At 71.4% G+C, this 114311-nt stretch carries 104 protein-coding genes, 1 tRNA gene and 1 pseudogene (2 of these 106 cut by a window edge); 42 read left to right on the top strand and 64 right to left on the bottom strand.

The window, feature by feature from the left end:
* The 12 genes from FR742_RS05295 to FR742_RS05240 form a co-directional block, all read right to left on the bottom strand.
* Positions 1-107, bottom strand: partial view of a VOC family protein gene (locus FR742_RS05295; protein WP_148029886.1) — the beginning only. The gene continues 403 nt to the left of window position 1, outside the view; only the first 107 of its 510 coding nucleotides appear in the window; the start codon lies at positions 105-107; its stop codon lies off the left edge, out of view.
* Positions 108-227: 120 nt separating this feature from the next.
* Positions 228-1892 (bottom strand): energy-dependent translational throttle protein EttA, encoded by a 1665-nt coding sequence (gene ettA, locus FR742_RS05290; RefSeq protein ID WP_148029885.1) that lies wholly within the window; start codon positions 1890-1892, stop codon positions 228-230.
* 86 nt (positions 1893-1978) lie between these two features.
* Complete coding sequence (locus FR742_RS05285) at positions 1979-3172, bottom strand: GGDEF domain-containing protein (protein WP_246640523.1); 1194 nt, start codon at positions 3170-3172, stop codon at positions 1979-1981.
* Between the two features lie 889 nt (positions 3173-4061).
* The gene (locus tag FR742_RS05280; RefSeq protein ID WP_148029883.1) at positions 4062-4631 is read right to left on the bottom strand and encodes a single-stranded DNA-binding protein; all 570 of its coding nucleotides are present in this window, start codon (positions 4629-4631) and stop codon (positions 4062-4064) included.
* A 129-nt stretch (positions 4632-4760) separates the two neighbouring features.
* Complete coding sequence (locus FR742_RS05275) at positions 4761-6386, bottom strand: GTP-binding protein (protein WP_148029882.1); 1626 nt, start codon at positions 6384-6386, stop codon at positions 4761-4763.
* Positions 6383-8725: a dynamin family protein gene (locus tag FR742_RS05270; RefSeq protein WP_261808362.1), complete on the bottom strand. Its 2343-nt coding sequence runs from the start codon at positions 8723-8725 to the stop codon at positions 6383-6385. Before FR742_RS05270 ends, FR742_RS05275 begins: the two co-directional genes overlap by 4 nt.
* A gap of 203 nt (positions 8726-8928) precedes the next feature.
* Positions 8929-10161 (bottom strand): uroporphyrinogen-III C-methyltransferase, encoded by a 1233-nt coding sequence (gene cobA / locus FR742_RS05265; protein WP_148029881.1) that lies wholly within the window; start codon positions 10159-10161, stop codon positions 8929-8931.
* 84 nt (positions 10162-10245) lie between these two features.
* Complete coding sequence (gene speB / locus FR742_RS05260; RefSeq protein WP_148029880.1) at positions 10246-11259, bottom strand: agmatinase; 1014 nt, start codon at positions 11257-11259, stop codon at positions 10246-10248.
* A 37-nt stretch (positions 11260-11296) separates the two neighbouring features.
* Positions 11297-12385, bottom strand: coding sequence for a nicotinate-nucleotide--dimethylbenzimidazole phosphoribosyltransferase (gene cobT / locus FR742_RS05255; RefSeq protein ID WP_148029879.1), 1089 nt, complete (start codon positions 12383-12385; stop codon positions 11297-11299).
* 15 nt (positions 12386-12400) lie between these two features.
* On the bottom strand, positions 12401-13249 hold the full coding sequence (locus FR742_RS05250) for a sirohydrochlorin chelatase (RefSeq protein WP_148029878.1): 849 nt from the start codon (positions 13247-13249) through the stop codon (positions 12401-12403).
* A 68-nt stretch (positions 13250-13317) separates the two neighbouring features.
* Positions 13318-14505 (bottom strand): bifunctional cobalt-precorrin-7 (C(5))-methyltransferase CbiE/decarboxylating cobalt-precorrin-6B (C(15))-methyltransferase CbiT, encoded by a 1188-nt coding sequence (locus FR742_RS05245; protein WP_148029877.1) that lies wholly within the window; start codon positions 14503-14505, stop codon positions 13318-13320.
* Between the two features lie 63 nt (positions 14506-14568).
* A complete protein-coding gene (locus tag FR742_RS05240) occupies positions 14569-15648 on the bottom strand; it encodes a GNAT family N-acetyltransferase (RefSeq protein ID WP_187281007.1) in 1080 nt (359 codons plus the stop codon).
* Positions 15649-15742: 94 nt separating this feature from the next.
* Between FR742_RS05240 and FR742_RS05235 the strand changes: the two genes are divergently transcribed.
* Positions 15743-16096, top strand: coding sequence for a DUF2795 domain-containing protein (locus FR742_RS05235; RefSeq protein WP_187281006.1), 354 nt, complete (start codon positions 15743-15745; stop codon positions 16094-16096).
* A gap of 6 nt (positions 16097-16102) precedes the next feature.
* The gene (locus tag FR742_RS05230; protein WP_148029874.1) at positions 16103-17113 is read left to right on the top strand and encodes a Vms1/Ankzf1 family peptidyl-tRNA hydrolase; all 1011 of its coding nucleotides are present in this window, start codon (positions 16103-16105) and stop codon (positions 17111-17113) included.
* Here FR742_RS05230 and FR742_RS05225 read toward each other — a convergent pair.
* The 3 genes from FR742_RS05225 to FR742_RS05215 are packed head-to-tail and all read right to left on the bottom strand — an operon-like array spanning position 17103 to position 19802.
* Positions 17103-17687 (bottom strand): LUD domain-containing protein, encoded by a 585-nt coding sequence (locus FR742_RS05225; RefSeq protein WP_148029873.1) that lies wholly within the window; start codon positions 17685-17687, stop codon positions 17103-17105. The two genes, FR742_RS05230 and FR742_RS05225, sit on opposite strands and share 11 nt — an antisense overlap.
* Positions 17674-19074, bottom strand: coding sequence for a lactate utilization protein B (locus tag FR742_RS05220; RefSeq protein WP_148029872.1), 1401 nt, complete (start codon positions 19072-19074; stop codon positions 17674-17676). Before FR742_RS05220 ends, FR742_RS05225 begins: the two co-directional genes overlap by 14 nt.
* Positions 19071-19802 (bottom strand): (Fe-S)-binding protein, encoded by a 732-nt coding sequence (locus FR742_RS05215; protein ID WP_148029871.1) that lies wholly within the window; start codon positions 19800-19802, stop codon positions 19071-19073. Before FR742_RS05215 ends, FR742_RS05220 begins: the two co-directional genes overlap by 4 nt.
* A gap of 75 nt (positions 19803-19877) precedes the next feature.
* Here FR742_RS05215 and FR742_RS05210 point away from each other — a divergent pair, with 75 nt between their 5' ends.
* A complete protein-coding gene (locus FR742_RS05210; RefSeq protein WP_148029870.1) occupies positions 19878-20564 on the top strand; it encodes a FadR/GntR family transcriptional regulator in 687 nt (228 codons plus the stop codon).
* Between the two features lie 3 nt (positions 20565-20567).
* On the opposite strand, the gene FR742_RS05205 is transcribed toward FR742_RS05210, so the two are convergent.
* A complete protein-coding gene (locus FR742_RS05205) occupies positions 20568-21992 on the bottom strand; it encodes a sulfatase (protein ID WP_261808361.1) in 1425 nt (474 codons plus the stop codon).
* A gap of 81 nt (positions 21993-22073) precedes the next feature.
* Between FR742_RS05205 and FR742_RS05200 the strand changes: the two genes are divergently transcribed.
* A complete protein-coding gene (locus tag FR742_RS05200) occupies positions 22074-23075 on the top strand; it encodes an LLM class F420-dependent oxidoreductase (RefSeq protein ID WP_148034354.1) in 1002 nt (333 codons plus the stop codon).
* 179 nt (positions 23076-23254) lie between these two features.
* Positions 23255-24739: an ATP-binding protein gene (locus tag FR742_RS05195; protein WP_222708842.1), complete on the top strand. Its 1485-nt coding sequence runs from the start codon at positions 23255-23257 to the stop codon at positions 24737-24739.
* 149 nt (positions 24740-24888) lie between these two features.
* Here the strand turns inward: FR742_RS05195 and FR742_RS05190 are convergent, their stop codons facing one another.
* Together FR742_RS05190 and FR742_RS05185 are read right to left on the bottom strand one after the other, a co-directional pair.
* Positions 24889-26901, bottom strand: coding sequence for an FtsX-like permease family protein (locus FR742_RS05190; RefSeq protein WP_148029867.1), 2013 nt, complete (start codon positions 26899-26901; stop codon positions 24889-24891).
* Entirely contained in the window at positions 26898-27575 is a 678-nt protein-coding gene (locus tag FR742_RS05185) for an ABC transporter ATP-binding protein (protein ID WP_148029866.1), read from the bottom strand. Before FR742_RS05185 ends, FR742_RS05190 begins: the two co-directional genes overlap by 4 nt.
* A gap of 89 nt (positions 27576-27664) precedes the next feature.
* On the opposite strand from FR742_RS05185, the gene FR742_RS05180 reads away from it, so the two are divergent.
* Together FR742_RS05180 and FR742_RS05175 are read left to right on the top strand one after the other, a co-directional pair.
* Complete coding sequence (locus tag FR742_RS05180) at positions 27665-28312, top strand: response regulator transcription factor (RefSeq protein ID WP_148029865.1); 648 nt, start codon at positions 27665-27667, stop codon at positions 28310-28312.
* A 65-nt stretch (positions 28313-28377) separates the two neighbouring features.
* Positions 28378-29091: a DUF4328 domain-containing protein gene (locus tag FR742_RS05175; protein ID WP_148029864.1), complete on the top strand. Its 714-nt coding sequence runs from the start codon at positions 28378-28380 to the stop codon at positions 29089-29091.
* A gap of 6 nt (positions 29092-29097) precedes the next feature.
* On the opposite strand, the gene FR742_RS05170 is transcribed toward FR742_RS05175, so the two are convergent.
* The 3 genes from FR742_RS05170 to FR742_RS05160 all read right to left on the bottom strand — a co-directional run bounded on the left by FR742_RS05170 (position 29098) and on the right by FR742_RS05160 (position 33833).
* Positions 29098-32742, bottom strand: a complete 3645-nt coding sequence (locus FR742_RS05170; RefSeq protein ID WP_148034353.1) for a DNA polymerase III subunit alpha — start codon at positions 32740-32742, stop codon at positions 29098-29100.
* Positions 32742-33008 carry a DUF6504 family protein gene (locus FR742_RS05165; RefSeq protein WP_148029863.1) on the bottom strand — a complete coding sequence of 89 codons (267 nt, stop codon included), beginning with the start codon at positions 33006-33008 and terminating at the stop codon, positions 32742-32744. Before FR742_RS05165 ends, FR742_RS05170 begins: the two co-directional genes overlap by 1 nt.
* A gap of 78 nt (positions 33009-33086) precedes the next feature.
* Positions 33087-33833, bottom strand: a complete 747-nt coding sequence (locus FR742_RS05160; RefSeq protein ID WP_148029862.1) for a GntR family transcriptional regulator — start codon at positions 33831-33833, stop codon at positions 33087-33089.
* A gap of 109 nt (positions 33834-33942) precedes the next feature.
* Between FR742_RS05160 and FR742_RS05155 the strand changes: the two genes are divergently transcribed.
* The 5 genes from FR742_RS05155 to FR742_RS05135 are packed head-to-tail and all read left to right on the top strand — an operon-like array spanning position 33943 to position 38431.
* Positions 33943-35094, top strand: coding sequence for an ABC transporter substrate-binding protein (locus FR742_RS05155; protein ID WP_148029861.1), 1152 nt, complete (start codon positions 33943-33945; stop codon positions 35092-35094).
* Entirely contained in the window at positions 35091-35912 is an 822-nt protein-coding gene (locus FR742_RS05150) for an ABC transporter permease subunit (protein ID WP_148029860.1), read from the top strand. The genes FR742_RS05155 and FR742_RS05150 overlap by 4 nt, the downstream gene beginning before the upstream one ends.
* Positions 35900-36751, top strand: a complete 852-nt coding sequence (locus FR742_RS05145; protein ID WP_148029859.1) for an ABC transporter permease — start codon at positions 35900-35902, stop codon at positions 36749-36751. The genes FR742_RS05150 and FR742_RS05145 overlap by 13 nt, the downstream gene beginning before the upstream one ends.
* A complete protein-coding gene (locus tag FR742_RS05140) occupies positions 36748-37836 on the top strand; it encodes an ABC transporter ATP-binding protein (protein ID WP_222708841.1) in 1089 nt (362 codons plus the stop codon). The genes FR742_RS05145 and FR742_RS05140 overlap by 4 nt, the downstream gene beginning before the upstream one ends.
* 1 nt (position 37837) lies before the next feature.
* Complete coding sequence (locus FR742_RS05135; RefSeq protein WP_222708840.1) at positions 37838-38431, top strand: HAD family phosphatase; 594 nt, start codon at positions 37838-37840, stop codon at positions 38429-38431.
* A gap of 3 nt (positions 38432-38434) precedes the next feature.
* Here FR742_RS05135 and FR742_RS05130 read toward each other — a convergent pair whose 3' ends face one another.
* From FR742_RS05130 to FR742_RS05120, 3 genes are read right to left on the bottom strand one after another with little or no spacing between them, the layout of a single operon-like run.
* A complete protein-coding gene (locus FR742_RS05130) occupies positions 38435-39052 on the bottom strand; it encodes a LysE family translocator (RefSeq protein WP_148029857.1) in 618 nt (205 codons plus the stop codon).
* Positions 39053-39069: 17 nt separating this feature from the next.
* A complete protein-coding gene (locus FR742_RS05125) occupies positions 39070-40017 on the bottom strand; it encodes a quinone oxidoreductase (RefSeq protein WP_148029856.1) in 948 nt (315 codons plus the stop codon).
* 4 nt (positions 40018-40021) lie between these two features.
* Positions 40022-40897 carry a virginiamycin B lyase gene (locus tag FR742_RS05120; protein ID WP_148029855.1) on the bottom strand — a complete coding sequence of 292 codons (876 nt, stop codon included), beginning with the start codon at positions 40895-40897 and terminating at the stop codon, positions 40022-40024.
* A 110-nt stretch (positions 40898-41007) separates the two neighbouring features.
* Here FR742_RS05120 and FR742_RS05115 point away from each other — a divergent pair, with 110 nt between their 5' ends.
* Positions 41008-41595: a TetR/AcrR family transcriptional regulator gene (locus FR742_RS05115; protein WP_148029854.1), complete on the top strand. Its 588-nt coding sequence runs from the start codon at positions 41008-41010 to the stop codon at positions 41593-41595.
* Positions 41596-41606: 11 nt separating this feature from the next.
* Here FR742_RS05115 and FR742_RS05110 read toward each other — a convergent pair whose 3' ends face one another.
* Complete coding sequence (locus FR742_RS05110; RefSeq protein ID WP_148029853.1) at positions 41607-42467, bottom strand: NAD(P)H-binding protein; 861 nt, start codon at positions 42465-42467, stop codon at positions 41607-41609.
* A 68-nt stretch (positions 42468-42535) separates the two neighbouring features.
* Here FR742_RS05110 and FR742_RS05105 point away from each other — a divergent pair, with 68 nt between their 5' ends.
* Positions 42536-43156: a TetR/AcrR family transcriptional regulator gene (locus tag FR742_RS05105; protein ID WP_261808360.1), complete on the top strand. Its 621-nt coding sequence runs from the start codon at positions 42536-42538 to the stop codon at positions 43154-43156.
* A gap of 76 nt (positions 43157-43232) precedes the next feature.
* Positions 43233-45323: a tetratricopeptide repeat protein gene (locus FR742_RS05100; protein ID WP_148029852.1), complete on the top strand. Its 2091-nt coding sequence runs from the start codon at positions 43233-43235 to the stop codon at positions 45321-45323.
* A 4-nt stretch (positions 45324-45327) separates the two neighbouring features.
* Here FR742_RS05100 and FR742_RS05095 read toward each other — a convergent pair whose 3' ends face one another.
* On the bottom strand, positions 45328-46719 hold the full coding sequence (locus FR742_RS05095) for an MFS transporter (protein ID WP_148029851.1): 1392 nt from the start codon (positions 46717-46719) through the stop codon (positions 45328-45330).
* An 80-nt stretch (positions 46720-46799) separates the two neighbouring features.
* Between FR742_RS05095 and FR742_RS05090 the strand changes: the two genes are divergently transcribed.
* Positions 46800-47657, top strand: a complete 858-nt coding sequence (locus FR742_RS05090) for a helix-turn-helix domain-containing protein (protein ID WP_148029850.1) — start codon at positions 46800-46802, stop codon at positions 47655-47657.
* A gap of 15 nt (positions 47658-47672) precedes the next feature.
* On the opposite strand, the gene FR742_RS05085 is transcribed toward FR742_RS05090, so the two are convergent.
* From FR742_RS05085 to FR742_RS05070, 4 genes are read right to left on the bottom strand one after another with little or no spacing between them, the layout of a single operon-like run.
* Positions 47673-49298, bottom strand: coding sequence for a serine/threonine-protein kinase (locus FR742_RS05085; protein WP_261808359.1), 1626 nt, complete (start codon positions 49296-49298; stop codon positions 47673-47675).
* 39 nt (positions 49299-49337) lie between these two features.
* A complete protein-coding gene (locus FR742_RS05080; RefSeq protein ID WP_148029849.1) occupies positions 49338-50366 on the bottom strand; it encodes a CdaR family transcriptional regulator in 1029 nt (342 codons plus the stop codon).
* A complete protein-coding gene (locus FR742_RS05075; RefSeq protein WP_148029848.1) occupies positions 50366-51157 on the bottom strand; it encodes an ABC transporter permease subunit in 792 nt (263 codons plus the stop codon). Before FR742_RS05075 ends, FR742_RS05080 begins: the two co-directional genes overlap by 1 nt.
* The gene (locus tag FR742_RS05070) at positions 51135-52046 is read right to left on the bottom strand and encodes an ABC transporter ATP-binding protein (RefSeq protein WP_148029847.1); all 912 of its coding nucleotides are present in this window, start codon (positions 52044-52046) and stop codon (positions 51135-51137) included. Before FR742_RS05070 ends, FR742_RS05075 begins: the two co-directional genes overlap by 23 nt.
* A gap of 129 nt (positions 52047-52175) precedes the next feature.
* Here FR742_RS05070 and FR742_RS05065 point away from each other — a divergent pair, with 129 nt between their 5' ends.
* Positions 52176-52637, top strand: coding sequence for a helix-turn-helix transcriptional regulator (locus tag FR742_RS05065; protein ID WP_148029846.1), 462 nt, complete (start codon positions 52176-52178; stop codon positions 52635-52637).
* Positions 52638-52640: 3 nt separating this feature from the next.
* Here the strand turns inward: FR742_RS05065 and FR742_RS05060 are convergent, their stop codons facing one another.
* The gene (locus tag FR742_RS05060; protein WP_148029845.1) at positions 52641-54158 is read right to left on the bottom strand and encodes a cobyric acid synthase; all 1518 of its coding nucleotides are present in this window, start codon (positions 54156-54158) and stop codon (positions 52641-52643) included.
* Positions 54159-54228: 70 nt separating this feature from the next.
* Here FR742_RS05060 and FR742_RS05055 point away from each other — a divergent pair, with 70 nt between their 5' ends.
* From FR742_RS05055 to FR742_RS05040, 4 genes are all read left to right on the top strand, one after another.
* Complete coding sequence (locus tag FR742_RS05055) at positions 54229-55593, top strand: MFS transporter (protein ID WP_148029844.1); 1365 nt, start codon at positions 54229-54231, stop codon at positions 55591-55593.
* Positions 55594-55693: 100 nt separating this feature from the next.
* Entirely contained in the window at positions 55694-56275 is a 582-nt protein-coding gene (locus tag FR742_RS05050) for a helix-turn-helix domain-containing protein (protein WP_148029843.1), read from the top strand.
* 17 nt (positions 56276-56292) lie between these two features.
* Positions 56293-56475 carry a hypothetical protein gene (locus FR742_RS05045; RefSeq protein WP_148029842.1) on the top strand — a complete coding sequence of 61 codons (183 nt, stop codon included), beginning with the start codon at positions 56293-56295 and terminating at the stop codon, positions 56473-56475.
* A 63-nt stretch (positions 56476-56538) separates the two neighbouring features.
* Positions 56539-56772 (top strand): hypothetical protein, encoded by a 234-nt coding sequence (locus FR742_RS05040; RefSeq protein WP_148029841.1) that lies wholly within the window; start codon positions 56539-56541, stop codon positions 56770-56772.
* Here the strand turns inward: FR742_RS05040 and FR742_RS05035 are convergent.
* Both FR742_RS05035 and FR742_RS05030 read right to left on the bottom strand, forming a co-directional pair.
* On the bottom strand, positions 56756-57694 hold the full coding sequence (locus FR742_RS05035) for a cobalamin biosynthesis protein (RefSeq protein ID WP_148029840.1): 939 nt from the start codon (positions 57692-57694) through the stop codon (positions 56756-56758). The genes FR742_RS05040 and FR742_RS05035 overlap by 17 nt on opposite strands.
* Before the next feature lie 131 nt (positions 57695-57825).
* Positions 57826-58608: a phosphotransferase gene (locus FR742_RS05030; protein WP_148029839.1), complete on the bottom strand. Its 783-nt coding sequence runs from the start codon at positions 58606-58608 to the stop codon at positions 57826-57828.
* Between the two features lie 187 nt (positions 58609-58795).
* On the opposite strand from FR742_RS05030, the gene FR742_RS05025 reads away from it, so the two are divergent.
* Positions 58796-58869: transfer RNA gene (locus FR742_RS05025), tRNA-Arg, on the top strand.
* Between the two features lie 12 nt (positions 58870-58881).
* Here FR742_RS05025 and FR742_RS05020 read toward each other — a convergent pair.
* Both FR742_RS05020 and FR742_RS05015 read right to left on the bottom strand, forming a co-directional pair.
* The gene (locus FR742_RS05020; RefSeq protein WP_187281005.1) at positions 58882-59364 is read right to left on the bottom strand and encodes a tyrosine-type recombinase/integrase; all 483 of its coding nucleotides are present in this window, start codon (positions 59362-59364) and stop codon (positions 58882-58884) included.
* A gap of 122 nt (positions 59365-59486) precedes the next feature.
* Positions 59487-60023: a hypothetical protein gene (locus FR742_RS05015; RefSeq protein WP_148029837.1), complete on the bottom strand. Its 537-nt coding sequence runs from the start codon at positions 60021-60023 to the stop codon at positions 59487-59489.
* Positions 60024-60217: 194 nt separating this feature from the next.
* Here FR742_RS05015 and FR742_RS05010 point away from each other — a divergent pair.
* Both FR742_RS05010 and FR742_RS05005 read left to right on the top strand, forming a co-directional pair.
* Positions 60218-60586 (top strand): annotated as a pseudogene (locus FR742_RS05010) (IS256 family transposase); the annotation flags it as partial.
* Between the two features lie 152 nt (positions 60587-60738).
* Positions 60739-62085 carry a hypothetical protein gene (locus FR742_RS05005; RefSeq protein WP_148029836.1) on the top strand — a complete coding sequence of 449 codons (1347 nt, stop codon included), beginning with the start codon at positions 60739-60741 and terminating at the stop codon, positions 62083-62085.
* Between the two features lie 358 nt (positions 62086-62443).
* Here FR742_RS05005 and FR742_RS05000 read toward each other — a convergent pair whose 3' ends face one another.
* Together FR742_RS05000 and FR742_RS04995 are read right to left on the bottom strand one after the other, a co-directional pair.
* Positions 62444-62926, bottom strand: a complete 483-nt coding sequence (locus FR742_RS05000) for a protein-tyrosine phosphatase family protein (protein ID WP_261808358.1) — start codon at positions 62924-62926, stop codon at positions 62444-62446.
* A 19-nt stretch (positions 62927-62945) separates the two neighbouring features.
* Complete coding sequence (locus FR742_RS04995; protein ID WP_148029835.1) at positions 62946-63536, bottom strand: CGNR zinc finger domain-containing protein; 591 nt, start codon at positions 63534-63536, stop codon at positions 62946-62948.
* Between the two features lie 137 nt (positions 63537-63673).
* On the opposite strand from FR742_RS04995, the gene FR742_RS04990 reads away from it, so the two are divergent.
* Entirely contained in the window at positions 63674-66016 is a 2343-nt protein-coding gene (locus FR742_RS04990) for a M28 family peptidase (RefSeq protein WP_148029834.1), read from the top strand.
* 163 nt (positions 66017-66179) lie between these two features.
* Here the strand turns inward: FR742_RS04990 and FR742_RS04985 are convergent, their stop codons facing one another.
* The 7 genes from FR742_RS04985 to FR742_RS44325 are packed head-to-tail and all read right to left on the bottom strand — an operon-like array spanning position 66180 to position 74190.
* Positions 66180-66845 (bottom strand): hypothetical protein, encoded by a 666-nt coding sequence (locus tag FR742_RS04985; RefSeq protein WP_148029833.1) that lies wholly within the window; start codon positions 66843-66845, stop codon positions 66180-66182.
* Between the two features lie 16 nt (positions 66846-66861).
* Positions 66862-68472 (bottom strand): FAD-dependent oxidoreductase, encoded by a 1611-nt coding sequence (locus FR742_RS04980; protein ID WP_148029832.1) that lies wholly within the window; start codon positions 68470-68472, stop codon positions 66862-66864.
* Complete coding sequence (locus FR742_RS04975) at positions 68473-69528, bottom strand: LacI family DNA-binding transcriptional regulator (protein ID WP_148029831.1); 1056 nt, start codon at positions 69526-69528, stop codon at positions 68473-68475.
* Complete coding sequence (locus tag FR742_RS04970; RefSeq protein ID WP_148029830.1) at positions 69525-71018, bottom strand: DUF4127 family protein; 1494 nt, start codon at positions 71016-71018, stop codon at positions 69525-69527. The genes FR742_RS04975 and FR742_RS04970 overlap by 4 nt, the downstream gene beginning before the upstream one ends.
* Complete coding sequence (locus tag FR742_RS04965; protein ID WP_148029829.1) at positions 71015-71890, bottom strand: carbohydrate ABC transporter permease; 876 nt, start codon at positions 71888-71890, stop codon at positions 71015-71017. Before FR742_RS04965 ends, FR742_RS04970 begins: the two co-directional genes overlap by 4 nt.
* Complete coding sequence (locus FR742_RS04960) at positions 71887-72834, bottom strand: carbohydrate ABC transporter permease (RefSeq protein WP_148029828.1); 948 nt, start codon at positions 72832-72834, stop codon at positions 71887-71889. Before FR742_RS04960 ends, FR742_RS04965 begins: the two co-directional genes overlap by 4 nt.
* Positions 72835-72876: 42 nt before the next feature.
* Positions 72877-74190 carry an ABC transporter substrate-binding protein gene (locus tag FR742_RS44325; RefSeq protein ID WP_187281003.1) on the bottom strand — a complete coding sequence of 438 codons (1314 nt, stop codon included), beginning with the start codon at positions 74188-74190 and terminating at the stop codon, positions 72877-72879.
* A 258-nt stretch (positions 74191-74448) separates the two neighbouring features.
* Between FR742_RS44325 and FR742_RS44320 the strand changes: the two genes are divergently transcribed.
* Entirely contained in the window at positions 74449-75819 is a 1371-nt protein-coding gene (locus FR742_RS44320) for a hypothetical protein (protein WP_187281002.1), read from the top strand.
* A gap of 70 nt (positions 75820-75889) precedes the next feature.
* On the top strand, positions 75890-78835 hold the full coding sequence (locus FR742_RS04945) for a DUF6351 family protein (protein ID WP_148029825.1): 2946 nt from the start codon (positions 75890-75892) through the stop codon (positions 78833-78835).
* A gap of 97 nt (positions 78836-78932) precedes the next feature.
* On the opposite strand, the gene FR742_RS04940 is transcribed toward FR742_RS04945, so the two are convergent.
* Positions 78933-79313, bottom strand: a complete 381-nt coding sequence (locus FR742_RS04940; RefSeq protein ID WP_148029824.1) for a helix-turn-helix domain-containing protein — start codon at positions 79311-79313, stop codon at positions 78933-78935.
* A gap of 79 nt (positions 79314-79392) precedes the next feature.
* Between FR742_RS04940 and FR742_RS04935 the strand changes: the two genes are divergently transcribed.
* Positions 79393-79803, top strand: a complete 411-nt coding sequence (locus FR742_RS04935) for a RidA family protein (protein ID WP_148029823.1) — start codon at positions 79393-79395, stop codon at positions 79801-79803.
* Here FR742_RS04935 and FR742_RS04930 read toward each other — a convergent pair.
* Positions 79746-81368 (bottom strand): MFS transporter, encoded by a 1623-nt coding sequence (locus tag FR742_RS04930; RefSeq protein ID WP_148029822.1) that lies wholly within the window; start codon positions 81366-81368, stop codon positions 79746-79748. The two genes, FR742_RS04935 and FR742_RS04930, sit on opposite strands and share 58 nt — an antisense overlap.
* Before the next feature lie 79 nt (positions 81369-81447).
* On the opposite strand from FR742_RS04930, the gene FR742_RS04925 reads away from it, so the two are divergent.
* A complete protein-coding gene (locus FR742_RS04925; RefSeq protein WP_222708839.1) occupies positions 81448-82041 on the top strand; it encodes a helix-turn-helix domain-containing protein in 594 nt (197 codons plus the stop codon).
* A gap of 46 nt (positions 82042-82087) precedes the next feature.
* Here the strand turns inward: FR742_RS04925 and FR742_RS04920 are convergent, their stop codons facing one another.
* Positions 82088-83047: an NAD(P)-dependent oxidoreductase gene (locus FR742_RS04920; RefSeq protein WP_148029820.1), complete on the bottom strand. Its 960-nt coding sequence runs from the start codon at positions 83045-83047 to the stop codon at positions 82088-82090.
* A 148-nt stretch (positions 83048-83195) separates the two neighbouring features.
* Here FR742_RS04920 and FR742_RS04915 point away from each other — a divergent pair, with 148 nt between their 5' ends.
* Together FR742_RS04915 and FR742_RS04910 are read left to right on the top strand one after the other, a co-directional pair.
* Positions 83196-83870, top strand: a complete 675-nt coding sequence (locus FR742_RS04915; protein WP_148029819.1) for a PIG-L deacetylase family protein — start codon at positions 83196-83198, stop codon at positions 83868-83870.
* A gap of 244 nt (positions 83871-84114) precedes the next feature.
* Positions 84115-84996 carry a glycosyl transferase family 90 gene (locus FR742_RS04910; protein ID WP_187281001.1) on the top strand — a complete coding sequence of 294 codons (882 nt, stop codon included), beginning with the start codon at positions 84115-84117 and terminating at the stop codon, positions 84994-84996.
* Here the strand turns inward: FR742_RS04910 and FR742_RS04905 are convergent.
* Genes FR742_RS04905 through FR742_RS04865 form a run of 9 tightly spaced genes read right to left on the bottom strand, consistent with a single transcriptional unit; the run spans position 84968 to position 93248 of the window.
* Positions 84968-86059, bottom strand: coding sequence for an alpha-hydroxy acid oxidase (locus FR742_RS04905; protein WP_148029817.1), 1092 nt, complete (start codon positions 86057-86059; stop codon positions 84968-84970). The genes FR742_RS04910 and FR742_RS04905 overlap by 29 nt on opposite strands.
* The gene (locus FR742_RS04900) at positions 86056-86481 is read right to left on the bottom strand and encodes a nuclear transport factor 2 family protein (protein ID WP_148029816.1); all 426 of its coding nucleotides are present in this window, start codon (positions 86479-86481) and stop codon (positions 86056-86058) included. Before FR742_RS04900 ends, FR742_RS04905 begins: the two co-directional genes overlap by 4 nt.
* The gene (locus FR742_RS04895; RefSeq protein ID WP_148029815.1) at positions 86474-87172 is read right to left on the bottom strand and encodes a GNAT family N-acetyltransferase; all 699 of its coding nucleotides are present in this window, start codon (positions 87170-87172) and stop codon (positions 86474-86476) included. Before FR742_RS04895 ends, FR742_RS04900 begins: the two co-directional genes overlap by 8 nt.
* Complete coding sequence (locus tag FR742_RS04890) at positions 87169-88230, bottom strand: HAD family hydrolase (protein ID WP_148029814.1); 1062 nt, start codon at positions 88228-88230, stop codon at positions 87169-87171. Before FR742_RS04890 ends, FR742_RS04895 begins: the two co-directional genes overlap by 4 nt.
* Positions 88231-88248: 18 nt before the next feature.
* Entirely contained in the window at positions 88249-89385 is a 1137-nt protein-coding gene (locus tag FR742_RS04885) for an acyl-CoA dehydrogenase family protein (protein WP_148029813.1), read from the bottom strand.
* Entirely contained in the window at positions 89372-89632 is a 261-nt protein-coding gene (locus tag FR742_RS04880; RefSeq protein WP_148029812.1) for an acyl carrier protein, read from the bottom strand. Before FR742_RS04880 ends, FR742_RS04885 begins: the two co-directional genes overlap by 14 nt.
* Positions 89623-90501 carry a 3-hydroxyacyl-CoA dehydrogenase family protein gene (locus FR742_RS04875; protein ID WP_148029811.1) on the bottom strand — a complete coding sequence of 293 codons (879 nt, stop codon included), beginning with the start codon at positions 90499-90501 and terminating at the stop codon, positions 89623-89625. The genes FR742_RS04880 and FR742_RS04875 overlap by 10 nt, the downstream gene beginning before the upstream one ends.
* A gap of 31 nt (positions 90502-90532) precedes the next feature.
* The gene (locus FR742_RS04870; protein ID WP_148029810.1) at positions 90533-91711 is read right to left on the bottom strand and encodes a glycosyltransferase; all 1179 of its coding nucleotides are present in this window, start codon (positions 91709-91711) and stop codon (positions 90533-90535) included.
* A gap of 1 nt (position 91712) precedes the next feature.
* On the bottom strand, positions 91713-93248 hold the full coding sequence (locus FR742_RS04865; RefSeq protein WP_187281000.1) for an L-tyrosine/L-tryptophan isonitrile synthase family protein: 1536 nt from the start codon (positions 93246-93248) through the stop codon (positions 91713-91715).
* 282 nt (positions 93249-93530) lie between these two features.
* On the opposite strand from FR742_RS04865, the gene FR742_RS04860 reads away from it, so the two are divergent.
* Positions 93531-94481, top strand: coding sequence for a hypothetical protein (locus tag FR742_RS04860; protein WP_148029808.1), 951 nt, complete (start codon positions 93531-93533; stop codon positions 94479-94481).
* Entirely contained in the window at positions 94471-95370 is a 900-nt protein-coding gene (locus FR742_RS04855) for a pyridoxal-phosphate dependent enzyme (RefSeq protein WP_148029807.1), read from the top strand. The genes FR742_RS04860 and FR742_RS04855 overlap by 11 nt, the downstream gene beginning before the upstream one ends.
* A 2-nt stretch (positions 95371-95372) precedes the next feature.
* Here the strand turns inward: FR742_RS04855 and FR742_RS04850 are convergent, their stop codons facing one another.
* Together FR742_RS04850 and FR742_RS44315 are read right to left on the bottom strand one after the other, a co-directional pair.
* Positions 95373-96662 carry a hypothetical protein gene (locus FR742_RS04850; protein WP_148029806.1) on the bottom strand — a complete coding sequence of 430 codons (1290 nt, stop codon included), beginning with the start codon at positions 96660-96662 and terminating at the stop codon, positions 95373-95375.
* A 5-nt stretch (positions 96663-96667) separates the two neighbouring features.
* Entirely contained in the window at positions 96668-96841 is a 174-nt protein-coding gene (locus tag FR742_RS44315; RefSeq protein ID WP_187280999.1) for a hypothetical protein, read from the bottom strand.
* 141 nt (positions 96842-96982) lie between these two features.
* On the opposite strand from FR742_RS44315, the gene FR742_RS04845 reads away from it, so the two are divergent.
* Entirely contained in the window at positions 96983-97453 is a 471-nt protein-coding gene (locus FR742_RS04845; protein WP_148029805.1) for a S26 family signal peptidase, read from the top strand.
* Here FR742_RS04845 and FR742_RS04840 read toward each other — a convergent pair.
* Positions 97375-99261: an ABC transporter ATP-binding protein gene (locus FR742_RS04840; RefSeq protein WP_148029804.1), complete on the bottom strand. Its 1887-nt coding sequence runs from the start codon at positions 99259-99261 to the stop codon at positions 97375-97377. The genes FR742_RS04845 and FR742_RS04840 overlap by 79 nt on opposite strands.
* Before the next feature lie 111 nt (positions 99262-99372).
* On the bottom strand, positions 99373-99540 hold the full coding sequence (locus FR742_RS44310) for a hypothetical protein (RefSeq protein WP_187280998.1): 168 nt from the start codon (positions 99538-99540) through the stop codon (positions 99373-99375).
* A 356-nt stretch (positions 99541-99896) separates the two neighbouring features.
* On the opposite strand from FR742_RS44310, the gene FR742_RS04835 reads away from it, so the two are divergent.
* The 5 genes from FR742_RS04835 to FR742_RS04805 all read left to right on the top strand — a co-directional run bounded on the left by FR742_RS04835 (position 99897) and on the right by FR742_RS04805 (position 108754).
* Complete coding sequence (locus FR742_RS04835; RefSeq protein ID WP_148029803.1) at positions 99897-102908, top strand: BTAD domain-containing putative transcriptional regulator; 3012 nt, start codon at positions 99897-99899, stop codon at positions 102906-102908.
* A gap of 99 nt (positions 102909-103007) precedes the next feature.
* Positions 103008-103661 (top strand): M15 family metallopeptidase, encoded by a 654-nt coding sequence (locus tag FR742_RS04830; protein ID WP_148029802.1) that lies wholly within the window; start codon positions 103008-103010, stop codon positions 103659-103661.
* Positions 103662-103806: 145 nt separating this feature from the next.
* Complete coding sequence (locus FR742_RS04825; RefSeq protein WP_148029801.1) at positions 103807-105363, top strand: M23 family metallopeptidase; 1557 nt, start codon at positions 103807-103809, stop codon at positions 105361-105363.
* Between the two features lie 45 nt (positions 105364-105408).
* Complete coding sequence (locus FR742_RS45040) at positions 105409-107043, top strand: FG-GAP-like repeat-containing protein (protein WP_222708838.1); 1635 nt, start codon at positions 105409-105411, stop codon at positions 107041-107043.
* 118 nt (positions 107044-107161) lie between these two features.
* Entirely contained in the window at positions 107162-108754 is a 1593-nt protein-coding gene (locus FR742_RS04805; protein WP_148029800.1) for an FG-GAP-like repeat-containing protein, read from the top strand.
* Positions 108755-108767: 13 nt separating this feature from the next.
* Here the strand turns inward: FR742_RS04805 and FR742_RS04800 are convergent, their stop codons facing one another.
* Positions 108768-109664, bottom strand: coding sequence for a CAP domain-containing protein (locus FR742_RS04800; protein ID WP_148029799.1), 897 nt, complete (start codon positions 109662-109664; stop codon positions 108768-108770).
* 214 nt (positions 109665-109878) lie between these two features.
* Between FR742_RS04800 and FR742_RS04795 the strand changes: the two genes are divergently transcribed.
* The 3 genes from FR742_RS04795 (at position 109879) to FR742_RS04785 (ending at position 112832) form a co-directional block, all read left to right on the top strand.
* Positions 109879-111069 (top strand): NAD(P)/FAD-dependent oxidoreductase, encoded by a 1191-nt coding sequence (locus FR742_RS04795; RefSeq protein WP_148029798.1) that lies wholly within the window; start codon positions 109879-109881, stop codon positions 111067-111069.
* A gap of 10 nt (positions 111070-111079) precedes the next feature.
* On the top strand, positions 111080-112018 hold the full coding sequence (locus FR742_RS04790) for a sigma-70 family RNA polymerase sigma factor (protein ID WP_148029797.1): 939 nt from the start codon (positions 111080-111082) through the stop codon (positions 112016-112018).
* 178 nt (positions 112019-112196) lie between these two features.
* Positions 112197-112832, top strand: a complete 636-nt coding sequence (locus FR742_RS04785; RefSeq protein ID WP_261808357.1) for a DedA family protein — start codon at positions 112197-112199, stop codon at positions 112830-112832.
* A gap of 60 nt (positions 112833-112892) precedes the next feature.
* Here the strand turns inward: FR742_RS04785 and FR742_RS04780 are convergent, their stop codons facing one another.
* The 3 genes from FR742_RS04780 to FR742_RS04770 form a co-directional block, all read right to left on the bottom strand.
* A complete protein-coding gene (locus FR742_RS04780; protein WP_148029795.1) occupies positions 112893-113252 on the bottom strand; it encodes a hypothetical protein in 360 nt (119 codons plus the stop codon).
* 209 nt (positions 113253-113461) lie between these two features.
* The gene (locus FR742_RS04775; protein WP_148029794.1) at positions 113462-114124 is read right to left on the bottom strand and encodes a TetR/AcrR family transcriptional regulator; all 663 of its coding nucleotides are present in this window, start codon (positions 114122-114124) and stop codon (positions 113462-113464) included.
* Between the two features lie 91 nt (positions 114125-114215).
* Positions 114216-114311 carry the final stretch of a class I adenylate-forming enzyme family protein gene (locus FR742_RS04770; RefSeq protein WP_261808839.1) on the bottom strand. Its footprint extends 1434 nt past the window's final position, so only the last 96 of its 1530 coding nucleotides appear in the window; its start codon lies beyond the right edge, outside the window; its stop codon occupies positions 114216-114218.

The following is a 114311-nucleotide window of genomic DNA, read 5'->3' as shown; positions in this document are numbered from 1 at the left end:
CGCCCACCGAGCAGGTCGCGGTAGATGGGCAGCAGGTCCCTGATGCGCGGCGCGGCCACGGCCGTGTGGTCGAAGGCCACCTCGACGCCGTCCAGTTCGAGCTCCACCCGGACTCCTTCCCCTCAGCGAATCTAGAATCTGATTCTAGACATCCCTCGCGCACCCCGGAAACGCGAGATCCCGCACGGAGACGGTCTCCGTGCGGGATCTCGGGTGGAACCACGCGATCAGTCGCGGTGCAGCTTGCGGTAGGTCACCCGGTGCGGGCGGGCCGCGTCGGCGCCCAGCCGATCGATCTTGTTCTTCTCGTAGTCGGCGAAGTTGCCCTCGAACCAGAACCAGTTGGACCCTTCCTCCCACGCCAGGATGTGCGTGGCGATCCGGTCGAGGAACCACCGGTCGTGGGAGGTGATGACGGCGCAGCCCGGGAACTCCAGCAGCGCGTTCTCCAGCGAGGACAGCGTCTCGGTGTCGAGGTCGTTGGTGGGCTCGTCGAGCAGCAGCACGTTGCCGCCCTGCTTCAGAGTCAGCGCCAGGTTGAGCCGGTTGCGCTCGCCGCCGGACAGCACGCCCGCCTTCTTCTGCTGGTCGGGCCCTCTGAACCCGAACGCGGCGATGTAGGCGCGCGACGGCATCTCGACGTTGCCGACCTTGATGTGGTCGAGCCCGTCGGAGACGACCTCCCACACGTTCTTGTTGGGGTCGATGCCGCCCCGGCTCTGGTCGGCGTACGAGATCTTGACGGTGTCGCCGACGGTGATGGCGCCGCCGTCGGGCTGCTCGTCACCCGTGATCATGCGGAAGAGCGTGGTCTTGCCGACGCCGTTGGGGCCGATGATGCCGACGATGCCGTTACGCGGCAGGTCGAAGGTGAGCTTCTCCATCAGCAGGCGGTCGTCGAAGCCCTTGGTGAGATCCTCCGCCCTGATCACCGTGGTGCCGAGGCGCGGGCCCGGCGGGATCTGGATCTCGTCGAAGTCGAGCTTGCGGTGCTTGTCGGCCTCGGCCGCCATCTCCTCGTAGCGCTGGAGCCGGGCCTTGCTCTTGGTCTGGCGGGCCTTCGGGTTGGACCGGACCCACTCCAGCTCGTCTTCGAGGCGCTTCTTGCGCTTGACGTCCTTCTGGCCCTCGACCCTGAGCCGGGCCGCCTTGGCCTCGAGGTAGGTCGAGTAGTTGCCCTCGTAGGCGAAGGCACGGCCGCGGTCGAGCTCGAGGATCCAGGTCGCGACGTTGTCGAGGAAGTAGCGGTCGTGGGTGACGGCCAGGACGGTGCCGGCGTACTTCTCCAGGTGCTGCTCCAGCCACTGGACGCTCTCGGCGTCGAGGTGGTTGGTCGGCTCGTCGAGCAGCAGCAGGTCGGGCGCCTCCAGCAGCAGCTTGCAGAGGGCCACGCGGCGGCGCTCGCCACCGGACAGCGTCGTCACGTCGGCGTCGGGCGGCGGGCAGCGCAGGGCGTCCATCGCCTGCTCCAGCTGGCTGTCGAGATCCCAGGCGTTGCGATGCTCAAGCTGCTCCTGCAGCTTGCCCATCTCGTCGAGCAGCTCGTCGCTGTAGTCGGTGGCCATCTGCTCGGCGATCTCGTTGTAGCGCTCGAGCATCCTCATCGTCTCGGCGACGCCCTCCTGGACGTTGCCGAGCACGGTCTTCTCCTCGTTGAGAGGCGGCTCCTGCTGGAGCATGCCCACGGTGAAGCCCGGCATCAGCCGCGCCTCGCCGTTGGACGGCTGCTCCAGACCGGCCATCATCCGGAGCAGCGTCGACTTGCCCGTGCCGTTGGGCCCCAGGACACCGATCTTGGCCCCTGGCAGGAACGACAGGGTGACGTCGTCAAGGACAACCTTGTCGCCATGCGCCTTGCGCACGCGCTGAAGCGTATAGATGTACTCCGGCATGGTATCTAGCTTAGGGGCTCCCGCCCGAGCTTCCGAACGCGACGGCGAAGGGCCTTCCTGGCCGGGCCTGCCGGGGAGCCGCGAGGTCAGCCGGCCGGGTCGCCCTGGAGACGGGGCGGGACGGCGGGGACGCAGACGCGGTTTCTGCCCAGCTCCTTGGCCCGGTAGAGGGCCAGGTCGGCGGCCGCCAGGAGCTCGATGAGGTCGTCGCCGTGCTCGGACATCAGGGCGACGCCCGCCGAGACCGTGACCGAGATGACCGCCTCGTCGGCGGGGACGGACATGCGGCCGATCCGGGCACGCAGACGCTCGGCGACCCGGCGGGCCTCGTGCAGGTCGGCCCCCGGCAGCAGCACGACGAACTCCTCGCCGCCGAAGCGCCCCACCAGGTCGTAGTCGCGCAACTGGCCGCGGAGCACGTCCGCCACGTTGACCAGCACCAGGTCTCCGGCCAGATGCCCGTGGGCGTCGTTGACCCGTTTGAAGTGGTCGATGTCGATGATCAGGAGCGCGAGCGTCTCTCCCGTACGGCGCGCGCGGACGATCTCGGTGTCGGCCTCCCGCTGCCAGGCGGCGGCGTTGAGCAGGCCGGTCTTCGCGTCGGTGCGGGCCGCCGCCTGCAGCTGGGCGTGCAGGAGGCTGCGCTGGAGCAGCACGACCGGGGGGAGGGCGAGCAGCAGCAGGATGGGGTGCAGGCCGCACCCGACGGTCACCGTGACGCCGAGGCACAGCTCCACCACGTCCAGCGTGAAGCTCTCCCGGTCCCAGAGCACCGCGCGCCAGCCGAGGTCGGGGTTGGCGGTGTGGGCGGCGATCGCGATCAGGGCGGTGTTGATGAGCGCGAACACCACGGCGGCCAGGATAGCCAGCATGATGGTGGCGCTGTCGCTCCCCGAGAGCGGCCAGGCTTCCGGGGCCAGCCCGTGGAACAGCAGGGACGCCGCGCACCCGGCCAGGCCGATCGCGGCCGCGCTGAACACCCGCCGGTGCAGCACCGCCGCCCGGACCCGCAGCTGCAGCAGCGTCTGCAGCACGATCGGCGCGAGCAGCGCGTACACCGGCGGCAGCAGCAGCGCGACGGGCAGCCACCAGGCCGACAGCAGGTCACGCGACACCCCCGCCGGCATGCCGAGCCGTCGGGTGGCCTCGATGCAGACCGCGCCGCAGCCCATCAGCGCCGCGAAGACCATCAGGCTGCGCCAGTGGAAGGGGGTGGTGAGGGCCGTCGCGGCGATCGCGGCCAGGTCGGCGACGACGATCACGCTGATGTAGGCGACCAAGGCCCGGCGTTGGCCGAGAAATGGCCATCGGGAGACCAATGCGGACAGACCGTCACGTCGCTTTATCGAGGTGTGACTGGCCGCCGCCATGTGGTCTCCCCTCCCACTAACGATGTGTAACACAATAGTTGCGGAGTGTGCGGTGCGCGATGGGAAACGATAGCTTTGCCAGAGAAACCGCAGAGGTTATGTGGTTGGCTAGATGTGGACACGGTTCGCTTCCGCGAACAAGCCACTGCGAAGGGAGCACATCATGATGCGGGGCGTCATCTGGACTTGACGACCGCCCTTGCCCTCCACGCGGGCGACCCATCGGCCCCGGCGCTCACCACTCAGCGCGCCACCGATGCCCCCTCCCCCCACCTTCCCGGGGCCCGCCGGCACCTGTTCGTCTTCCCGCATCCCTCGTGTTCCAGCACCACCCGCGCGACCTCTCGCCAACGCCGAGGTCATCTCATCGACCTCTTCGGGAAACCCCCGGGCTAGGCACCGTGAGACATGCCCCCGGCCCGCTCATCCCGCCGTAACCCCGGGGGCGCATGCGGAGAGCCGGTGAGATCCCGGCCGGACGCCGCCACCGACTACGCGACATCGGCGCGCCGTTTCGGCACCGGACCTCCTGGTCGGACGCCGGGATCGGCGCGCACTTCCGGCACCGGACCATCTGACCGGACACCAGGATCGGCGCGCCACCACCAACACCGGACCACCTGACCGGACACCAGGATCGACGCGCCGTTCCGGCACGGGCCCTCCTGGCGGGACGCCGGAGGCAGCGCGCCACTTCCAGCGCCAGACCACCCGGCCGAACGCCAGGATCGGCGCGCCACCACCAGCACCGGACCACCTGGCCGGACGCCGGAAATGGCGCGCCGCCATGGACGGGGCATCAGGCTGCGGCTCGCTCCTCCTGTGGCCACTCGGCGTCTTCGGACTCCTTCTCGTTGTCGTCGGCGCCGATGATGCGCACCGCGGCCTCGTCCGCCGGGATCTCCCTGACCACCATGCCGGGCCCCTTGCGGGCGGCGCCCATCGCCCAGTCCTGGGTCTCCTCGTCGAGGCGGTCGCGCATCTCCCTGCTCACTGGGCCGCCGCCCGCCCGCTCGGGCTTGACGAAGGTGCCGGTGCCCCAGCGCAGGTCGTGGCCCACGGCCGAGGCCTCGACCTCGGGCATGAAACGCCGGTCGCCCTCAGGGCCGAACTCGCGGATGCGGAGCTTGCCCGACACCACCACCGGCTGCCCGACCCGTACGGACTGGGCGACGTTGTCGCCCAGCGCGCGCCAGCAGCGCACCGCGAAGCAGACCTTCTCGCCGTCGGCCCACTGGCCCGACTTCCTGTCGAAGTAGCGATGGGCGGTGAGCACCCGGAGCGAGGTGACCTTGGAACCGTCGTCGAAGGTGTATTGACGCGGCTCCGCCGCGACGTTGCCGGTGAGCGTGACGTAGATGTCGTTCATCCGTTGCCTCCCCTGTGGCGGGCCGGACGCCCGCGACCTGGGACCACGGTGCCGACCACGGCCCGCCCGCGAAGCCGCCGAGCGGTGTTCTGGGGATGGCCGCCCGGCGGGAACGGAGGCTGTGGAAGGTCAGCTCGACAGGCCGCGCATGGCGGTGTAGAAGGCGTGGTGGCGGGCGAGTTCGCGCTCCACCGGCTCCACCACCATCTTCTCCGCGATCGCCGCCACCCGCCGCCGCATCTCCCGCTCCAGCCGCTCCCGCTCGCGCGAGGCGCCCAGCTCGACGAAGTTGCGTGAGGCGATGCCCGACAGGGCGCCCAGCCCGAGCACCGACACCGTCATCAGCGCCGCCCACGGCAGCGCCGCGGTGTCGCCCATCAGCTCCAGCGCCGGCGGCAGCGCGCCCGGTATGAGCAGCCCCAGCAGGAGCCAGAGCACGCCGCACCCGAACGCCGCCACCAGGGCGTACTGCCACGCCTTGAGCAGCCGCCACCAGGCGGGCACCCGGTCGAGCTGGGGCGCGACCTGGGTGAGGTCCTCGGTGAGCGCCGACGGCACCTTGCCCAGCCGGGAGCGGGCCGCGTGGTGGAGCGACGACCGCCACACCGGGTGCATGGTGCCCGACAGCCCTTCGGCCAGCGCCTGGACGGCGTTGGTGACCTCGGCCGCCTGCGCGGTCACGGTGCCGGCGGCGATGCCCTTGATCTCGTCGCTGACGTCCTCCAGGCGGAGGCTCTTGATCGGGTCGGGGCGGAACCGGTCGGCCCAGCGCGGGAACGGCCAGCCCACCCACCGGTTGGAGCGCTCGACGTAGATGTTCTCCATGGCCTCGCCCACGGCCGGCACGCCGACGGCGTCGCAGAGCGCGTCCACCAGGCCCATCTTGCGGGCCTCGTCCACCGCGGCGGGGATGGCCAGCGCCTCCCCGACCGGCATGGCGGCCGTCATCCGCTGCTCCAGCTTGCGGAGGTCGGCCTCCAGCCTCTGGATCGCGGCCCGGCGGCGGGAGACGGCCGCCGCGACGACGCTCTTGAGGCTCTCGACGCCGCGGCCGGTGACGGCCGAGGTCGGCACGACCGTCGGGTGCTCGACGCCTTCGCGGCGGAGCAGGTCGTTGAGGTCGATGACCAGCTCGGCCAGTTCCTCGGTGGAGAGCCGGTCGGCCTGGTTGAGCGCGAACACGGTCACCGCCTCGTGGCCCGCCAGCTCGGTGACGTAGCGGCGGTGGGTGGAGGCGTCGGCGTACTTCTGCGGGTCGAGCACCCACACCACCAGGTCGGCCAGCCCGATGAGCCGGTCGGCCTCATTGTCGTTGAGCGCCCTGATCGAGTCGTGGTCGGGCAGGTCGAGCAGGATGAGCCCGTGCAGCTGGCTCTCGCCCTTGTCCAGCGCGCTGGCCCGGGCGAACCGGTGGCGCCACTGGATCTGCAGCCAGTCGAGCAGCGGCGCCGCGCCTTCGAGCCCCCACACGCAGGCGTGGGTGCGGGCGGTGGTGGGCCGCCGCACGCCGGTCGGCGACAGCTCCAGCCCCGAGACGGCGTTGAACAGCGACGACTTGCCGCTGCCCGTGCCGCCCGCGAGGGCGACCACGGTGTGCTCCGACGACAGCTTGAGCCGGTCACCGGCGCGCAGCAGCAGCGACTCGGCCTCCGACATCAGCTTGGGGTCGAGCCGTCCGGGGCCGAGCTCCACGACCTTGGACAGCGCGGACAGCCGGGACGAGAGCCCCGGCCTGGGCGTGGTGACGGTGGTCATCGTGCGACCTCAAGGTTGTACGTGGCCTGGTAGAGCCGCGTCGCGGCGGACTCGTCGGGGATGCCGGCCGAGTCGAGCGCTTGCACGTATCGCATGGACTCCTCGTCGAACAGCATGCTGATCCTGGCCCGCAGGTCGCTCAGCGCCTTGGCGCCGATGCCGCGCAGCGACTCGGCGCCCAGCAGCGCCTTGACCAGCCGGTGCGGCACCCCCTCGACATGGCCGCCGCTGAACATGGCGACCATGAAGATCAGCGACAGCGAGTCGGCGTCGAACGACACCAGCTTCGACACCGTCCGCTTGGCCACGCCCTCGGTGCGGACCAGCTCGGTGACGTGTTCCTGCCAGGCCGCGACAGCCCGGCCGGCGTGCCGTACGAGATCGTCGGAAGGCCGCTCCAGGCCGTCGGCGAGCGCCGCCCCGACCTCGGCGCGGTGCCGCCAGCGGGCGGTCACCTCCTCAGCCGCGCGGGTGGCGGCGGCCACGATCACGGACTCCAGGCCGGCCCGCAGCGCCGCCCTGAACGCGATGATCCGCTCGGGCGTCTGCCTGCCGCTCCTGGCGCGCTTGCGCAGCTGGAGCGAGCGCATCAGGTCGCCGGAGCCGGCGAAGTCCTGCCAGCGGGCGAGCACCTCGCCGTGGATCAGCGCGCCGCTCCTGAACGCCTTGTCGAGGTCCGTGAGGGCGCCGAGGTAGGCGGCCTCCACGTCGCCGCGCAGCTCACCGCGGAAGGCGACCTGCGCCTCCAGGTGCTTGGCCAGCGCCGGCACGCGGGTGCGGAAGCTGTCGAGCACGCCGTTGAGCGTCTCCCTGACCGCCTGGGCGCGGCGGGCCCCGTCGACGGACAGCTCGGCGAGCCACAGCCGCAGCTCGGTCACCTCGCTGTCGGGCAGCCGACCGTCGGCGACCTTCGACTCGCTGATGACGAACCGGTCGATCTCGCCCAGGCCGTACTCGGTGAGCATCCGGACGAAGTGCTTGAGCACCACCTCGCGGGCCCTGTCCTGGACGCGGGAGAGCACGATGGCCAGCCTGGCGCCGCGCTCCTTGGCCAGGCGGAGCAGGTTCCAGGCGGGGGCGTCGGCGTAGCGGGCGGCGGTGGTGACGAAGATCCACAGGTCGGCGGCGTCGAGCATGCGGTGGGCGATCTCGTGGTGCTCCTCGACGACCGAGTCGATGTCGGGGGTGTCGAGCAGCGCCACGCCCTGGGGCAGCTTCTCCGTGGCGCTGATCACGATGCCGCGCTGGCCCGCCTCGGGCCTGGCCTGGTCGAACCGTCGCAGGCCGCCCAGCAGCTCGCCCTCGGCGAACCACTGGCGGTCGTCGGGATGGCAGACCAGGACGGGCACGCCGGTGGTCGGCCGCCGCACGCCGGTGCGCGAAACGTTCTTCTCGGCGAGGGAGTTGACCAGCGTGGACTTGCCCGCGCCGGTCGAGCCCGCGACCACGATCAGGGCGGGCGCGGTGTTCATCCGCACCCTCGGCAGCACGTAGTCCTCAAGCTGGGCGAGCAGCTCGCCGCTCGCCTTGCGCGCCTCGCCGGCGCCCGGCAGGTCGAGCCCGAACCGCAGCGACGCCACGCTCTCGCGCAGCGCCCCGAGCGCCGCCGCCATCGCCTTCACGGTCTCAGGCGGCAACTCCTCCTCACGTACGCCCTCCGCCTCGGGCCCCACAGGTACGGAGTCCGCCTCGGCCCCGGGCTTGTCATCGGGCCCCTCAGATACGGAGTCCGCCTCGTCCTCAGCCTCCTCCGCTACGGATTCCGCCCCGGCCCCGGGCTCCTCCGGCACGGATTCCGCCCCGGCCCCGGGCTCCTCCGGCACGGATTCCGCCTCGGTCTCGGGACTCTCCCGTACGGAGTCCGGCTCGTCGCCGAAGTCCTCCGGTACGGACTTCGCCTCGGGCTCCTCCGGTACGGAGTCCGCCTCGTCTTCGTCGGCGACGGCCTTCTCGTCAGCGCCGTCCCCGGGTGCTTCGGCCGGAAGGCCGGGCTCGGCGGCCTCGGACTCGGCGGGTGCCTCCGGCTCGGAGTCCTCGACGGCGACCGGTTCGCGCTTGGCCGCAGGAGTTTCCTCCGGAGCCTGGTCCGTCTCCTCCCCGGTCGCGGGCTCCGGCTCGGCAGCCGCGGCCCCTGATCCCCTGACGACCGGGCCGAAGGCGTCGAACTGCGGCTCAGCGGGCGCCTCGGGACCCGGCTTCGAGTCCCCGGAGACGAACGGCGCGAAGGCATCGAACTCGGGCTCGGAGCGCTCGCCGGCCCGCCTCCCGGCGGGAGACTCCCTCTCGGGTCGGGCGGCGGAGCCCTCCGGAGGGCGCGAGGCCTCGCGTTCCGGCTTCACGCCTGACGGGCGGTGGCCATCCGGCTGTCCCGCAGCCGTCCCCGAGGCCTCGCGTTCCGGCTTCGCGCCTGGCGGGCGGCCCGCAGCCCGCTTTTGCTCGGCGGGTAGGTCCGCCGGGGGGCCCGGGGGCGCGTCGGTAATGGCGGGGAGGCTCAGGGTCTGCTCCCCTGGCCGCTCTCCGCGCCCGTCATCCATGGCGGTGTTCAAGGCAGGCGCTCCGCTCGAACCATCTCGACCTCCTGGCCGACCTCGACGACATCGCCGACGACGATGATCGCCGGTGGCCGTATCCCAGCCGCGGACACGCGTTCGGCCACGGTGGAAAGCGAAGCGGTGACCGCCCGCTGGGTCGGAAGGGTACCGTCCTGCACCACCATTACGGGAGTCTCCGGTGGACGTCCGTCTCGGATGAGGGCCTCGGCGACCGCGGGCAGCCGCTCGACGGCCATCATGAGCACCAGGGTGCCACGGGAACGCGCCAGGCCGGGCCAGTCGACGGTGGACCGGGGGTCGTCCGGCGCGACATGCACCGAAATGACGTGGAACTCCTGGCTCACCCCGCGGTGCGTGACGGGGACACCGGCCGCGGCGGGCACCGCGACGGCGCTGCTGATGCCGGGCACGACCAGCACGGGGATGCCGGCCCGGGCGCAGGCGATCATCTCCTCGCCGCCGCGCCCGAACACGAACGGGTCGCCGCCCTTGAGCCGGACCACGAACTTGCCCTCTCTGGCGCGCTCCACCAGCAGCTCGTTGATCTTCTCCTGGGAGAGGGACCGGCCGTAGGGCACCTTGGCGGCGTCGACCAGCTCGACATCGGGGGCCAGCTCGTCGAGCAGGGCGCGGGGCGCCAGCCGGTCGGCGACGACCACGTCGGCCTGCGCGAGGAGCTGGCGCCCGCGTACGGTGATCAGCCCGGGGTCGCCGGGCCCGCCGCCGACGAGCGCCACGCCCACCGGCTTGGTGCGGTTGCGCCGGGCGTCGACGGTGCCGTCGCGCAGCGCGCCCACCACGGCGTCACGGATGCCGGCCGCCCTGCGCGGGTCGCCGCCCGCGGTGACGGCCACGCTGATCTCGTCGACCCGGCCGGAGGCCGGGGTCCAGGCGGCGGAGGCGTCCTTGTCGTCGGCGCGCACGCACCAGATGCGCTTGGCCTCGGCCTCGGCGGCCACCGCGGTGTTGACCGGCCGGTCGTCGGTGCACGCCTGGACGAGCCAGGCGCCGTCGCAGTCGCCCACCTGGTAGGGCCGGGCGTGCCAGGTGACCCGGCCCGCGGCGATGAGGTCGTCCAGAGCGGGGGTGACGGACGGCGAGACCACGGTCACTTCCGCGCCGGCGTCGAGCAGCGCGGGCACCCGCCGCTGGGCGACTCTCCCGCCACCCACGACGAGGACCCGGCGACCGGAAAGCCGCAGGCCGAGGAGGTAGGGGCCCATGGTGGGTGAATCTCCCGTTCGCGAACGTTGTGTGCTAGGTGGATAAACCTACCGGCTCTCAACGCGTCATTTGTTGCGCAGGGGTCAACGGCCGTCAAGCAGAGGCCGGCGGGGGTCCCAGCGCTCTCCGCCCGCTTCGTCGGCGCGCCGTCTGGCCATCGCCGAGAGCGCCTCCAGGACGACCCTGTTGCCGAGGAGCGCCGTGATGTCGGCGTGGTCGTACGGGGGCGCGACCTCGACGATCTCCATGCCCGCGACGGGCAGCTCGTAGCAGATGCGCCGCACCGCGTCGAGCAGTTGCCGGGCCGTGAGCCCGCCCGGCTCGGGGGTGCCGGTGCCGGGCGCGTGGCCGGGGTCGCACACGTCGATGTCGATGGACAGGAAGATCTGGTCGCACTCGTCCAGGGCGATGCGGAACGCCTCCGTGAGGCACTCCTCCAGGCCGCGGGCGACGATCTCGGTCATCTCGTAGGAGCGCATGTCCTGCCGGGCCATCCACTCCAGCGTCTCCGGCTCCGGCCAGTAGCCGCGCAGCCCGATCTGCAGGAACCGGTCACCGCGGATCGCGCCGGACTCGATCAGCCGGCGCATCGGCTGACCGTGCCCGTACAGGTGGCCGAAGGAGATGTTCCCGGTGTCGGCGTGCGCGTCGAAGTGGATCATCGAGGTGCGGCCGGGGGCGTGCGCGCGGGCGGTGCCGCGGGCGTCCGGCAGCGCCACCGTGTGGTCGCCGCCGAGCACCACCGGGACGGCGCCGGAGGCGGCGATCCGGTGCACCGCCGACTCGATGGCCTCCAGTGAGCCCTCCACGTCGCCCGAGTAGCACTCGACGTCGCCGGCGTCGAGCACCCGCAGGTCGCGCAGGGCGTCCACGCGCAGCGCGAGGCTGGGCCTGGAGCCGTCCTGCGGCAGGTAGCAGGCCTGGCGCAGGGCCATCGGGCCGAATCTGGCGCCGGGGCGGTGGGAGGTCCCGCCGTCGAAGGGGGCGCCGAGGATGACGACGTCCGCGTCCGCGTAGCTCGCGGGGTCGTCGACGTCGCAGCGTTCGACGCCGAGGAAGGTGAGGTCCGGGCCGTACATCGGTCCGTATCTGGGCACTGGTCACCTCATCGGGTGGTTCCTGTCCCTTTCATCATCACATGTGCTTCTCGGTGACTCCGGCCGAGTCGAACGTGGCGACCTCGTGCATGACGCGGACGGCGGCGCAGACGAGCGGGTGGGCCAGCAGCCCGCCGGTGCCCTCGCCGAGCCGCAGCTCCAGGTCCACCAGAGGGCGCAGGCCGAGGTGCTCCAGCGCGGCGGAATGACCGGGCTCGGCGGAGCGGTGGCCCGCGACGCAGTGGTCGACGGCGGCGGGTGAGAGCGCGGCGGCGGCCAGCGCGGCGGCCCCGGCGATCACGCCGTCGAGGATCACCGGCACCCGCGCCGCCGCCCCGCCCAGGATGAAGCCGGCGATGGCGGCGTGCTCGAACCCGCCGACGGCGGCCAGCACCCGCGACGCCTCCTGCAGCTTGAGCCCGTGCGGATCCGGCCGGCCCTCCATGAGGATGCCGTTGACCTGGAGCGCCTCGCGGACGACGGCGATCTTGCGGGCGTGGGTCTCCTCCGTGACGCCGGTGCCGAGGCCGGTCACCGCGGCGGGGTCGCGGCCGGTGAAGGCCGCGATCAGCGCCGCCGAGGCCGTCGTGTTGGCGATGCCCATGTCTCCCGTGATCAGGCACCGGGCGCCGGACGCCACCAGGTCGCGGGCCACGCCGATGCCCGCCTCCAGCGCGCGTACGGCCTCCTCGCCGGTCATCGCGGGGCCCCGCGACAGATCGGCGGTGCCGTACGCGATCTTCCGCTTGACCAGGCGGGCGTCGTCGGGCAGGTCGGCGGCGACGCCGACGTCCACCACGGTGACCGACGCCCCGATCTGGGCGGCGAAGGCGTTGGCCACCGCCCCTTCCGCCAGGAAGTTGTGCACCATCTGCACCGTGACCTCCTGCGGCCACGGGGTGACGCCGCGGGCGTGCACGCCGTGGTCGGCGGCGAAGATGGCCAGCGCGGCCGGCTCCGGCATGGGCGGCGGGCTGACCCCGGCCGCCCCGGCGAGCCGCACGGCGACCTCCTCCAGCGCGCCGAGGGACCCGCGCGGCTTGGTGAGCCGGTCCTGGTGGGCACGCGCGTCGGCGATCGCGCGGGGGTCGGCGGGGCGGAGCGCGGCGAGTGTCTCGGCGAGCACGGAACCTCCGGGGGTTCAGGGGACCAGCTGCTGGAGGGCTTCCTCGTAGCGGTCGATGACCACGTCGGCCAGCGTCTCACAGTCGCCGATCACCTCGGCGCAGCGGATGTCGAGCTCGGGGTGGCCGGCGCCGTACGCGAGCGCCTGCGCCCACACGCGCTCCAGCGTGCCGCCCGCGAACAGCAGGTAGGGCACGACGATGACGCGCTTGGCGCCGAGGCGGCGGCAGCGCTCCAGCCCGCCGGGCACACCGGGCGGGGTGAGGGAGACGAACGCGGTCTCCACGGTCATGAAGTCGTACGCGTGAGTCTCCCAGAACAGCCGGGACACGCGGTGCACGTCGGCGTTGGCGGCCGGGTCGGTGGAGCCGTCACCGACCAGCACGACGGCGGTCTCACCCGGCTCGACGTGCGGCGGGACGCCGTCGGACGCGACGCCGTCGACGGCGCGCAGCCGAGGGCGGGCGCCGACCAGCTCCAGCGGGCGCGGCCTGGGCATCTCGGTGGCGGCGTCGTTGAGCCGCTCGGCGAGCAGCGCGAGCACGCGCGGGTCGGGGCCGACCGGCCGGCCGTGGTCGTACACGAGGGTGGGGTGCCGCTGCTGCTCCAGGGCCAGGGCGGCGGGGAGTTCGCCGTTGGTCCGGCTCAGGGTCAGCGGCAGCGCCACCAGGCGGTGGTGACCGCGGGCGACCAGAGAGGCGACGGACTCGCTCAGCAGGGGCGTGGCCCGCTCGAGGTAGCCGCCCGACACGTCGGCGGCGGTCTGGTCGAGCCGGCAGCGGAGCCGGTGCACGAACCTGCCGAACTCGGCGGAATCGGCGTCGTCGTTGGAGCCCTGCCCGACAAGCAGGAGCGGCGGCTTCATGGGGAAGGTTCTCCGGTGCGTAGAAGAGGACACGCGAGGATAACCGATGTGCGGCGCTGAGCGACAGGTCAGGAAGTGCCCGCGGGTGTCGCGTGCACGACGAAGACCGGGTCGGCGGAGCTCAGGCTGTGCGCGCCGTCGGGGCCGATGACGAGCCCGGAGGCCAGGATCTGGGTGCCTTCGGCGCGGTAGCCGTGCTCGCGCAGCAGGTCGAGCACGGCGGACACGCGTTCGACGGTCTTCAGCGCGCACACCAGCGAGCGGGGCCGGCGGGCGGCGCAGGCGACGATCACGTCGGGGCCGCCGCCGCCGACGAAGACGGCGTCGGGGTCGGGCAGCGGTTCGAGCGCGGGCGGCGCCTGCCCCCGGGTGAGCGCCACCTTGACGCCGTGGCTCAGGACGTTCTCGCGCAGCCGGGCGCAGGCGTCGGCGTCGCGCTCGACGGCCATCACCGCGGCGCCGAACCTGGCGCACTCCACCGCGATCTCGCCGTTGCCCGCGCCCACGTCCCAGACCAGGTCGCCGAGCCGGGGCCCGAGCTTGGCGAGCACGTACGCGCGCACCTCGGCGGGCAGCCTGGACTCCAGCGGCAGCGCCCATCCGGCCGGTCCCGGCTGGGCGCCCGCCACCCAGCCGGGCTCCTTCCGGCGGTGCAGCGGGTCGATCACGAGCACCACGTCCGGGTCCTTCCACGGCCGGGTGGTGGCCTCGCCCATGCGGCTGTGGGTGACGCGCTCGTCGGGCCCGCCGAGGTCCTCGCAGACGACGAGCGCGCGCGGGGTGGTGGGGGCGAGCTCCCTGGCGATCTCGCCGGGGCCGACGCCGGGGGTGACGAGCAGCGCGACCTTGGGGTGCGCCCGGCAGGCGTTGACCACGCGGGCGAGCTGGTGGGGGCCGGCCGGGGCGACCACGAGGGCGTCGTCCCAGTCGAGCCCGGCGCAGGCGAAGGCACGGGTGACGATCGAGGTGGCGGGCAGCACGTCGGGCTCCAGCCCGTGGCCGCGCAGCGTGCGCACCACGCCGAAGAAGCCGGGGTCGCCCTCGGCGATCACGACGGCCGGGCCCTCGCCCCGCTCCATGTGGGCGTCGAGGGCGTCGAGCAGGCCGCCGGGAGAGGCCGTGACGGCGGACGGGGCGGCGGACGGGGCCAGCCGCCGGGTCAGGTGGTCGGGGCCGATGACCAGCCTGGCGGCCTTCAGCCGGTCGACCGCCTTGGCCGACAGTCCCGAACCGTCCCACCCGACAACCGTGATCATGGGCCTCACCGTCCTCACCCACCAGATTGACGGTTGCACCACCGTTTCACCAAGAGTTCTCGCTCAGGAAAGGTCGGACGGGATCAGGCTGAAGACGACGAGGTCCTCGCCGCGCAGCGCGTTGCGTTCGACGCCCTCGCGGACGAAGCCCGCCTTCTCCGCGACCCGCTGGGAGGCGGGGTTGGACACCGCGGCCCGCAGCTTGAGCCGCTGGAAGCGCTGCTCGCGCAGCAGCCAGCGGGCGATGGCGGCGACGGCCTCGGTGGTGTAGCCCCGGCCGCGCGCCCACGGCGCGGCCATGTAGCCGATCTCGCACGACCGGTTGGCCCAGTCCACGTCCCTGAGGTCGACGTTGGCCGCGAACCGGCCGCCGGCCAGCTCTTCCACGGCCCAGGCGATGCCGTCGCCGCGCAGCCGCATCCGCTCGGAGGTCGCGACGAAGGCGCGGGCGTGGGCCTGGCCGTAGCGGCGCGGCACGCCGGTCATGGCCTGGGTGAGCGGGTCGGCGCCGGTGACGGCCAGGTCCGGCACGTCCTTCTCGGCGGGCGGGCGGATGAGCAGCCGTTCGGTGCGCAGCTCGGCCCTGGGCAGGTTCTCGCCAGGGGTCCGGCCGTCGTCGCGGAGCATCCCGAAGATCACCAGATCGTGCGGCCCGTCGTCTTCGAGCACCGCGGCGCGCAGCACGCCTTCCCAGGTGAAGCCAGCTTTCCTGGCCACATGCAGGGACGGCAGGTTGTCCAGGTTGGCCGTCAGGTCGACGCGGCGCAGCGTGGTCTCGGCGAAGACGTACGCGACCAGCCCGCGCAACGCCTCGGTGGCGAACCCGCGCCCCCGGTGGAGCGGGTGCACGCCGTAGCCGACCTCGGTGGTGCCGGCGCCCCACGCGGTCTTGAACAGGCTGATGGCGCCGACGATCAGCCCGTTCCCGTCCGTCATCGCCAGGTGGATGCCCTGGCCCGAGCGCTGGAGCTCGTGCACGCCGTTGGCGAGCCACTGGGAGACGGACGCCAGGTGACCCGGGGCGCCGGGAGGCAGGAACCGGACGCCCGACTCGACGACGGATCTGATCCGGTCCACGTCCGAGAGGCCGAACGGGCGCAGAACGAGCCGCTCGGTGGTGATGGTCAGCCGGGGATCGAACACGTCGGCAGCGTACACAATCAGCCATGTTTGCCCACGAAAGCGGGGGTAGGGGGGCGCAACGGGAGGAGCGATGATGAAAGAGCACAGCCCTCGCATGGACGAGCAGCGAAGGCACGAGCCGGACGGGTTCGACGGTCCCGACGGCAACCCACGCGGCGTCGGGACGGTACCCGCCGAGGAGTGGCGGGAGCCCGAGCCGGGCCAGCTGGAGCGCGTGCACCGCTACACGCCCGGGCAGGGAGGCCCCGCAGGCGTCCGCGGCGACCTGGCCGCGTGGCTGAGCGACGCCGACTTCCCCGCCACCCCTTACGACCTGATGCGGCACGCCGAGCGGATGGGCGCCCCCGACGAGGTGGTCACGTTGCTGCGCGCGCTGCCGGCCCGCCGCTACATGACCGTGCCCGAGGTGTGCCGGGCCGTGGGACCCGGCGCGGCAAGGCGGAGGTGATGACACGTGCGACTCGACTTCATCCGGCCGCTCTACGAGCGCCCGGGGCCGTACGCGTCGGTGTACGTGGGCGGGCTCACCGCGCGGGACCGGTCCGCCCTGTGGACGAGCCTGTGTGACGAGCTGGAGCGGGCCGGCGGCACCGAGTCCGAGGCGCTGCGTGAGGAGGTGCTGAGCCCGGGACCGGGACGGGCGGTGTTCGCCGTGCACGGCGACGTGGTGCTGTCGGAGCCGCTGCCGGAGGCGCCCCGCCCGCTGGCGGCGTTCTCGCCGCTGCCGCTCGTCACTCCGATGCTGATGCAGCGGGGCGAGAGCGTGCCGCACCTGCGGGTGATCATCGACCACGCCGGCGCGGACGTCTCGGTGCACGGGAACGGCTCGCCGCGCAAGACGACCGTCGAGGCCGAGGAGTGGCCGCTGCAGAAGACCGCGCAGGGCGGCTTCTCCCAGCGGCACTACGAGAAGGCGGTGGAGGAGACCTGGGAGAAGAACGCCGTGGCCGTCGCCCAGGAGGTCGACGAGCAGGTGCGGCGCACCGACGCCCAGCTCGTGCTGGTGGCGGGCGAGCCGCATTCGCGCTCGCTGCTCTGCGACCATCTCGGCCCCCGGTCCACCGGCCGCATCCAGATGCTGGAGCGCGGCCACCGCAACGCGACCGGCGGGTTCGAGCAGGACGTGGAGACCGCGCTCGGCGGCTGGCTGGACGACCGCAGGGCCGAGCTGCTGAACCGCCACGGCGAGCAGGACGGCCCGACCGGGGTGGCCCGGGTGGCGCAGGCGCTGCGCGAGGGCCGGGTGCACGCGCTGCTGATGCCCGGCGAGCTGCCGCGCACCGTCTGGATCGGCGAGGGGGCGACGCAGGTGTCGCGCGACGCCGGGGAGCTCCGCACGTGGGGGGTGGAGCACCCGGTGCAGGAGCGCGCCGACTCGGCCCTCGTCAGGGCGGCGGCGATGACCGACGCCGAGATCTGGTTCACCGACCAGGTGGAGGACGTCGCGGCGGTGCTCAGGTACTGACGACCACTTCCAGGGTCCTGGGGCCGTGCACGCCTTCGACCCGGTTCAGCTCGATGTCGCTGGTGGCGGACGGGCCGCTGATCCAGGTGAGCGGGCGTGACGGGTCGAGCCGGGCCACCGCCTCGGGGACGCCCGCCACGATCTGGCCGGCCAGCACCACGCACAGGTGGTAGTCGGGCACCAGCGTCTGCGCGCGGGTGCCCTGGCCGGGGCCGGTGTCGAGGACGATGGTGCCGGTCTCGGCGATGGCGACCGCGCAGCCGGTCACCACGCCGTCGGCGGCGTCCAGTTCGGCCAGCGACCCGCCGGCGGGCTCGGCGCCTTCCGACCACTCGGGCGGGAGTCCGTCGGGGATCACCATGCGGCGCCCCCGTACCAGCTCGGTGATCGCGGCGGGCACCTCGGCGGCGGGCAGCACGTGCACGATGGCGCGGTAGTCGCGCACCCGCTCGGCGAACAGGCCGGCCAGGTCGTCCACCGGCGGCGCGGTACGGTAGCCGCGCGGGATCTCCACCTCGGGCGCGCCGCGCACGGCCTGCCGGATCCGGCCGAGTATCTCCTCACGGGCGCCCATGCCGCTCCTCCCTTTCCCACCAGTCCCTGAACGGTTCTTCCGGGATGTCCGGCAGGTCGCGGGTGTCGGTCCAGGCCGACAGCGGGCCGGGCAGCCTCTTCGGCACCAGCTTGCGCAGCCGCGAGGCCAGGCGCTGGACCCCGGCCAGGCGGGCCCGGTCGCCGAACACCCAGCCGGCCAGCCGCATGCCCGCGCGCTCCGCGGCCCCGTGCGGGGCCTCGGCACGCAGGTGGACGAGCACCTCGGGGATGTCGATCGCCACCGGGCAGGCCTCGAAGCAGGCGCCGCACAGGCTGGACGCGTACGGGAGCGAGGCGTCCAGGTCGGAGCCCATGCCGCGCAGCTGCGGGGTGAGGATGGCGCCGATCGGGCCCGGGTAGACCGAGCCGTAGGCGTGACCGCCCGCCCGCTCGTACACGGGACACACGTTCAGGCAGGCCGAGCAGCGGATGCAGCGCAGCGCCTGGCGGCCCACCTCGTCGGCGAGCACGCCGGTGCGGCCGTTGTCGAGCAGCACCAGGTGGAACTCCTGGCCCTCGGCCGAGCCCGTCCAGGTGCTGGTGTAGGGGTTCATCCGCTCGCCGGTGGAGCTGCGCGGCAGCAGTTGCAGGAACACCTCGAGGTCGCGCCAGGACGGCACCAGCTTCTCGATGCCCACGACGCTGATGAGCGTCTCGGGCAGGCTCAGGCACATGCGGCCGTTGCCCTCGGACTCCAGCACCACGAGCGTGCCGGTCTCGGCGACCATGAAGTTGGCGCCGGAGACGGCGACCTTGCTCCTGAGGAACCGTTCGCGCAGGTGGAGGCGGGCGGCCTCGGTCAGCGCGGCGGGCTCGTCGGTGAGCCCTTCGGGGGCGTCGCCCATCCGGTCCAGGAAGATCTCGCGGATCTCGGCCCGGTTGCGGTGGATCGCCGGCACCAGGATGTGGCTGGGGAAGTCGTCGCCGAGCTGGACGATCAGCTCGGCCAGGTCGGTCTCGTAGGCGGCGATGCCGTGCTCGGCCAGCGCCTCGTTCAGGCCGATCTCCTGGGTGGCCATCGACTTGACCTTGACGACCTCGGTCTCGCCGGTGGCCTTGACCAGATCGGTGACGATGCGGTTGGCCTCGGCGGCGTCGCGCGCCCAGTGCACGTGGCCGCCCGCGTCCGTGACGGCCTCCTCCAGTTGGAGGAGGTAGCGGTCGAGGTGGCGCAGCGTCTCGTCCTTGATGGCCTTGCCGGCCGCGCGCAGCTCCTGCCAGTCGGGCAGCTCGCCGACGACGCTCGCGCGCCTGCCTCGGATCGTGTGGGTGGCTTTGCGGAGGTTGTAGCGAAGCTGCGAGTTCTGTACGGCTTTTTCGGCATTTTTCGGGAAACTCCCGGGCATGCCGAGGAACGTGGCGCTCATCCGCCCGCCTCCGTGGCGGCAAGGATCTCCGCGATGTGCATCACCCGTACCCCCGTCTTCTGGCGGGCCAGTGTGCCGCCGATGTGCATCAGGCAGGAGTTGTCGGCCGCGCACAGCACCTCGGCGCCGGTGCCGAGCACGTTGCGCGCCTTGTCGGCGCCCATGGCGGCGGAGACGGCCGCGTTCTTCATCGCGAACGTGCCGCCGAAGCCGCAGCACTCCTCGGCGCCCGGGAGCTGGACCAGCTCCAGCCCGCGCACCCGGCCCAGCAGCCGCACGGGGCGGTCGCCGAGATGGAGCCCGCGCAGCGAGTGGCAGGTCGGGTGGTAGGTCACCCGGTGCGGGAAGTAGGCCCCCACGTCCTCGACCTTCAGCACGTCCAGCAGGAACTCGGTCAGCTCGTGCACCCGCGGCACCACCCGCCCGACGGCCGCCGCTCCCTTGCTGCCGGGCCTGACCAGCTTGGGGTACTGCTCCCGGATCATCGCGGCGCAGGACCCGGAGGGGACGACCACCGCCTCGTAGCCGGCGAAGACCTCGGTGAAGTGGCGCGCCAGCCGCACGCCCTCCTGCGGATAGCCGGTGTTGAGGTGCATCTGCCCGCAGCAGGTCTGCGCGGCCGGGAAGTCGACCTCGCAGCCCAGCCGGCGCAGCAGCGACACGACGGCCTTGCCGGTGCCGGGGAAGAGCGTGTCGTTCACGCACGTGAGAAACAGGGCGACTCGCACGCTTCTCCTTCCGGGTATGGTCTGACCACAGTATGGTCAGACCATAGAGGAACGCAATCCTCGAAGGAGGTCCCGTTGCCTGATACCCGCCCGAAGCGGACCCGCACGTTCGAGGACGTGCTCGCCCAGCTGGAGCGCCGGATCGCGGACGGCGGGCTGACCGCGGGCGACCGGCTGCCCGCGGAGCGGCAGCTCGCCGAGGAGCTCGGCGTGAGCCGCTCGTCGGTGCGCGAGGCGATGCGCGTGCTGGAGACGCTCGGCGTGGTGACGTCCCAGGTCGGGCGGGGGCCGGACGCGGGCGCGGTGCTGATCTCCCGGCCCGACCACACGCTGACCGACCTGCTGAGGCTGCACCTCGGGCTGGCCAGCCTGGAGCCGCGCGAGGTGATCGACACCCGGCTGATGATCGAGCGCTGGGCCGCCGCCCGCGCCGCCTCGGCCGGCGCGGACACCTCCGCGCTCGCCGTCGCGCTGGCGGGGATGGACGCGGCGCGGTCGGCGGAGGAGTTCGTCGAGCACGACACCGCCTTCCACTGCGCGATCGCGGACGCGTCCGGCAACCGGCTGATCGCCGCGTTCATGCGCTCGCTGCGCGACTCCATGCGGCGGCACGCGGTGGAAGCCGTCGAACAGCTGGGCGACACGACGGTGCTGCGCGCCGGGCACGTGCGCATCCTCGCCGCGATCCGCGCGGCCGACCCGGAGGAAGCGGCCCGCGCGGTCGCCGACCACCTGGCGGACGCCTACCCGTCGCTGTTCTGACAGTCAGCCGGGGTTCAGGGTGTCGGCGACCCGGCAGGTCGCGCCCGAGCAGGAACGCATCGCGTCCAGCCGGGCCCGCAGGTCCTTCAGCAGCGCGGGGTTCGCGCAGGCGGCGAGGTTGTGCAGCTGGTAGGGGTCCTTGCGCAGGTCGTAGAGCTGCTCCTCCCCCGTCTCGTACGCGACGTAGAGATGGCGGCGGGTCCGCACGGCACGGTAGCCGGGCACCGGCGTCTGCGCGGCCGACCGGCGGTTGGCCGGTCTGGCGAACTCGACGAGCACGTTCTCCCGCCACCCGGCCGGCCGCCCGCCGCGCAGCAGCGGCGTCATCGACCGGCCTTCGGCGAACGACGGCACCCGCGCCCCGCCCAGCTCCGCGATGGTGGGGGCCAGGTCGACGGTGGCGCTGAGCTCCCCGGCCGACGCCCCGGCAGGCACGCCGGGCCCGCGCACCACCAGCGGCACCCGGATCGCCTCCTCGAACGGCGTGGTCTTGCCCTGGGCCAACCGGTGCGTGCCCAGGTGGAACCCGTTGTCGGAGGTGAAGAACACGTACGTGTCACGCAGCCGGCCCGTCTTCGCCAGCGCGTCCATCACCGAGCCCACGAGGTCGTCCACCCCCAGCATGGCCCGCAGCCTGGTGCGGTACAGCTGGTCGGCCCTGTCCATCTCGCTCTGGCTCAGCGGGGGCCGGTCGCGCAGCCAGGCGGGCTCCTTGCTCACGTCCTCCTGGTTGAACGACGGCGGCCTGGGCGCCGTGGCCTCGGTGAACGCCTCCGCGTGCCGTACCGGAGGGTTGGCCGGCAGGTGGGGCGCGACCGGCGCCAGGAAGAGGAAGAACGGCCGCCCGTCCGCGGCGATGAAGTCGCTCGCCTTGCCGGCCAGCACGTCGGCGAGGTGGTCATGCTCGCCCCAGCCGTACTCGACCGGCCGGCCGTCGCTGTTGAGCCGGTAGCCGTACTCGTTGTAGAGGCCGCGCACGGGCACGTGCCAGGTGTCCCAGCCGGGCGGCACGTACGTCTCGGGCATCGGGCCTGGGTAGTGGTTGAGGTACTTGCCCATGTACGCGGTGCGATACCCGGCATCCTGCATCCAAGTCCCGATAGTGGAACGTTCCAGACCCAAGCCGTTGAAGCGCTCAAATCCCCCTTCCGGGGCGGTGTTCGTCCATACGCCATGGCTGTGGACGTACTGGGAGCGCAGGATGGACGAGCGCGACGGGCAGCACCAGGAGTCGGCCGTGAAGAACCGGTCGAACGACATGCCCTGCCGCACCAGATGGCGGGTGATCTGGGGAAAGTGCGCGAGGGTCCCGGCCTCCAGGTCGTCGGCCATGATGACCACGATGTTCGGCGACCTCCGGGAGGCGCCCGTGGGCTCGGCCGTGAGCGACAGCAGGAGCAGGACGCAGGCCAGACAGCGCAGGAGCACAGGGTCAGGCTTCCCCTGCCGACGACGCATTGACACCCCCGCCGCGGCCGGGGGTAATAGAACTAGATTCCGGAGGTGTCGATGAAGCTCGGCCTGAACGTCGGTTACTGGCAGCGCCACGCCGACGACGCGACCGAGTCGGTGCTGGCCGCCGAACGGCTCGGCTACGACTCGGTGTGGACCGCGGAGGCGTACGGCACCGACGTGTTCACGCCGCTGGCCTGGTACGGGGCGCGCACGTCGCGGATCAAGCTGGGCACCTCCGTCGCCCAGCTCTCCGCCCGCCCGCCGGTCACCACGGCCATGACCGCCATGACCCTCGACCACCTGACGGGCGGCCGGCTGCTGCTCGGCGTGGGCGCGTCCGGGCCGCAGGTGGTCGAGGGCTGGTACGGCCAGCCGTTCGCCAAACCGCTGGCCCGTACGCGCGAGTACGTCGAGATCATGCGGAAGGTGTGGCGCCGCGAGGAGCCCGTGACCAGCGACGGCCCGCACTACCCGCTCCCCCTGCCCGGCGGCCTGGGCAAGCCGCTCAAGCTCATCACCCACCCGCTGCGCGAGGACATCCCCGTCTACCTGGGCGCCGAGGGCCCGAAGAACGTCGCACTCGCCGCCGAGGTCGCCCAGGGCTGGCTCCCGCTGTTCGCGTTCCCTTCCAAGATCGAGGAGATGTACGGCGACGCGCTCGCCTCGCGCGACCCCGACTTCGACATCGCGGCCATGGTCATGGTGATCATCTCCGACGACGTGCGGGCGGCGCTCGACGGGGTCAAGATGATGCTGACCCTGTACATCGGCGGCATGGGGGCCAGGCACCGCAACTTCCACGCCGACATCATCGGCCGGATGGGCTACGCCGAGGCCGCCGAGCACATCCAGGCCCTCTACCTGGCGGGCCGCAAGGACGAGGCGTTCCGCGCCATCCCGGACGAGCTGGCCGACGGCATCTCCCTGGTCGGCCCGCCGGGGCGGATCAAGGAACGCCTGGAGCCGTGGCACAAGTCGCCGGTCACGTCGCTGCTCGTCATGGGCCCGCGCGACGAGCCGTCCCTACGGACCATCCGCGACCTGGTGCTCGGCTGAGCGGAGGACCCCACCGCAGCGGGCTGAATCGTCATCGCTCAACACAGGAGTGATGACAGTATGTGATTATGCGTGCACCCCGAGCGAAATCTTTCAATACCGCGGGCCCGTGTGACCCCCGGCTCCACTACATGATCCCGCCCACGCCCCGGCTTCCCGAGGCTCGGACGCTGATCGACATGGATCGCTACTTCGTGGTCCACGCGCCTCGGCAGACCGGCAAGACGACGGGTCTGCGCACCCTGGCGTCGGAGTTGACGGCCGAGAGGGACATCGCGGCCCTGGCGTTCTCCTGCGAGCGCGCCAAGGTGGCCGGTGACGACTACGCGGCCGCGGAGTCGATCCTGCTGCAATCCATCCGCGAGGCCGCCGAGCGATCGGGCTGGCCGAAGAAACTGCTCCCGCCGGACCCCTGGCCGGAGGCTACGCCGGGCACCCGATTCGGTACGGGTCTGAGCGCGTGGTGCCGCCGCAGTCCGCGCCGGGTGGTGCTGTTCTTCGACGAGATCGACGCCCTGCAGGGCAGCAGCCTGGTCAGCTTCCTCTGCCAGCTCAGGGACGGTCACAACGCCCGCCCGGACGGGCACCCGTTCCCCGCGTCCGTGATCCTGTGCGGGCTGCGCGACGTCCGCGACTACAAGACCGCCGTGGGCGCCGACCCGGGCCGGTGCAACCCCACCAGCCCGTTCAACATCGTCACCAAGTCGCTGCGCCTGGGCGACTTCACCGCCGGCCAGATCGGCGAGCTGTACGGCCAGCACACCGAGGCGACCGGTCAGGAGTTCACCAAGGACGCGGTGGACCGGGTCTTCGAGCTGACGCAGGGTCAGCCGTGGCTGGTGAATGCCGTGGCCCACGAGATCATCTTCGAGATGGGGGTGACCGGCGCCGTCACCGCCGGGCAGGTGGACGAGGCCAAGGAGCGGTTGATCCGGGCGCGCGCCGTCCACCTGGACTCCCTGGCCGCGCGGTTGCGCGAGCCCCGGGTCAAGCGGGTGATGGAACCGATCGTGGCCGGCGACCTCTACACCGACTCCGCCTTGTCCGACGATCTGTCCTACGTCCGTGACCTGGGGCTGATCAAGCAGAAACCCCCGCTGGAGGTGGCCAACCCGATCTACCGGGAGGTCATCCTGCGCGTGCTGGGCGATTCGTCGCAACAGAACGTGCGCGCGGACCCGCGGAGTTTCGTGCTGCCGGACGGCCGGTTCGACCTGCCCCGGCTGCTGGAGGAGTTCGTGGTCTTCTGGCGCGAGCACGGCGAGGTGCTCATCCGTCAGGAGAACTACCACGAGGCCGCCTGCCAGATCATCCTCATGGCCTTCCTGCACCGCCTTGTCAACGGCGGAGGCTATCTCGACCGGGAGTACGCCGCCGGCACCAAACGCCTGGACGTGCTCGTCCGCTGGCCCTACACCGGCCCCGGCGGCGAGCGGCTGATGCAGCGCGAGGCGATGGAGCTCAAGGTCTGGCGAGCAGGCAAGGACGACCCGCTGACCGAAGGGCTGGCCCAGCTCGACGGCTACCTGGACCGGCTCAGCCTCACCACCGGCGTCCTGGTGATCTTCGACCGGCGCCCCGAGGCCCCGCCGTGGAACCAACGAGGCGCCTTCGAGGAGGCGACCACTCCGTCCGGCCGCCAGGTCACCGTGCTGCGGGCCTAGCGACGTGCTCCGCGATCACATCGCCGAGCCGGAACGGCGCGTCGCCCGCGCACAGGCGGCCGAGGACCTGATCGAGCAGGCGCTCGACTGCCCGCTCCCGATCGACGAGTGCCCGCGAGCGCATCGAGGCCTGGGTCCCTCCTGCCCGGTCAGTCGGGGCGGGGTGACGGGTCGGTGGTGACCGCCACCAGCAGCGGCCTGCTCAGCGCCCCGGCCCCGAGCACGCCCGCGAAGCCCAGCGCCACGCAGATCCCCAGCATGACCGCCCCGCTCAGGTTCGGGGCGCCCAGCATGAACGGCGTCGCGCAGAACACCCCGGCCGCGATCGTGCCGCCGCCCATCACGGTGAGCGGGATCAGCGTCTCGGCCCGCCGTGCCCGGTCCAGCACGGTCAGCGGGGTGCCGGCCAGCCGCAGCAGTCCGTACGTCTGACGCCGGTCGAGGACCGACGAGGCCGCGGTGATCCCCGCGCTGGCGATGGCCACCAGGAACGACACCGACAGCACCACCACCGTGCCCACCCGGACGTCGTCCAGCAACTGGAAGCCGAACCGCTGGTCGTCGGCCTCACTGGTCGGCGTCCGCCCGGGAACGAGCCCTGCCAGAGCGGTCCGCGCCCGATCGACGGCCACCACCCCGACACCGCCCCCGTCACCGGCGACCGCGTCGCCCTTGCCCGCGTCACCGGCAGCCGCGTCACCTGCGGCCGGGGCGGCGTCGCCGGTCACCGTCACCGTGACGAGCTTCTCCGAGTGCTCGACCCGGGCGGCGAGCCCGGCGTCCCGCATCCGCTCGCGCGCCTGCTCGGCGACCACCGCCGGCCGCCCCTCCACCACGGCGAGCCGGAACTCCGCGGGGGACGCCCCGCTGGAGAACGCCCCCGGGCTGAGCATCCCGAGGAACCCGGCGACGAATCCGGTGAGCGCGACCCCGCTGACCGTCCGCCAGGCCGAGCGCGGATCGTCCACGAGCCTGCGCCCCGCCAGCAGCAGAGCGGGCGTCCGGGCGAAGGCGGCGGCGACGCGGCCGATGAGGCCGACCACCCACGGCCCGGCCAGGTTGAGCGAGAGCAGGGCCAGCGCGATCGCGACCGCGATGACTGTCACACTGGCCTCCAGGCCCAGCAGGGGGAAGGCGGCCAGCACCACCAGCAGCGCGAGCACCCGCAGCGCCCGCATGCCGGGCGGCGTCTGGCGCCTGGCCACGCCCAGCGGGCTGACCACCACCCGCCGCAGCCCGGCCACCGCCGACAGCCCGACCAGCAGCGGCACCACGACGAGCGCGCCGGCCAGCACCAGCGGGTGCGGCCACAGGTCGGCGGCGAACCACGGCCCGCCGCCGATCTCGATCCGCGTCAGCAGGGGCACGGCCGCCGCGTACGCCGCGGTCCCGGCGACCGCGCCGGCGAACGCCACGATGACCGCCTCGGCCACCGTCATCCCGACGACCTGCCCGGGCGTCGCGCCGACCAGCCGCAGCGCGGCCAGCCGCTGGTCGCGCCTGGCGACCGTGAGCCGGGCCGCGGCCCCGCCGAACACCAGCAGCGGCACCACCATGAGCACGCTCGCGATCAGCGCCAGCACCTGGTACGCCTCCGCGTCCTCCGACACCCTGCCGGTGAAGTCCGCGACGGGGGTGGGCGGCCGGCCGGCGATCCAGTCGTCGCTGCGCTCGGCGGTCATGACGGGCGCGTCCGGCCGGTGCCCGACGACGGCCACCAGCTCACCGGGGTAGGCCAGCGCCTCCTCGCCGAGCACGCCGGTCACGGCGGGGAAGCGGGCCGCGAGCTGGTCGGCGGGCAGTTCGCGAGCCAGCTCGGCCAGCGCGGGCGACAGCCACGCCTCGCCCGGCGCGGGGAAGCGGTCCAGCCCCTGCGGCGGCGCGGGGGCCTTCCCGGGCAGCGCCGCCACGTCCACGACCGTCATCCGCTCGTCCCGTACGTAGTCGAACCGGGCGGCCTCCACGGCCGTCGCGCCGCTCCCCGCCGCCACCGGGTTGCGCCACGCGTCCCGGTCGCCCCTGGCCTGGAAGGCGAAGTTGGCCGTCACCGCGAACAGCAGCAGCGCCGTGGCCACCGCGACCGCCCCCAGCGTCAGCCAGGTGCCGAGCAGGCCGCGGCGACCGCCGCCCTTGAGCAGCCGCCACGTCAGATCGAGGTTCACGCCGGCACCCCGCCCGCCAGCAGCCTGCCGTCGCGGACCTCGACCGTGCGGTCGCACCAGCCCGCCACGTTCGGGTCGTGGGTGACCACGATCAGGGAGGCGTCGTTGTGCTTGGTGGCCTCCACCAGCAGCCGCATCGTCTCGTGGCCCGTGGCCTGGTCGAGCGCCCCGGTGGGCTCGTCCGCGAACACCACGGCCGGCCTGGTCACCAGCGCCCTGGCGATGGCCACCCGCTGCGCCTGACCGCCGGACAGCTCGCCCGGCCGCCTGCCCTCCATGCCGCCCAGCCCGAGCGGGCCGAACCACTGCCGCGCGGTCCGCACCGCGTCCTGGCGGGCGACGCCGCCGAGCATGAGCGGGAGCGCCACGTTCTCCTCGGCGGGCAGCTCCGGCAGGAGCTGGCCGAACTGGAACACGAACCCGAACCGGGTGCGGCGCAGCGCGCTGCGCTTCCGTTCGCCCAGGTCGTCGATGCGCTGACCGAGCAGGTGGACCTCGCCCGCGTCCGGTTTCATGATCCCGGCCAGGCAGTGCAGTAGCGTCGACTTGCCGGAGCCGCTCGGCCCCATGATCGCCACCGCCTCCGCGGCGCGCACCGCGATGTCCACCCCGCCCAGCGCCACCGTCTGCCCGAACCGTTTGGCGAGAGCCCGCCCCACAAGCACGTCGTTCATGGCTCCGAGCCTGCCGGGACGGACGGGGGCGGCGGATCGGCCATGCGTACGGTCCGCATCGGCCGTTCGGTTGACTCTAGAGTTTGGGCGTGACTATTCGGGTTCTCATCGCCGATGATCAGGAATTGGTACGCACCGGATTTCAGATGATTCTGGATGCGCAACCGGACATGGAGGTGGTGGCGGCCGTCGCCGACGGCGCCGACGCGGTTTCCGAGGCCAGGCGGCTGCGCCCGGACGTGTGCCTGCTCGACATCCGGATGCCCAGGCTCGACGGCCTGGAGGCGACCCGGGCGCTGGCGGGACCCGGCGTCGAGAACCCGATGCGGGTGGTCATCGTCACCACCTTCGACCTGGACGAGTACGTGTACGGGGCGCTGCGGGCGGGCGCCACCGGGTTCCTGCTCAAGGACAGCGGGCCGACGCTGCTGGTGGAGGCGGTCAAGGCGGCGGCCGGCGGCGAGTCGCTGGTGTCGCCGTCGGTGACGGTGCGGCTGCTGCGGCACCTGTCCGGGCCCCGCCGCTCCCCCGCGCCCCTGCCGGAACCGCTGACGGACCGCGAGCTGGACGTGGTGCGACTGGTCGCCAGGGGACGCACCAACCAGGAGGTGGCGGCCGAGCTGTTCGTGTCGCTGTCGACGGTGAAGACGCACCTCGGGAGCATCTTCACCAAGCTGGGCACCAGGAACCGGGTGGAGATCGCCGCGTGGGCCTGGGAATCGGGTGTCGTGAGCTGATTAGCGGGTCAGCCTCCGGGATACAAGTGAATCAGAACCCACCGTATGGCCCGGGGGAGAACATCGTGCGCTTTGCCCAGGCACCGCCCACCAAAGCCGCTACCACGTCCGCGAGCAAGGTCGTCAGCAAGGCCGCCACCACCGTCTACGTGACACTCGCCGCGCAGGTACTCTCCCTGGGCGCTCTGGTGGTCTTCGAGCAGGTGCGCGGCAGACAGCTGGCCGCCGAGCTGGCCGAGTTCGGCGGGCGGCCGTCGGGCCCCGACGCCGACGCGCTGGCCGGCGCGGCGACGGTGTTCGCGGTGCTGCTGCTGATCGCCCTGGCCACCACGATCGCCGCCGCGGCCGCCCACACCACGTGGCTGGTGCGCGTCCGCCAGGCCGGCGCCCTGCCCGCGGCCCGCAGCACGGTCGCCGCCGCCTGGCTCATCCCGGGCGTCAACCTGGTTGCGCCGGCGGTGCTGGTGTACGAGACGTGGCGGGCGACCGGCCCGGCGGAGGAGAGCCGGCGCGGCCGGGTGGCCCTGGTGACGGGCTGGTGGCTGAGCTGGCTGGCGACGCTGGCGGTGTTCACCATCGTCCTCCCGCTCGACGCGCTCGACAGCCTCACCGGGCTGGGCTTCCTGGAGCTGGCGTGCCTGGCCCTGTCGGCCGCCCTCTGCGCCGCCACGGTCCGCCGCGTCACCCCTCAGCGCTCCCCCGCCGTCCGCCCCAGCGCCGGGTCCTCCGGCCGACCGGCCCCCGTCACCGCGGTCACCCGCCTGGGCCGGGCCTCCTGACGAGGATCAGGCCGCGGTGGGGCCGGAGCTGCCCGGGCTGGCGTGCCAGAGGCGGCGGGGCGGGTCGGTGACGGCCGGGCCCAGGTCGGCGTAGGGCGACAGGCGGAAGCCGTTGCCGTACTCGATGGCGCGGCCACCCACCGGGCCCTGGTCGGCCGGGGGCCGGGCGAGCTCGGCGCGGACGGCGTCGAGGCCGCGGGCCCGCCACAGCGCGTCCAGGTCGGCCAGGTTCCAGCAGTCGAGGGCCCGGATCGAGACCGCGCGGGCGCCGGTGCGGCGGACCGCGCCGCGCACCAGCAGCAGCCACGACCCGAACACGGTGGCCGCGCACCGCCCCTGCACCGACTCGAAGAAGGTCAGGTCGACCGGCCCCGTCGAGTCGTCCAGGGTGGCGAAGATGATGCGCTGGCCGGAGCGGATCGCGGGCGTCTGGGTGGCCACCTTGACGCCGGCCACCAGCACCTCGGCCCCGTTGCGCGGCCCGAGCAGGTCCTTGGCGCGGGTCACGCCGAGCGCGTCCAGCAGCTCGTCGTGGAAGCTGACGACGTGCCGGCTGATGTCCATGCCAAGGATCTCCAGCTCGGCCTCGACCATCTCCGCGTCGGTCATCTCCGGCAGCTCGCCGGGGGTGACGTGCTCGGTGAAGCCGAGGGGCAGCTGCACGGCCGCCAGGTGGCGGCTCTCGGCGGGCGGCGCGGGCGCGTACCGCCTGCCGCGGCGCGGCCCCGCCCGCACGCCGATCGACGAGGCCCGCTCCAGCGCGCCGACCTGGGCGATCAGGTCGCGCCTGGTCAGCTCGCCGGGCCGCCACCGCTCGCCGTCGCCGGGCCGCAGCCCGTGCACCGCGTCCAGCCCGCCGACCTGCACGATCCGCTCCATCGTCGGCCGGGACGGGCGGGCCCGGTCCCAGAAGTCGGCGAGCGAGGTGTAGGGCCGGCCCGCCACCATGCGCTCCACCTCGGCCTCGCTGACCCCCTTGACGGCCGAGAACGGCACCCGCAGCGCGTACCCCTCGCCGATCTCCCCCGCCTCGAACGCGCGCCGGGGCCGGCCGGAGCCCTCCAGCCGGGCCGGGTCGACGCGGACCCGCACCCGCGGCCCGAGCCGTTCCACCCGCCAGTCCTTGGCCGACTTGTTGATGTCGAGCGGCAGGATCCGCACCCCGCACTGCCGCGCCTCGTCGATGATCACCCGTGCCGGGTACATGCCGGGGTCGTGGGTGAGCACCCCGGCGAAGAACGCGGCCGCGTGGTGCCGCTTGAGCCACGCCGACTGGTAGGTGGGCAGCGCGAACGCCGCCGCGTGCGCCTTGCAGAACCCGAACCCGCCGAACGCGTCCAGCACCTTCCAGGCCCGCTCCACCTCCTCGTCGCCGAACCCGTTGGCCCTGGCCAGCGGCACGAAGTGGTTGCGCACCCGGTCACGGCCCTCGGACGTGCCGAGGGTGCGGCGGAGCATCTCGGCGAACGACAGGTCGCGGCCGGTCATCACCTGGATGATCTTCAGCACCTGCTCGTGGAAGACGACCACGCCGTGCGTCTCCTTCAGCGCCTCGCGCAGCCGCTCGTGCGGGTAGTACGGCTGCCGCCAGCCGTGCCTGGCCTCCAGGTACGGGGTCACCATGTCGGAGTTGACCGGCCCCGGCCTGAACAGGGAGATGTCGACGATCAGGTCGTGCATGGTGCGCGGCTCCAGCTTGGAGACCAGCTCGCGCTGGCCGGGCGACTCGATCTGGAAGCAGCCGAGTGTCCGGCCGGCCCGGATCATGTCGTACGTCTCCTGGTCGTCGTGCGGGACGTACCGTACGTCCGGATCGTCGCCGCTCTGGGCGTCGAGCTCGACCGTGACGCCGTCGACCCGCTTGATCTCGCCGAGCGCGTACGCGAGCGCGGACTGCATCCGCACCCCGAGCACGTCCAGCTTGAGCAGCCCGGCCTCCTCCACGTCGTCCTTGTCGAACTGCGACATGGGGAACTCCAGCAGGCTGCGCTCGACCGGGGTGAGGTCGCGCATCCCGGAGTTGCCGACCAGCACCCCGCACGGGTGCAGCGCGATGTGCCTGGGCAGCCCGTCGAGCTTCTCCGCCAGCCGGAACACCCGCTCCAGACCGGCGTCGCCGAGCCGGCTCTCGCGCAGCTCGGGCAGGTCGCGCAGGGACGCGGTGATCTGCATGGCCCGGATGTGCGGGAACGCCTTGGCGATGGCGTCGATCTCGTGCGGCGGCAGCCCCATCGCGCCCGCCACGTCGCGGATGGCGCTGCGCGCCCGGTAGGTCTCCATCATGGACACGCACGCCACCCGCGACTCTCCGTACCGGTCGAAGATCGCCCTGTAGCAGTCGAGGCGGCGCGCGGACTCCACGTCCACGTCGATGTCGGGCAGCCCGATCCGGCCCTCCGACAGAAACCGCTCCATGAGCAGGCCGTGGTCGATCGGGTTCACCTCGCCGATGCCGATGAGGTAGTTGACCAGGCTGCCCGCGCCGGACCCGCGGATGGCGCAGCGCACCCCCATCCCGCGGATCATGTCGGTGATGCCGGACACCGCGACGAAGTAGCCCGACAGCCGCTTGCGCTCGATGACGTCGAGCTCGGCGGCCGCCCGTTCCCTGGCCTCGCGGGAGCGGCGCAGGCCGCGCTCGGCCAGGCCGTCCGCGACGCGGTGGCGCAGCAGCGGCACCGGGTCGCCGCCGATCTCCGGCAGGTGGAGGCGGGGCGGGCTCTGGCGGAGCGCGAGCAGCTCCACCGGGTCCGCCGCGCACGCCTCGGCGATCTGCCGGGTGGTGCGCAGCAGCCTGCCGATCCGGTCCCCGTCGTGGCCGCAGATCTTGGCGGCGACCTGGGCCATCTCCTTGCCGCTCTTGAGGTAGGCGTGGGAAGTGGTGCGTTCCAGGTGGCGCGGGTGCAGCGGGACAAGCTGGCGGGCCGCGTCGAGCACGTCGCCGACCTGGTGGTCGGCCGGGTCGAGGTAGCGGACGGCGTTGGTGAGCACGGCGGGCACGTCCATGGACTCGGCCAGGGCGAGCATCCGCAGCGCCGTGGCGGCGTCGTGGAACGCGTACTGGTCGACCAGTTCGATCACCACGCCCGGCAGCGCCTCGCGCCACCGGCCGAGCAGTGTCCGGGCGTGGTCGTCGCGCCGCTCGGCCACCGCGCGGCCGACGTCGGAGCGCGGGCCGAGCAGCACCGCCAGCCCGCCGTCGCCGGCGGCGTCCCACTCGGCGGCCAGCCCGCGGGTGATGCGGGGGTCTCCGCGCTCGCCCGCGTAGTGCGCGGCCGTGACCAGCCGCGCCAGCCGCGACCAGCCGCGCGAGCGCGCCAGCACGGTCACCCGGTCCTGCGCCCCCGGCCCGGTCCGCGGCCGGGCGTCACGCCCGCTCGTCCGGCTCGGCGGGGCGATCGGCCACATGTCCGGTTCCGGATCGCCGAGGGCCAGGTTGGCGCCGAACACCGGCGCGATCCCGGCGTCCGCGCACGCCTGCGCGTGCTTGACCGCGCCGTACAGCCCGTCGCGGTCGGTCAGCGCCAGGATGTCCATCCCGTGTTCGAAGGCCCGCTCCGCCAGCGCCTTCGGGAACGCGGTGCCGTAGCGCATCGAGTAGGCGGAGCTCACGTTGAGGTGCGGGAACGGCCCCGCCGCCCGGCCGCCCATCAGTCCCACGCCCGCAGGAGCAGCCAGCCGCCGCTGGCGGTGTCGAACCTCAGCTCGTACGTGCCGGCCTCGCGCCCGGGGCTGGCCTCGACCCGCCAGAACCGGCGCTCACCGGGGTCGCTCTCGCTGATCTTCCACCATTCGCGGGCCACCACCCAGTGATCGAGCACCTGGCGGACGAGATAGAGCCGGTCACGCCAGACGAACTGGGTCGGCTCCCCGTCTCTGGTCCACACCTCTATCGGATCGCCATAGAGTCTGCTCAAGTCGCTTCTCCCCGCGGCTCTGGTGCCTATGCTGAGCCACCCGGGGGAAGGCGGGCGCTATGACTCGAACATATGTTCTTACGCGCCGAAACGCAAGTCGCCCGCGTGCCGCACGAGCGGGTTCGCCCCGATCGAGTTGCGGATGCTGAAGGCCACGCTCCCCGCCCGGTAGCGGTCGTCCGAGCACTCCACCGCCCTGCCCTCGTGCGTGGTCGTCACCCGGCGCTGGCGCAGCAGCGGGCTGCCCCGTCTGACCCCGAGCAGGCGCGCGTCCCGCGTGCTCGCGGGCACCGCGTCGATGAGGTGCTCGCCGTAGGCGAACACCAGCCCCGCCGACTCGTACAGCGCCTCGGTCACGGACCCGCAGCCGGGCGGCAGCCTCTCGACGGCGCCGGCGATCCACTCCGCGTACGCGGTCCGCTCCAGCAGCACCGGCTCGTCCTCCAGGGTGCGCAGCCGCAGCACGTCGAGCACCTCGCCGGAGCCGAGCCTGGCCGCCTCGGCCGGGGTGGGCGGGCGGCGGCGCTGGGCGATCACCTGGCCGCCGTACCGGTAGCCGTTGGCCCGCGCCCACTCGGCGAAGCTGTGCAGCTCGGCGAAGCTCTGGCTGCGCGCGGTGCCGAGCACGATGCGCCTGGCCCCCTGCCGCGACCCGACCAGGCCCTCGGCGGCCAGCACGGCGACCGCCTGCCGGACCGTCCCCCTGGCGGCGCCGTGGCGGGCGGCCAGCTCCGACTCGGACGGGAGCTGCGAGCCCACCGGGTGCACGCCCGAGAGGATCTCGCCCCGCAGCTCATCGGCGATCAGTTCATAGCGCGCAACCATTACCGACCACCCCAGTTCACGAAAGAGCAACGTATATGCGACTTACTGGTGCTCGCTTGTTTGTACAAGTTCCCCTACATTCCTCCCACACCCCCGGAGTGGAGGCCACGTGTTCACACCTCGCGCTCGTGCGGCAGGCGTCATCGCCGCCCTTACGGTAGTCACCGCGGCGTGCGGCGCCGCGCCAGGAACCCAGACGTCGACGGCCGCCGAAGGCGGGGTGGACGCGCGCACCGCAACCTCGGCGGCCGACTTCGGCGGCTTCGACAAGCTCGTCGAGGCCGCCAAGAAGGAAGGCGACCTGCACGTCATCGCCCTGCCGCCGGACTGGGCCAACTACGGCGAGATCATCAAGACCTTCGAGGCCAAGTACGGCATCAAGATCGAGAGCGAGGACCCGGACGCCGCCAGCGCGGACGAGATCAACGCGGTCAAGACCCGCAAGGGCCAGGACCGCGCCCCCGACGTGCTCGACCTGGGCCAGTCCTTCGCGATCAGCGGCGCCGCCGAGGGACTGTTCGCCCCGTACAAGGTGCAGACCTTCGACAAGATCCCCGAGGGCCAGAAGGAGCCCACCGGCCTCTGGGTGAACGACTACGGCGGCTACATCTCCATCGGCTGCGACGCCAAGAAGATCACCACCTGCCCGAAGAGCTTCGCCGACCTGCTCAAGCCCGAGTACAAGGGCAAGGTGGCGCTCAACGGCAACCCCACCAAGTCCGGCTCGGCCTTCGCCGGCGTGTACGCCGCCTCGATCGCCAACGGCGGCTCGTTCGACGACATCCAGCCCGGCATCGACTTCTTCAAGAAGCTGAAGGACGCGGGCAACTTCAACCCGGTCGAGACCACCCCCGCCACGATCGAGAAGGGCGAGACCCAGATCAGCATCGACTGGGACTACAACAACGCCGCCTACGCCCCGCAGATGGCGGCCAAGGGCCTCGACTGGCAGGTCAACGTGCCCTCCGACGGCCAGTACTTCCAGATGTACGCCCAGGCGATCAACAAGGACGCCCCGCACCCGGCGGCGGCCCGCCTGTGGCAGGAGTTCCTCTACAGTCCCGAAGGCCAGAACCTCTACCTGAAGGGCTTCGCCCGCCCGGTCCTCATGCCCGCCATGCAGGCCGACGGCAGCATCGACAAGGCGGCGGCCGAGGCGCTGCCGGCCGTCGAGGGCGAGCCGGCGTTCCCGACCACGGAGCAGGTCGACGCGGCCAAGAACAAGCTGGCGAGCGGCTGGGACGCCGCGATCTCCGGATGAGACGGTCCCCGGGGTGGCTCGGCACGCTGCCCCTGCTCGCCTTCTACGCGTTCGTGTTCGGCATCCCGCTGGCCGCGTTGCTGGCGGGGGCCTTCACCTCGCGCGGCGAACCGACGCTGGCCAACGTGCGGCAGAGCCTGGAAGGCGGCAACCTGACCGCCATGGCCGGGAGCGTGCAGGTCTCGGCCGTGGTGGCGCTGTCGGGGGCCGTGCTCGGCACGTTCCTCGCCTACGCGGTGGTCACCTCCCGGTCCACCGCGCTGCGCAACGCGGTGCTGACCGCCTCCGGCGTGCTGGCCAACTTCGGCGGCGTCCCGCTGGCCTTCTTCTGGGTGGCCACGCTGGGCAACTCCGGCGTGGTGAGCGGGCTGCTGGGGCTGCCGTCGGGGTCGCTGTACTCGTTCTGGGGCCTGGTGATCGTCTACCTGTACTTCAGCGTGCCGCTGATGGTGCTGGTGATGGCGCCGGCCCTGGACGGGCTGCGGCCGCAGTGGCGGGAGGCGGCGGCCAACAACGGCGCCACCGCCTGGCACTACTGGCGCTACGTCGGCCTGCCCGTGCTGACGCCCGCCCTGCTCGGCGGGGTGGTGCTGCTGTTCGGCTCGGCCTTCGCCGCCTACGCCACGGCGGCGGCCATGGGCGCGGGCACGGTCGTGCCGCTGGTCACCCTCAAGATCGCCAACGCGCTCACCAGCGACGTGCTGATCGGCCAGGAGAACGTGGCGCTCGCCCTGAGCCTGGACATGATCGTGATCGCGGGTCTGGTCATGCTGATCTACCTGCCGCTGCAGAGGAGGACCACCCGATGGCTGCAGTGACGGGCCTGGAGCAGCCCCTCGTCACCGCCCCCGCCCGGCCGGCCCGCCCGCGCGCCTGGCGGGCCGCCGTGTTCGTGATCGCCGGGCTGTACTTCCTGGTGCCGCTCGGGGCGTCGCTCTGGTACACGATCTACACGCCCACCACCGGACTGTCCTTCGAGCCCTACGCCGAGCTGCTGACGGCGGAGGGCTTCGCGTCCAGCCTGTCGCTGTCGCTGGCGCTCGCCCTGGCCACGATCGCGCTGGTGCTGCTGCTGACGCTGCCCGCGATGCTGGCCGTCCGGCTGTTCGCGCCGGGGCTGCGGCCCCTGATGGAGGTGCTCTGCACGCTCCCGCTCGTGGTGCCGCCGATCACGTACGTGGCCGGGCTGAGCACCTCGCTGCGGGTCGGCGCCGACGTGCTCGCGCCCACCCCGTTCTGGGCCACGCTCATCGCCGTCCAGGACCCGGGCTTCCCTGTCGTGCTCGTGCTCGCGTACGTGGTCCTCGTCCTGCCGTTCGTCTACCGCTCGCTGGACGCGGGGCTGCGCACCATGGACGTGCGGACGCTGGTGGAGGCCGCGCGCAGCCTCGGCGCGTCGTGGCCGCACGTGATGTTCCGCGTGATCATCCCCAACCTGCGCTCGGCCCTGGCCAGCGCCTCGTTCCTCACGCTCGCCCTGGTGTTCGGCGAGTTCACCGTGTCCAGGCTGCTCGGCTACCAGCCGTTCGCGGTGTGGATCGTGACGATCTCCGGCTCGCGCGGTCAGGTGTCGGTCGCGGTCTCGATCCTCAGCCTGCTGCTCATCTGGCTGCTGCTGCTGGCGGTCTCCACCGCTTTCGGGAGGGAGAAGAAGTGACGTCCAAGGTGGAGTTCCGCGGCCTGCGCCGGGTCTTCGGCAAGACGGTGGCGCTGGACGGCCTCGACCTGACCATCGAGCCCGGCCAGTTCGTCGCCCTGCTCGGCCCGTCGGGCTGCGGCAAGACGACGGCGCTGCGCTGCGTGGCCGGGTTCGAGCGTCCCGACTCCGGTGCCGTGCTGGTCGACGGCAAGGACATCACCGACGTGCCCGCCAACAAGCGCGACGCCGGCATGGTGTTCCAGTCGTACTCGCTGTTCCCCAACCTGAACGCGCGCGACAACGTCGCCTTCGGCCTGCGCGTGCGCGGGGTGCCGACCGCGACCCGGCGGGCCAAGGCGGACGAGCTGCTGGAGCTGGTCGGCCTGCCCGGGCACGCCGACCGCTACCCGCACCAGCTCTCCGGCGGCCAGCAACAGCGCGTCGCGCTGGCCCGCGCGCTCGCCCTGGAGCCGCGCGTGCTGCTGCTCGACGAGCCGCTGTCCGCGCTCGACGCCAAGGTACGGGTCGCGCTGCGCGAGGAGATCCGCCGGCTCCAACTCGGTCTGGGCATCACCACGATCTTCGTCACGCACGACCAGGAGGAGGCGCTGTCGATCGCGGACCGGGTCGCGGTGCTCCGCGACGGCCGCCTGGAGCAGGCCGGTCCGCCCGCCGAGGTCTACGACCGGCCCGCCACCCCGTTCGTCGCCGAGTTCGTCGGCACCATGAACCACCTGCCCGGCCGGCTCGCCGGCGACGGCAAGGTGACGGTCCTCGGCCAGACGCTGCCCGTCGACGGCACCGCCCCCACCGGCCCCGACGTCACCGTCCTCATCCGCCCGGAAGCCATCCAGGTGACCCTCGCCGACACCACTCCCCCTCCCGCCGTCGGCGCCGGGTCCGGTCTGGGCGAGGTGGTGACGGCGTCGTTCCGCGGCGCGTCCGTCCGTCTCCGCCTGCTGATGGACGGTCACGAGGTGCTCGCCGACGTGCCCGGCCACGAGGCGGCGCGGCTCGCCCCCGGCACCCGCGTCGCGATCCGCCTCGTAGAGCGTCCCGTCCTGGTGGCCGCGCGCGCCGCCCCCGTGCCCGATGCCGTCTGAGGTGCCCGCGGCCGTCCTGTTCGACCTGGACGGCACCCTCGTGGACACCGAGCCCCACTGGTGGCGGGCCACCGCGACGGTGGCCCGCGGCCTGGGCGTCGACCTGGGCCCGGACGACGAGCCGGACGTGCTCGGCCGCACGGTCGAGCACACGGCCGCCCACCTGCTCTCCCGCGCCCCCCGCGACCACGACGCCGGGGACACCGGCGACGCCCTCACCCGCGCGTTCGCCGGCGAGCTGGCGCACAGCTTCGACGTCATGCCCGGCGCCACTCCCCTGCTGCGGGAGCTGACCGCCGCCCGCATCCCCACCGCCCTGGTGACCGCCTCGCCCCGCAGCATCGCCGCCCTGGTGCTCCCCCGCCTCGGTCACCGCTTCGACGAGGTGGTGGCCGCGGAGGACACCCGCCGCGGCAAGCCCCACCCGGACCCGTACCTCGAAGCCGCCCGCCGCCTCGGCGCCCATCCCTCCCGCTGCGTCGCCCTGGAGGACAGCCCGGCCGGCGTCACGGCCGCCAGCACCGCCGGCTGCCACGTCGTGGTCGTCACCCGTACAGGTCTCCCGACGCTCCGCGAGATCCGGTCGATCGCGTGAAGATCAGTCGACCGCCAGCCGTACCCCGAAGCCGACGATCACCACGCCCGTGACCCGGTCGAGCAGGCGGCGCACGGACGGCGAGCGCAGCACGCCGCTCATCACCCCGGCGAAGACGATCAGGCCCGCGCTCCACACCAGCCCCTCGGCCACGTGCACGCCCGCCAGCAGCAGCCCCACCGCCGCGTGCGGCGCGTCCGGCGGGATGAACTGCGGCAGCATCGCCACGTAGAAGGCGCCGACCTTCGGGTTGAGCAGGTTCGTCACCAGCCCGCGCCGGAAGCCGGTGCGGAAGCGGACCTCTCGCGCGTCCGGCTCGTCCACGTGCGCGTCCTTCTTGACCAGCAGCATGCGCAGCCCCATCCACACCAGGTAGGCGGCCCCGGCGTAGCGGAGGACGTCGTAGGCGAGCTGCGAGGCGGCCAGCAGCGTGGCCAGGCCGGCCGCCGTCAGCAGGCCCCAGACGAGCGTGCCGAGCTGGATGCCCAGCGTCACCCCCCACGCGGGGCGCTTCCCGGACAACAGGGACGTACGGAGGATGAGCGCGGTGTCCAGTCCCGGCGTGATCGTCAATAACGCGACGACGGCGGCGAACGAGACGACCGAAGTGGTCAGGTCCATGCCGTCGAGCGTAGTCGTCACGGGATCAGCAGCAGCTTGCCCGTCGTCCGCCGCGAGGCCAGGTCCTCCTGCGCCTTGGCCACGTCAGCCAGCGGGTAGCGGTGCGACACGTTGACGCGCACCCGGCCCGAGCCGATCCACTCGAACAGGTCGGCCGCCCGCCACAGCAGCTCGTCACGCTCGGCCGTGTAGTCGGCCAGCGTCGGCCTGGTGAGGAAGAGCGACCCGGCCCGGTTGAGCCGCTGCGGGTCCACCGGCGGCACCGGACCGCTCGCGGCCCCGTACAGGACCATGAGCCCGCGCCGGCGCAGCGCCTCCAGCCCGCCGTCGAACGTGGTCGCGCCCACGCCGTCGTAGACCACGTCCACCTTGCCGCGCAGCCTCTCCGCGAAGTCCTGGTAGGTCAGCACGTCGTCGGCGCCCGCCTCCCTGGCCAGCTTCTCCTTCGCCGGGGTGGAGGCGGTCCCGTAGACGGTCGCCCCGAGCATCTTGCACACCTGGACGAGCAGTTGCCCCATGCCGCCCGCGGCGGCGTGCACGAGCACCGTGTCGCCTTCCTGCACCCGGTAGGTGGAGTGGGTGAGGTAGTGGGCGGTCATGCCCTGCAGCATCACGGCGGCGGCCACGTCCGGCGCGACGCTCTCGGGCACCGGCACCACCAGGCGGGCGGGCACCACGGCCTTCTCGGCGTAGCTGCCGAGCGCCATCGCCCACGCGACCGTCTCGCCGACGACCACGCCCTCGACGCCGGGCCCGACCGCGGACACCACGCCCGCGCCCTCGGACCCGATCGTGCAGGGCAGTTGCAGCGGGTAGGCGCCGGAGCGATGGTAGATGTCGATGAAGTTGACGCCGCTCGCGGCGACGTCGACCACCACCTCGCCGTCACCCGGCTCCGGGTCGGGCCGCTCGACGTACTCCAGGACTTCGGGGCCGCCCTGGGCGGCCAGCACGATTGCACGCATGCCCCTAGTCAACTACGAACCGTCCGGCGAGCCGGTCCGGCATGACCCTGGCGAGTCCGCCGGACTCCATCGCCACCCAGATCGCGCCGTCGGGTCCGGTGGCCAGGCCGTGCGGCTCCGACCCGGGCAGCTCGAACTCACTGATCGCGCCGTCGACCGTGATGCGGCCGAGCCGGTTCGCCGCCCACTCGGTGAACCAGAGCGCGCCGTCCGGCCCGGTGACGATCGCGTGCGGCCGGCAGGCGCGGTCGGGCAGCGGGTGCTCGGTGACCTTTCCGGCCGGATCGACGCGGCCGACCTGGCCCGCGCCGATCTCCGCGAACCAGAGCGCGCCGTCGGGCCCCGCCGTGATGTGCACCGGCGCCGCGCCCTCGGTGGGCAGCGGATGGACGGTCACCTCACCGCCCGGCGTGATCCGGCCGACGGCCCCGGCCTGGTTGAGCGTGAACCAGAGCGCCCCGTCGGCCCCGGCCGCGATGCCCGACGGCATCCCGCCCTCGACCGGCACCGCGAACTCGTCCCGCTCCCCGCCGGCGCCGATGCGGCCGATCTTGTCGGAGCGCATGCACGTGTACCACATCGCGCCGTCGGGACCGGCCGCCATTCCGTACGGAGCCTCGGCCTCGTACGAGGTCACCTCGAACTCCGGGGTGATCCGGCCGACCCGGTCGCCCTGGTACTCGGTGAACCACATCGCCCCGTCGGCCCCCGGCGCGATCACCGTCGGCCCGCCGCCGGCCGGGTCGAGCCGGTGGAAGCTCGGCTCCTCGCCGGGGACCAGCCGCCCGACCATCCCCTGGTGCACCAGCGTGAACCAGACCGCCCCGTCAGCGCCGGTCGCGACCCCGTACGGGGCTCCTTCGGAAATTTTGATCAACATGAGGGTCCCCCCGTGGGTTCCGAGCCGCGACGCTCCAATCGCAACCTGTGTTGCTTTAGTGTGGCATTGGTTCTAGAATAAACGCAACGCCAGTTGCCTTAGGAGTGGCCGTGGAGCCCAGTAAGCGACCCGGCGGGCGCAGCGCCCGCGTCCGCGACGCCGTACGGCAGGCGACCCTCGCCGAGCTGGCCGGGAAGGGGTTCCGGGGGCTCACCGTGGACAACGTCGCCGAACGGTCGGGCGTCCACAAGACCACCGTCTACCGGCGGTGGGGCAGCGTCGAAGGGCTGATCTCCGACGCGCTGGAGCTGGCCCGCGACGAGCCCTGGCCCGTCCCCGACACCGGCGCCGTCGAGAGCGACCTGCGCGGGGTGGCCAGGCTCGTGCAGAGCGGGTTCGCCGATCCGGAGCTGGGCCCGGTGTCGTCGGCGTTCGTGGCGGCGGCCATGCAGAGCCCGGAGGCGGCCCTGGCGCTGCACGACTTCTTCCAGGCCCGCCACGAGCAGTCGGCCCAGGTGGTGCGCCGCGCCGTCGACCGCGGCGAGCTGCCCGCAGCGGTCGACGCCCACGAGGTGATCAGGGCCGCGGTGGCGCCGATCTACTACCGTCTCTTCGTCACCCATGAGCCGGCCACGGCGGCGGACGCGGACCGGGCGGCCGACGCCGCCCTGGCCGCCGCCCGGGCCGGCATCCTCTGACCCGTCGCCCGCTACCGGAAGGCGGCGGCGTTGCGCCTGGCCCACTCGGCGAACGTGCGGGGCGCCCGGCCGAGGAGCCGCTCGACGTCGGGGCTGACGCGCCGCTCGGCCGGGGTGGGCTTGCCGATGATGGACAGGGTGGTCTCGACCACGGGCTCGGGCATGAACCGCAGCATCTGCGCGCGGGCCTCCTCGCGGGTCTGCTCGGTGAACCGGATCGGCTCGCCGATCGCCTCCCCGATCGCCTCGGCCCGTTGCCGCGGCGTGGTGAGGGCGGGTCCGGTCAGCTCGTAGACCTGGCCCGCGTGACCGTCCTCGCGCAGGGCCACGGCCGCGACCTCGGCGATGTCGTCCGGATCGATGAACGGCAGGCCGACGTCCCCGAACGGCGCGGCGACGGCGCGCCGGGCGCGGACCGACTCGGCCCAGGCGTAGGCGTTGGAGTCGAAGCCGCCGGGCCGCAGGATCGTCCAGTCCATGCCCGATCTCCGGACGGCGTCCTCGATGGACCGCGCCGTGCTCCCGTGGGAGGACGAGCCGGGGCGGGTCGCGACTCCCTGGGAGGACAGCAGCACGACCCGCCCGGCTCCAGCGGATCTGGCGTCGTCGAGGACGCGTCCGATGACGCCGCCCGGGCTGTCGGCGGCCGCCACGAAGTCGCCGGAGATCAGCAGGAACAACGCGCCGGCGCCGGCGAGAGCGGGCCGGAGACCGGCAGGGTCGGCGAGGTCGGCGGCGAGCACGCGCACTCCTCTGGGCACGTCGGACTCGGTGATCTTCCGCGACACGGCCGTCACCGGCTCGCCCGCCTCTGTCAGCAGCCGCACCAGCGTCCGGCCGACGTTTCCGGTGGCTCCCGTCACCACGATCATGAGAATCTCCCGTTAGTTAGTTGGCTGACTAACAGCGACCCTAGCACGGCCCGTCTATAGTCAGTCGGGTGACTGACTCAAAGGCGCGAGCGCGAGGAGCCGACAAACGGCGGCGCCTGATGACCGCGACCGCCCGGGTCCTGCACCAGCAGGGCGTGGAGCGCACCACCATCGCCGACATCGCGCACGCCGCCGAGGTCCCCGTAGGAAACGTCTACTACTACTTCAAGACCAAGGACGAGCTGGTCCGGGCCGCCCTGTCCGAGCACGCCGACCACCTCGCCCGGCTCACCGCTGAGCTCGACCGGCTGCCCGACCCCCTCGAACGTCTCAAGGCCCTGGTCGCCGGGTGGATCAGCCAGCGCGACATCGCGGCCCGGTACGGCTGCCCCACCGGCACCCTCGCCGTCGAGCTGGACAAACGCGCCGAGGGAGGCATGGACCTGGAGGCGGGCAAGGTCATCCGGTCGCTTCTGGACTGGGTGGAACGCCAGTTCCGCGAACAAGGGCTGCCCCACCCGGACGACCTCGCGCTCACCTTCGTCGGCGCCTACCAGGGCATGTCCCTGCTGGCCAACGCCCTGCGCGACCCGGAGGTCATGACCAGGGAGGGAAACCGCCTCATCCGCTGGCTCGATGCCCTGCCCGAGCGCGGACAGCGTGGCGGCTCGGACCCATGTTGCAGATGAGTATCTGTTCTCTTCCTTCCGGGCCGATTCCTGATCCGGTTGCCGAAAATGACGGCAGAGGTCATGGGGAGGGGCGGTGGCGGACCGCGGGGATGCTCGACGCTCGACAGCCACGAGACTGGCGGTATGGGCACGGCGACACCTGACGATCTGGATCACCGTCGCGACCACCACCCAGGCCGCGCTTCTCGCCATCACCACCATGCTGATGCAGCTGCCCGGTCAGTCCGACTCGGTGATCACCGCTTGCATCGGGATCGTGCTCCTCCTCGCCGCCCTTTCCGTCGTTCTCCCCCTGATCGGGGCGCGCGCCGAGCGGAAGGCCCGGACGGCGGAGGAACTCGACGACAAGCGGCGGTACGTCACCACCCGGGTCCTGCGAGGAAGCGCCGGCGAGCTTCCCCGGCTCGGTCAGCTCTCGGCCACCGATTTCGGAGTCACTCCCACCCAGTACACCACCAGCGGGCGCGACCCCTATGTCCCCCGCGAGCCTGACGACACGCAGATCCGTGACGCCCTCAGCGCGCCCGGCCCGCCCTATCCGTTCGTGCTGGTGTGGGGGAACACCAAGGCGGGCAAGTCCCGTATCACCGCCGAAGCCATCCGGGCGGTGTTCCCCGAAGACACCGTCGTCTTGCTGCCTGCCAGCGGAGCCGCTCTCGCGGAACTCGCTCTCTCCGAAGACGCTCTCCCCTCCGGTGAGGGGCCGGCCGTGGTCCACCTCGACGACATCACCGTCGCCGACCTCGAAGTCCTGACGCCTGCCGTGCTGGACGCGGTCGCCCGCCAGGCCGTACTGGTCGCGACCATGACCGCCGGAAGGCGCGGTCAGATCCTCAAGTCGGGTACCGACAGCACGCGCGTCGCCCGAACGGCGTTGAGCCGCGCGCACCGCGACGGCCAAGGCCACGAACTGGTCTTCCGCCCGCCCACCGACGCCGAGCGTGAGCAAGCCGAAGCCCTCTACCCTGGGGAGACCTTCCGAGGCAGCATCGCCGAGACGCTCGTCGGCGCGATCGAGCTCTTCGCCAAGTACAAGGCCGGGCCCGATGACGATCCGGCCGGCTGCGCCATCGTCCAAGCAGCGGTCGACTGCCGCCGTGCGGGACTCACCCGTCCTGTCACCGACGCTGAGCTCTCGCGGCTGTTCGCTCTCTATCTACCAGCGATACGGGCAGGCGTGCCCGCCACTCCGGACACCTTCCAGCAGGGCCTCCGCACCTGGGCGGCCGTCCCCGTCTCCTCCCAGGTCGCTCTGCTCACCGCGGACACCGGCGACGGTGAGTCAGGGTGGAAGGCTCTTGACCACATCGTGTCCGCCGACGAAGGAGCCCGGCCCATCCACCCGGGCCTCTGGCCCGAGCTCATCTCGATCGTCAACCCGTCCGATGCGCGCGCGATCATGTACGGAGCCGAGAACCGCGGGGAGCGAGAGCACGCCATCGCGGCAGGGCGCAAGGCGGCTACCTCACCTCACCGTGAAGAGGCGGCCGTCTCCGCGGGCTATCTGGGCATTCTGCTCGCTGAGCAGGGAGAGGTGGAAGCCTCCGCGGACGCCTTCCGGCAAGCGGCCCGCTCGCAGAACGCCGATCGTTCGTCCATGGCCACCCTTCAGCTGGGAATAGCGCCTTCCAAGCAGGGGAAGATCGAAGCCGCCACAGACGCCTTCCGCCAAGTGATCCGTTCGCGTAATCCCCACACCGCACCGCTCGCCGCACTCGTCTGCGGGAAAATGCTCGAAGAGCATGGAGATCTGGACGCCGCGCAAGACGCCTACTGGCAGGCGATCCGCTCCTACCACCCCGACCATGCGCCCAGGGCCGAACTGAACCTGGGGGCCCTGCTCGCCCATGCGGGGGAGCTGAGCGCCGCCGGCGAAGCCTTCCGGCGGGTGATCGCTTCGAACCATCCGGACAGCGCGCCTCATGCCGCCTTGAACCTGGGGATAGTGCTCGCCAGCCGAGGGGAGCTGGAAGCGGCCGAGCAAGCCTTCCGGCAGGCCATCGCCTCCGGCCACCCGCGGCACGCGCCGCCCGCGGCGCTCGGTCTGGACCAGGTTCTCGCCTTGCGGAGGGGAGAAGCCCCCTTCGAGGCCACCCCTGATGGAGGTTCAGAGGGCGACGAGGTTCCCCCGCCAGAGGGCGGGGTCCCCTCGACTTCAGGGTGAGGGATCAGGACCGGGAAACCGCGTCGGCCGTCCGGCGGGGGACTCTGCCCGCCGCCACCACACCGACCACGGCGATCGCCGCGGCGACGAAGAGCGCGGAACGCAGCCCGTCCACTGTGGCGGCACGCAGCGCCTCGCCGGTCAGGCCGGTGGTGTCACGCCAGGCCACGGCCACCAGCACGGCCAGGCCCGTGCTGCCGCCCGTCTGAAGGAAGGTGGAGGACAGCCCCGAGACCGCTCCCTGGTCATGCGGGGCCACGCCGGTCGTGGCGAGGATGAACATGGTGGTGAACGACAGCCCCGAGCCCAGCCCGAAGACGACGAGCCCGGCCAGCAGGCCGAGATAGGAGCCGTCGGCGGACAGGCTCCAGGCCAGCAGCGCCGTGCCGGCGGCGCCCACGAGCAGGCTGAGGGTCAGCGTGCCGCGCAGCCCGAGCCGGGGGATCAGGCGCTCGCCGATGATGTTGCCCGCCGTGATGCCCAGCGTCGGCCCGAGGAACGCCAGGCCCGACCGCATCGCGTCGTACCCGAGCACGTCCTGGAAGTGCAGGGTGAGGAAGTACGGGACGCACTGCAGGGCCATGCCGTAGACCAGGATGACCCCGGTGGCGGTGCGCGTGTGCGGGTTCGCCAGCAGGCGCGGCGGCAGCAGCGGGTTACGGCTGCGCGCCTCGATCGCGACGAACCCGGCGAGCAGCACGACGGCGGCGGCCAGGGACGCCATCACGCCGGGCGAGGTCCAGCCCCACTGGGCGCCGTGCGCGATGGCGAACACCAGCCCCGTGACACCGGCGGTGCCGGTGACCGCTCCGGGCAGGTCGAAGCCGCCCGGCCGTCGCGTACCGTCCGGGGTCAGCACGGCGAAGGCGGCCACGATCCCGGCGGCGGCCATCGGCACGTTCACGAAGAAGACCGCCTGCCAGCCGAACGTCGCCGTGAGCACGCCGCCGAGCAGCGCGCCGAGGCTCAGCCCGCTCGCGCCGCACACCGCCCACACCGTCATCGCCCGGTTGCGGGCCGGGCCCTCGTCGAACATGGTGACGACCAGCGAGAGCGTGGCCGGCAGCAGCACCGCCCCGCCCAGCCCCTGGAGCGCACGGGCGGCGATCAGCGGGCCGGGCCCCGTGGCCAGCCCGCCGAGCATGGACGCGACCCCGTACAGGAGCATGCCGAGCACGAACATCCGCCGTCTGCCCAGCAGGTCGGACAGCCGGCCGCCGAGCAACAGGAAGCCGCCGAACGGCACCGCGTACGCGCTCACCACCCATTGCAGTGCGTACGGGGAGAAACCGACATCCCGCGCGATGTGCGGGAGCGCGACGTAGACGACGGTGAAGTCCAGGGCGGTGATCATGCTGCCCAGGCCGAGGAGGACGAGGGGGAACGCGAATCTCATGCCGGTCAGCCTCGCCGCGGCCCCGGACGTCAGCCAGCCCCGTGTTCTGCGTACGCAAACTTTGCTTAGGCTGGCGACCTATGGAGCGTGATGTCGAGCTGAGCGAGTTCCTCAAGTCGCGGCGGGCGCGGCTGCGGCCGGACGAGGCGGGGCTGCCCTTCAAGACCAACGGCACCAGGCGGGTGACGGGGCTGCGCCGCGAGGAGCTGGCCCTGCTCGCCGGGGTGAGCGTCGCCCACTACACCCGGCTGGAGCAGGGCCGCAGCCAGAACGTCTCGGCCGAGGTCCTCGACTCGATCGCCGACGTGCTCCGGCTCACCGGTGACGAGCGGTCCTACCTGCACGCGCTCGCCCACCCGGCGCACCGGTGCCGCGACTTCCCGCAGCACCCGATCAGGCCGGGGCTGCAGCGACTGCTCGACTCCCTGGTCCTCACCCCGGCCCTCGTCCTCGGCCGGCACGCCGACGTGATCGCCTGGAACACCCTCGCCGCCGCGGTCTTCGCCGACCTCGCCGCGATCCCCGAGGAGCGGCGGACGCTCGGGCACCTGATCTTCCTGGACGACGACGTCAGGCGCATGCACGGCGACGGCTGGCACCGGCTCGCCCGGGAGCATGTGGCCCGGCTCCGCGTCCTGGCCGCCCGCTACCCCGAGAACCCGCGGGTCATGGCGCACGTGGACGCGGTCTGCAAGCGGAGCCCCGAGTTCCGCGCCCTGTGGACCGAGCACCACGTCGCCGCCGCCACCCACCGCGACTACGTCCTCGACCACCCCGTGGTGGGCGAACTCCGCCTGTCGGCCGAGCTGGTGTCCCTGCCGGGCGACCCCGAGATCCAGGGCCTCGACCTGTACGCCGCCGAACCCGGCTCCGCGTCGGAAGCCGGACTCCGCCACCTCGCCGCCACCACCACCCGCCTCCCCTCCTCCGGCCGTTGACGGGGTGACGGTCGCCTACGACTGGGCGGCGGTGCCGCGGAGTTCGAAGTCGTCGTAGGCCATCTTCAGCACCGACTTCTCGTCCTTCGGCGTGCGGGCGAACATGCCGACCGAGCCGTTGCCGATGCCGTTCGGGTCGTCGGCCGACACGACCTTCTTGCCGTTGACCCACAGGGTGAGCCGCACCGCCTTGCCGGTCTGCTCGCAGGCGGCCTCGATGCGGACCTTGCCCTTCAGCTCGCCGACCTGCGCCGGCTCCGCCATGGTGCCGCCGGAGCCGTTGTAGATGCGGCGGACGCGGGCGTTGCCTGCCGTGTCGAGACCGAACTCGTAGTAGGTGTCGTCGTCCGCCGCGTGGCAGTAGACGCCGTACTCGCCCGAGCCGGTCACCTGCTTGACCTCGGCGGTCACCGCGACCAGGACGGTCTCGGGGAGCATCGGCGTGGGGGTCGCCGACGGGTCGGGGGTGGCGGTCGGCGTCTTGGTCAGGAACGGGATGGCCGCCTCCGCCCAGCGCTCCTCGTAGTTCGGTTCCACGTCCAGCCCGTACGTGCCGTCGGTGCGGTAGCCGTAGCTGGAGCCCGAGGAGGGGTCGTACCTGCCGTTCCAGCCGCCGGACGTCTGGGTGAAATCCTCCCGGTAGAGCACCGACATCTCGGGCGGCCCGCCCGGCATCAGCGCCCACGCGACGACGCCTGCCGTCACCAGCAGCGCCGCCGCCGCGCTGGCGCCCGCGATGAGCTTGGCCCTGCCGGGGCCGCGTGGCGCGTACGAGGTCGCGGCGGTGACCGGCGTGGTCGCCTGCTGCCAGGCCACCTGGACGGTGTGCGCCACCTGTTCCGGCCCGGCGGCCCGGCCCACCAGGTGGTCGAGGAGCTGCTGCGCGGTCGGGCGCATGGCGGGGTTCTTGTGCAGCGCGGCCCGGACCAGCTCGCGCAGGCCCGGCTCGACCTCGTCCAGGCTCGGCTCGGTGTTGAGCACCTGGTAGACGATCGCGGGCAGGGTGTCGCCGGGGAACGGCGACCGCCCGCTCGCGGCGTACGCCACCAGGCAGCCCCACGAGAACACGTCGCAGGCCGGCGAAACCGGCTCGCCGCGCAGCACCTCGGGCGCCATGTATCGGGGCGTGCCGATCAGCTCCCCGGTGCCGGTGACGCCGCCCAGGGTGTCGAGCGCCCGCGCGATGCCGAAGTCGATCACCCGCGGCCCGACGGGCGACAGCAGCACGTTGGACGGTTTCAGGTCGCGGTGCACGACCCCGGCCCCGTGGATGGCGGTCAGCGCGGTCGCCACGCTCACGGCCAGCGCGTCGAGACTGGACCCGCGGAGCGGCCCGGACTGCCGCACCGCCTCCTCCAGGTTCGGCCCCGGAACGTACTCGGTGACCACGTAGAGCTGGTCGCCGTCGAGCGCGGCCTCCAGCACGGCCGCCGTGCAGAACCGCCGCACCCGCCGCGCGGCGTCCGCCTCCCTGCGGAAGCGCATGCGGAACTGCTCATGCTGGCTCAGCTCGGGGTTGATCACCTTGATGGCGACCTGCTGCCCGGAAGGGTCCTCGGCGAGATGGACCGTGCCCATCCCACCCCGGCCCAGCACACGCACCAGCCTGTAGCGCCCGATGTGGGAGGTTTCACCGCTCACGGCGCGTAAGCTTACCGACTTCGGCCCCGCCGTCGAATGTCACTCGCCGCCCGGCTGTTCCCAGGGCCAGTCGAGCAGGCGCGCGCCGAGCACGGCCGTCTCCAGCGTGAACCGCTGGGTGGGATCGTCAGGGGAGAAGCCGGTCAGGCGGTTGATGCGCTGCAGCCGGTACGTGACCGCGCGGGCGCTGACGCCCAGCCGGCGCGCGGCGGCGGTCTGGTTGCCGTGCGCGGCGAAGATCGCCTCCAGCGTCTCCAGCAGCGGCTCGTGCCCGCCGCGCGCATGCAGCAGCGGGCTGAGGACGCTCGTCACCAGGTCCTCCATCGCGCTCCTGTCGCGCAGCAGTACGGGGAAGACGAGCAGGTCGGCGGCCTTGACCACGTCGTGCTTCAGGCCGAGCCGGTCGGCCAGGTCGAGGGCGCCGGCCGCCTCCCGGTAGGAGGCGACGATGCCGCCGGGCCCGCGCTGCGGCCTGCCGACGCCGACCCGCCAGCCGGCGGGGAAGCGGGACCGCACATGGTGGGTGAACTCGCCGACCGCCGCCGGGAGCGTGGCCGGGACCACGCACACCAGCAGCCCGTCCCGTACCGCGACCAGGATGTTGTGCGAGCCGAACCGTTCGGTCAGGTCGCGTTCGATGCCGTCGGCGCCGGTGCCGGCCAGCCCGCGGGCGACGGTCACCACGTACGACTCGGCCAGGCGCAGCCCGAAGTGCTCGGCCCGTTCCGCCAGCCGCTCGGCCCTGCCGTGGAGCAGGTCGTCGACGAACGCGCGGCGTTCCCGTTCGGCTTCGCGCAGCGCGGCGAGCTGTGCCTTCTCGTACCCCTCCATGAGGGCGGCGACGGCCTTGCGCAGCGCGGGCAGCACCGACGGCGCGGCCAGCCCGTCGGCGGCGGCCAGCGCGGCGTCGACCAGGTGCCGTAACGGCACGCCCAGCTCGGCGGCGCGGCGGCCGCCGGCGCGGTAGGCGTCCAGTTCGTCCCTGCCGAGCAGCCGGCCGGTGCCGGCGGCCTCCCGCAGCGTGCGGAGGTGCCCGCCGAGCAGCTCGGCGGGCACCCGCGGCGACATCACACCCCCACGTCGCGCCGGTCGAAGGCCAGCACCGCGGTGAGCGCCAGCACCGCGGCGGCCCCGGTCAGCACCAGGTACTCCCCCACCGGCAGCCCTTGCTGCAGCGGCTGGCCGGAGGCGTAGTAGTGGAACGGCGACAGCCACTTCAGCCAGGCGATGGCGTCCACGCTCCGCCCGACGGTGACGACGACGTAACCGAGCACCGCCCACACCCCGGTGACCGCCATGGCGGGGCCCTTGCGGCCGGTGGCGGCGCCCACGGCCAGGGTGACGGCCCCGAAGAACAGCCCGACCAGCAGGACCCCGGTGTGCGCGGCGAGTATCCGGTCGAACGGCACCCCCATCTCCATCGTCTCCGCCATCACCCAGGTGACCAGCAGCGTCATGGCCGCCACCGCCCCCAGCCCGATCACCAGGGCGGCGAACCGCTCCAGGACGAGCCGCTTGCGGTCGATCGGCAGCGTGACGACGAGCTCCAGCGTGCCGTCCTCCTCGGGCTGGGCGAGCGCCCGGTTGGCGATGAGCATGGCGCAGGCCAGGAAGAGGAACGGCACGAAGAGCTGGTAGACGACCGACTGCAGATAGCCGGCGCCGCTGGTGAAGTCCTCCATGCCGCCCATGAGGTCCTTCAGCGCGCCGGGGAACTTCGCCATCGCCTGCGGGCCGTACACCTCGGGATTTTCCTTCACGCTTCCGTACACGGCCAGGTAGAGGCCCATGAAGGCGCTGATCCCGATCGTCCAGCCGATGAGGGCCCGCCGGTAGTCACGCAACGTCTTGGCGATCATCGTGTCTCCCCTCGTCGCTGTAGTAGGTGAGGAAGATCTCCTCCAGGTCCGGCTCCTCGCTGACCAGGTGCACCACGGTGAACCTGGCCGCGGTCTTGATCAGCGCGTCCGGCCGGCCGTCGATCGTGCAGCGCACGCTCGCGCCCGCCACCCGCAGGTCCCGCACCCCCGGCAGCCCGTCGAACGCCTCCGCCGGCACGGGCGCGTCGAAGTGCAGCTCCACCCGCCGCACCGCCTTCTCACGCAGCGCGGACACGTTCTCCACCGCGACCAGCCGCCCGGCCCGTACGATGCCGACCCGGTCGGAGACGTGCTCCACCTCGGCCAGCACGTGCGAGGACATGAGCACGGTCCGCCCGGAGGCGCGCACCTCCCGCAGCATGGCGAGGAACTCCTGCTGCACCAGCGGGTCGAGGCCGCTGGTCGGCTCGTCGAGGATGAGGAACTCGGGCTCGTGCATGAACGCCTGGATGAGCCCGACCTTCTGCTTGTTGCCCTTGGAGAGCTTCCCCATGGGCACGCCCAGGTCGGCGTCGAGCCGCTCGGCCAGCGCGCCGATCCGGCCGGCGGGCACCCCGCCGCGCACCTTCCCGAGGAACTCCAGGTAGTCGCGCGCCTTCTCCCTGCCCTCCAGGGCGAGCTCGCCCGGCAGGTAGCCGATCCTGGCCCGTACGGCGGCCTCCCGCGAGCCGGTGCCGAGGACGCTCACCGTGCCGCGGGTGGGCCGGATGACGTCGAGCATGAGCCGGATCGTGGTGGTCTTGCCGGAACCGTTCGGCCCGAGGTAGCCGAAGATCTCGCCCGGCTGGATCTCCAGGTCGAGGTCCTCCAGCCCCCGGCGCTTACCGTAGTACTTGGTCAGCCCTTCGGCCCGCACCACTGCTGTCATGCCCGCCATGGTGCCTGTCAGGGGCTGCCGCCGTCACCGGCGGGCTCCGGAAGGTTCGGCGCCGGTTCGCTTCCGGCACCCGGCAACCGCTGACTCCGGAATTCCGGTTTTCCGGGGTATCTTTCGCTTGTGACGACGATCGAGGAGCGCGTGGCCGCGCTGGAGGCCCGGGTCGCCGCCCTGGAGGGCCGGGCGCCCGAGCCCGGCGGCGAGGTCGAGGAGTCCGGCAAGCTGGTGTACGGCGGGCATGCCAGGTTCGGCGGCTACCGGTGGAGCTGGGAGATGGCCCGGCCGCCCGGCTGGCTGGTCGAGCAGCCGGCCGGCCCGATGGCGGCCGTGCTGGCCGCGGCGGGCCACCCCGCCCGGCTGCGTATCCTGCAACTGCTCGTGCGGGGCCCGCGGCCCGCGGCCGAGTTGCAGACCGAGCTGTCACCGGCCTCGCAGGGCCAGCTCTACCACCATCTCAAGACCCTCAGCTCGGCCGGGCTGGTCGAGCAGCCGGAGCGCGGCGTCTACCGGGTGCCGCCGCCGGCGATCTTCCCGGTGCTTGCCATGATCGCCGCGGCGACGGACGTGGTCCACCCCCGCTGACGGTCACCGGGCCCCGGGCGGCAGGCCGGGCACCTGCGGCGGGCCGTTCCCGATCAGGTCGAGCAGCGCCCCGGTGTCCAGGTTCCGCTCCACCAGGTCCCCGAGCGCGTCCAGGCGCCGCTCGCGCAACCGGCCGAAGTCGGTGGCCGGGTCGGGCTCGAACGCGCGGCCCGCCCGCCCGGCCACGTCCGCCAGGAAGGCCCGACGGAACGCGTCGTTCTCCAGCGCGCCGTGCCAGGTCGTGCCCCACACGTTCGCGGCCCGGCAGCCGTCCAGGAACGGCTCGCCGCCCTCCACCGTGACCCGTCCGTGGTGGATCTCGTACGCGTCCACCGGATGCCCGTACGCCTGACCGGACGGCCTGCCGAGCACCTTGTCCGGCCCGAACGTCACCCGCGCGGGCAGCAGCCCGAGCCCGTCCACCCGGCCGGCGCCCGACTCGACCTCGTCCACGATCTCCCTGGCCAGCATCTGGAAACCGCCGCAGATGCCGAGCACCGGTCCGGCGCGGGCGGCGAGCGCGTCCGCCAGCCCGCGCTCACGCAGCCAGGCCAGGTCGGCGACGGTGGCGCGGGAGCCGGGCAGCACCACCAGGTCGGCGTCGTCCAGCTCGGCCGGGCCGGTCACGAACCGCACCACCACGCCCGGCTCGGCGGCCAGCGCGTCCACGTCGGTGAAGTTGGAGACGCGCGGCAGCCGCACCACCGCCACCCGCAGCGTCTGCCTGCCGTGCGGCTTCCCGGTCACCACCCGTCGGCCGTCGAGGGCGAGCGAGTCCTCGACGTCCATCCAGAGCCCGTCCAGCCAGGGCAGCACCCCGTACACGCGCCGCCCGGTCAGCTCCTCGATCATGTCCAGGCCCGGCCCGAGCAGCTCCCGCGCGCCCCTGAACTTGTTGACCACGAACCCGGAGACCAGCGCCTGGTCCGCGGCGTCCAGCAGCGCGACCGTGCCGTAGAAGGCGGCGAACACCCCGCCCCTGTCGATGTCGCCGACCACGATCACCGGCAGGTTCGCGGCCCTGGCCAGGCCCATGTTGGCGAGGTCGCCGGCCCGCAGGTTGATCTCGGCGGGGCTGCCCGCGCCCTCGCACACCACCACGTCGTAGGCGTTCCTGAGCCGGTCCAGCGACTCCAGCGCCGCCGTCCGCAGGCGGTCCTTGAGCGCGCCGTACTCCGTCGCGTCCACGTCGGTCAGCGGGCGGCCCATGAGCACGACCTGGCTGCGGCGGTCGCTGCCCGGTTTGAGCAGGATCGGGTTCATGTCGGCCACCGGCTCCAGTCCGGCGGCCCGCGCCTGGACCTCCTGGGCCCGGCCGATCTCGGCGCCGTCCGCGGTCACGTACGAGTTGAGCGACATGTTCTGGGCCTTGAACGGGGCGACGCGCACGCCCCGCCGGGCCAGCCAGCGGCAGATCCCGGCGGTGACGACGCTCTTGCCGGCGTCTGACGTGGTGCCCGCGACGAGCAGCGCCCCTCTCACTCGCACCACCGTAACGGTGATTCGCCTGAAATCGCCCATTTACGAATCCTGTGACTTCTGCCACTCTGACTAGAACGCGATTCTAGAGTTATCTACTGGAAGGTGGGGCATGGTCGGAACGCTGGGCTCGCCTCGTACCGGCAGGATCGACGCCACGTCACAGGCACCGTTCGGCTGGACGCCGCTCGTCGTGCTCTTCATCGTCGGCCTGGTCGACCGCATCGAGGCCAACCTCCTGTCAGGGGTCCTCCCGCACATCATCAAGGAGTGGGGAATCAGCGACGTCGCGGCGGGCGCGATTCCGACCGCCGCCGCGATCGCCGGGGCCATCGTCGCCATCCCCGCCGGATACCTGGCCGACCGCCGCAGCCGCACCCGCATCATCGCCATCGTCGTCTTCATCTGGGCGATCGCCACGGCGGGCTCCGGCCTGGCGACCGGCTTCGCGATGTTCTTCGGCATGCGGGTGCTGCTCGCCGCCGCCGAGAACATCGACAACCCGGCCTCGGGCAGCCTGCTCGCCGACTGGTACCCGCCCTCCAGCCGGGCCAAGGCGTACGGGCTGGTCCGCGTCACCACCTACCTGGGCGGCGTCGGCACCCTGATCGGCGGCGTGCTCGCGGCGTACCTGGGCTGGCGGCAGGCGTTCCTCATCATGGTCATCCCCGGCGTGCTCACGGCCCTGCTGGTGTGGTTCCTGCGCGAGCCGCGCCGGGGCGAGCTGGACCGGCTCGTCGCCACCGGCTCTGCCCCCGAGGCCCGGGCCACCGTGCACGCCGAGCCCGTGCCCGAGCCGACGCCCGACAAGGTGCCCGTGCACGACCAGGTGCCGTTCGGCACCCAGCTCCGCCAGGTGATCCGCATCCCCACGCTGATCTTCGTGTGCGTCGGGCTCGGCCTGCTCACCCTGGGCCTGGCCGGCGTCTTCTACTGGATGACCACGCTCATGGTGCGCTCGTTCGGCGTGGAGACCGACGTCGCCGGGTCGCTGAGCGGTCTCATCACGGTGGCCGGCACGCTGAGCGGCACCCTCATCGGCTCCTGGCTGGGCCGTAAGTGGCACGGCACCCGCAAGGGCGGCCGCCTACTGGCGGGCGGCGGCGGCATCACGATCGGCGCGCTCATCCTGGCGCTCGCCCTGTCGATGGACTCGCTGGCCTGGCTGACCGTGCTGACCGTGCTCGCCAGCACCTCGATGTCGATCGCCATCCCCAACATGACCGCCTGCCTGGCGGACGTGGTGCCGGCGAGCGCCCGGGGACTCGGCTTCGCCGTGCTGCAACTGCTGATGGCCGGCTTCGGCGCGTTCGGCTCGCTGATCGTCGGCATCGTCTCCGAGCGGACCGGCTCGCTGCTGACCGGCATGTACGCGCTGGTCCCCGTGATGGTGATCGGCGGCCTGCTCACGCTCGGCGCCCGCGCCTCCTTCGAGCGGGACGCGCGGAAGGTGCTGGACGCGGCCCGCGCCTCCTGACCGGTCAAGGGCGGGAGGGGTCCCCACCCTCCCGCCCTGTTCTTCCCCTAGATAGGAAAGAAAAGTTGCGCAATTAATTCTTCCCATTTAGGCTGCCGCCATGGAGAGCAGGCGCATCACCGACCTGGACACGCTGAAGGCCATGGCCCACCCCCTGCGCCTCAAGCTCTACCGGGCCCTCTTCCAGGCCCGCGTCGCCACCGCGTCCCAGCTCGCCGACCAGGTCGACGAGGCGGTCTCCCTGGTCAGCTACCACCTGCGCAAGCTCGCCGCCCACGGCGTGATCGAGGAGGCCGAGCCGCAGAGCAGCGACGGCCGCGAGCGCTGGTGGCAGCTCGTCATGCGCCACTACAGCGTCCAGGACAAGGACTTCCGCGACGCCCCCGAGCGGGCCGCCGCCTACACCGCGTTCACCCGCACCGCCTTCCACGACCACGTCGAGCTGTACGAGCGCTACCTCGACGAGCAGTCGGCCTGGTCCCCCGAGTGGCGCGCGGCCGCCTTCAGCTCGCAGTCGCTGCCCCGCCTGACCGCCGCCGAGCTGAACGGGCTCAACCAGGAGCTCCTGGAAGTGGTCAGGAGGTGGCAGCGCCACAGCGAGGCCGCCATCGAGGCCGGCGACACCGAAGGCCGCGAGAACGTCAACCTCCACCTGTACGGATTCCCCGCCCGCCGCCCCTGACCGAGGAGGTCACGGCCATGCACCCCGACATCCACCTGCGGCTCATGGAGATCCGCGACGCCGAGTTACGGGAGCGCGCCGACCACTGGCGCGCCACCCGCGACAGCCGCCCCACGATGAGCTGGCGCGTCGGCTGGACCCTCGTCGAGCTGGGCCTGCGTCTCGTCCACCGCGCCCCCGCGAACATCCAGCGGATCTGATCGCCTCGCGGGTGTATCAAGCTGCGGAGCCCTCACTCCATGTGGATGTCGAAGGAGGCTCTCGTGGAAGCCGCAGACGGCCGCGTCATCTTGTTCCTCGTCATCGCGATCGCGCTGTTCATCGCCGGGCGCCGCTACCAGACGCTGGTCGCCACCCGCCAGGCGTGGCGTGACGCGATGAGACTGGTCATCGCACGCAGACAGGTGGCCGCCAACGCCACCAGGTCCATGCTGTGGATGGCCGTCGTCACCGGGTTCGTCCTCTGGCTGGTGGCCAACCTCAACCGGCTGATGTGACCCGCCACCGCGCCATCCCCCACGCGGCGAGCACCGCCGCGCCGGCCGCCACCAGGCTCACCGCCCGGGTCAGCCGCACCGCCCGCCGGATGTCGCCCACGCCCGGCGGCGGCCCGTCACCCATGGCCGGCCGGTGCTCCACCCTGCCGCCGTACACGTTGGCGCCGCCGAGCGTGACGCCGAGCGCGCCCGCGAAGGCGGCCTCACACCGCCCGGCGTTCGGGCTCGGATGACGGTGCCCGTCGCGCGCCAGCACGGCCAGCGCCCGCCGCCGGTCCGGCGCGGCCAGCACGGTGATCAGCCCCGTGAGCCGGGCCGGCACGTAGTTGGCCACGTCGTCCAGCCGCGCCGCCGCCCACCCGAACCGCTCGTACCGCGATGACCGGTGACCCACCATGGCGTCCAGCGTGTTGATCACCCGGTAGGCCAGCAGCCCCGGCACCCCCGCCACCACCCCCCAGAACAGCGGCGCCACCACCGCGTCGGAGGTGTTCTCGGCCAGCGACTCGACCGTCGCCCTGGCCAGCTCCGGCGCCTTCAGCCCCGACGGGTCGCGCCCGCACAGATGCGGCAGCCGCTCCCTCGCCGCCTCCAGATCTCCGGCCTCCAGAGCGGACGCCATGCAGGCCCCCTCCCGCGCCAGCGTCGTCGCGCCCAGCACCGCCCAGGTGGCCGCCGCGGTCGACACCGTGCGCGCCAGCGGACTCCGGGCCCGCTCCGCCACCAACCCGGCCCCGGCCGCCACCCCGACACAGACCGCCACGTACCCCACGCCGTTCGCCCGCGCGTCCCCGTACACCCTGCCCTCGAACCAGGACGCGGCCCGCCCGAACAACGCGACCGGATGCCCCCTCCTGGGGTCGGCGAACACGGCGTCGAGCATCACCCCCAGCGCCAGCCCGGCGGCACGACCAGATCTCATGGAGGACATCTTGACGGACAGCCTTGGCGGAGGGTTCCGGGGGGTTCTGGCGGAGGTTCCTTGGCGGAGTCCCGGCGGGTCCTGAAGCGGAGATCCCGGCGGAGAGTCCTGGCGGAGGTTCCTTGGCGGGGTCAGACCAGGTGCGCCCGCAGCCTGTCCTCGTGCGCGTCCAGCCAGGCCGACGCCCGCCGGATCCGCTCACCCGCGCCACCGTCCCACAGCGTCGCCCAGCTCCCGCCGCCCGCCGCCCGCGCCTTCATCACCTCGTACGAGCGATGGAACCGCAACCGCGCCACCTCCAGCAGCCGCCGCCGCTCCCTCGGCCGCAACCCGTACGCGTCACAGAACAGCCGCAGCCGCTCCCCCACGTCCACCCCGCGCAGCAACGGGTGCCGATCGACCGGATCCGCGATCGGCGCCCAGTGACGCAACGTCGTCACCACGTCGAACACCCGCGTCGTCGGCCGCGCCTGATCAAAATCGATCATGGCGTACGGGACCCCGTCCGCGAACACCACGTTGGCCGGCGTCAGATCGCAGTGACCGATCACCTCCGGCGGCGCGTCGTCGTTCGACCCGCCGTCCCACCCGCCACGCGAGAGCGGAAACCCCTCGGCCGCGTCGTGGAACCCGCGTAACAACCGCGCCAGATCAGCCAGCGCGCCATCGGAGACCGACGCCGGACTCACCCCCGTCGCACCCGGCAGGTAGGTGAGCACCTCACGCCCCAGCGCGTCGAACCCGAGTACGCGCGGCGCTCCCCGGAAACCTGCGGCTTCCAGATGGCGGAGCAGGGCATGCACGGCAGGCGTCGACGACCTCGCCGGCCTGCGCACCGTGTCACCGACGCGCACCACGCCATCGGTCACATCCCCGCCCTGCAAGGGGATCTCATGCAGGAGCGTCGCGAACATGCCACGACAGCTTAGACCCTCTCCCACCCCCTCGCGTGGGGTTTTTCATGCAGTTCAGGGTGATGGGAGAGGGGATCTGGGGATGAGGAGGTGACGGACAGGAGCGCACGAGGGCGGTGAGGGCGGGGCTGACACGGTGGAAAACGTGTGCATGACACGTCGCCGGATCATGCACAATAAGGCGAGAGCGCCCTTAGCTCAGCTGGACAGAGCATCGGACTTCTAATCCGACGGTCGCAGGTTCGAATCCTGCAGGGCGCGCTTATCCCGAGGCTATGACCTGCGGGTTTTCGAAGGGCTCGAAGCTGACGTCCCATCAGACGGCGCTGGGGGGACCGAAGGGGGACCGCCAGTTTCGGACGCCTCCCCCACGCGAACGCTCCGGGGGACCAGAGCCGCGCTCGCCTCCGCCGCCGCCCGAGCCATCTCCGGCAACACGTTGGTGTAGGTATCCGACGTGATCGCCTGACTCGAGTGCCGCATCATCGCGCTCGTGGTCTTCATGTCGTTGCCCGCCGCCAGATACAGCGTCGCCGCGCCATGGCGAAGGTCATGCAGACGGATCGGCGGCAACCCGGCCGCGAAAACCAGCCGCTCGAAATACTCCGACACCCAGTCCGGCTTCAGCTCGCTGCCGTCCTCCCGAGTGAAGATCCGTCCCGACTCACGCCATGCTCCCGCCGACGCCGGCTGTTCTTCATGCTGGCGCCGGTGGTGCGCCCGCAGGACGGCCAGGGTTCCCGAGTCGAGAGCCACCGGCGCGTCGCTGCCCTCGGTTTGGCCCGCCCTTCCTGTCCACGCACGTACGCATTCGCGGCGCGACGGGCCGTTTGCATGCGACCTCGACGCCTCAAGATCGCCAAGTGTCAGCTGGAGTACTAGGCGGGGAAGGTGACGCCGACGTGCATGGATCGCATCCATTCTTCATCGACAGAAGCTTCCACCAATGCTTCAGCCGTGACGAGTACGGCGCGGCCCCAGCGGTCGTCCCATGATTCCTTGCCGCCAGGTGTGGTGGCGATCCACCGTTCGACACTGGCGAGATCGGGGTTCGGGTACCAGTCGCGACTTGCCGCGTCGAACTCGATCATGCGGCCGTCTCGATGGTGATAGGACACGATCGCCGGGACTTCGTCGCACCACGCAGCCCTCAGGCAAGGCCCTTGCCGCGCCAGGGCGGGAAGAGCACCGGGCGTAGGGCAATCGACGCTGTAGTCCAGGATGACAGTCCCTGTGCCGAGACGCCCGATGAGCATGTCGACATCGCCACCCAGGAATTTCATCGGCTCCGTGATCTCGGGCGGGATATGGCAGGCCGCCAGGACGTCATCGGTCGTCGCGGCGGAGCACCATGTGAGCGCGAGGACGTTATTGGTGTACCCATTGAACCAGCGATAGTAGCTCTTATCGATCAAGGGGTTCCTTTTGGACTATTGGCGGACCGCCCGCCGCCGAGATGATGAAGCCGGCGGCGAGCAATGATCGAAACCTGTGGATCTGACGGGAAGGGGTGCACCTTCCCGAATCATCTGATCAGAATTTCCGGATAAGGCCGACGCGCCAACGTCGGTCGGGAAGCGCATCCGTGCCGCTTACCGTAGTGCCCGAGTTGCCCACTGACGACCACGACGGCTCGGCCGCTCCTGCCTCGCCCTCGTTGATCGAGCAGATCGTTCGTGAGGGCGCCCGCAAGATGCTCGCGACCGCATTGCAGGCCGAGGTCGATGGCTACATCGCCGCCTTCGCCGGCGAGCGCGGCGAGAAGGGCCGCCGGCTGGTCGTGCGCAACGGCCACCAGCCGCGGAAGATCCTCATCGCGGCCGGCGCGATCGAGGTCACGGCCCTACGCCTCAACGACAAGCGCATCGACGAGGCCAGCGGCGAGCGGCGGCGGTTCTTCTCGGCGATTCTGCCCGCTTGGGTCCGCAAGTCCTCCCCCATCGGCGAAGTGCTGCCGCTGCTGTACCGGCACGGCCTGTTGCGGCTCACTACTATTCCGCCATACTTTTCGATCTTGCTGGGTACGCCTTCCTGACCGCGTTCTTCGTCCTGTTCGCGGGCCTTCCCGCGGCCGGGGCCATCCCTGCCGCGATACTCTCCGCCCCGCCAGACCGCCACAAGGTCATGCGCTTGCGCTTCGTCGTCGTGGGACTGTTCGTGTCGATCGCCGGCATCTTGTTGATGGGGCTCGGCGCCTGGCTGGGGCGGGAGGATTCGCGCTACGGCGCCATCGAATTCTTCGGGATGCTGCTGATCTCCCTCATAGGCGCGGGCCTGCTTGTCGCCGGTCTCGGCCCGCTGCCTTCGTGGCTGCTGCAGCTCTCAGGTCCGTACGGGGAACGGCTGCCGCTGCCCCTCCGCCTGGCTGCCCGGGACCTGGCCCACCGTCGTGGCCGCGCGGTGCTCGCGATCACGCTGACGATGATGGCGACGGCCTTCGGCATCGCACTGACGGTCATCGCGGTCGGCGAAACAACGCAGAGCAGGGCCGAATACTCCCCCCAGGCCCGGCCGGGCAGCTTGTTGATCCGGCCAACCGCCTTGTTCGTGCAGCAACCTTTCTCGGCGGCCGATGCGAACACCGTACGAGCGGCGATCGAGCAGGAATTACCCGGGGTGCCGATCGCCCAGAGCGAGCGCCCCTCGGGCGAATCCTGGTACTTCGACGCGAGGGCGGAAAACGTCGAAATACCCGAGAAGGCCGTCTACTGGGACTATGCCATCGGCAACGAGAAGCTGCTGCGGTACCTCACGGGCGATCAGTCGACACCGTACGACGAGAGCATGGCCGTGGTGATCACGTCAGCCGAGGTGAAAGTCGACTCGGTCGAACTCTTCTACGAGATCAACGAGAACGATGAGACAGCGACGACCAGGACCGTCCCGGCGGTCATCACCAGGACCGCCGACCCGCACATGGAGACGATCTTCATCCCCTCGAAGATCGTCCAGGATCTCGGCTACCAGCTCCAACCAAACGAACTGATCGTCGACCCCACCCTCCGCCGGGTCACGGTGCAGGAGCAGGAGCGCCTCGACGACCGACTGGACGACGCGGTCGCGGAAACTTACGTCGAGCGGGGCTTCGAAGCTTCGACCTGGTGGATGCCCGTCGTCGCGGTGGCGCTCCTCATCGCCCTCGCGTGCACGCTGGCCACCGGATTCGGAAAGGCCGCCAACGCGCGCCAGGCCCGGGTCCTGAGGCAGGCCGGCAACGGATCAGCCACGGCCTTCCGGTGGTTCTGCGCTTTCCGCGCGGGTCTGAGCACCCTGTACGGCACGGTGCTTGGCGCGGTCGCCGGATGTCCCGCCGGGATGTTGCTGCTGTGGCCCCTGACGGTGCGTATCACGTGGGAAGAACCGGTACGGGTGCCGTTCGAGACTCCCTGGCCGGCGATCGTGGCCGTCGTCGTCGGCCTTCCTCTACTCGCCGCCACCCTCGGTGCGATTCTCGCCCGCGAGCAGTCGTCGCGCTAGCGCCCTTCCCGCTCAGTATGGTGGCCGCGCTTGCCCTACTGGCCGGCTGTCGGTCTGGTGGCGCCCTTTCCCACGCTGGCAGTCTTCTTCGTCCAGCCGACGTATGGCTCTTGGGTGTCCCGGCCGCAGGTTCGAGTCCTGCAGGGCGCGCCGTCCAGACCAGTTCAAACACCGTCTGAGCTGGTCTTTTGTCCTGGTACGACTCGCGGTCCGCAGGATGGGCCCGGCGGCGAACGGGGACCCTGGGCAGATTGCGATCGAGGGCGTTGACGCGCATAGGTGGAAATGCCGCAGTTCCTCGCGCTCTCCCGGCCGACCCCCCTCCGACATCAGCAAGGCGTTCAGCGGCCTGGTCGCGTCAATCCGAGCCGAGCGACGGCGGGAAGCGCAGCACCCAGCGGCGCTGCCAAGGGGTCTCGATGGCCCGACGGTGGTGGTGCTCGCGTGTCCAGGCGACGGCGTCGGCCGGGGCGAGGCCGGCCAGGATGGCCAGGCAGGCGACGACCGTGCCGGTGCGGCCGATGCCGCCTCCGCAGGCGACCTCCACCGCGGCGCCCGTCCGCGCTCGCTCGTACAGGGCACGGATCTGCTGGACGGCCACGTCGCGGTCGCGGGGCAGCAGGAAGTCGGGCCACTGGATCCACGCGCGCGGCCACGGCAGCTCGCTCTCGTGGTGGCGGCGGAGCTTGTCGGAGCCCAGGTAGAGGCCGAAGTCGGGTCTGGGTCCCGACGGCAGCGGATGGCGGAGGCCGCGGCCGCGGATCCAGGTGCCGTCGGGGAGCTGGAAGGCGCCTGCGAGGGGCGGTCCGCCCACCGCAGGGGTGTCCATGGGGTCGCTCATGGGGTTCTCCTTGTGTTCTTCAGTGGGCGGCGCTGTCGGAGCGCCGCCGTTCGCGGTGTTTCGCGACATTGATCCGGTTACCGCACACGTCGGGCCTGCAGTAGATGCGACGCCCTCCGCGGCTGATGTCGACGAACACCCCGCGGCAGCCGGGGGCGGCGCAGGCGCGGAACCGGTCGTGCCCGAGCGCCCGGACCGCGCCGAGCAGCCCGATGCCGATGAGCGCGGCCAGTTCCTCGGCCAGCGGCGCGCCCGGCCTGGTGGGGACGTACCACTGCCACCGCCCGCCGGGATCGCGCTCCAGCACCGGCCGGAGTCCTGCCCGCCCGGCCAGCACGGCGCCGCCCGCGACGGCCTGGTCCTCCGTCTCGGTCTCCACGACGCCGCGGGCCTCCCGGCGCAGCAGGTGGACCTCGCGGAGGTCGTCGTCGGTCGGCGGCCGGCCGCCCGCCACGGCGTCGAGCCGCAGCCCGTGCCCCGCGAGCAGTTCCATCAACGCGCCGGGGGTGGGCAGGGCGTCGCCCGCCGGGGCCTGCACGGTGGGCGAGGTGTTGGCCAGATCGCCGGCGAGAGTCGCCCCGACCGCGTAGTCGGTGATGGAGATCCGCATGTCGCACCTCGTTTCAGTAACCGAATAAACGGAACTATACCCCTTACATCGATCACGCGGGGTGCGGAAAACCGCAGGTTCAGACGGGCGGGTGCCTCATTCCGCCAGGTGAGCGGCTCGGCCTACCGTTCTTGGCCATGATCGGAAAGTTGTTCGACGTGCCACGCCGGCTGCTGGCCGGGCTGGCGGCCCTGCTCACCCTGGCCGCGGTGGTCACGTTCACGGCCATGGCGGACAGCACCATGCAGCCGCTGCCGGCCACCGCCCCTGGCGACCAGTTCAGCGCCGGACGCGCACTGGTTCACCTGAAGAAGTTCGCCGCCGGACCACGGCCCGTCGGCAGCCCGGCCGGCGACCGGGCCCGGGACTACCTGGCCGGTCAGCTGCGCGCGGCAGGGCTCGAGGTGGAGATCCAACGCTCGGTGGGTGCCCGTTCGGCGGCGGGGCTGGCGACGTTCGGCCAGGTCGACAACATCGTGGGCCGGCTGCGCGGAACGGACTCGACCGGCACCGTGCTCATCGCCGCGCACTACGACTCCGCGGCCATGGGACCGGGCGCCTCCGACGACGGCGCCGCGGTGGCCGCGATGCTGGAGACCGTCCGGGCGCTGCGCGGCGGCCCCGGCCCGCGCAACGACATCGTGCTGCTCATGTCGGACGGTGAGGAGGACGGCGTGCTCGGCGCCGAGGCCTTCGTCCGCGAGCACCCCCTGGGCAAGGCCGGCGGCGTGCTGCTGAACTGGGAGGCCCGCGGGGTCAGCGGCCCCTCGCTGATGTTCGAGACCTCCGCGGGCAACGCCCGCCTGGTCGAGACCTTCGCGGGAGCCGTCCCCGCGCCGCGCGGCCACTCCGCCATGGTGGAGGTGTATCGGCTGCTGCCCAACAACACGGACTTCACCCCGCTGACCAAGGCGGGCTTCACCGGCATGAACTTCGCCTACATCCAGCGTTCCTCGCTGTATCACACGGCGGGCGACACCATCGCCAACCTCAACCCGGGCAGCCTGCAACACCACGGCAGCAACATGCTGGCGCTGGCGCGCGCCCTCGGCGGCGCGGACCTGCGGACGCTGGACTCCGATCACGACGCCACCTACTTCCGCGCGCTCGGCACCATGATCACGTATCCCGGTCAGTTCGTCTGGCCGCTGGCGGTGCTGGCCGTCGTCGCGGTGGCGGGCCTGGCGCTGCTGGCCCGCGTCAGGCGGCTGCTGAGCCTGCCACGGCTGATCATGGCGACGGCCTCGGCCGTGGTGCCGTTGGCGGCGTCGGCCGTCTTGGCGCAAGGGCTGTGGGAACTGCTGGTGTCCTGGCGGCCGGCCTACGACCTGATGGGCGGGCTGCTGCACCGCCCGCAGCCGTACCGGGCGGCGATCGCGGTCCTGTGCGCGCTGACGGTCCTCGGCTGGTACCTGGTGCTGCGCCGCAGGCTCGGCCCGGCGGCGCTGGCGGTCGGGGCGCTGACCTGGTTCGCCGGGCTGGGCGTGCTGTGCGCCCAGGTCGCTCCCGGGGCGTCTTTCCTGTTCGCCCTGCCGGCGCTGACGGGCGCGCTCGGCTGGCTGGCCGCGGTCCTGCTCCGCACGCCTGCCTGGGCGCGGACGGTCGTGGCGATGCTGGGCCCGGTCACGGCCGCCATGCTGCTGCCGTCCCTGGCCGGGAACGTCTTCGACGGGATGGGGCTGGCGCTCGGCGGGGCGAGCGCGCTGGTGCTGGCCCTGTCCGGGCTGATCGTCGTGCCGATCGCGGAGCTGTTCCTGCCCGATCCCGCCATCCGGCCGAAGCGGGCCGCCGTCCTCGCGGCGCCCCTGACGGCTCTTCTCCTCGCGGCGGGGCTGGTCGTGGCCGGGTTCGTGGTGGACGACTTCGACGCCGACCGGCCGCGGCGCACGCATCTGGCGTACGTCATGGACGCCGAAACTCGTCGTGCCCACTGGGTCAGCGCCGACGTGGACCCGGCGCCGTGGACCAAGCGGTACGTGTCCGGCCATGACGCCTCCGCGCTGCCCCCGGGGTACGCACGCGGCACGCTGCGGACCGGACCGGCACCGGCGATCGCCGCCGAGGGCCCGCGAGCCGACGTCCTGGCGCACAGCGGGGACACGCTGAAACTGCGGGTGACCGCCGGGGAGGGCACGCGCTCGGTGATGCTACGGCTCGACCAGCCGATCAGCCACGCCACCGCGTCGGCCGGCCGGTTCGGGTCGGTGAGCGTGCCCGTCACCGGCACCCGAATCGGCACCTGGCCCTCGGAGATCCGCTTCCGCGGCCTCCCCGCCCGGGGAGTCCAGATCACCCTGCGCGTACCGGAGAAGGACCGGATCCGCCTCATGGTGATCGCCGAGACCGACGGGCTGACCGCGGTGCCGGGCTTCGTCCCCCGGCCTCCTGACCTGGTCGCCGCCACCAGGGAGGACGGCGACCTCACCGCGGTCACGCGTGGTTACACCCTGACCAGGGGCTCCGCACGCCTGCCGCGTTGAGGACGAGGGGCACATCGCCAGGCCCCCGGCCGTGGTGACCGTTGGAAACGTCGGCGATGCCGAGGAGGCCGGCCGGTGACGGCGGCGTCATGGCGGACGCCGCGCCCGCATCGCCACCTGGCGCGGCTCCTCGGGGAACCACCGAGTCGGGACGCGTTGCCGCCTAACGGGCGGCGGCGACGTACGGCTCGATCCGCGCGCCGAACTCCGCCGTGTCGGCCCCCGTCACCACGGCGCCCAGCAGCACCGCGGCCGCCCCGGCGTCCCGCAGGGACGCGAGATCGTCCGGGACCAGCGCGTGCTGGCTCGGCACGACGACGGGGACGTCGACCGCCGACGCCACCGCCTCCAGCCTCGCCAGGGTCGCCAGGCTCAGCGGCGTGCCGTACCTGTCGGGTTCGAGCGTGGACAGTTCGAGCGCCCCGCACCCCCGCCGCGCCAGGGCCCGCGCCTGGGACGGGCCGTCGCCCGGCCCCAGGGCCACCATGGGCGTCACCGGCCCGCACGCCTCGACGTACCCCGCGGGCGCGTCGGCGGCGTAGACGTCGAAGTAGTCGAACCCCATCTCCCGCGCGGCGGCCATCTCCGCGATCGACACCGTTCCGGCCGCGCCCACGACGAGGCCCGTCGGGACGCCGAGTGCGAGGATGCCGCGCAGCGCCTCACGCTCGGCGTCCAGCGGCCCGAAGGCCGTCCCGGAGGCGCGGTGACGCACGTTGGTGTGCACCTTCAGGCCGTCGGCTCCGGCACCCGACGCGGCCTGCGCGAGAGCCGTCTCGTTGCGCGGCAGACTGACCAGCACGGCCAGTCGCGACTCGGGCAAACGCATTCGAGGATCCCCCGCCTCAGTAGTAGGTGACATTCGGCCAGCCCAGCTCCATGCCTTGGGCGGCCATCGATTCCTGGACCTCGGCCAGCAAGGCCGGCGTCGCGGTGACCTGCTGCGGCTCGGTGTCCCTGGCCACGCAGAACGACGCCAGGTGACCGGCCGCCTCGCCCACGGTCCACTCGACCGGGTGGACCCGGTAGCACCCGTTGGTGATGTGCGTGGTGCTGATGTTCTTGCCGGCGGCGATCACGTTCCGGACGCGCTCGGGAACGAGCGCGCGCATCGGGACCTGGAACGGCCAGGCCGGCACGTCGATGTAGTTGTCCCCGCCGGTCGAAGGGTGCAGGTCGATCCGGTACGAGCCGATCCCGACGCTGTCGTGGTAGGAGACGGGCCCTTCGGGGCGTACGGCCACCGCGAGGTCCTGCTCCACGATCCGGTACTGGCCGAGGATCCGCCGCGACTCCCTGATGTACGGGCGCATCGCGAGGCCGTCGGCGGTGCCGGTGACGTCGGGCCGCGGCCTGAGGCCGGGCCAGCCGGTGCCGCCGTCGGGCCGGGGCGCCTCGGCCTGCAGCCAGTAGAGGAAGCTGAGGCTCTGGGCCCGCGCCGCGGCGGTGTGGGCGGCGTTCTGCTCGGCGGTGCCGCCGATGACAGGACCGCCCAGGTAGTCGATCATCGGCCAGTTCACGATGGTGATGTCGCTGTCGAACGCGCCCGGCCGGAAGTGGTTGCGGGCCAGGATCCGCCGGAACGTCCACAGCTCGTCCGACCCCGGGTCCTTGCTCTGGTCGGCGACGATGCGCGTCGGGTCGTCGTCCGGGTTCGGGGTGAAGACGTGGCGGCGGGGTTCCAGCGTGTGCGGGTGCGGGGCGACCCAGCCGAACTGGGGACCGTGCCACCACTCGGGAGCCAGCGCCCGCCATGCGGCGTAGTCGTCCGGCTTGTCGATCGTGTGGTCCTCCCCCGCGTGGTGGGAGAGCGCGAAGCACACCGACACCGCCTGCATGTTGTCCGGCCGCGCGGTGGCCGCGGCGTGCGGCTCGCCCGTGTCGTCCTGCGACTCGGCGCCGGTCGCGAACTCGGTGCCGGTGATCGGCAGCACGTCCCCGGCCTCCGTGGCGTCCAGGACGAACCTGGCCGTGACGGTGACGTCGCCGCCCGTCTCCAGGTCGTGGAAGCCCATCGCCGTCACGTGGTCGCCGTCGACCTGGGCGGTCGCCGGGACGTGCCGGCGCAGCACGGTGATCTTCCCGGCCGCCTGCCACGGAGCGAGCATGGCCTCGATCACCGCCAGGGCCACCCGGGGCTCATGGCACAGCGGGCCGACCCGGCCGGCGCCGGGGTTCAGGTGGGCCAGCGACCTCGACGCGGACCGCAGCGGGTATTCCCTCCTGTAGTACTCACGGATGCCGTCACGCAGCCGCCGGTAGCTCGCGGTGCTTCCGAAAGCCTCGATCCAGGGATGTTCGTCGGGCGGGACGAGCTGCGTGGTGAGCTGTCCGCCCAGCCAGGCCGTCTCCTCGGTGAGCACCACCTGCGCACCGTTCCCGGCGGCGGCCAGGGCGGCCGCGACGCCGCCCAACCCCCCGCCGACCACCAGGACGTCCGCGCGGAACTCGGTCACTCAGGATTCCTTTCGATTGGAGCCGCTGGTCTGTCCAGCGACGAAGGTGCATGACAGCGCCACGGCCTGCGGCTCGACGTTCTCCTCCGACTCGAGCTGCTGGACCAGCAGCTCGACCGCGCGCATCCCCATCTCCCGCCGCGGTATCCGGAAGCAGGTGAGCTCCGGGCCCGGCACGGCGTCCGGCGGGTCGCTGAGCGCGGCCACCGAGCACTCGCCCGGCACGTCGACGCCCATCCCGGCGAGGAGGTCGAGCACCCTGAGCGCGACCACCGACTCGTGGGCGATGAACGCGGTGGCCCCCGCCTCCAGCAGCCGCCGTACCTCCTCGGCCGACGGCCCCTCCTCCTTGCGGACCGACAGGACGAGCCCGCCGGTGTCGAGCCCGTGCCGGCTCTGGGCGGCCAGGAATCCGGCGTCACGGTCGGCGGACGGTTCGCCCGGATCCGCCGCCGTCAGGTAGGCGATGCGCTCGTGTCCGAGCCCCACCAGGTGGTCGACGACCTCGCCGGTCGCGGTCGCGTAGTCCGCGGTGACGTACGTGATCGGGCCCGGCACGTCACGACGGCCGATCAGCACGAACCTGAACCCCTCGTTCCGCAGCCGGACGAGGTCGTCCCGGTTGGTCTCCTTGCCGAGCAGCACGCACCCGTCGGCGAGCCCCAGCCGGTTGACGCCCTCGCGGTAGATCGACCTGCCGCCGTCCGAGCCGGTGGCGCTGGTGAACATCAGCATGTCGTAGCCGAGCGCCTCGGCCGCGGCCTCGATCCCCACCAGGAACGGGTAGTAGAAGTCGTGGTGGTCCATCGGGAACAGCGACTCGAACGTGTAGACGCCGATCAGGTGGTTCATCCCGCCGGCCAGGCTGCGCGCCACCGGATCGATGGTGTAACCAAGCGATCGGGCCACCTCGAAGACGTGCCGTCTGGTCTCCGGGGGGATCCGGATGGTGTCCGAATGCCTGCCGTTGATCACGATGGAGACCGTGGTCTGCGAGACGCCGGCCAGCTTGGCGATGTCGGACTGACGCGGCCTGCGGTGAGGGGTGTCTTTCACCGGCGATCGTTCCCTTCCTCAAGGTGCTCCAACGCAAAGGAGATCTCGAACGGACGATCCCACGGAAAGCAGACGCTGCCGGGCGCAATGCCGAACTTGTCGGCCGGTGGGCCGAGGTCGGCGAGAAGCTCGCCCAGCTCCCGCTCCACCTGGTCCGGCCGCAGGGCCGTACCGGCTGCGAGGAACCCGCGCCGCGCGGAGGTCTGGTAGCCCCAGTCGTCGAGCAGACGATGGGTGAGAGTCCGGGCGTGCTCGGCCAGTCGCCTGTCCCCGTTGGCCAGCAGACGGCTGCACCCTTGCGCCAGCGCGCTGCCGATGGTGTTGCCCGCGGTGTTCCACGCGGCGTACCCGGCGAGGCGCGGGAGCAATCCGGCGCCGCGCAGCGCCATGACCAGCGCGGGGTCGGCGCCGTTAGCGTCGGCGACGTCCGCCACCGCGACCGGGAGCCCCGCCTCCAGCAGCTCTCGCGCCCGCGCGGCGAGGCGCACCGCGTCGCCGGACGGCCGCTCCGGCTGCTCCGGCCCGGAACACCAGTCGCGCGGGGGCAGGCCGGGAGGGTGCACCGCGAGCACCAGGTCGGCCTGGGCGGCGTCCTCGACGAGGACCGCGCCGATGGCGGCGACCTGGTCCGCGATCGTGTCGCGGACGGGCACGTCCTCGTAGGCCGCGATCCGTCCGAGCGCGTCCGGGTCGAGGCAGGCGAGCGCCACCTTCGGGCGCAGGCCGGCGTGCTCCAGCGCGGCCCGGGTGGTCAGCACGGCGCCGGCCTCGTCGGCGCCCGGGTAGCAGCCGATCCGGTCGCCGAGGCCGAGGCGGCCGATCCAGGACTCCAGCCACTCCCGCTCGCTCGTGGACACGCTCTCGACCGTGCTGTCCTCCACCAGGATCGCCAGCGTGTCGACGACTCCTTCCGCCACCAGCTCGACGCAGGCCAGGTGCATGGCGTGCAGGCGCAGCCGCCGGGTGAAGAGGTCCGCGACGAACGGTTCGGGGATCTCCGCCCTGGCCTGCGCCACCGCGGCGGGGCGTCCGTGTTCGGCCCGGTAGAGCTCCTCGGACAGGGCGAAGAACCGCCGCCCGTGCCGGTCCCAGTACTCCGGCTCGGCCCCGGCGCCGTCGGTCTTCTTGGTACGCATCAGCGTCACGAAGGCGTGGACGGGCAGGTCCGGCCGGTCGGCCCGGATGCGGCGCAGCACGTCCAGCCGGGCCAGCGTCCGGGCCAGCGGCTCGGTGGTGCGCCGCGAGGCGACGAATCCGCCGTGGGCGAGCTGGTTGACGCTGACCACGACGGCGTCGCTGTCGCCGGCGGCGTCCTCCAGCCACCGGGACGTGCCGTCCATGTCCGCGGGCACGCCGCCTGCGGGCAGGAGCCCGGCCGGCGGGAGCCGCAGCCGGGTTCCGGCGGTGGCGGCCAGCCCGGCGACGTGGCCGGTGTTCACCGGCCGGTCGTCGAGCGGGAGCAGCGTCACGATCGGTCCGCTGTCACTCATCCCTTCACCCCTCCCGCGCCCAGGCCCTGCACGAAGTGCCGCTGACCGGCAGCGAAGATCACCAGTACGGGCACGATGGCGATGAACGTCCCGGCCATGAGCGGGCCGTACTGGGTCACGCCGCTGCCCGCGAACGCGCTGAGCGCCAGCGGCAGCGTCTGCATCTCCGGCGACGACACCGCCACCAGCGGCCACAGGAAGTCCTCCCAGGCGCCGGTGAAGGAGAGGATGGCGATGGTGGCGACGATCGGCCGGGCCAGCGGCAGGTAGATCTGCCAGAAGATGCGCAGCTCTCCGGCGCCGTCCAGCCGCCCGGCCTCCGCCAGCTCGCCGGGCATGTCGAGGAAGTACTGGCGGGCGAGGTAGATGTTCAGCGGCTGCACCAGCATCGGCAGCACGAGCCCGAGGTGCGAGTCCAGCAGCCCGCTGCCGCCCTGGCCGAACAGGTCGTTGCCGCCGGCCAGCGGGAAGCCCTTGACGATGAGGAACAGCGGGATCAGCTGCACGATGGACGGCACCATGGCGCTGCCCAGCACCGTGGTGAACAGCAGGCGCGAGCCGCGGAAGTCGATCCGCGCCAGGGCGTAGCCCGCCGCCGTCGCCGCGACGCAGTTCCCCGCGACCGTGAGCGTCGCCACGATCAGGCTGTTGGCCATCGCCCCGGGGATGTTCGTGGAGTTCCAGACGTAGGCGAAGTTGTCCAGCGTCGGCTGGTCGGGCAGCAGCTTCGGCGGGTAGCTGAACACCTCGGTCGCCGGTTTGAAGGCCAGCGACACCATCCACACGAACGGCATCGCCACCAGCAGGGTGACCACCCCGGTGAGGAGCGCCCTGCGCCGGCCGGCGCCCGGCCCGGCCGTAAGCGCGGTCACCGCCGGCCTCCTCTGGCCATCGTGCGGATGCTGAAGTAGGCCAGGGCGAAGATCAGGCAGAACAGCAGGAACGCCATGGCGCTCGCGTTGCCGAGCCGGTAGTGCTCGAAGGCCTCGTTGTAGATCAGCATGTTCAGGACGGTCGTGGAGGACAGGGGACCTCCTGAGGTCAGGACGTAGATCTCTGAGAAGGACTGGGCGAGGTAGATGAGGTCGACCACGACCACGTACGTCGTGATCGGCACGAGCAGCGGCAGGATCACGTGCCGCAGCGTCCGCCAGCGCCCGCAGCCGTCCACGGACGCGGCCTCCATCAGCGAGACCGGGACCGCCTGGAGCCCCGCCAGGAAAATGATCATGCTGCCCCCGAGCGCCTTCCAGGCGCGCATCCCGATCAGCGACAGCAGGGCGGTGTCCTCGTCGGTGAGGAAGTCCACCGGTGGCAGCCCGACCAGGTCCAGCAGGTAGTTGAACAGTCCGTCGTGGGAGTACAGCCACAGCCAGATCATGCTCACCGCCACCAGCGGCACCACGCGCGGCAGGTAGAGCACCGCGCGGAACAGGGTCACGCCGGGGAACCGGCCGTTGACCAGGAGCGCCAGGGCGAGGGCAGCCGGCACGGCCAGGATCAGCGTGCCGAACGCGTACTGGACGGTGATCCAAATCGCGTGCCAGAACTCGCCGGACTGGAGCACGGCGAAGTAGCCGTCCAGGCCGTGGAACCTGGGCCCGCCCCGTTCGACGGGGTTGTACGAGGTCAGGCTCAGGTAGAAGCCGTACCCGATCGGCACGATCGTGACCAGCGACAGCGCGAGGGCGGCGGGCAGGACCAGGATCCAGCCCGCTCTGCGCTGGGCCGAGCGGAGCGGGCTCCGCCTCGGCCGGCGTGCCGTCGCGGGCTCGGGCCCGGAGGACGTTCCCGGCGGCCGGGTCTCAGTCACCATGATGGAGCTTCATCCGTTGGGAGATCCGTTCGAGTCGGCCGATCAGTTCTGCTTCGCCAGGGCCGCGGCCTCCGTCGCCGCGCGGTCGAGCGCCTCGGCGGCGGACGTCTTGCCGCGCAGCACGGCCTCGATCTCCTTGGCCAGCGCCTCGCGCTGCTGCGTCCACGTCGCGATGTTGGGGTTCCCGCGGAACAGGGCGGCGGCGTCCATGTAGGGCTTGATGTACTGCTGGGCGGCGAGCTCGGGGTCGGCGGCCAGGGTGGCGCGCGCCGGGATGCCGCCGACGGCCTGGACGTATGCCTTCGCGTTCGCCGGCTTGAGCAGGAACTCGATGAACTTCCAGGCCTGGTCCTTCTGGCCGGAGTCGGCGCTGATGAACAGCCCGTTGCCGGCTCCGCCGAACGACGCCGCGGTGGTGTCCTTGAGCGGCGGGGCCAGCTTGATCTTCGCGGCGACGTCGGGCGCCTGCTCGTGGATGCTCTTGAACGTCGCCTCGTCGATCACGGCCATGGCCGCGCGCCCGGTGACCAGCGGATGCTGCGCCCCCGCCCCGCTCGTCGCCTCGCCCAGGCCGGTGGAGACCGCCTTCGGGCCGTTGTAGAACCCGGCGAGGAACTCCAGCGCGCGCTTGCCCGCGTCGGAGTTCCAGGTGACCGTCTGGCCGCTCTCGTCGGCGAAGTTCCCGCCGGCCTGGAACAGGAAGCTGCCGAACGCCTGTGACATGCTCGTCGGGTCGTCGGCCGGGAAGATCACGCCGGAGCGGGTGATCCTGTCGCCGTCGCGGACGACGAGCTTGTCCGCCGCCGCGCGCAGGTCCTGCCACGTCGCGGGCGGGGAGTCCGGGTCGAGACCGGCCTCCTGAAACAGGTCGGTGCGGTAGGCGAGCAGGTGGCCGAAGCCCCGCAGCGGCATGATGATCTGCTTGCCGCCGACCTTGCCCTGGTCGAGGAAGGTCAGGTCCTCCACGTCGGAAGCGGGCATCTTGGCGAGGTAGTCGTCCAGCGCGATCACCCGGTCGTTGGCGGCGTATCCGGCCGCCGCGGCGTTGCCGTGCCCGAAGACGTCGGGCGCGGTGCCGCCGGCGAAGGCGGTCGACAGCCGCGTGGCCAGGTTGGCCCAGTCGACGAACTCGACCTGGACGTCGACGTCGTGCTCCGCCTCGAACGCGGGGACCAGTTTCTCGTTGACCCAGGAGACCTCCTCGGCGAGATTGCCGGGGAACCAGACCCGCAGGGTGCTCGCGCCGTCGCCGGAGCCACCGCTGCCGGCGCCGGAGCCGCCGCCGCACGCGCTCAGCGCCATCACCGCGATGAGCCCGGCCGCCAGCCGCGAAGCGCCACGCGATTTTGTGATCATCCGTACCTCCTGAGGGCTACCCCCGGCTTGATAATGCGCAACATCATGGTGGTGTTGCGCATTATCAGTCAATACCGAATCTTGACAGGCACTGATCGGGTCGCAACACTTGCCGACACTTGCAGCCGCGATAATGCGCAACACCAGAAGGAGGAGCCATCCGTGGTTCCCGATAGCCGAGCAGCCCGCCCGGACACCATGCAAGCCACCCCCCGCAGCACGACCACCCGCCGACGCCGTAGCGCCCGCCTCTGGTGCGTGAGCCTCGCGACGGTGGCACTGCTCGCCCCCGCCACCGCGGCCGGCGCGTCGCCCGTCGAGGACAACCGCAGCGGTCCTCCCTCGGGCATCAGCAACATGGTGGGAACGCCGATCCCCCCGCACGCCACGCCGGAGAACAACCCGCGCCTCGCCGCGCAGTTCCACGTCGAGATCGACAACTCCACCGGCGGCGCCATCGAGCACGTCGCGCTGGACGGCACGCGTACCGTGCTCGGGCACGTGCAGCGCCCGGCGACCGCCACCGTCAAGGCCAACGACGGTTTCTGGGCGTCGAAGTACTCGCGCGCCGTCGACGGCACCACGGGACACCTGCTCGCCACGTCGGTCTACGTGCTGCGCTCCAAGGTCTGGCCGGAGGAGAGCTACGACCCGCTGCGCTACGAGAACTTCGACCCGGCCACCGGCGAGCGCGACTGGACCACCAGCCTGCTCAACATCCGGCCCGACCGGTACATCGGCGCGGACTGGGGCAACTGGCTGGCCGACACCATCTACACCGACATCCCGGGCGGCTCGGGCATCTTCGGAGGCAAGAGCTCGCTGCCCACCGGCGCGCCGCTGTCCTACTTCGACGAGGCGAAGCAGGCCTGGCGCCCCATCGCCAAACATTTCCGCGCCGATCCGGACGCGGCGCCCCCCGCCAAGCTGCGCTTCACCGCGTACCAGCCCCTGGTGCGTAACGCCTCGCCGACCTACCTCGAGTTCGAGAACTGGGCCGCGGGCGACACGGTCGCGGGCAAGACGCACGAGAAGAACGGCGGGATCTACGTCGGCTACGCCCGGGGCGAGAAGCGCAAGGTCGCCGACGTCGTCCAGCGGGTCCAGGGCACCGGGCGCTTCGGCGGCACGGAGTTCGCCCACATCGGCCAGATGGACACCAACCACCCCGGCGCGCTGACCTTCTCGACCTCACCGTTCGTCGGCTTCAGCTGGGACGAGAACGTCCGCGGCGGCTTCCAGATCGTCCCGGCGAACCACGTGAAGTTCCTCAGCAACGACCTCGGCCAGAACTCGTTCATCGGCCGGCCCCAGTGGCTCATCGTCGGCCCGGTCGGCGCCGACCCGAAGCGGCTGCTCGACCGGCGCTACATCATCGACGGCAAGACCTCGTTCTCCCCCGGCTGGGAGGCCATCGCGCCGGTGTTCGGCATGTACGCCCGGACCACGTTCGACCCGGCCGATCTCGGCGAGTCCACCTACTTCGAGGTCTCCTACGACTACGGCAAGACCTGGCAGCTGAGCCCGGAGTTCACCGGAGTGCACGACCCCAGCACCTGCCAGGCGGCGAACTGCCTGCAGAACTGGACCAACATCCGCGTCCACCTCGCCTACCCCGACGGCCCCTGAGCGATCACAGGCCCGCCGGCCACACGGCCGGCGGGCCCCTCATCCCCACCCCCTGAGACGAGGAGACGTCGTGTCCGCGAGGATGCACCTGAGGTCCTCGGTCATCGCGCTGCTGACCACCGCCCTGCTGACAGCGAGCCATCTGACCGCGCCACCGCTGTCGGCCGAGACCACCACCCAGAACTCCACCCAGGCGTCGGACATCGCGTGCACCGGCCATCGGGCGATGGGGGCGACCGTCACGGCGTCCTCGACCTTCAGCTCGGCCTACGGCGCGAAGAACGCCGTCGACGGCGTGTGCGCGGAGTCCTCCCGCTGGATGTCGTCGGCCGCCGACGCCACCCCCACCCTGACGATCACCTTCCCGGCCAGGACCCCGGTCGGCACCGTCGAGATCTACAGCGGTTCAGGCTGGCCCAGCCCGTACGCCGACACGGTCCTGGTGGACTTCACCGTCGAGGCCCGGACCGATGACGGCTGGGTGACCGTCGGGAGCGCGGCCGGCAACACCAAGCCGGTGGTCACGTTCACCACCGACCTCGTGACCGACACGCTCCGCCTGGTCATCACGAAGAAGTCGCGGCACAGCACGGACACGGCCCGCCTGTACGAGATGGTCGTCAGGGCGCCCGGCGAGGGACCGCCCACGCCGCGTCCCACCGCCGCCGACGACTTCCGCACCGTCACGGAGGGGACGGAACTCGTGGCCGGCGCGCCCGGCGTGCTCGGCAACGACCGCTTCCCCGACGGCGTCACGCCCGCGGTGGCGGCGTGGTCCGAGCCGGCCCACGGCACCCTGACGACGTCCGAGGACGGGTCGTTCCGCTACAAGCCCGACCGGGGGTACGTCGGCGTCGACACGTTCACGTACGGGATCGGCGACGACTCCGAGCGCTCGACCGCGACCGTCACGATCACGGTGACCGCCGCGCCCGACGAGTCGGGGCCGGACGAGCTCGGGATCTCCGCGATCTCCGGCAGGCCCGACATGGTGACCGGAGGCGACGCGCTGCTCCGGATCGAGCTGCCCCGCGCCGTCCAGCGCGAGAGCCTTCAAGTGACGTTGAACGGCGAGACCGACGTCACACCGGCGTTCCGGACCGGGGCGGGCACCGGCGAGCTCCTCGGGCTGGTGACCGGGCTGCGGGAGGGCGAGAACACGGTCAAGGTCACCACGCGGGCGCCCGGCGGGCCGCACGCCTCGATCACGCTGATCGACCACCCCGCCCAGGGCCCGGTGTTCTCCGGCCCGCACCAGCGGCCGTTCGCCTGCGAGACCGCGGCGTTCGCGATCCCGGTGATCGGCGGCAGGCTCGGCGAGCCGCTCGACGCGGACTGCACGATCGCCCCCCGGGTCGACTACTTCTACCGGACCACCGCCGACGCCTACAAGCGCTGGCCGGCCGGCGCCACCGCCTACCCCGCCGACCTGGCCACCACGACCAACTCGCTCGGCGTCACGACCAAGTTCATCGTCCGGATGGAGACGGCCACCGCCAACCGCGCGGTGGTCCAGATGAGCATGCTGCACGACCCGCTGACCGAGCCCGCGCCGTCCCCCACGGCGCGTCCCGCGGGCTGGAACGGCCGGGCCGTGTTCACCCTGGGCGGCGGCTGCGCGGGCGGGTGGTACCGGTCGGGCAGCGGCACCGGCACGGTCACCGACGCGTTCATGCTCGGCCGCGGGTTCGCGCTGATGTCGTCCTCGCTGAACGTCTTCGGCAACAACTGCAACGACGTCACGGCGGCCGAGACGGCGATGATGACGAAGGAGCTGTTCGTCGAGAGGCACGGGCCGGTCGAGCACACGATCGGCTACGGCTGCTCGGGCGGGTCCTACCAGGCTCACCAGATCGCCGACAACTACCCGGGCATCTTCGACGGCATCGTCGTCGGCTGCTCGTTCCCCGAGGTCGGCATCGGCACGGTCAACTTCCTCTCTGACGCGCGGCTGCTCAACACCTACTTCACCTCGTCCACGACGGTTCCGTGGACGGACGAGCAGAAGCGCAAGGCCTCCGGCTTCGCGACGGCGGCCATGGTGTCCGCCATGTCGCGGGGCGCCAACCGGATCGACCCGCGGCTGGACTGCGACATGGTGCCCGAGCAGCAGCGCTACAACCCGGACACCAACCCTGCCGGCGTCCGCTGCGGCGTCTACGACCACATGATCAACATTTACGGCGCCGACCCGGCCACCGGCTTCGCCCGCAGGCCGCTGGACAACGTCGGCATCCAGTACGGGCTCGGCGCCCTGAAGGACGGCTCCATCACGCCGGAGCAGTTCCTCGACCTCAACGAGCGCATCGGCGGTCTCGACGCCGACGCGAACGTCGTGCCGCGGCGGACCGAGGCCGACCCGGCGGCCACCAAGATCGCCTACCGCACCGGGCGGGTGATCAGCGCCGGTCGCGGGCTGGCCACGACACCGATCATCGACTACCGCTCGTACTGGGACGACGTGTCCTGGGGCGACATCCACGTCCGCTACCACACCTTCTCCATGCGGGAACGGCTGAAGGAGGCCAACGGGACGGCGGCCAACCACGTCAGCCTGCTGGAGGACGCCCGATACGGGCTGTTCAGCACCGAGAGCGCGCTGGTGCGGCACGCCGTGACCCAGATGGACCACTGGCTGACGAACCTCGCCGGCCTCCGCCCCGGGGGCAAGCCGATTCAGCGGATCACCACCGCGCGGCCGAACACCCTGGTCGAGGGCTGCAACACCCGCGACGAGCAGCCGCGGTTCGTGGCCGAGACGCTCGAGCGCGACCCGGCGAGCGAGTGCGAGCGGCTGTACCCGACCGCGTCCTTCCCCCGGGAGGTGGCGGGAGAGGACGTCACCGCCGACATCATCACGTGCCGGCTGACCACGCCGAAGCGCGACGGTTACGCGGTGAAGTGGACGGACGAGCAGTGGGACCGGCTGCGGACGATCTTCCCTCGGGGGGTGTGCGACTACACCAGGCCCGGAGTGTCCCAGCAGCGCACGAAGAACACCTGGCATCGCTTCTGACGATCCCGGCGGCCGGGCCATGGCCGGAACCCCCGGACCTACGGGTTCGGGGGTTCCGTCTTGGTGGGGTCCTCTTCAGCAGGACGACCTACGGTGGTCACTCCCCGTACTCGGCGTCGAATGCCTCGCGGGCGCGCTCGACCTCCGGCATGGTGACCGTCGCCCAGCCCAGCAGCGCGTCGACGAGGTCCTGGAGGGTCTTTCCCAACGCGGAGACGCGGTATTCGACGGCGACCGGGCGGGTGGCGATCACCACGCGGTCCACCATGCCGTTGCGCTCCAGCCTGCGCAGCGCGGCTGTCAGGGACTTCTGCGAGACCGTGGGGATCACCCGCCGCAGCTCGTTGAAGCGCCGGGGGCTTTCACAGAGCCTGTCGAGCACCAGCAGCGACCATTTGTCGAGCACCTGATCCAGCAGCTCCCGATGTTCGCGGGCGATCGGTGGGTGTCCGGCCTGGGCCGCAGTGGTTTCGTTCATGACACCTGGTCTCGTTGAGGTGGCCTTTCTGTACTAGGTATACATGAGATACCTGATTTCTCACAGAGAAGGACATCTCATGACCGTTGAGCTTTTCACCCCAGAAGGCATGTTTCAGCCGGTTCCCTACCACCATGTCTCCGTCTCCACAGGCACGCGACACGTCCACGTCGCCGGCCAGGTCGCGCGAGACGAGCAGGGGAACAAGGTCGCCACGGGCGACTTGGCGGGGCAGATCGCTCACGCTCTGCGCAGTACGGCCCGTGGTCTGGCGGGCGCGGGAGCGAGCTTCTCCGACGTCGTACGCCTCCGGTTCTTCGTCACCGGCTGGCAGCCGGAGAAGTACACCGAGTTCATGGCGGGCATCGAGAGCGTGGTGGACGAACTGGGGATCCCCCAGCCGTTGCCGCCGCTCTCGGCGATCGGCGTGGACTACCTCTTCGAGCCCGACGTGCTGGTGGAGGTGGAGGCGGAAGCAGTCCTCGACTGAAGGGGCCCCTGAGGAAGCCGCGGGGGCGGAGTCTTCGGTCCGCGCAGGGCGATGTAGACGAACAGCGCGCCCATGACGGCGACCCCCGCCCACATGGCCTGCTGCCAGCCGTCGACGAAGGACTGCCGGGCGGCGTGGACCAGGTCCTGCGCGTGCGGGCCCGCGCTGCCGGCCGCCTCGACGGCGTTGGCGACACCTGCGCGCGCGGTGTCCGCGAGACCCTGGGGAATGCCCCGCAGGCGGTCGTCCACGGCGCCGCGGTAGCCGGCGGACAGCAGCGCTCCCAGCAGGGCGACGCCGAGGGCGGTGCCGAACTCGCGGGTGACGTCGTTGAGGGCGGAGGCGACACCCTGCTTCTCGCGCGGCAGGGAGCTGGTGATGGCCTCGGTGGAGGGGGCCATCGACAGGCCCATGCCGATGCCCATGGCGAGCATGCCGGGCAGGATGGTCAGGTAGCCGCCGTCGGCGGAGACGAACAGGGCCATGAGCGCCAGGCCGACGGCGGCCAGCGCGATGCCCGCAGCCATGGTCGAGCGGGAGCCGATGCGGGCGGCCAGCTTGGGGGCGAGGCCGGAGGTCGTCATCATCATGACGGCCATGGGCATCAGGGCCAGCGTGGACAGCAGCCCCGACCAGCCGAGCACGGCCTGGAAGAACGGGAAGAGCACCACGGCGATGCCCGCCTGGACGCCGAAGACCACCAGCAGCGTGATCGAGCCGCCGGCCAGTCCACGTTCCCGGAACAGGCGCACGTCCAGCAGCGCCGCGTCCCGGCGGTGCGACTCCCAGGCCACGAAGCCGATCGCGGCGACGAGACCGGCAGCGAGACTGATCAGGGTCGCGGGCGCGGTCCAGCCGCGCTCGGGGCCCTCCTGCAGGACGAAGATGAGGCCGGCCACCGCGACCGCGGACACCAGCGCGCCGACGGTGTCGAAACGGTGGGCGGACCTCTCGCGGGAGTCGGGGACCGACTTCAGCGTCATGGCCAGGGCCCCGACGGTCAGGACCACGGGCAGGACGAACAGCCACCGCCAGTCGGCGACGTCGACGAGGAGGGCGGAGAGGAACATACCCAGGATGCCGCCGCCTCCGGCGACACCGGTCCACACACCGATCGCCGTGCCGCGTTCCTCCTCGGGGAAGGTGGAGGTGATGACGGCGAGAGTGATGGGCATGATCATCGCGGCGCCGATACCGCCGGCCACGCGCGCGGCCAGCATCACCTCGGCCGTCGGAGCCAGGCCCGCCGCGACACCGGCGACGCCGAAGACGCCCAGTCCGGCGATGAGCATGGGCTTGCGGCCCAGGCGGTCGCCGATCGCGCCGAGCGGCAGCAGCAGCGCCGCCAGGGCCAGGGTGTAGATGTTGATGATCCACAAAATGGTGTTCTGCGAGGCGCCGAACTCGACGGCCATGTGCGTCTGGGCGACGTTCAGCCCGGACACCGACGCGATGACGGCCATCAGCGCGATGGAGACGGCGATCAGAATGCCGCGCAGCTGACGCGCGTCCGGTGCGCCTCCGCCGCTTCTGTCAGCGGCCTGCGGAGGCTGGTTCGTAGTCATGGATTCCTCTCACGTGGGCATGCGATCTTCCGCACACGACGGTAAGCCTGGCTTGCGGTTGAGGCATAGAATGTTGCGTATGACGCAAGAAAGTGGAGAGGTGGACGGCCTCGTACGCAAACGCATCCGCGCTCTGCGGGTCGCTCAGGGCTGGTCCCTGGAAGAGCTGGCCACCCGGGCCAACCTCAGCCAGTCGTCACTGAGCCGCATCGAGAACGGTCAGCGCCGCCTCGCCCTGGACCAGCTCGTCACCCTCGCCCGCGCCCTGGACACCACTCTGGACCAGCTCGTCGAGACCGCCACCGACGACGTCGTCATCAGCCCGATGATCGACGACACTCACAGCCTCATGCGCTGGCCCGTGAAGGGCGACCCCGGGGTGAGCGTCGTACGCCAGCGCATGACCGCGCCACCCGACAGCCCCTCCCGCATGCGTGCCCACCCCGGCCGGGAGTGGCTGGTGGTCCTCTCCGGCACCGCGATCCTCATGCTGGGGCACCGGCGCTTCCGTCTTGAGACCAACCAGGCCGCCGAGTTCCCCACCATGCTGCCGCACGCCATCGGCGCCGAAGGCGGACCGTGTGAGATTCTGGGCATCTTCGACCGCGACGCCCGCCGCGGACACCAGCGCGACAACGGCGGCGCCTGCGACACGCCCGGCACCCGCGCATGACGTCGACGACATGCCCGCCTCGTACGGCCGGCCGCGCCGGCGCTTCTCATCCCTCGGCGCGGACCTCGGCGATCACGTCCCGCAGCACGTCGTCCAGAGAGTGCGTCGACCGCCATCCCGTCAGGGACCGCAGGCGCCCGGTGTCCGGCACCCGTTGCAGCGGCTCCTCCGAGTGCGGTCCGTACACCTCCTCGTGCGGGACGAAGACGATTTCCGAGTCCGAGCCCGCGAGCTCGATGACGCGTCTGCCGAGATCCAGGATGCTCGTCTCCTCCGACGACCCGAGGTTGAACGTGCCGCCGATCGACCGCTCGTTCTCCAGCAGCAGGAGCATCGCGGTCACCGCGTCGTTGACATGCAGGAAGCACCGGGTCTGGCTGCCGTCGCCGTAGATGGTGACCGGCTCGTTCGCCACGGCCTGGCGGACCAGCCGGGGCACCACCATGCCGTAGGCCGGGCTCTGCCGGGGGCCCACGGTGTTGAAGAAGCGCACGATGATCGTGTCCAGCCCGCGCTCCCGGTGATAGGCGTTGACCAGGCACTCGTCCACGGCCTTCGCCAGGCTGTAGGACCAGCGGGCGACCTCGGGCCGGCCCAGCACGTGGTTCGCGTCCTCGCGCAACGGCATCTCCCGGCTCTGGCCGTAGACCTCGCTCGTGCTGGCCAGCAGGACCTTCTTGCGAAAGGCGTCGGCCGCCTGCATGACCACCTGCGTGCCGCGCACGTTGGTGATCAGCGAACCGAGCGTCCGGCTCACGATCAGCCGGACGCCGACCGCCGCCGCCAGGTGCACGACCACGTCGCAGCCCTCGACCAGCTCCGCCACCAGCCCCTCGTCCAGCACCGAGCCCTTGACGAAGGTGAAGCACCCGCCGGCCGTGTGCGCGGCGAGGTTGTGGCCCGTGGACAGGTCGTCCAGGACGACCACGGAATGGCCTTGTGCGAGGACCGCTTCGCCGAGATGGGATCCGATGAAGCCGGCCCCTCCAGTGATCAGGTATCTCACGGTTGTTCCTGGCAGAAATGGATGGGCAGCCGTGACGCATACGATTCATAGAGCATAATCGAAATGCTCTGCCGTGGCCTGTGCGCGCCGACCGGAAACTCCCCGGACATTCGGCGGATTACCCGGCGGCCGAAAAGCAGGAGGCGGATTGAGGAGACTGCTGGTGGTCGTCGCGCACGGCGATGACGAGACCCTGGGCGCCGGCGCCACACTCGCGCGGCTGAGCGAGGCGGGCGTGCGCATCCGGCTGTGCGTCCTGACCCGCGACGACGGCTCCCGCGACCCCAGCGGGGGCGGCGCCACCGACCGCGCCGGGGCGATCGAGAAGGCCGCCGGCATCCTCGGCATCGAGGAGGTCAGCGTCCACGGCTACGGCGACAACCGGCTCGACCAGGTGGGTCAGCTCGAACTCAACCGTGCGATCGAGGCGGAGATCCGGCTCTTCGGCCCGGACACCGTGTTCACCACCAGCCTCAGCGATCTCAACCAGGACCACCGCCTTGTGAGCTCCGCGGTGCGGGTGGCGGCCCGTCCGGGGCGCACCGGCGTCACCGAGATCCGGTGCGTCGAGGTGCGGTCGGCGACCGACTGGGGCGAGGCGTCCGGCCTGCGGCCGGCGTTCTCCCCCAACTGCTGGCAGGTCGTCTCCGAGAAGCATCTCGAACGCAAACTGGCGGCGCTGCGCGCGTACGGCGGGGAGGTGGAGGAATGGCCGCTCCCGCGAAGTGAGAATGGCGTGCGGGTATTGGCCGCATATCGCGGCAGTCAGGTGGCCGCCCCCTTGGCCGAGGCCTTCGAGATAGCGCGCGTCATCCACGATTAGCCGGACCTCTTGATCGGTTCCCTCGGCGGGGTAATCTTCTGTCGTGAGCTCCACGCCTTCGGAAGCGATGGCAGCGATTCGTGCTCGACAGCAGGAGCAGTTCCGGCATCTCGCCAAGAGTGGCTGCGAGAAATCCGTCCTGGACGATTTCGAAGCGTTCTTGGCCGCACCGGGGACGCTGTCCCGCCCGTCATTGATCGTGCGTTGCCGGATCAGCGCTCAGGATCTCGATGTGCGTGTGGTCGTGGACAAACCCATATCGCGGCACAGGCTGACGGATTCCCTCCTGCCCGCCCTGCGGCGCCTGCTCCCCCGGATACGTCACCCCGCGGACTTCTTCGTGCTGCTGAGCGACAGCGTGTACGTCTCCCCTGCCGGCCGGGCCGAGTTCGTCCAGTTCCTCATGAGGGCGCCGCTGCTGAGATGTGACCGGCGTGACGGCGACGACATCAGCGCGCACTCCATCCTCATCCCCGACTTCGCCATTCTCGGGCCCGGGTACGCCGGCGAGCTGGCCGCCATCGCGAAGGCCGCCGCGGCGATCCCGTTCGAGCGGCGCCTCGGCCTGATCAAATGGCGGGGCACGCTGTCGGGTCCCGGATACCCGAACTTCGGCAACCGGCGCGACTTCGCCCGCTACGCGCTGCTGATGGCCTCGCGCAAGCACCCCGAGGTGCTGGACGCGCGCCTCGTCACGTACGACAACCTGACCGACAGCGAGTCCGCGCTCGCGCTGCGACGCCACCTGCGGGAGGTGTTCGGCGACCCCGCGGAAGAAGTGCCCGCCGAGGGCTTCGTACGCTACAAGTACCTGATCTCGCTGGACGGCGCGGTGGCGGCGTGGAAACGCGTGCCCACGATCCTGGCTTCGAGATCTGTCCTGCTGCTGCAAGCTCAGTGGAGCCAGTTCTTCTACGCGGGGCTGAAACCGTGGGTCCACTACGCACCCGTCCGGCATGACCTGTCGGATCTGCTGAAAGTCCATGCACGGCTGGCCGAGCATCCGGAGGAGGCGGAGGCGATCGCCGACAACGGGCAGCGCTTCGCCGGGGAGATACTGCACCCGGCCGCGCTGGACACCTTCTTCCTCCACGTCGTCAACAGGTGCGGCGAGCTGTCCAGCTGATACGGATGACGGTCGACGCGTTCTCCCTGATCTCGCCGATGCTGCGGCAGCCGGCGATCCGCATCGCGATGCGCAGCTCCTCGACCAGGAGGCCGACCGCGTCGACGACCCCTCGCTCCCCACCTGCCGCCAGCGCCCACATCACCGGCCTGCCGAGCAGGACGCCGTCGGCTCCCAGGGCGATCGCCTTGAGGACGTCGGTGCCCCGCCGGAATCCGCTGTCGATCAGCAGGCCGGTGCGCTTCCCGACGGCCGCGGCGATCTCGGGAAGCATCCTGATGGTCGACTCCGTCGTGTCCAGTTGCCTGCCCCCGTGATTGGACAGGATGAGCGCGGCCACCTCCAGGTCCAGGGCCGGCGGGACGTCGAGCGGGTTCATGATGCCCTTGAGCACGACGGGCAGCGCGGTCTGTCCGCGCAACCACTCGACGTCGCTCCACGTCAGCGCGGGATCGAGGTCCGCGCCGACCGAGTGGATGGGGTTGTCGTGCACGACCACGTTCCGCCGCGCGAAATTGGCGGCGACCACGTCCGCCGGGAGGGCGAACCGGTTGCGGACGTTCCTGTAGCGCCTTCCGGTGACCGGACATCCCACGGTCAGGACGATCGCCTTGTATCCCGAGCCTTCGGCCCGCTGAATCAGCTCCTTCGTGAGCGCCCTGTCCTTGAAGATGTACGTCTGGAACCAGAGATGCTCGTTGCCGGAATCCCTCGCGACGTCCTCCATCGCGACACTGGACATCGAGCTCACGATCATCGGAATGTCCAGGGCCTTCGCGGCTCTCGCGGCCGAGACCTCCCCGCTCTCGTGGACGAGCCGGTGAAAGGCCGTCGGGCTGAACCCGACGGGGAAGCCGAACGAATGCCCCAGCAGGCTGGTCCGCAGGTCGAGGTCGGCGACGTCACGCAGGCACAGGGGCAGCAGCCGGATCCCGTCCAGGTCGCGGCGGTTGGCCCGGCTGGTGATCTCGTCGCAGGCGCCGCCGTCGATGTAGTCGAAGACGCCGGCCGGCAACCGCTCCCTTGCCAGGGTCCTGAAATCGTCGAGGCTGGGCGGTGTCATGGCGGGGGCGGGCCCTCGTCGACGGGAGCCCAGTCGCCGTGCCGGTGCACGATCTTCCACGTGCCGTCCTCACGCCGGTAGACGTGGGTGACCCGGATCGTCATCGGCTCGGCGGGCCGCCCGTCCACGGACGCGGTGAAGCGTTCGCACCCCACGGTGTAGGCGAGGTCCCCGACGATGTCGACGACCTCCACGTCGAAGCTGAGGTCACCGCACCGGGAGAACCTCGACCCCACCCACTGGTAGACCCGGTTGAGCTCGGCGGATCCCGTGGTGCACGACCCCCAGGCGCCGAAGAGGCTCAGCGGGTCCCGCGTCGACCACATGCTCATGAACGGCGCCTGGTCTCCCGAGAACAGCGCTCTCATCGCCTCGGTCTGGCGGGCGAGGGTGTCCGCGCGAAAGTCGTCGAGCTCACCCATGGGGCCTCCCGAGGCGGGACTTTCCTACAGCCGGGAAGTTATACCGGCGGGTGACCCGTGTAAACGGGTCACCGGCCGGGGAAGTCCCGACGCTTATCATGTCCTCGGTATAACCGAGCTTCCGCAACAGCCTGTCCCTTACTCCGGGCCATTCACACCGGATAATGCTGTACAGCGCGGAATCCCTGACCCGGCCGTCGTCGTAGACCATGTGCTGACGGATCACGCCTTCCTGCACGGCGCCCAGAATCTTCATGGCGGCCCTCGAACTCAGGTTGTACGGGTCGGTGATCAGCTCCACCCGGTTGACCGACAACCTTTCGAAGGCGTACGTCAACGTCAGCAGCCTGACCTCCGAATTGACGAGGGTTCCCCGCGCGCTGCGCGTGTACCACGTCGAACCGAGGGCGAGGCGGCGGTGCTCGGGAGCCATGTCGTAGTACCGCGTCGATCCCACGATCCTGTCGTCCGCCCGGCGCCGCACCGCGAACGGGTAGAGCTCCCCCATCGCGTCCCGTTCCACGGAGTAGTCGAACCAGTCGTCGAAGTCGGACCCTCGTACGGTGGTGAAGTACGTCCAGATGCTCTGGTCGTCGCCGGCGGCCGCCCGCAACGGCTCCCGATGCCGCATCGTCAGCGGCTCCAGCACCACGCGGGGCCCGGAAAGCGTGCCGGGCCGGGCGAATCTCATCCGCCTCCCCTCCCTCGCTGACTGGTCCTGACCTCGACGTAGTGCGGGAACGGACGGACGACGCCCGGGTCGTGGTCCAGCAGCACCACGTCGCCCGACGCGGCCACTTCCCGGAATCCGTGGAACCTGTAGGTCAGGTACATCATGCGGTTGCGTTCGTTGGCGACGAAGTCCGCCCGCAGCCGGACGCCCTGGCGCCGGGCCGACCGCACGATGTGGCTCAGCATGATCCCGCCCACTCCGCGGGTGATGACGCGGCAGGACATGACGAGCAACTTCACCAGCCAGGCGTCCGGACCCCGCTCGACCAGCGCCAGGCCGATGGTCCCGCTGGACCCGTACCGATCTTCCAGCTCGGCGACCAGCAGGAGGTGATCGGGCGAGTCCTTGAGATCGTTCAGCTCCTCGTACGCGTAGTGGCGGCCGGTCGTGTTGAGCTGGCTGGTCCTCAGCGTGAGTTCCTCCGCCCGGCGCAGGTCGAGCTCCCCGGCCGGGCGGATCGTCATGCGCATGCCGAGCGTCTCCAGGAACTTCTCGCGGCTGCCCGGGGACTCGTTCTGGGCCCGGTTCCGCTGGATGTCGGCCTGGCACATCTGCCGCCTCCGCCTCGACTCGTCGGTGACGAACCGGGGTCGCATCCGGGGCAGGTCCAGCAGCCCGCCGAGGTCGGCGGCGTCGATCGCGCTCACCTGAGGCAGGGCGTACCGTACCTCGTCCCGTTCGAACGCCTGATCGTCGACGAGGGCGAGGGTGTCCAGGCCGATGCCGAGCTCGCGGGCGATGATCCTGATCGACGCCGACTTGTCGGCCCAGCCGATCTGCGGATGCAGGAAGAACTCGGCGAGGCCGAACTCGGTGACCTTCGCCCACGCCAGGTCGTGGTCGTTCTTGCTGGCGACGGACTGCAGGATGCCTCGGTCGTCGAGTTCGCCGACGACGGATCTGACGCCGGGCGCGAGGACCAGGTCGTCGCCTTCGAGCAGGGTGCCCTGCCACAACGTGTCGTCGAGGTCCCAGACGACGCACTTGATGCCCGGCCCCTGCCGCTCAGCCCGCATGCTCACACTCCGTCGCCGTCATCGCAGGTACGGCCGCTGGAAGGCGTAGTCCGCGAGGGTCACCTGGTGGATCTCGTGGGTCCCCTCGACGATCCCCATGACGGTGGCGTCACGCAGATACCGGGCGACCGGGTAGTCCGTGGTGCAGCCGTTCGCCCCGTGGAGGTGGACCGCGTCGTTGGCGACCCGGATCGCCGCCTCGGCCGCGTGGTACTTCGCCAGCGCGGTCTCCATGACGGCGCGCGGGTCGCCCGTCTCCCGCAGGCATGCGCTCCGGTAGCAGACCGCCTGGGCGGCGGTGTGCGCGACCAGCATGTCGGTGAGGTGCCGGCGGACCAGCTGGTGGTCTTTCAGCGTGCGGTCCCCCTGGGTGCGCCGCCCGGTGTACGAGACGCAGGCGTCCAGGCATCCCTGGATGATTCCGGTGCTCCCCCAGGCGACCGAGAACCGCCCGTGGTCGAGCGCCAGGTTGGCGACGAAGCCGAGTCCCGCGCCCGTGGGCCCCACCTGGTGCGATCTCGGGACCCGGACGTCGTCCAGCCGGACCTCGGCCGGCATCGACCCCCGGGTGCCGAAGATGTCCGTGACCGGTGTCACGGTGAGGCCGTCACTGTGCCGGTCCACCACGAGCGCGACCGGCTCGCGTTCGCAGTGCGCGAAGACCAGGAACAGGTCGGCGATCTGCCCGAAGGTGATCCACTTCTTCGTGCCGCTGACCAGGTAGCCGTCGCCCACCTCCACCGCCCGCGTCCCGATCGCCCGGGTCGCGCTGCCGGCGCCGGGCTCGCTCAGCGCGAAGGCGATGATCTTGCGGCCGGCGCAGAGCTCCGGCAGCCATCGCTGCCGCTGATGCCGGTCGCCCAGCGCGGCGAGCGCCTGCGCCGCCATGTTGTGCACCGTCATCAGGCTGCGCACGGACGAGCACGCCTTGCCGATCTCCTCGGTGACCAGGCCGTAGCTGACCGGGTCGAGCTCGCCGCCGCCCCACCGCGCGGGCAGGGCGGCCCCCAGGTAGCCCTCCTCGCGCATCGCGGCCAGGACGGAAGCGGGAGTGGCCTGCTGCCGGTCTATCTGGTCCGCCAGCGGGGCGATCCGCTCGGCGGCGAACCGCCGCGCCCTGTCGCGCCACCCGGCCTGGACGTCAGTCAGCCGCATGGCCGGGCCCGGGTGGCGGCTGCGTCTTCCTCAGGACGAACGCCGTCAGAGCATCGATCGAGGAGAAGTTGACGATGTCCAGATCTTCCCGCTCGGCCTTGATCGAGAACTCGTTCTCGACGAACTGGACGAGCTGCAGGGCGAACAGGGAGTTGACGAGCCCCAGCTCGAACAGGTCGTCCGCGTCGCCGACCTCCTCCATGATCGCCTGTCTGAGGTAGCTTCTGACCCTGGCTTTCACGTCCATCGGAGCCCCTGCTGTCCGGAGTAGTCGAAGAAGCCCTTGCCTGACTTCCGTCCGCGCAGGCCCGCGTCGACCATCTGCCTCAGCAGCGGGCACGCGCGGAACCTGCCGTCCCCGTAGCTCTCGTTCAGTACGTCGAGCGTACGGAGGACCGTGTCCAGGCCGATCAGGTCGGCGGTCGCCAGCGGTCCCATCTCGTGGGCCAGGCACTTGACGAAGATCTCGTCGACGTCGGCCGGGGTGGCGACCCTGTCGTGCACGACGCTGATCGCTTCGTTGATGGCCAGCATGAGAACGCGGTTGGACACGAAGCCGGGCATGTCGTTGGTGACGACCCCCCGCTTGCCCAGCCCGCCGAGGAAGCCCTGGACCGCCTCCACGGTCGCGTCGCTGGTGTGCCAGCCCTTGACGACCTCCACGACGGGCTTACGGAAGACGGGGTTCATGAAGTGCACCCCGATGACGCGGTCGGGCCGCCGCGTCGCGCCGGCCAGGCGGGTGATCGAGATCGCGGAGGTGTTGGCCGCCAGGATGCGGTCCGGTGGGCAGATCCGGTCCAGCCGGGTGAAGACCTCCTCCTTGATCGGCCGGCTCTCCGTGCTGTTGTCCACGACGAGGTCGATGTCGGCCAGGAGGCCGTAGTCGGTCGTGCAGTCGATCCGGGACAGGATGTCGGCATGGCTGGCCTCGCGCACCCCGGCATCGAACAGGGACGCGTACCTCAGGTTCTCGCCGATGGCCGACCGTGCCCGGTCCAGGATCCCGGTCTCGACGTCCACCAGCACCACCCGGTGCCCGGCCTGGGCGAGGCACTGCGCGACCTCGGTCCCGATGGTCCCCGCACCGATGACGCCGACGTTCGGAAACTCCATGGCGACTCCCCTGTCTGTACGTCGAGCCCGCTCAGGCGGTCAGCCCGAGGTCCCGGTGGACGATCCGCTCGATGGCGGCGGCGCCGTCGAAGTCCAGCTCCGCACGCCGGTCGGGTACGCCACGGCCGGTCGAGCCGATGGCCCGGGCGAACATCCCCGGCAGTTCGGAGAGGTCGAGCGACACCTCGAGGTCCACGAACTGCCGCAGCCGGGCCGCATGACGGTATTGCTCATCGCGCCGATCCCTCCAGAACGGGAAGCAGAGAATGCGGGCGTTCCCCTGCAGCGCCTCCAGGAGCGAGTTGTATCCGCCCGAGGAGATCACCAGGTCCGCGCCGGCATGGAGAAAGGGCATCTCGTGGGTCTCCTTGTGGAGGCGCAGGTTGCCTGTTTCGACGAGGTCGCGGTGCCGCCGCGGCCAGGCGATGTTCGACCGGGGCCCCCGGACGATGTCGAAGGTGACGTCCGGGTACGCGCGGACGAGCTCCAGGCAGCCCTCGATCAGCGGCTCGCCGAGCTGGCCGCCGCCGGCCGAGGCGACCACCCAGAGGTCGCCGTCCTTCAGGCCGCGGTCCTCGCGGACCGTCTTGACCGTGTCGTGCGGCACGCCGTCCGCGACATAACCGGTGTGGACCGTCTTCTCGCGGATCGCGGGCCCGAGGTTGTACTGCGCCGCGAAGTCGAAGACCTTGCGATCGGTGGCGACCAGGATCCGGTGATAGTACGCGTCCAGATACCGGCCGGCCTTCCCGCCGAAGACCAGCCGGCGCAGGTTCGCGGTCTCGTTCAGCACGCCTCTCGTCACCAGGTACTTGAGGCATCGCCTGTCCTCGATGACCTCCGCGAGCTCCTCCCCCGCGCCCAGCGGAAGATGGTCGACGAAGATGACGTCGGGCTCGAACGCCTCCACGACCGCCGTCAGGATCGCCTTCCGCAGCCGGACGGCGCCGGCTTCGTCCAGGACGACGAACGGCCGCCGGTCCCAGTAACGCGCCTTGTCCTCCAGGAGGCTGTCCCAGCTCGGCAGGTGGACGTACTCGCACTCCTCCGGCACGAACCAGTGCGCCGCTGACCGGTGACCGGTGACGATGAGGCACGAAAGACGCCCTTGGAGCCTTCTGGCCAGGCAACCGAGTCTTCTCAGGTGCCCGATGCCGGTGCCCCTGTCGTAGACGAAGAAGATCGCCCTCTTGCCCGGGCGGTTCGACACGCTAGTTCGTCCTCCTGCGTACGAGTGACCTCCGGACGACGGCGAGGAAGTCGTCCATGTCGGCGAACGTGACGTCCGGGTAGATGTAGAAGAGAGGCTGGCCGGCCAGGGCCAGCGCGTCGTCCACGCCGCGCACGCGCACCGGGATGGCGCCGGCTCCCTCCAGGGCGAGGACCGGAAGGGTGCAGAGCTTGACGTCCTTCCTCCTGGTGAGCTTGAACACCGCGGCGCCCGCCCACGCCTGGACCCTGATCCCGGCGGCGATCGGCGTCGACAACGCCAGCTGGCCCGCCTTCGCGTGGATGGTCCAGCGCAGATGGCCTGGCAGACAGGTCAAGATGGGATCTTCAGCGAGCTCCCGGTCGCTCTTGATCTCGGCCATGTAGTCGATCGCACAGGCCCAGGACTCCCTCAGCATCATCTGCCTCAGGCGCTCCTTCACCCGATCCGTGGGCGCGAGCCCCGCGCGGGCGTCGATGCGGACGCCGGCGAGTTCGTCGGGCGGGATCGCCACATACGGTTCGAAGATGTGCGCTGTCAGGTCGCGGTAGAGAGCATGGCGAGCATCGGCCGGCAGGGGGTCGAACATGGTGAGCGAGTCGTATTTGATCGTGTAGATCAGGGATTTCAGCAGGGGGACGAACCGGCCCTCGGCATTGGCGTATTCCGGATCGGGCTCGACCCGGGCGGCCATGGTCATGGCGGACACCATGTCGTTCGGATCGAATATCGACCACAGCACCCGCCCGTACTCCGCGCGCGCTCCGGCGGCGATCGCGCTTTTCCGCCGCCGGTCACCGGCCGGCATCGAGTCCCGGAGCAGCGACCGGTAGTCGAGGATGGTGATGTGCTCGTCGAGCCGTAACCGTTCGACCCAGACGCCCAGACGATTCCAGTAGCGCTCGACGACGCTGTCCGGCTCGTTCACCAGCTTGTTGTAGCGGCTCCCGTCGGAAACGACCGTGAATCGCGCCAGAGGCCCTTGGAGATCAGGTCTCGCCGCCCGATAGATCTGCTCGACCGTCGACACGATCTCGTTGAGACCGAGGAGGAAATTGAGCTCGGCCAGGTCGGGCAGCCGGCCGCGGGTCTTGAGTGGTGAGGAGAACTTGAACGGCAGCGCCGGAATGACCATCTCGATGGGAGAACCGGCCTCGACCCGCTCCGCCACGGTGCCGCACAGCAGCTCCCTGGAGCAGCTCCGCAACGGCTCGGCGCGATACTGCCGGTCGAACATGACTTCCGTGATGACCTGAGCTGTTCCGACCTGGCGTGGATCGGCCAGCCCGTAATCCTGGTAATTATCGCGCGCCCTCGACCGTGCGGCGGCGGCCCGATGTCCGGAGAAGACGTCGCAGGCTTCACGCAGGGCGGGAATCAGCCGGTCGTGGACGGCCTCGGCGTCGATATGCAGCGCCTTCGCGACGAACCGGTCCTCGTCGTAGAGTTCGAGCCGCGGATCGCCGGCGAGTTCGTGCATGAAATGCGAACTGATCACGGCCTCTTGGATCTTGTCGAGGCCGACCTGGTAGGACACCTGTTCCGGATAAGGAGCCCGGGGAAACTTCATGGCGCCAGATCGCCGCATATCCGGTCCATGTGCCGACGCCCCCTCAGCTAATACCGGCCACCTCGACGGGGCCTCGGTGCTGAAATGTCTTTCGGGACCATCCGCCGCGGGCGGAACATGGCTGAACCACTACTATCACAGCCCTATCCAGCCAACAAGCAGTCATTTCCGTGGCCGCGCCGCTCCGAGATCATCCGAACGGCCCGGCCATTGACGACGGCCCCGCGAGATCGGTTCACATCGCTTGACGTGCGCGAAGACGTGTGTCGATACTGCGATATGCGGAGCTTCGACCAGGTGGCCGTCTACGAACACAGGGCCTGGAAGGGGTTCCTGCTTCCGGCCGTTCTTCCGGGCGCGCGCCGCATCACCGCCGGCCTCGGAGAGGGATTCCAGGATGTGCTTTCACGAATACCGGCCGGCTGCCGGTTATTCGTGTTCCATATCAACCTGACGCTTTCCGCCCGGGTGCCGTTCGACCGGGAAAAACTCGTCGGAGAACTGCGGGCCCGCGGCGTCACGGTTCGAAACGCCGGGATCACCGACATCTCGAAGCGCGCCGTCCAACGAGCCTGTGCCCGGGCCGGGGTCGCCACGGCCACGGCACCCCGCCAGGGCGATCCCGGCGAACCGCTGCTGGTCAAAACGAACTGCAACTACCACGGCGTACGAGAATGCGAACTGACGCTTCCGCAGCGGCGAATGCTCGGATACGAGGCACCGCACGACATGCCGTCCTCCAGAGCGGAGGGCGAATATCGGGTGATGAGGCGCGACGAAGTTCCCCCAGCCATCTGGGCCTCGCCGCACTGGGTCGTCGAGCGGTACATCACCAATGCGGCCCATCGTTTCCATCGTGTCTATCTCGCGGGTGAGGCCATGGTCGTGTCGCGGGTGCACGACTCGGCGGTCTTCAAGAAGATGCCGGTGGGCATCACGCGCGAGAGCTACTACCTGAAGACGTCCGACGCCGGCCGCCCGGCGGCGCTCCCGGCGGACGTCGCCGGCGCCGCGGCGATGTCGGCCCGCGTCTCGGACGCCGCGCGGGTGGAGTACGGAGCTTTCGACCTGGTCAGCGACGATCACGGCGATCTCTACCTGATCGACGTCAACACGACGCCGTCCTGGGGCGACGGAGGACATCCCGACCTGCTCGCCTATCTCGGGTCGGGTCTCGTACGGAATCCCGATGGAGGATAGGCGGGAGACGGCGCTGATCCGGCTGCCCTGCCTGGAGGAGCGGCTGCGCCTGCCCCACGTCTATGCCAAGTGCGAGATGGGGAACCCGACGGGGACGCACAAGGACAGGATCGCGGGCGGGCTGGTGCTCGCCGCGATCCGCGACGGAGCGGCCGGGGTCACGGCCGGCAGCTGCGGCAACCTCGGGGTGGCCCTGAGCCGGGCGAGCCGCGCGCGCGGACTGTCGTGCACCGTCTTCGTGCCGATCCGGTACCACCACACCCGCTCGGAAGAGATGACCGGCCTCGGAGCAGTGGTGATCGCCCGAGGGGACAACTACGAGGCGGCGGTCAGGGCCAGCCGGAGCTTCGCCAGGAAGCGCCGGCTGTTCGACGCCAACCCCGTCGGCCGTGGAGGGAGGATCGCGATCTTGGCGTACGGGGCGATCGTCGACGAGCTGATGGCGCAGTGCCCGGTGCCGCTGGGGTCGATCTGGCTGCCCGTCGGCAACGGCACGTGCGCGGCCGGGGTGCACGCCCGGCTCCGGCATCACGGCGTCGAGGTGCGCATCGGCGTGGTGGGAAGCGCCGGGAACACCGCCCTGACGGCGAGCCTCGCCAGCGGCCGCCTGGTCGAGCTCGACGCGGCGCGGCTGCTGGAGACGGAGGTGAACGAGCCGCTCGTCAACTGGTCCTCCTTCCATGCCCGCGAGGCGATGGACGCGGTCCTGGGCACGGGGGGCCACTTCTGCGACGCGACGGACGAACAACTGGTCCTGGCCAGTGACGGCATGCTCAGGCACGCCGGTCTCCGCGTGTCCCCGGCGGGCGCGGCCGGTCTGGTGGGCCTGCGGGCCTTCGCCTCACAGCTCGACCGGGCGTCGGCGCACGTGGTGGTTCTCACTGGTTGAGCTCACAGAAACCGCCGGAGCTTGCCGCCCGGCAGATTGATGGCCGGGACGTTGACGAGCTCGAACCTGGCGCCGGGGAAGCGCCCGCGCAAGACCGCGGCCAGGGCGGTGTCACCGCCGGGCCGGCCCACCCAGGAGATCACGATCCGATGGTCCTCTCCCGGCGCGACCTGGAACTGCTTCACCGGAGGATCGGCCGCCGCGACCGCCGCGCCGATCTCCTCGGCGGTGATCGAGCCGGTGCCGTCCCCGTAGGCGGCCCGCTCGCGTCCGGGCATGGCGACGATGGTCTGGCCGTCGTGGCCGCAGTCGCACTCGCCCGAGGTCACCGTCGCCCTGTCGCCGATGCGGTAGCGGATGAAGGCGTGGCGCCAGTTGAGCGCGTTGGTGATCAGCAACTGCCCCGTCCCCGTCGGGCCGAGGCTTCCGTCGCCCGCCTCCACCTCGACCGTCAGATGATCCGTCACCACGTGCATGCCGGTGCGATGCCGGCACTCGTACGCGATCAGGCCCGCCTCGCTGGCGGCGTACGCGTCGAGCACAGAGCATCCGAGCCCGGCCTCGATGCGCGCGCGGTCGTCGGGGTAGAGGTTCTCGCCGCTGCACACCACGTAGGCCGGGGCGATGCGCCCGCCTCCGTCGTGCGCGCCGTCCAGCTCGATGAGATCCAGCAGCACCGAGGGCTTGGCGTGCAGCAGGGCGATCCGTGCGCGGCGGAGGTGCTCGACGAGCGCGACGTCGGTCATCTCGTCGCGGCCCAGGATCAGCCTCCGCAGGATCGCGCCGTCCAGGGCGGGCATCACGACCGAGGTACGGAGATCGCGCGGTGAGTCGGAGATCACGAAGACCGAGGGTTCGCCCGGGACCAGGGACGAGAAGAAGGCGGGGAGCACCGTCGAGATGCGGAGGTAGCTCGCGTGGTTGAGATCGAAGAAGCTCGGCAGGTCCCAGGCGACGCGAAGGGTCCGGCCGAAGGTGCCGTTCGTGGAGATCCGGAGGAACTCGCCGCGAGGATCCTCGAAGTCGGTGCTGATGAAGTCGAGGCGCCTGTCGTCGTGGTCGGCCCGGTCGATGACCGGGAACCGGTCCAGATCGCGCACCGCGCCCTGGAAGAGGTTCCGATAATGGGGGACCGCGGCCGAGCACTCCGCCAGGAACGCCCGCTTCAGGTCTCGGCAGGTCAGCCGTTCCACCCACAAGGGGTACGCCTCGAGTGCCAGTCCGAGATTGACGCGGGCGTTCTCGCGCGAAGTCTCGTCCGCGGTGAGATCGTCTCGCTGGATCGCCGGCATGTGGCTCAGCACATGAGCAGGATCTGGATCCCCCGCGCGCATGCGAGCCGCTCGTCGGCGATGTCGTCGATGTGCCGGCGCAGTGCGGCGCGGACGTCGTCGACCGTGCCGAGGTGCTCCTCGGCGACCTCGATCACGACCCTCTGCTTCGCGCCCGCTGTCGCGTAACTGTCGTTCATGTCCCCTCCCCCATCATGGAGGTGACGCTGGCCGCGCCCCTCTATGGCTTTCTGTGCGGCGAGCGTAACACGGGGTGACATGGCCGATCCGCCAACCTTTCGTGTGGCGCCACGCGGGGGTGCGGCACGTAGGGTGAGCGCGTGTGGTACTTAGTGATCTTGTCGGCGGTGATCGCCGGCGGTCTCGCCGTCGCCCGGCGCCGGCTGGTGATCGTCCAGGTGACGGGGCCGAGCATGCTCCCGGTGTACCGCTCCGGAGATCGTGTGCTCATCCGCCGCGTGGCCGGTTCGAGACTCAGGCGGGGTCAGGTGGTGGTCTTCGAATCGGCGCTGGAAGGCCGATGGCGCACCGGCCCGCTGTCCGCCCCGAAGGACTCGAAGTGGCTCATCAAGCGGGTGGCCGCGCTGCCCGGCGATCCGGTGCCGCCGAAGGTCACGCACGCGGTGAACGCCCCCGAGGGGGCGCTGGTCCCCGAGGGGCGGCTGGTCGTCATCGGCGACGGCCCGGCGAGCGCGGACTCGCGGAACTGGGGCTATCTCCCGGCGGACCGGGTGCTGGGCGTGGTCGTGCGCAGGCTCTCCCCCGCTGAGGGGTCCGGCGTGAGCTCGTAGCCGCTGGCCTGCAGGCCGAACAGCCGCGCGTACGTCCCTTCCATCGCCATGAGCTCGCCGTGGGAACCGCGTTCGGCGATCCTCCCGTCGCTCAGCACGACGATGAGGTCCGCGTCCCGCAGGGCTCCCAGCCGGTGTGAGATCAGGACGCTGGTACGGCCCGCCCGATGCCGGCGCAGTCCCAGGTGGACGGCGTGCTCGGCCTCCGCGTCCAGGCCGGAGCTCGGCTCGTCGAGGATGAGCAGATCCCTCCGGTGGCGCATCAGGGCGCGGGCCAGCGCCAGCCGCTGCCACTGCCCGCCCGACAGGGTCACCCCGGCCTGGCGCTCGTCGTCGTCGCCGAAGAAGATCCGGCTGAGCAGCGTGTCGTAGCCCCTGGGCAGCGTGTCGAGCGTGTCGTGGATCCCGGCGCGCCGGGCGGCGGCCCGGACGGGCTCCGGATCGGCGCCCGCGGCCAGGTCGCCCAGCATGATGTTCTCGCCGGCGGTGAGGTCGTACGACATGTAGTCCTGGAACACCGCGCCGACCCGGGCGCGCAGGTCGTCCGGGTGCACCTCACGCAGGTCCACGCCGTCCCAGTGGATGGAGCCGCGGACCGGGTCGTACAGCCGGCACAGCAGTTTGACCAGGGTGCTCTTGCCCGCCCCGTTCAGGCCGACGAGGGCGACGGCCTGGCCGTGCGGGATGAAGAGGTCCACGCCGCGCAGCACCCAGGGGTGCTCGTCGTCGTAGCGGAACCACACGTCACGCAGTTCGATGCCCGTTCGCAGCGGGGGCAGCGCGGCGGGCTCCGGGGCCACCGGGAGACCGGGCCCGGCCCGGACGACGCCGATGTAGTGCCCGAACATCAGCAGGGCGTTGTGCGCGCCCGCCCACTGGCTGACGATCGCGGTCAGGGCCGTCTGCACCCCGGCGACGGCGGCGACGAACACCGAGACGTCCCCCACGCTCAGACCTCCGGCGGCGGCGGCGAGCACGGCCCAGATCAGGCCGCCGGCCGCGACGGCGGCGCCCAGCAGGGACAGCAGCCCCTGGCTGTGCAGCGTCCGACGGTCCAGATCCCGCTCGGCCTCGTTGACCGTCCCGAGTTCCGTGAGCATCCGGCCGCGCAGGAAGTCGCCCAGCCCGAACAGCCGCACCTCCTTGGCCGCGTCGGGGCTGGTGAGAAGGGAGCCGTAGAAGAGCTGGCGGCGCGTGTTGGAGCTGATGCCCCACATCATGCGGGCCCTGCGGCGGCTCAGCGCGAGCTGGACGCGGGCCGACGGCAGGGCGGCGGCGATGACGACGACGACCATGACCGGGCTGAGCACGGTCAGCGTGACGACGAACCCGAACAGCGTCAGGATGCCCTGGCAGATCGCCAGGGACGAGCCGACGATCTGCTGCGGAGCGTTCTGGCCGGCCTCATGGGCCAGCCGCAGCTCGTCGTGGAAGGCGGGGTTCTCGAAGCGGCTGAGCCCGGGGTCGGCGTTGACGGCCTGGAACAGCCGGTCGTAGATCAGCGTCTGCAGCCCCCGGTGCAGCTGTCCCTTGAGGTAGTCGGAGACGTGCGGCAGGACGACCAGGGCCAGGCCCGCCACTCCGAGTGCGGCCGCGAGCGGGAGGAGGACGCCCTGGCCCCCGCCGTCCGCCAGCCTGTCGAGAACCAGCTTGGTCAGCCACGCGGTCACCACCGGCGCCGCCCCCATGAGCAGCACCGTCGCCAGCGAACCCGTCAAGGCGGCCGGCTGCGCCCGCCAGGCCAGCTCGACCGCCACCCATCCGCGGCGGAACAGGGAGACCCCGGCGGGACCTTCGGGGTCCCTCACGTGGTCACCGCTGGGCCGGCGAGTGCGAGGCGGATGACGACCATCGGCGCCGGCCGGCGCGAAGCCGACCGGCGCACGTACCGCATGACGATCACTCGGCGAGGACCTCGATCAGCGCCAGGGGGTGCAGGCCGTGTAACCGGCGGCGATGCAGCACGTCCTGCGGATGGTGTAGCCGACGAACTTCGTCTCGTCCCAGCAGGTGTCCGCGGCGGCGGAGGTCTTGGGCAGCAGCTTGTCGAGCAGCCGGTCACCCAGCTTGCCCAGGGAACGGATCATGAAATCTCCTCTGTCGAGCCCCGTAAGAGGTCATGCCGGAGCGGTGATCATTACTTGCCGGCGCCTGCAACCTATGCGGACCAAGATCAGAAAATAATGATCAAGATCGTCATATCAGACGATCCCGCTTTGATGACTTTTGCTGTTGACAGATTTTTCCGGGTCCGTCAGCATCACTGACCTGCTCGATCCGCCGGCTCTGGATGCGGGTGCCCGGCCCGCGACGCATTCCGTGAGCGTACGAGCAGGTTTGTGACAGCATGGGGGCGCACCTCGATCTTCCCGCCCTCGCCTGCCACATGGCATGGTGCGGACCTCTGAACGGCTGCGGTCAGTCACGAAGCTGGGAGAGCTCGATGGAATTTCGGCTGCTCGGGCCCGTTGAAGTCTGGAACGACAGGCGCCAGGTGTCTCTCGGGGGGACCAAGCCCCGGACGCTGCTCGTGGCGCTCCTCCTCGAACCGGGCAGGGTGGTCACCAGCGAGCGGCTGGTCGAGGCGATCTGGGCGGAGGACCCGCCGGCCACCGCGAAGGGGATCCTGCACACCTATGTGGCCTCGCTGCGCCGGGCGTTCGCGGCCGCGGGGCTGCCGCCCGTCATCATGTCCCACCGCGTCGGCTACCTCGCCCAGATCCCCCCGCGCACTCTGGACAAGGACGTGTTCGAGCAGCATCTCGCCGAAGGGCGCGGCGCCGCGCGGAAGGGCCACCACCGGGAGGCGTCGGCCTCCTTCCGGGCCGCGCTGTCACTCTGGCGCGGGACGGCGCTCGGCGGCATCGGCGACTCCTTCCTCCGCGCCGAGGCGGACCGGCTGGAGGAGCTCAGGCTGGCGGTCATCGAGGAACGGGTCTCCGCCGACCTGGGAGCGGGCCAGGACCAGCAGCTCATCGAGGAGCTGACAGAGCTGGTCGCCCTGTATCCGGGACGCGAGCGCCTGCGCCGCGACCTCATGGTGGCGCTCTATCGCTCGGGCAGGCAGGCCGACGCCCTGGCGATGTACCAGCACGGCAGGCAGGTCCTGATCGAGGAGCTGGGCATCGAGCCGGGACCCGAGTTACGCGAGACCCAGGCGGCCATCCTGCGATCCGACACCACGCTGCTGCACAGGGCGAAGGCCGCCGCCCAGCTGCCCCGCCAGCTGCCCTCGCCCGTGCCCGACTTCACCGGCCGCGCCGAGGAGATGGCCCGGCTGAGCGGATATCTGACCGGCCCGGACGCCGTGCCACTCTGCGTCATCTCCGGGCAGGGCGGCGTCGGGAAGTCGGCTCTTGCGCTGCAGACGGCGTACGAGGTCGCCCCCCACTATCCCGACGGGCAGCTCTACGTCGAGCTGCGCGGCACGACGGAGGCGCCCGTCACCCCGGAGGAGGCGCTGGGGCGGCTGCTGCGCGAGCTCGATCAGCCCGGCACGCCGATACCCGCCGCTCTGGAGGAGCGCGCCGCCCGCTACCGCACGCTGCTGGCCAGCAGGCAGAAGCTGATCGTGCTGGACGACGCGGTGTCCGAGAGCCAGGTGAGACCGCTCCTGCCGGGCGGCAGGGGATGCGCGGTGATCATCACCTCGCGCAACCGGCTCGCCGGGCTGGCCGGCGCGGCGTTCGTCGATCTGGGCCTGCTGCCGCAGGAGTCCGCGTTCGAGCTGCTGTCACGGATCAACGGTCCCGAACGGATCGCCGGCGAGTCGGACGCGGCCTGGCGCCTGGTGAACCAGTGCGGTGGCCTGCCTCTCGCCCTGCGCGTCGCCGGGGCGCGACTCGCGTCGCGCCGCCAGTGGTCGGTGGCCCGGCTGGCCGACCGGCTGGACGACGAGCACCGCAGGCTGGACGAGCTCGCCGTCGGGGACCAGGCGGTACGCGCCAGCATCGGCCTGAGTTACCAGCTGCTGCCGCCGCCGGCCAAGACCGCGCTGCGCCGGCTCGGCCTGCTCGGGATGCCGCACTTCACCGTCTGGGTGGCCGCCTCCGCCATGGAGGCGAGCCTCGACGTCGCCGAACAGGCGCTGGAGCAGCTGGTCGACGCCTCCCTCGTCGACCTCGTGGACGCGGATGCGACGGGCCAGGTCCGCTACCGGCTGCATGACCTCACCCGGCTGTTCGCCAAGGAGCGCGCGGCGGCCGAGGAGACGGAGGAGGCGTGCGCGGCCGTGGTCACCCGGGTGCTGGGCGGGTGGCTGTGGCTGGTCGAGCAGCTGAGCGAGGCCCTGCCCACGGGCATGATCCCGATGCGGGCCACGACCGGGCTGACCCACCCGGTCGACGCCGAGGTGGTGCGCGCGGTGCTCGCCGACCCGCACGCCTGGTTCCGCAGAGAGGAGGAGTCGCTGATCGTCGCCGTCGAGCTCGCGGCGGCGATGGACCTCGACGAGATCGCCGTCGAACTGGCCTCCGCGTTGTCCGCCGTGGCCTTCGAGGGCAGCCAGTATCTCTTCGACAACCCGTTCGCGGCCTGGCACCGGACGCACCAGGCCGCCCTCGCCGTGGCGCGGCGGATGGACAACACGCTCGGCGAGGCGAAGCTGCTCGCCGGGCTCGGCCAGCTCTCCTACGAACGCGACTCCTTCGCCGAGTCGCGCGAGTATCTCAGCCAGGCCCTGCCGTTGTTCCGCGCCGCCAAGGACACCAGGGGCGAGGGCACCACCCTCGCGGCACTCGGCGCCGCCTGCCGCGAGCAGGGATATCTTCCTGAGGCCCTGCACTTCCTCGGCAAGGCGGAGGAGCTGTGGGACGACCTCGCCGACTCGGCGGCCGTCGCGCACATCAAGCGGCTGATGGGCACGGTCCACCTCGAACGGGGAGACTACGCCGCGTCGTGGGCCTGTCTCACCGCCGCGCTGGCGCTCTACCAGCAAGGCGAGAACCGCCGCGGTGAAGGGCTGACGCTGCGCAGCATGTCGCTGTACCACCGCGCGCGAGGCGAGCTCGACAGCTCGGAGGCTCTGTGCGAACGGGCGCTGGCGATCTTCGAGGACCTCGGGGACCGTCTCATGGTGGCCTACTGCCATCGTTCCCTGGCCAAGACCCGCGTGCGGCTGGAGAGATACGACGAGGCCCGCGAACCGCTGGAGGAGGCGCTGGTCACCACCCGCACTCTCAGCGACCGCTGGGGCGAGGCCTGCACCCTGCGCACCCTGGGCGAGCTCTATCTGGCCGAAGGGCGGCTCTACCAGGCCAAGAGCCATCTGGAGGAGTCGCTGCGGCTGTGGGAAACGCTGAACATCGCCCTGTTCCGCGCCCGTACCCTGCGTGACCTCGCCCTGGTCCATCAGGCCCTCGGCGACGACGCGACCGCCGAGACCATCCGGTCGGAGGCCGTGGAGGTCTTCCAGTTGTACGGCGCCCGCGAGTACGGCGAATCCCTTCCGCTGTAATGATCTGTAACGCCGCTACAGCGCTTTTGGAGCACCTGGCCGCACCATGGTGACCTGGCGTCTCACGCGGAGCGCCGACGGTCCATCACGAAGGCTTGCATGACTGAGATAGTGCTTCTATCGGACAAGCGAATCGCCGAGACATCGGTGAGGGAGTGCGGAGAACCCCTGCTGGATCTCCGCACCGTGGAGGCGCTCCAGCTTGACCTGAGGCTGGCCGATCCGGCCGGCGCCTTCGCACACGTACGGGTGAGCGTGGCCGACCGGTTGGTCGCGGCGCAGACCCGGCTGCCCCGCGGGCTACGCCTGCTGATCGTCGAGGGCTACCGCCCGCCCGCCCTGCAGAGGCGGTATTTCGCCGACGCCCTCGCCCGCCACCGGGCCGCGCACCCCGAATGGGACGAAGGCCGCGCCCGGATCGAGACCAGCCGGTACGTCGCACCACCCGAAGTGGCCCCGCACACCACGGGCGGCGCCGTCGACCTGACCCTGTGCACCGCCGACGGCGTCGAGCTCCCGATGGGCACATCGGTCAACGCCACTCCGCCGGAGAGCGACGAGGCCTGTTACACCGCCTCGGCGGACATCTCCCCGGAGGCGAGAGAGAACCGCCGGCTCCTGTCCGCGGCCATGACCTCCGCCGGGTTCGTCAACTACCCGACCGAGTGGTGGCACTGGTCCTACGGCGACCGCTACTGGGCCTTCAGCGCCGGGGCACACCACGCCACGTACGCCACGACCGACGCGCTGTGAGTTCACGGCCTCTCGATCGGCACGGTCGTAAGGGGCCGTTCCTCGTTCACGGGGCTGTGGCGTCGTCTGGAGGAAAGTTACAGCGGATTTTCAGGGCCCGCCGGGAGTCTGTCGACATCCGATCGATGCTTCCCCGGAGGATCTCGTGTCCCAGTCCGCTGTCTTACGCGTCGCCATCACCGGCACGCTCATCGCCTTAGGCATGGTCACCACGGCGAGCCCCGCCCTGGCGGCCCCCAACCTGCAATTGCCCTTCCCGTGCGGCCAGCAGTGGCGGCTGGACACGTGGGCGCACGCCCCCGCGCTCGACATGGTCAAGGAGCCCGACCAGCACGGCACCGACGGCGCCACGTTGGTCGCCCCCGCCGCCGGGACGGTGAACCAGTCCTTCTACCACAGCAACGCCGGCAACGTCATCCAGATCAACCACGGCGGCGGCTACTTCACCACCTACCTCCACCTGGAGTCCCGCGCCGTCTCCGTCGGCGCCAGGGTGAGCATGGGCACGACGATCGGCCGGGTCGGCAAGACGGGCCCCACCTCCAACGGGCATCCGCACCTGCACTTCGAGCTCGGCTACGACGCCGACGGAAGCGGTTCGGCCAGCTGGGGAACCGCGGGCTCGGAACGGGTCAGGCCCACCTTCAACGGTGTGACCTACGGCGGGTCGAACGGCCAGACCTGGCGCAACGTCACCAGCCGCAACTGTTCGTCCCCCGGACTCGACGCTCCGGCGATGATGCGTGACGACGGCGACGGGTCCATGACCATCTACCGGTGGACCTCCAGCGGGTCCGCCTTCGGCCGCGCCTCCGACTACACCTCCGGCGGCTGGACCATGTCCAACACCGGGGATCGGGTGGCTTCCGGTGATGTCGACGGGGACGGCAAGGACGACGTGGTCGCCGCTTACCAGAACTCCGACGGGACCTTCAGCTTCCATGTCTGGAAGAACGGCGTCTCCTACGCCGGCAAGTGGTACACCTCCGGGCCTTACGCCCTGGGTCCGGTCGATGGACGCCTGGTCGTCGCCGACTTCAACGGTGACGGCAAGGCAGAACCGGCGATGATGCGTGACGACGGCGACGGGTCCATGACCATCTACCGGTGGACCTCCAGCGGATCGGCCTTCGGCCGCGCCTCTGACTACACCTCCGGCGGCTGGACCATGGCCAATGTCGGCGACCGGGTGGCCTCCGGTGACGTGGACGGGGACGGCAAGGACGACATTGTCGCCACCTACCAGAACTCCGACGGCACCTTCAGCTACCACGTCTGGAAAAACGGCGTCTCCTACGCCGGCAAGTGGTACACCTCCGGCCCCTACGCCCTCGGCCCGGTCGATGGACGCCTCGTCGTCGCCGACCTCACGGGTGACGGCAAGGCAGAGCCCGCCATGATGCGTGACGACGGCGACGGATCGATGACCATCTACCGGTGGACCTCCAGCGGATCCGCCTTCAGCCGCGCCTCCGACTACACCTCCGGCGGCTGGACCATGTCCAACGTCGGCAACCGCGTCGCCTCCGGTGACGTGGACGGCGATGGCAAGGACGACATCGTCGCCACCTACCAGAACTCCGACGGCACCTTCAGCTACCACGTCTGGAAGAACGGCCTGTCCTACGCCGGCAAGTGGTACACCTCCGGCCCCTACGCCCTCGGCCCCGTGGACGGACGCCTCGTCCTCGGCAACTGGTAGCCCCCGAACCGACCGCATCTGCATTCATCACAGGAGGAATCGACAATGCGACGCTTAACCAGACTGGCCGCCATGGCCATGCTCTTACCTTTGGGCATCGTCGGCCCGTTCGCGGCGACGCCGGCATCGGCCGTCTCGCCGGTCCAGCAGGAGCCCCCGCCCGGCGACCCGCCGCTGCCCGAGTACCCGGGTCTGCCGTCGGACGGCGCGATACGGTCGTACGCGGTGTCGACCACCCCGGTCCCCTGCGACAACAACGGCGCCGACAAAGCCCTGACCCGCAACCAGGTGATCACTCGGGCGCGCAGCTGGCTTGCCGTGGGCGGCGTCCCCTACAGCCAGGTGAGGTGCTATCGCAACTCGTACGGCGACTACCGCACCGACTGCTCCGGATTCGTCTCGATGGCGTGGGGGCTCGGCGGCTCCGGGAGCGCCTTCTGGACCGGCAACCTGATGGACCGGGCGTTCCAGATCTCCCGCAGCTCCCTGCAGCCGGGCGACGCGCTCCTTCGGCACACCGGCAACACTTCCGAGAATCATGTGGCGTTGTTCGTCCGATGGGCGGACGGCGCCCACACGCAGCCGGTCGTCATCGAGCAGACCGGCAGCTCCGGCACCATCGAGCGCACCTGGTCCGCCAGCTACGCCGGCCTCTACACGCCCATCCGCTACGACAACATCGGCGGAGGAGGCGGGACCGAGGAGCCGGCGATGATGCGCGACGACGGCGACGGGTCCATGACGATCTACCGGTGGACCTCCAGCGGATCAGCCTTCGGCCGCGCCTCCGACTACACCTCCGGCGGCTGGACGATGTCCAATGTCGGCGACCGGGTGGCCTCCGGTGATGTCGACGGGGACGGCAAGGACGATGTCGTCGCCGCGTACCAGAACTCCGACGGCACCTTCAGCTACCACGTGTGGAAGAACGGGGTGTCCTACGCCGGCAAGTGGTACACCTCCGGGCCTTACGCCCTGGGTCCGGTCGATGGACGCCTGGTCGTCGCCGACTTCAACGGTGATGGCAAGGCAGAACCGGCGATGATGCGCGACGACGGCGACGGATCGATGACCATCTACCGGTGGACCTCCACCGGATCAGCCTTCGGCCGCGCCTCCGACTACACCTCCGGCGGCTGGACGATGGCCAACGTCGGCGACCGGGTGGCCTCCGGCGACGTCGATGGAGACGGCAAGGACGACATCGTCGCCACGTACCAGAACTCCGACGGCACCTTCAGCTACCACGTGTGGAAGAACGGCGTCTCCTACGCCGGCAAGTGGTACACCTCCGGCCCTTACGCACTCGGCCCTGTCGACGGACGCCTCGTCGTCGCCGATCTCACGGGTGACGGCAAGGCAGAACCGGCCATGATGCGCGACGACGGCGACGGCTCCATGACCATCTACCGGTGGACCTCCACCGGATCAGCCTTCGGCCGCGCCTCCGACTACACCTCCGGCGGCTGGACCATGTCCAACGTCGGCAACCGCGTCGCCTCCGGAGACGTGGACGGCGACGGCAAGGACGACGTCGTCGCCACCTACCAGAACTCCGACGGCACCTTCAGCTACCACGTCTGGAAGAACGGCCTCTCCTACGCCGGCAAGTGGTACACCTCCGGCCCCTACGCCCTCGGCCCCGTCGACGGACGCCTCGTCCTCGGCAACTGGAACTGACACCACGTCTGGATAGCAGGTCCGGGCCGGAGATGCCCGGACCTGCCCCATGCGGATGACGTCCGCCCCCGGTGCCTCCACCGACGGCACCGGCGCCTCCCCCTGCGAAGGACCCCCCATGTTCAGATCTCTCATGTTCCGTGCCGGCATCACGGGCACGGCAGTCATCACCGGTTTAGCCATCTCGACGAATCCCGCTCTGGCCGATCCGACGCCCCCCATCACGGCGGCCGCGTACCAGCTCGCCCCTTGCGACCCCCGCGGCACCACCGCGCGCGACGCCAGCTTGGCCACCCAGCTCAACAGCACCCTCAACGCCAAGATGCGCGGTTACATGTCCGCCTACCGCGTCTCCTGCGCGCGAATGATCATCAAAGCCGTCCGCGACCGCGGGCTCGACCTCCGAGCCGCGGCGATCGCGATGACCACCGTCATCGTCGAGAGCAGCATCCAGAACATCAGCGAGAAGGTCGACCACACCAGCCTGGGACTGTTCCAGCAACTGGACAGCTGGGGAAGCGCCGAACAGCGTCTCGACCCCACATGGGCCACCAACGCGTTTCTGAACAAGATGCTCCGGCTCTACCCCAACAACAGCTGGAGAACAGCACCGATCGGCGAAGTGTGCCAAGCCGTCCAGGTGTCGGCATATCCCGAAAGATATGGACAGCAGGCCGGCGACGGCCAGATCATCGCCAACACGATCTGGCCCTACGCCGGCGGAGGTGGGACCGAGGGGCCGGCGATGATGCGCGACGACGGTGACGGGTCGATGACCATCTACCGGTGGACCTCCACCGGATCGGCCTTCAGTCGCGCCTCCGACTACACCTCCGGCGGCTGGACCATGTCCAACACCGGGGACCGGGTGGCTTCCGGTGATGTCGATGGTGACGGCAAGGACGATGTCGTCGCCGCGTACCAGAACTCCGACGGCACCTTCAGCTTCCACGTCTGGAAGAACGGGGTGTCCTACGCCGGTAAGTGGTACACCTCTGGGCCTTACGCCCTGGGTCCGGTCGGTGGACGGCTCGTCCTGGCTGACCTCACGGGTGATGGCAAAGCGGAACCGGCCATGATGCGCGACGACGGCGACGGATCCATGACCATCTACCGGTGGACCTCCACCGGATCCGCCTTCAGCCGCGCGACCGACTACACCTCCGGCGGCTGGACCATGTCCAACGTCGGCAACCGCGTCGCCTCCGGAGACGTCGACGGAGACGGCAAGGACGACATCGTCGCCACCTACCAGAACTCCGACGGCACCTTCAGCTACCACGTCTGGAAGAACGGCCTGTCCTACGCCGGCAAGTGGTACACCTCCGGCCCTTACGCCCTCGGTCCCGTCGATGGACGCCTCGTCGTCGCCGATCTCACCGGTGACGGCAAGGCAGAACCCGCCATGATGCGCGACGACGGCGACGGATCCATGACCATCTACCGATGGACCTCCACCGGATCCGCCTTCAGCCGCGCCTCCGACTACACCTCCGGCGGCTGGACCATGTCCAACGTCGGCAACCGCGTCGCCTCCGGAGACGTCGACGGAGACGGCAAGGACGACATCGTCGCCACCTACCAGAACTCCGACGGCACCTTCAGCTACCACGTCTGGAAGAACGGCCTGTCCTACGCCGGCAAGTGGTACACCTCCGGCCCCTACGCCCTCGGCCCCGTCGACGGACGCCTCGTCCTCGGCAACTGGTAGCCGCTTCGCCGAGTCACCTGGCGGCGAAGTTCTGTGTCCAGTAGATCTGCCCCTGCGCGTTCTTGGCCGCACCCACCCCGATGAGGGTGTACGAGCAGTTCATGATGTTCTGCCGGTGGCCCTCGCTGTTCATCCAGCCCCGGACCGCCTCGGCCGCCGACCGTTGTCCCATGGCGATGTTCTCGGCCAAGGCGGAGCCGGTGAAGCCGGTCGCACGGATGCGGTCGGCCATGTCGCGGCCGTCCTGGGAGTCGTGGTCGAAGTAGTCGTTCTCCGCCATGTCGGCCGAGTGCCCGGACGCGGCCTTACGCAGCCGCGCGTCGTGCTTGAGCGGGTCGCAGCCGCCCTTGGCCCGCTCGGCGTTGGTCAGCCGGACGACCTCGTTCTCCAGTGCCGTGCCGACGGACTGGACGGCCTCCTTCTTCTTCTCGGGAGCCGGCGTCTCCTTGGTGGGAGTGGGAGTGGGCTTAGGGGTGGGCGTGGGGGTGGCGCAGGTCACCCGGGTGGCCTTGGACTTGGCGGTGCCGCCCCGGTAGTCGGTGGCGACCGTGTAGTACGTGCCCGGCTCGCAGGGCAGCTTCAGGGTGATGCGGCCCTTCCTGGTGGCTCCGCTCTTGATGACCGGATCGTCGCCGGGGACGGCGCGCATGACCCGGACGCGCAGCAGCGCCGGGTGCTCACATCCACGGCGCACGGCCGAGGCCCGGATACCGAGGGCGGAGACGCCCGGCTTGACCACGCTCACGCGGCACTCGTCCGATTCGGGGGCCGGCTCGGGAGTCGCCTCCTCGGTCTTCGCCGGCGCGACGCCGCCCACCGGCTCGGCCGCCTCGGGCGCCGCTCCGCTGGTGGACGGGGCGCAGGCGGTGAGGCCGGCGACCACGGCGAGTGCCCCTAGGGTTCGGCGCATGAGGGTTCCTCCAGGGGAGGGGAGACGCTGGTGGTCCCGCATTCTGCCGGTTCCGATACTGACTTGTCACGACAATACGGACATTTCGCCCCGTACGCAGCGTCAACCAAGGGTCGGGCGGTCTGTGTGACCCATGCCATACGCGGTCCTGTCAGCAATCGGAGCGCCGCACCGCTCAAGTCACCGGAAGCAAGCGCACCGACAGGAGCACCACATGAAGCACCGCATCGTCGTCCTCGGCGCCGGCTACGCCGGGGCCTACGCGGCCGGGATCCTGGCCCGGCGGCTGTCCCCGGCGGACACCGAGATCACCGTGGTCAACGCCGAGCCGCACTTCGTCGAGCGGATGCGGCTGCACCAGCTCGCGGCCGGGCACGAGCTGGAGACCCGGAGACTCGAAGATGTCTTCGCGGGCACGGGGATACGGCTGCGCCTGGCCCGTGTCACCGCTGTCGACCCCGAGCGCCGGGTCGTCACCGTGGCCGACGCCGGCGGCGAGCTCGGCTACGACACGCTGCTCTACGCGCTCGGCAGCCACGTCGCCGGCGGCGTCCCCGGCGTGGCCGAGCACGCCTTCGACGTCGCCGGCCGGGCCTCGGCGCTGCGCCTGCGCGAGCGCCTGGACAGCCTGGAAGGACGGGGCGAGGGCGGGAACGTGCTGGTCGTCGGCGACGGGCTGACCGGCATCGAGACCGCCACCGAGCTCGCCGAATCCCGGCCCGGCCTGTCGGTCACGCTGGTCGCCCGCGAACAGCTGGGCGCCCGGCTGTCCGCCGGAGCCCGCGGCCACCTGCGGCAGGCCTGCGACCGGCTGGGCATCACCGTCCTTGAGCACACCGGCGTCGAAGCCGTCGAAGCGGCGCGGGTGCTGTGCACGGACGGCACCGCCCTGGCCTCCGACGCGACCGTGTGGACGGCCGGGTTCGCGGTCGGCCCCATCGCCGCCGCCGCCGGGCTGGAGGTCACCGAGGCCGGTCGGATCGTCGTCGACCGCACCATGCGGTCGGTCTCGCACCCCGACGTCTACGCCGCCGGCGACAGCGTCCACGCCGTCGGCGAGAACGGCCTGCCGCTGCCGATGTCGTGCGCCTCGGCCGGTTTCACGGGCATCCAGGCGGTCGAGGCGATCGTCGGGCGGCTGACCGGCCGCGAGGTCCCGTCGACCACGCTGAAGTACTACGGCAACCACATCAGCCTCGGGCGGCGCGACGCGATCTTCCAGCTGGTCGACGGTGACGCCCGGCCCAAGGCCTGGTCCCTGCGGGGCCGCACGGCCGCGCTGCTGAAGAAGGGCATCATCAGGAGCTCCGCCTGGAGCATGAGCCACCCGACCTTCGGCATGCCGGCCAGGAAGCGCCGCCTGGCCGCCCGGCCCGATCGCTCGGCCGAGGCCGCCGTTGCCTAGAGTCGGCCGCGTGGACGCCCTCGCCACCGAGCAGTTCGAGGCCAGCCGGTCCCGGCTGGCCTCGCTCGCGTACCGTCTGCTCGGCTCCGCCGCCGACGCCGAGGACGCCGCGCAGGACGCGTTCCTGCGCTGGCAGGCGGCCGACCGCGACCGGATCGAGGTGCCGGAGGCGTGGCTGACCAAGATCGTCACCAACCTGTGCCTCGACCGGCTCCGCTCCGCGCGGGCCAGGCGCGAGCGCGCGGTCGGCGTGTGGCTGCCCGAACCGCTGCTCAAGGGCGATCCGATGCTCGGCCCGGCCGACACCTACGAACAGCGCGAGTCGGTGTCCCTGGCCGTGCTGACCCTCATGGAGCGCCTGTCCCCCGTCCAGCGGGCCGTCTACGTGCTGCGCGAGGCGTTCTCGTACAGCCATGCCGAGATCGCCGAGATCCTCGACATCACCGAGTCCGCGAGTCAGCAGCACCTCCATCGGGCCCGGCAGCGCATCGCCGCCGCGCGCCGGGGCGGCGGCGAGATCGACCCCGAGTCCGCCCGCGGGATCGTCGAGGAGTTCCTCGCCGCCGCCGCCTCGGGCCGCACCGAACGGCTGGTCGCGCTGCTCACCGACGACGCGACCGCGGTCTCCGACAGCGCCGGCCTGACCGAGACGCTGCTGCGGGTCGACACTGCGCGGCGCGTCGCCGCCGTCGTACGGGCCGGTCTCAGATCCACTTCCGCGAAACGGCGGCTCGCCGGCGGCACGTCCGCCATCCACTACGCGGTGGTCAACGGCGCCCCCGCGGCCCTCTTCGTGGTCGGCGACCGGGTCGTGGGCACCATGTCGTTCGACATCGCCGACGGCAAGATCGCGACCGTGCGCGGCATCGCCGCCCCCGCCCGCCTCGCCCGCCTCGCCGCGGCCTGGCGGCAGCACGACCGGGACACGCCGCTCGTCACCGAGTGGTGACCCGGCCCGAACTCCCGGGACCCGTAGGGATGATTCCGTACGGGCCCAGGTCCCGAGTCAGGGCTCTCCCTGATGGCAGGCGCCGCGCCGCGTGCCACCATGATCCGGATGCACGCACCACCGTTCCTCTTCTCGGCACTCGTACCAGCGGCCCCGGAAGCGCATGGGAGGGCGCCGGGTGGACTGGATCGCTGAGGGCGTTCAGGCGGTCAGCGATCTCCCCTTCCCTCTGCTCGGGCTGGTGGCCGGAGCCATGGCGTTCGCCGAGTCGGGGCTGGGGGTCGGTTCGGTCCTGCCCGGCGAGACGGGCGTGCTGCTGCTGGGGGTCGCCGCCACCACCCCCGGGCGGTTCGCTGCCCTGCTGCTGATCGTCGCGCTGGGGGTCACGGCCGGCGACCACGTCGGCTACTGGCTCGGACAGCGGTACGCCGGTCGCATGCGGGATACGCGGGCGGTGCGAAGGCTCGGGGTGCGGCACTGGGATCGCGCGACCGACGCGCTGCACCGTCACGGCGCGGCGGCGGTGTTCCTCACCCGGCTGGTCCCGGTCGTCCGCACACTCACGCCGGCGGCGGCGGGGGCGGCGCATCTGCCCTACAACCGGTTCCTCCCGGCTTCACTGGCAGGGTCGTTGCTGTGGTCGGCGGTGTACGTCGGCCTGGGCGCGTTCGCCGGGGCGTCGGCCGCTCACCTGGAAGGGCTCCTGGGGCGCTTCTCGTGGCTGCTTCTCGCGGCTGTGGCGCTGGTGGCGGTGGCGGTGCTGCGGCGCCGGCGCCGGGCGGCGACGGATCACGGGGACGACGAGCGCGCGTGAGCCGTCGGTGATACGCGTCGGCCCCGGCCGGGTGGTCCGGCCGGGGCCGACGCGCGCGGGTCAGTCGGCGCAGATGGCGAAGACGCTGATGCCTACGTCGTTGTAGCCGTCCTGGCGGCCGATGCCGATCCAGCCGCGTCCGTCATCGGTGGGGAACGAGCCGACCAGGATCGCCCTGTTGCCGCGGGCCTCGGCGCCGCCGCCGAGGACCTTCTTGCCGCCGGGGCAGTAGAGCGTGCGGCGCTGGAAGTTGGGGACGTTGGCGTTGGGCAGCGTCACGAGCTGGTAGCCGGAGGGCAGCGCCGCCTGGCGGGCCGCCGCGGCGGGGACGTTCGTCGTGCTGGCCGCGGCGGCGGTGGTCACGCACGCGCCCGCCGCGAGCAGGGCGAGCGGAAGGGTCAGGAGCTTCTTGAACTGCATAACTCTCCTTCTTGCGTGCCCCTGGTGACGCACTCCGGGCAGCACGAAACACGCCGGCGAATGCGGTGCTGGAGAGCGGTGACGGGGGCGAAAGGGCCTGACACGAAGAGTATCCATGCAATTACTCTCCGCGTCCAGCGCCCGATCACGTCAAGAAGTGAACGGGGCGCCCCTCGCGGGAGCGGGCGCGCCTCGCGTCGGCACCCGGGTCAGCGGCCCGGGGAAAGGGCGGACAGCGACATCTCGATGAAGTCCTCGCCGATGTCCACCAGGCTGCGCGGGCCCTGCGGGTCGTACCACCGGTAGGTCCAGTTGAACATGCCCACGATGCCCATCACGGCCACGGTCGGGTCGATGTCGTCGCGGAACTCCCCGGCCTTCGCCCCTTCCGTGATCACCTGGGCGAGCAAGCGGCCCCACCGGTCGGCGTTCTCCTTGATGTCGGTCGCCTCGCCCCCGTTCACCACCTGGTCGAGGTTCTCCCGCATGAAGATGAACAGCTCCGGGCGGCGTGACATGGCCAGCACGTACGCGCGCAGCCCGCTGACCAGCTTCTCCGGCGCGGTCGCCTCCTCGGCGACGATCCGCTCCAGTTCGGCGCGCATCTGCTCGATGGGCTGGTGCAGCAGCGCGACGAGCAGTTCTTCCTTCGTGCCGACGTAGTAGTAGAGAGTCGCCCGGTTGATGCCGACCTCGGCCGCCACGTTCTCCAGGGTGGCCTGGGCGTAGCCCAACTGCTCGAAGACGCGTCCCGCGCCCTCCAGGACCTCCTTCCACCGCGCGTCGGACTTGCGGCCGCTGGCCAGGCGTCGCTCCATCCGGCGGCGGGCGATGTCGCTCGGCGGCGGTGGGCGCCGTTCCCGAGGAGCCATCGGTGTCCCCCTCCCTCAGCTCGACTCGCATAAACAGCAACGTTGATGATAGCGCAGGCGGCGGGGGCCGGCGCCCCCGCCGCGGTGGCCGTCACCGTTCCCGCAGGACTCGCTTCAGCACCTTGCCGCTGGCGTTGCGCGGGAGGTCCGGCTCTATCTGGAAGGTCTCCGGCACCTTGTAGCCGGC

The organism is Nonomuraea sp. C10 (assembly GCF_008017515.1).
Taxonomy (GTDB): Bacteria; Actinomycetota; Actinomycetes; order Streptosporangiales; family Streptosporangiaceae; genus Nonomuraea; species Nonomuraea ferruginea.
This window is presented reverse-complemented; position numbering and strand designations above follow the sequence as displayed.

Coding starts and splice junctions, on each gene's coding strand:
- ettA (WP_148029885.1), bottom strand. CDS start 1,892: ATGCCGGAGTACATCTATACGCTTCAGCGCGTGCGCAAGGCGCATGGC.
- FR742_RS05280 (WP_148029883.1), bottom strand. CDS start 4,631: ATGAACGACATCTACGTCACGCTCACCGGCAACGTCGCGGCGGAGCCG.
- FR742_RS05275 (WP_148029882.1), bottom strand. CDS start 6,386: ATGACCACCGTCACCACGCCCAGGCCGGGGCTCTCGTCCCGGCTGTCC.
- cobA (WP_148029881.1), bottom strand. CDS start 10,161: ATGGGCCCCTACCTCCTCGGCCTGCGGCTTTCCGGTCGCCGGGTCCTC.
- FR742_RS05250 (WP_148029878.1), bottom strand. CDS start 13,249: ATGAAGCCGCCGCTCCTGCTTGTCGGGCAGGGCTCCAACGACGACGCC.
- FR742_RS05245 (WP_148029877.1), bottom strand. CDS start 14,505: ATGATCACGGTTGTCGGGTGGGACGGTTCGGGACTGTCGGCCAAGGCG.
- FR742_RS05235 (WP_187281006.1), top strand. CDS start 15,743: ATGGACGAGCAGCGAAGGCACGAGCCGGACGGGTTCGACGGTCCCGAC.
- FR742_RS05225 (WP_148029873.1), bottom strand. CDS start 17,687: ATGGGCGCCCGTGAGGAGATACTCGGCCGGATCCGGCAGGCCGTGCGC.
- FR742_RS05220 (WP_148029872.1), bottom strand. CDS start 19,074: ATGAGCGCCACGTTCCTCGGCATGCCCGGGAGTTTCCCGAAAAATGCC.
- FR742_RS05200 (WP_148034354.1), top strand. CDS start 22,074: ATGAAGCTCGGCCTGAACGTCGGTTACTGGCAGCGCCACGCCGACGAC.
- FR742_RS05195 (WP_222708842.1), top strand. CDS start 23,255: ATGGATCGCTACTTCGTGGTCCACGCGCCTCGGCAGACCGGCAAGACG.
- FR742_RS05185 (WP_148029866.1), bottom strand. CDS start 27,575: ATGAACGACGTGCTTGTGGGGCGGGCTCTCGCCAAACGGTTCGGGCAG.
- FR742_RS05170 (WP_148034353.1), bottom strand. CDS start 32,742: ATGGGCGGCCGGGCGGCGGGGCCGTTCCCGCACCTCAACGTGAGCTCC.
- FR742_RS05160 (WP_148029862.1), bottom strand. CDS start 33,833: ATGGTTGCGCGCTATGAACTGATCGCCGATGAGCTGCGGGGCGAGATC.
- FR742_RS05150 (WP_148029860.1), top strand. CDS start 35,091: ATGAGACGGTCCCCGGGGTGGCTCGGCACGCTGCCCCTGCTCGCCTTC.
- FR742_RS05145 (WP_148029859.1), top strand. CDS start 35,900: ATGGCTGCAGTGACGGGCCTGGAGCAGCCCCTCGTCACCGCCCCCGCC.
- FR742_RS05130 (WP_148029857.1), bottom strand. CDS start 39,052: ATGGACCTGACCACTTCGGTCGTCTCGTTCGCCGCCGTCGTCGCGTTA.
- FR742_RS05125 (WP_148029856.1), bottom strand. CDS start 40,017: ATGCGTGCAATCGTGCTGGCCGCCCAGGGCGGCCCCGAAGTCCTGGAG.
- FR742_RS05120 (WP_148029855.1), bottom strand. CDS start 40,897: ATGTTGATCAAAATTTCCGAAGGAGCCCCGTACGGGGTCGCGACCGGC.
- FR742_RS05110 (WP_148029853.1), bottom strand. CDS start 42,467: ATGATCGTGGTGACGGGAGCCACCGGAAACGTCGGCCGGACGCTGGTG.
- FR742_RS05095 (WP_148029851.1), bottom strand. CDS start 46,719: ATGAGATTCGCGTTCCCCCTCGTCCTCCTCGGCCTGGGCAGCATGATC.
- FR742_RS05090 (WP_148029850.1), top strand. CDS start 46,800: ATGGAGCGTGATGTCGAGCTGAGCGAGTTCCTCAAGTCGCGGCGGGCG.
- FR742_RS05080 (WP_148029849.1), bottom strand. CDS start 50,366: ATGTCGCCGCGGGTGCCCGCCGAGCTGCTCGGCGGGCACCTCCGCACG.
- FR742_RS05075 (WP_148029848.1), bottom strand. CDS start 51,157: ATGATCGCCAAGACGTTGCGTGACTACCGGCGGGCCCTCATCGGCTGG.
- FR742_RS05070 (WP_148029847.1), bottom strand. CDS start 52,046: ATGACAGCAGTGGTGCGGGCCGAAGGGCTGACCAAGTACTACGGTAAG.
- FR742_RS05060 (WP_148029845.1), bottom strand. CDS start 54,158: ATGGGCGATTTCAGGCGAATCACCGTTACGGTGGTGCGAGTGAGAGGG.
- FR742_RS05055 (WP_148029844.1), top strand. CDS start 54,229: ATGGTCGGAACGCTGGGCTCGCCTCGTACCGGCAGGATCGACGCCACG.
- FR742_RS05050 (WP_148029843.1), top strand. CDS start 55,694: ATGGAGAGCAGGCGCATCACCGACCTGGACACGCTGAAGGCCATGGCC.
- FR742_RS05045 (WP_148029842.1), top strand. CDS start 56,293: ATGCACCCCGACATCCACCTGCGGCTCATGGAGATCCGCGACGCCGAG.
- FR742_RS05035 (WP_148029840.1), bottom strand. CDS start 57,694: ATGAGATCTGGTCGTGCCGCCGGGCTGGCGCTGGGGGTGATGCTCGAC.
- FR742_RS05030 (WP_148029839.1), bottom strand. CDS start 58,608: ATGTTCGCGACGCTCCTGCATGAGATCCCCTTGCAGGGCGGGGATGTG.
- FR742_RS05000 (WP_261808358.1), bottom strand. CDS start 62,926: ATGAGCGACCCCATGGACACCCCTGCGGTGGGCGGACCGCCCCTCGCA.
- FR742_RS04995 (WP_148029835.1), bottom strand. CDS start 63,536: ATGCGGATCTCCATCACCGACTACGCGGTCGGGGCGACTCTCGCCGGC.
- FR742_RS04990 (WP_148029834.1), top strand. CDS start 63,674: ATGATCGGAAAGTTGTTCGACGTGCCACGCCGGCTGCTGGCCGGGCTG.
- FR742_RS04985 (WP_148029833.1), bottom strand. CDS start 66,845: ATGCGTTTGCCCGAGTCGCGACTGGCCGTGCTGGTCAGTCTGCCGCGC.
- FR742_RS04970 (WP_148029830.1), bottom strand. CDS start 71,018: ATGAGTGACAGCGGACCGATCGTGACGCTGCTCCCGCTCGACGACCGG.
- FR742_RS04960 (WP_148029828.1), bottom strand. CDS start 72,834: ATGGTGACTGAGACCCGGCCGCCGGGAACGTCCTCCGGGCCCGAGCCC.
- FR742_RS44325 (WP_187281003.1), bottom strand. CDS start 74,190: ATGATCACAAAATCGCGTGGCGCTTCGCGGCTGGCGGCCGGGCTCATC.
- FR742_RS04940 (WP_148029824.1), bottom strand. CDS start 79,313: ATGAACGAAACCACTGCGGCCCAGGCCGGACACCCACCGATCGCCCGC.
- FR742_RS04935 (WP_148029823.1), top strand. CDS start 79,393: ATGACCGTTGAGCTTTTCACCCCAGAAGGCATGTTTCAGCCGGTTCCC.
- FR742_RS04930 (WP_148029822.1), bottom strand. CDS start 81,368: ATGACTACGAACCAGCCTCCGCAGGCCGCTGACAGAAGCGGCGGAGGC.
- FR742_RS04925 (WP_222708839.1), top strand. CDS start 81,448: ATGACGCAAGAAAGTGGAGAGGTGGACGGCCTCGTACGCAAACGCATC.
- FR742_RS04905 (WP_148029817.1), bottom strand. CDS start 86,059: ATGACACCGCCCAGCCTCGACGATTTCAGGACCCTGGCAAGGGAGCGG.
- FR742_RS04900 (WP_148029816.1), bottom strand. CDS start 86,481: ATGGGTGAGCTCGACGACTTTCGCGCGGACACCCTCGCCCGCCAGACC.
- FR742_RS04895 (WP_148029815.1), bottom strand. CDS start 87,172: ATGAGATTCGCCCGGCCCGGCACGCTTTCCGGGCCCCGCGTGGTGCTG.
- FR742_RS04890 (WP_148029814.1), bottom strand. CDS start 88,230: ATGCGGGCTGAGCGGCAGGGGCCGGGCATCAAGTGCGTCGTCTGGGAC.
- FR742_RS04885 (WP_148029813.1), bottom strand. CDS start 89,385: ATGCGGCTGACTGACGTCCAGGCCGGGTGGCGCGACAGGGCGCGGCGG.
- FR742_RS04880 (WP_148029812.1), bottom strand. CDS start 89,632: ATGGACGTGAAAGCCAGGGTCAGAAGCTACCTCAGACAGGCGATCATG.
- FR742_RS04875 (WP_148029811.1), bottom strand. CDS start 90,501: ATGGAGTTTCCGAACGTCGGCGTCATCGGTGCGGGGACCATCGGGACC.
- FR742_RS04855 (WP_148029807.1), top strand. CDS start 94,471: ATGGAGGATAGGCGGGAGACGGCGCTGATCCGGCTGCCCTGCCTGGAG.
- FR742_RS04850 (WP_148029806.1), bottom strand. CDS start 96,662: ATGCCGGCGATCCAGCGAGACGATCTCACCGCGGACGAGACTTCGCGC.
- FR742_RS44315 (WP_187280999.1), bottom strand. CDS start 96,841: ATGAACGACAGTTACGCGACAGCGGGCGCGAAGCAGAGGGTCGTGATC.
- FR742_RS44310 (WP_187280998.1), bottom strand. CDS start 99,540: ATGATCCGTTCCCTGGGCAAGCTGGGTGACCGGCTGCTCGACAAGCTG.
- FR742_RS04835 (WP_148029803.1), top strand. CDS start 99,897: ATGGAATTTCGGCTGCTCGGGCCCGTTGAAGTCTGGAACGACAGGCGC.
- FR742_RS04830 (WP_148029802.1), top strand. CDS start 103,008: ATGACTGAGATAGTGCTTCTATCGGACAAGCGAATCGCCGAGACATCG.
- FR742_RS45040 (WP_222708838.1), top strand. CDS start 105,409: ATGCGACGCTTAACCAGACTGGCCGCCATGGCCATGCTCTTACCTTTG.
- FR742_RS04805 (WP_148029800.1), top strand. CDS start 107,162: ATGTTCAGATCTCTCATGTTCCGTGCCGGCATCACGGGCACGGCAGTC.
- FR742_RS04800 (WP_148029799.1), bottom strand. CDS start 109,664: ATGCGCCGAACCCTAGGGGCACTCGCCGTGGTCGCCGGCCTCACCGCC.
- FR742_RS04795 (WP_148029798.1), top strand. CDS start 109,879: ATGAAGCACCGCATCGTCGTCCTCGGCGCCGGCTACGCCGGGGCCTAC.
- FR742_RS04780 (WP_148029795.1), bottom strand. CDS start 113,252: ATGCAGTTCAAGAAGCTCCTGACCCTTCCGCTCGCCCTGCTCGCGGCG.
- FR742_RS04775 (WP_148029794.1), bottom strand. CDS start 114,124: ATGGCTCCTCGGGAACGGCGCCCACCGCCGCCGAGCGACATCGCCCGC.